This is a genomic window from Helicobacter cinaedi PAGU611 (assembly GCF_000284635.1).
In the GTDB taxonomy this organism is placed as follows: Bacteria; Campylobacterota; Campylobacteria; order Campylobacterales; family Helicobacteraceae; genus Helicobacter_C; species Helicobacter_C cinaedi.
On sequence record NC_017761.1, the window covers coordinates 1,441,787 to 1,557,129 of the forward strand.

The window sequence follows — 115,343 nt, forward strand, 5'->3', positions numbered from 1 at the left end:
GATAAAACTACCTTTGGAGTGGATTTGAGAGACTATCTTTTTGAGAAAAATAAGGATAATACATCACCAAACAAAGAACAAGATTCCAATCAACAATTCCAAACCCATAAAGTAAGGCGCAGATAAGGGAGATAAAATGGAAGTGAGAGATTATATTGATTTTAGGCTTATGGAAAAAAATTTCAAACAAGACTTACAAAAATTAGGAACACAATATCATAATCATTTTATAGATAGACTAGAAACTCAATTAAAAGAAGTGTTTGAAAAATCCTTTGATACAATTTAAATACAACAGAACAGCAATTTTTAAAAGATATTTATGCCTATGAAAGCAATATTCTTTATTTGCTCCCCGATTATGTAGAACGATATAAAAATTCTTTTAACAATTATTTTCTTTATTCTTTCTCACATATTCCAAGAGATTTTCACTTGGAAGTTGCCCAAAGTAACCCTGCATTTTTTGACAATGTCCCATTCAGTGAAATACTAGAAAAAGTAGAATCTAAATTTATTCATTTAAATAAAGAAGTAATGGAATCTTTTGAAGATAGTGCCTATAAAATTTATGATAAATTAGAAAATGAGGCGATTGAAAAGATAGAGGAATTAGAATCTGCACAACTTGAGAGAAATGCAATAGTGAGAAAGAAGAGATAATGAATAAAGAGTAATCTCAAAAATTATTATATGAAATAGAATCTCTTTGGCGTGAAACTTTTGGACTTAAAGATTTCAACCAAGATTTTATTCCTCACTTAAAAGACGAAGTAAAAGAATATCTAAAAAGGCAGAATAGATTTTATTGATAAAATTAGACCAACATTAGAATAACCAAATCTTGTATTGGATAATCATCAAGGCATTTTATTCATAAAAGAATTTATAGATGAGGATAAAAATCGTTATTTTATGAGTGTTGCAAAAAACTATGATGGAGAATGGATTTATGCAAGTCATACAAGGAGAAAATTTAATAACATTAAAAATGAAATACAAAGGTCAAAAGTCATCTATAATCAAGGATTTCAACGCAGTGAAGTTGCTGGTGCGTCTGATATGTTAGAATCGGGCGGAGAAGTCTCTAAGCCCTCTGACTTGCAGATTAAATACACTGCTAACCAAGACTTTGGCAAAAATCCTCAAAGCATTATATCACAAAACGAAGCCTCTTTAGAATATTCTAATAAATCTCACTTTCGCAACCTCTCTTTAGAGGAGAAACTAGCACATTTAGAAGCCAAACAACAAGAGATTCTAAATCTCCCAAGAGCAAGTGAAATTTCAATCCAAGAGGAAGAAGATACAAAGCATAATAACAAACAAGATGAGGCAAGGCACAATAAAAGGATTAAGAAATGAATACTCTTTTCAATTCAAAAAATAATAATTTTGCAGTGTTGTATAAGGATATTGAAAATATTTTAGAAAAATTTAGAAACTTTTCTAACCAAGAGAGTAAAAACTCTTCTTTGAATTTTTTTAAAAACTTTATTTTTGATACGGCTAGAAAACAAGAATTTTTTTACAGAGTTTGGAGAAAAACCTTACTTTGAGGAAATAATAAAAGAATATAATGTGGAGATTGTTTTTAGTTATTTTGAAGATATTAAAAGAATTTCTTTTGTAACTTTAGATGAAAATAAACAAATCAAAGAATCTGATGACTTAGAAGATTTTTTAAGGCAAAACAACTTTGAACAGATTTTTAATGCTTTAAAATCGCAGAATAATACATTAAATTTAGGAGAGAATAATGCAAGAATTGCAGAAATTGATGAAGCAAGAGGAAATACAAGAGAGCCAAATCAACAAATTAAAAGAGAATCTTCACAGACTTACACAAGAAGTGTTGAAAGCGGAGGGCAAAATGACACAGGAGATTTACGCAATAATGGATTTGCCCAAGAAGATTCTACAAAAGAGAATATCTTTAAAGACGCTAGAAAGGATTACGAGAAATTTACTCCCAAAGAGAACATTACAAATGAGCAATCTTTTGGAGAAAATGGACGATTTGAGAGTAGAGATGGGCAAAATGGAGAATATCTTAAGCGAAGCGGAAGTAACGCAAGAGATGATAGGCAAAATAAGCAAGGAGTGGAAAGAAGCGAACGAAAATCTCAAAACACTCAAAGCAGAACAAATGAACGAACCGATGAAGAAATTAAAGAGTTTAGCAACATTTCATCACGAAATAAACCTGTTATCACAGAATCTCAAACTATCACAAGAGCAAGAGAATATCAGCAAAGGGTTAGCACTTTACTGCAATCCCAACTTACAAATGGTATTATTCAAAGAACTTTGGAATCTTTACGCAGTGCAAAAAGAGAACAAAATCCTAGGGAAAGCACAAATAGACTTGAAAAGAAAGCAACACAAAATTATCACACAAATCCTAGATTTAATGGAGGAGAAGCAAGAAGTGCTTTTAGAAATGAAGAACAAGGTGGAGAACTTGAATCTACAAGAGGAGAAAGCGGATTATTTCAACAGCTTGATAGGAACAATATACAGCCAAATGGAGAACAACAGCAAGGAAAGAGAGAATTTGCTTCAAAGTCAAAAGAGATTTCAACTTCCAAGACCGATAGAGGACCATATAGAAACAATAATGCAGGAGACAAGCGAGGAGATTATGCGACAACTAGAGATGATGGACAACAATCAAACGAATTTTCAAGTTCTCAAGTTAAGCAAGCAGGCAAACAAAATAGCGAAACAAATCCTACAAGTAAAGATGAATTTGCCGATAAGCTTTCAGATTCTAAAGACATTAGCGATTTACCTAGCAATGAAACAATCCAAAAAGAATTTAATCAAGCAAATATTCCACAGGAACTTAAAAGAACAAATAATGCTATTTTTAATACAAATTCATCAAAATCTCAAAATTCAAATAATAACAATGGAGCAGAACGAGAAGCTAGAGAGGAAATGGGAAGTGCTGACCAACAAGTCAAGCAAGATTTGGAGTTTAATTTATTTACTGATGATAGAGGGCAAACTTTACACATATTTTGTTTTTTTTTGGGATGGAGAGGATTTTAAACAAAAATTATTTAAAAAAATCTTTAACGCCATTTTTCTCACTTGTAATTTTACCATAAGATTTTTTTGGCTCATGAATCTGTAATCTCATAAATGACAAAATCAATGCCGTAAAACAATGCAAAAAAATCAAAATGAGTTGGAACAAAAATAAATGGTAACAAATTTGGAACAAATTGAGGTGTGCTATTTTATCATTCTATGCTATATGCTAAAATATTAAGATTTAAATGGTAGCCGCTACTCGGAGCGAACACTAGAGATTTCTTTTTCAAGATATCTTCTTGTGTTTGTTAGCTCCTGTCGAACTTCAGCGATGTCCTGCTTTAGTTCAGCTTTCACTTCAGCAATTTCTTGCCGAATTTTTGCAAACTCTGCTTGCATCTCACTTCGAAGCTGTCCGATTTTTGCATCGAATTCTTCCCGTGTTACAAATACTTCTCTCATTCTCTCTACAATGTTTAAAACAAGCACTTCTCTATTATCCTCAAAGATTTTTTGAGCTTTGTTTGTATTAGCATTATAGATTTCCTCGGCTAAAGCCAACAATACTTTACAAGCCTCTTGATTAAAAGACTTTTCTAGCTCTTGCTATAACCTTATAGAAATATTTAAGAATGACATACTTCCTCCTTTGATAGCATATTGCACCATTTTTTAGCAACACATTTCTATGCTACAAGGACAAATATTTGCCCTAGAGTGATAACACTCCAGAAAGAGATTTGTCCTGCCCCATAAAGGGATAGAAAAAAATCCCTTTATGGAATATTCCTAGCCTTAAAAGGCTAGTTTCGTTTCTCGAGCCAATCGCTCAAGTCAAATCCTTTTTTCAAAAGATCCGCTCTGCCTTTTGACTCGAGAAACTTTTTCCAATCAAGCACACTCACGGCTTTAGCGTGGGCTTCAAGCTGCTCTTTGATAGCGGCATTGAAGTTTTTCCCAGCTTCATCGTAATCCCCAACCACCATTAGGCGGATATCTTTAAATATACTTAGCTCGCGCTGCCATGCGTAATAGCACGAATGCCATGTGCCACAGCATTAACCACATCTTTCTCGCCCTCAACTATAAAGATAGGTTCTTGTGGAGATTCTCTATACTTAAGCAAGTCGGATAAATTAAATGTACTCCTTCTTCTGCCCCTTGTATAACGCAACCGCTCGTGTTTAGCGAGTGTTGGATTATATTTCCATAGAGTAACTATTCTGCCTGCTTCATCACGAATGGGCATAATTAGTCGTTCTGGAAAGGGTTTCCCTTTAAAATTACCTGCTGGCTGATAACCAATATCATACCGCAATGCAATCTCACGCCTTTTTTCTGCTGACTTCACCGATGGCATCAACACCCCAAGAAGCTTTGAATAAGCCTCAAAGTGCGTTTTTCTGTGGGAGCGATATTGCTCTAACCATTTCCCATCAATGAAGCCCTCCTTTTTTCTTTTGCTAGCTTTTGTCAAAGTCCGCAAAATTAAAGGAAACTTCCATCCCCAAGAGCCTCTGTGCTTCACGAATGGCATCGCCAATATTATGAAAGCCATGAAACTCTTGGAGAAAGGAGGGGAAATCCCCGTGCCAACCAGAACCAAAGTCATGTATATGACCGTTCTGATTAATAAAGGCACTGGGCGTCCTCTCCTCTCTTATGGCAAATTGCCAAGAACGGAGAACACTATAGCCAAGGCTCATTAAAGCTGAAGCTGTTTGCTCTCTTGTTGATTCCATTGTTACCTCCTAACAATTACCAACTACAAGGGAAAATTACACGCCCTGTGGGGACATGTAAAAATCCCCACCGCCGGGCTTAATTAGAGATATAAAAGGTTACCCTTCCATTATCTCTTGAATTCTCTTCAAATCCTTTTCAGGAATTGAAGAATAAATCCATGAGGAGCCATAGCGATATGGCTTTCCATTGTATTGAACTTCGTAAAGCCCAACACTTTTGAGATGCCTTACCGCTTACTCACAAAAAGACTCCTTTTGGAATCTTTTTATAGTTCCGGTTTCAAAGCCCTTTTGCACCGCCTCTTCTTGCTCCGGTGTCCCGGGCTTGAGGTCGTTTAGATGGTATTTATCCCATCATTCAAGCACCTCTAATAAGAGGGGCAATGCTTCAAGAAAGCCTTCTTTGATGAGAGCCCTAATGGTCTAGCAGCTAATTCTAAAAATGCAGCTTCTGCTGTATCTAGTGCTAATGCTTATATGGATAAACTAGGTTCATTTAATGCTGGTGGTGGTTTAGGACAGCTTAGAGCTGATATGGCTTCAGCACATTCTGCATATATGAGTTCAATAGGCACAGCAGGTGAAGCTGCAGCTAAGAAAACTTGGCTTGGAGCACAAAGAAGCTATAATAAAGGATTAGCAACGCAGAATAGTTTAAATAGGCAGTTTAATGCTTTAAGCCCACAGGCTAGAAAACATGTGGATAAAAAGCTTGGTGGCGATGCTGGAGGGGGAGTAACGGGAGGAGCGTTTGGACCAGATGTTACCCGACCGTAACTAAAGCATATATCTTGACATTTTTCAAGATTTTGCGTACAATTACGCCGACTTTCGGATGTCTTATATCCGCACCCCTTGGTTGTCAGCAGACTAACCGAGGGCTCTTTCAGTTAAGCCTATCAATCTCTTATCAATACATTTCAAAACATCTTGAAGAAAGGTTTCTATTTTTATTGGGAATATCCCTACTAAATTGTTTTGTTCTTTTGCTGTTATGTTTGGCAATATCTTTCCGCAGTTATTTTTATTAGTTTTTAAAAGATTCTCCCAATGAAATGCTCTATTTCTTATGTGTTGTATTAATCTGATGACCAAAATAAGTTTTAAATTGTTATCCGATGGATTTCTGTTTCTACGCGAATAATTTGTTAAATTAATTTTTGACACATCAAGCATCTCTGTATAACTTGCTTGTGCGATATTGTGTCCTTCCCAGCCAAAAATTAATAGTTTTGCAAGATTGACCCAAAACCCAAATGATAAGCTTGAAACTATTTGTGCGTGTGTTTTATGTTTTATTCTTATCTTTTTAAGATCTCGATACATATTCTTTTCAATCTCTGTCATATCATCAGGTTCTATATTTTCAAAAATATTGATTAAATCAATAAGCCATTCATCATTTTCTGTTTGATCCCTAAGAAAATTGTCAATTCTATTTCTAAAAAATAACTCAAATATACCAAGATGTATGCTTATTTTTGAAATAAGATGCAAATTCTGATCGTGTTGCTCAACACTTTCGTAACTACCAATCCTTTCTTTTGAAAAATAAAACTTATAACCCTCAAGTTGCATCGTATTGTATATCATAGTCTCAACCAATCGTTTTTAAATTTAGCAACAATGTATCCCACATATTTAATTGGTTCTGTGTAGCTTTATTTTTCATTTAAAAACTCCTAAAAATGATAAGGTGTGTTAATTAACTATCCTATAAGTTCCATTCGCGATGATACTTTTGACATAACTACCTCCTTGTTTATATCCTTCCCTCTGAGCTTCTTCCCTTGTTTCATCGGTCCAAATGTAATTTAATCCACTTCCAGAGCCTTGTGTTGGAGCAACAATCTTAACTTCTCCACTCTCAATTAAATCCGCCCACTTCCTTTTGGGAATATCAGGGTAAGTCACAGGTGAAAAGCGTAAATCACCATTCGGATTCCTCAACCTCTCAATTACCTTTTTCTTACACGCCTCATCCCAAGCTCTCCAGTATGCTTCATCACAAATCTTTTGAAAATCTTTTTTAGCTTGGCTACTCCATTCACTATAAGGTGTATTACCATCTGGAATATGATTTGGACCACTAAAACTTTGTCCTACTAAGTATCCCATTGCAAAATCTCCAAAACCCATTTTTAGCTCCTTTCTATGTTTTGTTTTATTTAGTGAGATTGTAGCAGAATCTATGATTTAGATTCAAATGGGTAAAATACTATAATTTCTCGACTATATATTTTTGATACCACTCATCAGCTTCTAGCTCGTTCAAATCTGCCTTATATGCTTTATCAAATATTGAATATAACTCGCTGTATTTCTTATTATTCACTATAATAGACTTAAGCTCCTTGCTTTCTAATGTTGCAATTTTCATACCTTTTACACGCTTTGAACTATTATTAGTGCATAATAAGGCAGTATTTTTCTGTTTCTAAAATCACTTATGACATTTATGTCTAGATGTGTAGTTACAAACACACAATACGAGTTGTTATTGCCTGTTTTTAATAGATGCTGACCTAAATGTCTTGACACAGGTTCTAATTCCATACGCCTTTGATTTGTCTTATCTGCCAAAGTTGCTTCAAGCAACGATATATGTTTTGGATAGTGTGCTGTTTCATTATACTCATATACAATATCAGCTTCGCCACCTGCTGCGTGAGATTTTGGAAAGAAGTCAGCATCTAAAGATAATTTCATATAGTCTAGTATCTTGCCTTTTCTTTCACTAATTTTATACCACGCAATGCCAAGCACATACTCAAACATAGTAGGTATGTCAGCGTTATTTGTGATATACTCTTTTATATTGCTATCATCCCTATTCTCAAATTGATTAAGTAGTTCTATAAGTTTTGTGTCGCTAAATTTCTCATCTATTAGCTTATTGAACCTTATGTATCTTTGTCTATCGTATTCGTCCATAGCTTCAACAAGATTAGAAATATTTAGCCTAAACTCGCTATTGATTGAGTTGATTATTGTATTATCGTCTAGTTTTAGAGCCGATGAAATTTCGTGCAATTCACAATCGCTTTCTAATGCAGTGCTAGGTAAATATGCCTCACTATATAGCTCTTGTATTGTGCCATTAAAAAAGTGTTTTGGTATTATGTCTAATTCTACTTTGCTGTCTCTAAACAAGAATATATCACTAAGTCCAAAGTATCTGCGGTTTAAGTCAAAGTAATCTTTTAGTGTCGCTTTTGCTTTAAATAGGTGCATTATCTTAAAAAAGGCAGTTCTAAACCCTACTTTATCCGTAATATTGCTAAAAATATTAGTGGCTAATACGCCACCTAGCTCACGCTTTATCTTTTTTTCTGATATATTACCAGCAAATATAAAGTTGTTCCACCAAGTTTTTAATTTTAGTTTCTTAATCGCCGTAAATAAGCCCAAAAGAGAACTTTCATCTTTGTTGTTATCCAAGAATACATTTTTTAAAGCCAAGTATGCTTCATAGTAAGGTATGTCATATTTAGAGCTTTTTCTATTCATACCTATTTCAAGTATTTCATCAACACTAATACTTGCAAGCGATAAAAACCATTCCAATGCTTCTTTGTAGTTTTGCATTGATAAAAGACGGTCTATTATGATTTCATCTATGCTTATGTCGTTATTGCGTAAAGCCGATATGCTGTTTGAGATTAGTTGTGTATGATCTTTATCAGTGCAAAGCGGAAGTAAATATATAAACTCATTGTCATTTAAAAAGCCGTGATTACTAAGGATATAAAGTGTTATAATAAGCGGTCTTACTATCTCGCTGTCAATAGCCGAACTTGTCTTTAAAAGCTGTTTTAGATACAAAAAGCTATCTTTTGAGATTTGAAGTGCATTATCTTTGCTAAAATCACCGCCTTGGCTAATCCGTAAAGCCTTTATTCCTGCATTTGTTAGTTTTCTATCCTTATTAATTAATCCAATTTCATAAAGCCCAAAGACCTTTTCTCTTGCATCCTTATCCTTGCGTGTTGCATCGCCTTTGACAAAGTTGTTTTCTTTTAAAAAATCGTAATAACTTTCTTGCGTTTCTCTTTCAGACCAGTTTCTGCTTTGATTTTGTGGTAACTTCCAAAACCTGTCAAGCAAATCCAGTTGCAATTCAATGGTTCTATTAAAATTTTCAGTTCTAAAACTTGTAGTTCCCAAATTCCAACAATAACTCTTGTAGCTAAATTTTCCCACAGAACACCTCATTAATTAGATTTTTTTTCACATTCTTTATTAAGCTCTCTAAACCAGCTACTAAATTCTGTCCTAGTCATTTTTCTCCTCTGTTGCCATAGAGTGTTTTTTTTGTGGTCAAAATTAATTGCAAAAGTTGGGCACACATAACATTTATTCCCTAATAATTCACAATCAAAACTTCATCACTAAACGAGGTTTTATCTTTTATTTGATAATTTGAGTTTGAATATTTATGGTTCAGATGATGTGTTTTATATGCTCGATTGTCTAGCCAAGATTTTAGTATTTCATTTGTTTTGCCTTTGCTCGTTAGTACATTTGAAAGAACGAATTTTATTTTCCTAGCATTCAGGTTGTCTAAAAAAACTAGTAAATCTTTCTCGTCTTGTTCATCCCAACCGCCATTTTCGTTGTAAGTCGCACAAGTGATTAAATAAGGAGGATCAATATAGACAAAGTCGTTCTCATTAATCTTTGATATATCGTAGTTTCTAAAATCAACACAAGTAAAAAAGCAGTCTTGCTCGTGTATTCTATCTATAAAATTGACTAGCTTTTGCTCCATTTTTGCATTAAAATCACGCTTGCCAACAGGCAGATTAAACTCACCACTTGCATTAAATCGGATTTGGTTGTTAAAGGCATAAACAATCATTACATAGAATAACAAATAGTAGTCAGTGGCATTGTAGCTCATAGTGTTAAAATCACTGCGCAGTCTTAAAAAACGGCTCTTATTATACTTGCCAAGCCCCTTTGAACTATCACACTTATAAAAATCATATCCATACTTACTAACCACTGAAAGTTCGTATCTTGCGATAATATCACAGATTTGTTCTATTGCCTTTTTGGATTCAATGCCCTTAAAAAATCTACATAAATTAATCAATCTATCATTTATATCATTATAGACAACACGCCTACTTTTTACATTAAGTCCCACATTACAGCCACCACTAAACAAATCTACAAAGGTATCAATTTTCTTTGGAAATAGTGGCAGTATTTGTGGCAGCAGTTTAAATTTGCCACCAGTATAATTTAATGGCGAAGATATTAGCTGACTTTGCATAAAAAAAGCCTTTCTGTGTTGTCTTGTATGTTTGATTTACCCGTGCTAAATGCTTTAAATTTTTGCGAAAACACAGACACCTTACCCTTTTTACCTAGTGTTTCCATAATAACTTCATCGCTGATTCTAGCATTTGAACGGTCGTTGCCTTTTGCTGCCATATTATTATACGAAAGCAATATGTATTTGGTATTAATATTTGCGATTAAGTCCATAAATGCTTCGCTTGCACTGCTATTACAATATTTGCTTTTCATGTGTGTTCTATCCATTTTACGAGCCACACCAAACACTTGTGGTTTTTGCCAAGTAGCAACATTTTCTAACAAGTGGTAAGCATCACTATATTGCCTAGAATTATAAGGTGGGTCAAGATAGACCAAATCGGTATAAATTTCTTTAACTAGATCATTTGCATCTTGATTGTAACAGCGATTATTTGGGTTTAGTTTATTGCTTACAAGTGGCACTGCAAGGATTAGATTATCAGCTTGTTTTACACCTTTCCTATATGCATCATAATGACCACAAGTAGTAGCTATCTTATCCATTGCGTACAACAAGGAAGTAATAAGTATTGCACTTTCTTTTTCGTTTAGCTTATTGTCGTTTTTTAGGTTATTGATATTTTCACGCACAAAACCTATCTTAGAACATACCTTATCGCTAAAATAAGTGTTGCTAAAATTTTCAGTCATATAGTTATTTTCTAGTTTATCATAAGTGTTAAAATCTCTTAAAATTTGCTCTATTTTCTTGCGGTCAAATCCTTGTGGGCTAAACCAAGCAAGGTTACCTATATAATTACTTTGCAAAATATCGTTTGTATAAACTGTCTTATCAATAAAAACACTAGCTACCGAGCCTGTACCTGAAAATATATCGGCAACAGATTTAATGCCCTTGCAGTTGTTTTTTACTACATTTTGGATAAAGGGCAATAGTTTGGTCTTGTTACCTAGATAACGGCGAGAGCTAATGTTAAAGGTGGTTAAGATACTCATATTTCTATACCACCAGCGTAGCGTTTATAAGCAAGATTTTTGCCTTTGAGGGTGTTAAACATTATGTTTTTTTTATGACAATACTTGAGGAAAAAGCACAATACTGTGGAACAAATGGCGTGGATATTGCATCTTGAACTTCACATTCCTGACTCAAAATCTGTGTTGATATTGTCATTGTTTTTGCTCCACTATGTTGGTTTTACTATGAGTGGATTATAGCAGAATCCTAAAACCCTTTTCAAATAAACTTTAAGATGTCTTACTCTTATCCACAAACAACTCTTTTTTGCAATATCAATTAAGAATGAGCAACAGGTCTTTGCTGATATTGCTTTAAAAATTCTGCGAAAATTTCCTTGTGTGTATTATCTCTTTCAATAATCATCTTAGCAAGTCTATCTTTTGCTTGAACTTCCATATTCTCATAAACCATAAAAGGTAGAGAGCCAAACTGATATGAGCCTTCTTTAACTTGTCTATGTTGCTTTTGTATATCTTGCTAATATATGATATTAAAACAAGAGGTAGCCTTACCTACCATTTCTCTAATAGCTAGTTTTTCAGCTTCTGTAAGATCTCTATGTTTTCTTACATAGGTGCTGCGAGTTTGAGAATAGCCATAGATATAAGAGCCTATAACTAATCCAAAGACTGCTATTGCAAAAAATACAATCCACATATTTGGTTACTCCTTTGTTGGTTTTATTTAGTGAGATTATAGCAGAATCTATGATTTGGATTCAAATGGATAAAAAGGATGATTTTATGATAGAATACAAGATTATAATCTACAAACGCCTAAAAAAGGACAGGAATGCAATTAGATAATGTTACAGAGCAAAGACTTGATGAAGCTGTTTCATATCTTCGCCACAAGAGTAATGAGCGGTTGTAGGCAAGGCTTTACCAAAAGATTCTCTTTCTGCTAGAGCTTGAATATTTCAAAGAACACGGCACATTGTTTATAGGACTTAAATTCAAAAGCTACAAATACTGACCTTTTAGCGAAGAAGTTGCTAATGCGCTAGACAATCCACAAGCTGTGGAGCATTCTCAAAGGGTTCAAGAAAAACTTGATGAAATTCTTGAAAGATATGATCTAAAGGACTATAGTCGTTCTAATATGCAGCAAGCATACACTCAAATTATAGACCATATACACTCCTTGCTTTTTTATCACCTCACACCATTTGGGCATATTATTGAGTTTGAAAAATATCCCATAGAGTCCCTATTCGAAAGGCTTGAAACTAAAATAGATGGGGAGTTTCTAGAAAATGAGAGAGGGGAATTTTACAGGCTAAGGCATCAAGCTAAGGGATTGACATATCAATTCCTGACTTAAATATCAAAATTGCTAGATACTTTGCTTTCAAGTATCAAATAGCAGAATCCTATATATACAGAGACTTCGCTCATTATATTAGGAAAGAACTCTCTTTTTTAGAAGAAAACTTCACTTATCATCAAATATTCACGATTGTGAAAAATATGCAAACTTATGGGATAGTAGGCTTGTATAGAGAGCTGGAAACTGAAGATGATATTGACCACTTCCAAGCAAATTCAAAAGCGGAGATATTGCTTTTGATATGCGAGTTCTTGAAAGTTGAGACCTGTAAGCATTAAGAACTAGAGAGTATGAGTTATGATTGACATTCAAAGCAACCTTGATCGCCTCAACCATCTAACAAATCTTACAGACAAGGGCTGGAATGGTTATGAATCTGAGCCTATCAATCAAGAAGCGATTAAGAACGCCATAAATATAGTAAATAAAGTGGTGGTTCAACCAAAAATATTTCCGTTGGCTAATGGCAACATACAACTTGAATACTATAATAGAGACAAAGATATGGAGTATTTGGAGCTTGAGGTTTCCGAAAATGGTATTCAGGATTCTACAAATGAAAATATAAGTATCAAAGAACTTAATACAAAACTGAAAGAATTTTATGGGTTTGCATAAAAATTTGAACGAAAAACTTTTTAGGGCAATTCGTCCTATAAATTTCTTATGGGACAATGAGTTTAATCGCCCGTCTCCTGCAGCCTTTAAAGACAAAAATGGTTTATCGGTAGAAAAGACTGGACAACGCACAACAAATGATGTGCTGGAAAGCCTGTCTAAAAAACACAACACCGAGACCATTGTCGAGATAAGTGTCAAGCAATGCATCCAAATTGGTACATATCCTATTAATGCCCCAAGCCATACAAACAGATACCATGCAGAAATACATAATTCACCTACAGAGAACTTATAGAAGCAAACAAGCGTAGAAAAATGGCTGAAATATGCACTATTTATTTATACTATTAAAAACTAACTATATATTGTATCGGTGGATCGACACAAACTCTACTTTGGTGTTATGCTAGATAAGATAGAAATGTTTTTAGATGATTGTTTAGATTTGATAGATGAGAATCTAAGAAGTCTTATCACTAGCGTGGCACAAGGAGCCACTGACTAATGTGCGGAGATTGTAATTCCTTTTTGCTTAAATGCTGATTAAGTGTTGCTTGGAGTTTTCCTTCTTTAACAGCTCCTACCTTAAAAAAAACAGACAAGCATTCTCTTACAGCACAATAAATACAGCAATCGCTGGAAATACAATAATCCCACCTATAGCATAAATAAATTGCATTATATATGCAACTTTATATTGTCTCAGGAATAACAATTCTTCTTGTTTTAGGACTGCTTTAGATTTGTGTTTGATAAAATCAAATTCGGAGGCATTGGACTTGAACCATATACCGATTCTTCGCAACCCACAATAAAATGTTAGCATTCCACACACTATCAACCATAAAATAGGTGCTGTCTCACTCATTAATTGCTCCATTGTTTTGCTATTTTTTTTGCAAAGAAATGCCTTAGCTGTGCTTATAAAGAGAGAAGTTGTAGTCAATACATACCAAATAGAATGTATCGCCCTCCCTATATCCACAAGCTCGGAAGTCTTAACCACCAAAAACGAAATACATTTGCGTACTTTTTACCTAGATTCTCAAAAGAATTTTTTACGGCAATATTCCTAAAGCATGAAATGTCTAAAAGCTCGTGCCCGCATTCCGCATTCTTTCTTTGCTCTATAATCTCGCTCCAACTTCGCTGTGTCAAAAACAAAAAGAGTTTCATTAGTTTGGTATTGTATTTCTTGGCATTCTGCTCTCTGTAGAATGAGTGGTTTTTACCAAGACATAACCCGTGCTTGTCACATTCAATGACTTTTTCTAGCGATACAACACATCGCCCAAAATGCGTATCTCTTAGCCTATTTGTGCTAATACTATCAGAGTTAGGCTTTTTAATTTTGGACATTCACATAAGGCTTAAAATATGATTTTATGTCTTCTAAGGGAATAAGTTTGTTTTGTCCTTTCTCATAATTGTTTTCCCAAGGGCTCTCATTGTGTGTTCTTTCTCTAAGCTTCCAAGCTGAATATTGCCCCATAATAGAAAAAACATCCTCTACAAGCTCTTTTGCATTTTTATCTAACAGGTCTATTTCGCTATCAGACATCGCGTATATGTTTGTTGGAATATAGATACCCTCGATATGCTTAAGGGCATCATATACTTCTCTTACAACAGGTCCGTGCTCCCACGCTTCTATATTCTCCTCAAAAAGTGGCTTATTAAATAGTGCAGTATAGTATCCTTGAGCATAATAGAGTAATTTTTGAAACTTAAGTTTGGATAGATCTATTGGCTCATCTAGTACTGCTCTTTATTGAGAGCGATAAAATATCTTGCTACTTCTAGGGCTTTCATTATTTTCTCCTTTTAGAATATAAAAAGTCGCTTTAACTCCAAAACCACGCCGGATTGAAAGTGTGCGACACTAAGTAGAAATTATGTTTTTAAGTGATTGTTTTTTTAATCTAGATGCTGTTTTGTTCTACACACACATATATATAAGTGAGTAGCTTAAGCAAATGAAATGATGTATATGGAAAAGCATATCAAGCAGAAATCTAGAGTCTGAGCATGATGTTTAGAGATTCCAAGCAAATTCAAAAAAACCACCCACTTAGAAAAGCGGTGGCACTTCAGCAAGAAGGGCTAAGCTCCCTTATTACTATTATCCCCTTGCCCCTTGATGGTGGTGAATTTCTTTAACAAATCTTTGCCTATATCTATTTGAGCTAATCCCTCAAGCATAGCTCCCATGCTCATACCACCTTTTGAGGATAAAATCTCTCCTACTTTGCTTATGCCATTTTGCACATCACCGCCATTAGCGATGATTTTCATATCAGCACTCGCTAGGGCTTTAGCTTGTTCTATACCTATTTTTTCATTTGCTTCTACCTGCCTAATGGTAACAAGATATTGTTGGTATCCCTCATTCTCGCCGATCTCTTTTGCAAGTGTGATTTGTGCGGTTACTGGAGCAAGCTCTTTTAGTTTTAAGGATTCAGCTTCAGCTGTCCCTATCTTAAGAATACCTTGTGATTCTTTGTCTTTCATCTCTAGCAATGCCGATGCCTCTAAAAACTGCCTTTCTTTGTCAGCTTCCGCACTTCTAATGGTTGCTGCTTTTCTAGCTTCAGCATCTAGCTCAATTTTCTTTTTCTCCTCTTCAGCCTTAACAATTTCAGCATCTTTGTTAATTTCTGCTTGTTTTACTTTTTCAACACGAAGAACTTCCATTGTCTTTTCCCGAGTAGTTTTCTCTTGTTCTTTAATGGCTTGATTTGCCTGTTCTCTACTAATAGCAACTTCTCGCTCATTCTCCACAGTTTTTAGCCCTATTGTTTTGTTTGCTTCTTGCTGTTTAACTTCTGTGGCTTGTTGAGCTTCAATTTCAGCCATTTGAGCTTCTTTCTTGTTATTTGCCACTTTAATACGACTTTCTTTTTCAATTTCAGAAATCTTTTTGTTCATAATATTGGCAATAACCTGACTTACCTTGGAATCTCTAATATCCATTAGTTCTATATTTTTTACAGGCTCAATACCCCAGTTTTTAAGCTGTTCTTTCACAGATTCTGTAAAGTCATCTCCAAGCTCTGAGCGCACCTGTAATATATCTTCCAAATTTCGGCTTGAAAGAATTGAACGAATGGAACCTTGAATAATATCTTCGAATAATATCTTCAAGTTGTGTATGTAAGTCAGTGAAATCCCTTACTCTTTGTGCTGCTAGATTAGAATCATTAACTCTAAAAAAAGCTGTAATATCTACCACAAATGGCAGTCTTCCCAAATCATACGCCTCATATCCTTCAATTTGGATAGAGAATACAGATACGGGCAGAACAATCTTTGTAACACCTATAAGCGGGAACCACGATGGAAATTCATAGTATGTATTACCATTCCCCGTATCTTTGCCATAGGAAAGAGTTTTCCTTGCTGATTGAACTATATGCACTTCATTTGTTGAGACAACTACTCTAAAAAACAATGGAATAACTATCAAAAGTATTGCTGCTACTACTGCGATGGCAATGCCTATGGGTATAAATAACATTAATGCTCCTTTTGTGTTTGAAATATGTGTATGCGACTGGTTTTTGCGTACTGAATGAATCTTAACAGAAAAAGAGTATTTTTTCAAATGGATAATTCAATTCCTAGATACAAAATCTACGCTATTTTAGCTATCAGCACTAGATATTTCTACAATAGAGGCTACCTTCATAATCATATACAAACCATTTTTTCCGATTCCAAATCTACCCCTAGAATCTTTTCAATCATTGCTGAAAAATAAAACAACACAAAAAGAAAAACAAAACTTACCACTACTGCCATAATCGCCACAAGCATATTGCTCTCTTCAGCGATCACTATCACACTTGCTAATGTCCCCGGTCCTACAAGCATAGGAAACGCCATAGGGATAATACTCCGCTTAAACAACTCCTCAAATTTAAGTTTCTTATACTCGGAGTAATCCTGCTTTGCAACAGCAAAAAGCAGATTTTTCAAACTCATCACAATAAGGATAATCCCCCCAGCTACCCGCACAGAATCTAGATTCACCCTAAAAAGATACTGCATAATAAATGAGCCTGTCAGTAAAAAAATAAGCACAATCAATAACGCTGTCCATAAAATATTCCTAAAAAGCTTTTGCCGCAATGGTGTATGCACCTCATCAGTCATAGCAAGAAATTGCGGTAAATTCCCAAAAGGATTCAGCACCGCAATGATTGTTATTGCGCCTAGCCCCACGAGATGAAAGGTGGATTCTAAATTATCAAAAAACATACATTTTCCTTAAAAATTTATGAGAATGAAAACCCTAAAAAATTATAACCATTTTTATTTAAGCTTGAGATTCAAGTTGGCATATTTGGTGCATTTATGCCACTTGTATTTTACGCCAAGTTCTACATATAAGATTCTATCTCAAACCCCCACGCCCCACAAAAACAAACCCAAAACATAAAAATTTAAAAAATCTTGCTACAATACGCCCTTATTTGATTTGGGGATACATTTCATTTTTCACATAGGACAATACTTTGACATTCAACACAGCATCAATCTTAGACAGAATCACGCCGTTTTTCAAAAATCTCTCGCAAAGCACAGAGATGGTTGTTATTGTCTTTATGATGCTTATTGTCGGCATTATCATTGTGCCACTGCCAAGTGTAATGCTTGATTTTTTGCTAAGCATTTCCATTGCCCTATCTATTTTGATTATCCTTATTACGCTGTATGTGGATAAAGCCACGGAATTTTCAGCCTTTCCTACTATTTTGCTTATTGTTACACTCTATCGCCTAGCCCTTAATGTCGCCACTACCCGTATGATTCTAAGTGAAGGGCATAATGGCGTTGAGGCTGTAAGCAGTATTGTCGCTGCTTTTGGGCATTTTGTCGTGGGCGGAAATTATGTCATTGGGATTATTGTTTTTACCATTCTTGTGATAGTTAATCTCATCGTCATTACAAATGGCTCTACTCGTGTTACAGAAGTGCGTGCGAGATTCACCCTTGATGCGATGCCCGGTAAGCAAATGGCAATAGATGCGGATTTAAACGCTGGGCTTATTGGGCAAGATGAAGCACAAAAAAGACGCGATGCGTTGGCTCAAGAGGCGGACTTTTATGGCACAATGGACGGAGCAAGTAAGTTTGTCAAAGGCGATGCGATTGCCTCTATCATTATCACCATTGTCAATATCATCGGCGGATTCTTAATTGGCGTGTTTGAACACGGAATGAGCGTGAAACAAAGTGCGGAGACTTTTACAATCCTTACCATTGGTGATGGGCTTGTTGGGCAGATTCCCGCACTCATTGTTGCTACTGCTACGGGTATCATTACCACGCGTGCAGCTAAAAGCTCTCAAACAAATTTTGCGGGAGATATTGTCACGCAAATTACAGGTAGCTCAAAAATCTTAAGTATTGTTGGCTTTATCTTAATCCTTTTTGCCCTAGTTCCCGGACTTCCTATTTCGCTTGGTTTTGTTGGGGTGTTTTTCCTTGCGGTGGCGTGGCTTGTGAGCCGTGAAGATATGGGGAGTCTTTTCTCTATGGTGGAGAAATTTATCAGCAAAAAAGCCTCACCAAATAGCAAGAAAGCCGATGAAGATTCACAAAAAGAGATAGATATTGAAAAACATAAAGCTCAAAGGGTGCAGAAAAGCGAAGAAGAGATTAAAAAAGAAGAAGAAGCTATCATTAATGAAGCACTTAAAGTTGAAACACTAGAGATTTATCTAGGCTATCAGCTTATCCGTCTAGCTGATGTCAAGCAAAATGGCGACTTGTTAGAAAGAATCCGCTCTATGCGTAAGAAAATCGCCACAGATTATGGCTTCCTTATCCCACAGATTCGCATTAAGGATAATCTCAATCTCCAGCCCACCGACTATGAAGTTTTACTTAAAGGCGTGAAAATCGGCGAAGGCAGTGTATTGCCTGATAAATTTTTAGCTATGGATACAGGAATGGTAGCAGAAGCCATTGAAGGAATCCCTACAAAAGAGCCAGCCTTTGGGCTTGATGCGTTGTGGATAGATTCTAAAGATAAAGAAGAGGCGATCATTCGTGGCTATCATATTATTGATCCCTCCACGATTGTAACAACGCATATGACAGAGCTTATTAAAACTTATGCAGAAGAGTTTATCACAAAAGATGAAGTCAAAGTGCTTATGGATCGCCACGCTAAAGACTATCCTGTGGTTGTAGGAGAGGCATCTAAGATTCCTATGAGCATTATTATACGCGTTCTGCGTGAGCTTTTACACGAGAAGATTCCAATCAAAGATTTGCCGACCATTTTAGAATCTATCACAGATACCTATCCCATCTTGCAAGATGATACCGATAGTATCGTTGAGCAAGTCCGCTCCCGCCTAGCTAGGACAATCACGGATATTTTTAAAGCCGAAGACGGGAATCTTAAGATATTCACACTCTCCCTTGCAACAGAACAATACCTAATAGATAGGCTTAAAGAACAGCCCGGCGGGAAAAACTTTGTGCTACATTCAAATGAAGTTCAAAAGCTTGTAGATTCCATACAAGAAGAAAGCCTAAAGCTTATACAAAAAAATATGACGCCTGTGCTACTTGTGGATTATAGAATCCGCAAACCCCTTGTCAAGCTCCTTGAGCCATTTAGGGTAAATATTACCATTTTGGGTAATGCCGAGATTGACCCACACGCGACCTTTGAAGTTGTCGGCACACTCAATATAGAATTTTAAGGATAAGAAATGCAAGTTTATCATCTCTCACACACAGATTTAGACGGTTATGGCTGCCAGTTTATCGCTAAAGAGTTTTTCAAAAATATCACTTTTTACAATGCTAATTACGGCAGAGAAGTGCTTGTGCGGATTAATGCTATTTTAGATACTATCACGCATTCCTCTCAAAATCTAAGTATCTTGCTTAGTCAAAAATTTGTCAAAAGCAAAAAATCCCCTGCTTCAAACGCTTCGCAAGATAAATTCCTTGTGCTGATTACAGATTTAAATCTCACACTAAATGAGTCAAACTACCTGCAACAAAGAATAGAGGAGCTAAAAATTAATGGCGTTGATGTGGAGCTTTTACTTCTAGATCACCACATCAGCGGACAGGAATGTGCGGATAAATATGAATGGTATCATTTAGATTCTACGCGTTGTGCGAGTAAGATTACCTTTGATACGCTGATTACACGAGAGAAAATGCTAGATTCTACGCGTGAAAAATGGATAAGAAATGCAAGTGAAATGATAAACTCCGTGGATATTTGGCTTGAAGATGGCTATAAATTTGACTTTGGCAAGGTGGCTATGGGAGCGATTAGCGGGAGCTTTGAGCTGAATAGATTTATGTTTGATGAAGAGCATAGATTCTATAAATTTGCCATTTTAGAATCTGCTAGAGAGTTTTTAGAGCAGCCAAATGGCGAAGTGGCATTTGATAATGCCCTGTATGAGATTAAAAAACGCGCCCTTGGTGGAAACCCACAAACGGAGACAATGGATACAATTACTTCAAATGCCCAAGTCAAGCTCTTAAGCCAAAAAAAGGATTCCTGCACCATTTTTTACAATGACAAAAAAGGCTTTTTAAGCTACTCTATGGGCGGTGTGAGTGTGCTAGCTAATCTTTTTTTACGCACAAATAGTGAGTATGATTTTTACCTTGATGTGAATCCACGCGGTAATGTAAGCCTTAGGGCAAATGGGAATTGCGATGTGAGTGAGATGAGTAGAGAGCTTTTCAATGGTGGAGGGCATAAGAACGCTTCGGGTGGGAAGATTGAAGGATTCAAAGAAAGCTTCTCGTATATGGATATAAAATCGCAGATTGAGTATATTCTTAATAAACACCAAGAGATTCAATAGACAGATTCAACAAAACAAGGAGAAGCGATGAATATTAATGAAAACATTAGCCAAGAGCTGACACTGGAAATGAGCCTAGAAGAAATGGCGTTAGAAGTGGTTGATATGCTAGGCGTGGCACTTTACTTTGCCGGGGCAAAAAAGGCACATATTGAGGAGCTTATTGAGCTTTATTCCAAGCAAATGGATAAATTTTATGCCAAGCTCCCAGAAGATGCTACCTATGGGCAAAATGAGATGATTGAGATTATCAAATCTCTTAAAAAAGATTATCCAAAATTTTTTATGAAGTAGAACCTATGCAGATTCAATGTGCGATTTTATTTAGTGGTAATGGCAGCAATATGCAAAATCTTATAGAATCTTTGCATAATAAACACTTCATACACGCACAAACGCACAAAGATTGCAAACTCCACATAGCTCTTACACTTTGCAATAACGCAAACGCACACGGCATAACACGCACTAAAAATCTAAATATCCCTTGTGCCGTGCTACCTCATCGTGATTTTAGCTCAAGGGAAGAATTTGATAAGCAGATGATTGCTACTTTGCAAACTTATAGGATTGAATATGTGATTTTAGCTGGATTTATGAGAATCTTAACGCCACTTTTTACAAACACTTTCCGCACAATCAATATCCACCCTTCATTCCTGCCCGAACACAAAGGGGCAAATGCTATAAAAGATAGCTTTTATGCTAAGCAAAGCTATGGTGGCGTAAGCGTGCATTGGGTGAATGAAGAACTTGATGGTGGCGAGATTATATTGCAAGAAAAGATTGAAAAGATTCAAGGTGAGAGCCTTGAAGGCTTTGAATCTAGAATCCACGCCCTTGAATACATACTCTACCCTAAAGCCATTCTAAAAGCCCTTCATCTACTCCCTAAAGAATCTAGTGTAAAATCTTGTATAGAATCTCACTCCCAGCCTAGCACAGAATCTGCCATAGAATCTAGCAAGGATAAGCAATGAGTCATTCACTTGAGCTTTTAAGTGCATTTGGTATCTTTTCTCTGCTGATTCTATCCGCCTCGCCTATCAGCTCACTCACACGCATTCCCATTGTTGTGGTTGAGATGATTTTAGGAGCAGTGGCAACTCACTTTTTTAACTTCATCAATACATTTGAAGAAATCTCACTTGTAGCGGAAATTGGCTTTTTATTTTTGATGTTTTTATGCGGTTTAGAAGTGGATATTAAATCTTTTGCAAAACTTGGCAAAAGCTTCTTACTTAAAGCCCTAGCGTATTTTTGCACCCTTTATGGCATTACCTGCCTTGTGGTATTTAGCACAAATCTCTCATACATATATATCGCCGCTTTCCCAGTTATGAGCTTGGGTATGATTGTAGCCTTAATCAAAGACTATGGCAAACATCAGCCTTGGCTTGATTTAGCCCTAAAGATTGGAATCTTAGGGGAGCTTGTAAGTATTACTGCTTTAGTTATCATTGATGGTGCTTCAAGGCACGGCGTGGGCAGTGAGCTATTACAAAAATTGCTTATTCTGCTTATCTTTTTGCTTGTTGTTGCCTTTGGCTTTAGAATTGCAAAAGTGTTTTTTTGGTGGATGCCACAAGTGCGGTTTTTATTTTTGCCACGCGATGATAGTAACTCTCAAGATTTGCGTTTTGTCTTTTTCCTACTTTTTGCCTTTGTGCTTTTAATGATGATTTTGGAGATTAAAGCGGTTTTGGGTGCGTTCTTAGCCGGGACAATTCTTAGCACATTTTTCAAGCACAAAGCAGACTTACCTGAACAGCTTAATCACTTTGGATTTGGCTTTTTTGTGCCATTTTTCTTTGTGTATGTTGGCTCTACGCTTAATCTCAATGCGATTTTTGGCGATATTGACATTCTCTATCACGCTGCATACTTAATCGCTGGAATGCTACTTTTACGCATTATCAGTGCGAGTATCGTCTTTGGCAGATATTTTAAGAATCTTAAATCCACACTCCTTTTTGCTCTAAGCGATTCTATGCCGCTCACTTTTCTTATCGCTACTGCTACTTTAGGTAAAAGTATAGGGGAGTTAGACGACACACTTTATGCTTCATTTGTGCTTGGTGCGATTTTGGAAGGCATCATTTTTAGCGTATGTATTAAAGTCATTTATGTATTTTGGAAAACAAAAAAGGAGAAATAATGCAAACGCCTCGTCAAACTTGGAACTCTAGCTTAACTTATGTTTTAACGGTTGCAGGAGCTACCATTGGCTTTGGGGCGACTTGGAGATTCCCCTATCTTGTGGGAGAAAATGGCGGTGGGGCGTATGTACTTATCTTTGTGTTAGCGATGATCTTAGTTGGAATCCCTGTGATTTTAGTAGAGAATGTCATTGGCAGACGCGCACAGAAAAATGCCATTGACGCATTTGGCGGCGAAGTTAATGGCAAAAAGATTCCGCGTTTTTATAAGATTATTGGCTATCTTGGTATTGCTGGAGCATTTGGGATAATGGCATATTATATGGTGCTTGGTGGCTATGTCATCACTTATATTGCTAATATTTTAAGCGGAAATTTGAATCTGGTCTCCCCCATTGAAAAAGACATCGCAAAGAGCTTTTATGAAAGCAATATTACGCATAATCCGCTGATGGTTGGAATCTACACGGGCATTTTTGTGCTTATTAATTGGATTATTTTGAAAAAAGGTGTGATTGATGGGATTGAGCGGAGTATGAAATACCTTATGCCCTTGCTTTTTATCTGTTTGCTTATTATGGTCGCACGCAACCTTACTTTGCCAAATGCAATGGAAGGTGTAAGATTCTATCTTTTACCTGATTTTAGCAAGATTAATGCAAGGCTTTTCATTGATGTGCTAGGGCAGGTATTTTTTGCACTCTCGCTTGGCTTTGGCGTGATGATAACACTCTCTTCATATTTGCAAAAAAATGAAAATATGATTAAAACCGCTGTTGCCACTGGAATCTTAAATACAATCATCGCTCTTTTAGCCGGATTTATGATTTTCCCCTCTCTTTTTAGCTTTTCCCTAAGCCCCGATCAAGGACAAAGCCTTGTGTTTCAAACGCTGCCTATTGTGTTTTCCCATATTTATTTTGGTAATGTCTTAGCGGTGGTGTTTTTCCTTTTGCTTATTACCGCTGCCCTTACCACTTCACTGCCTATCTATGAAGTCATCATTACCACATTGCACGAAAAGCTTAAAATCTCCCGCACAATGGCTATAAATATCACACTTGGGAGTATTTTGATCCTTGGGAATATCCCTTGTATCCTTGCCTATGGTCCTTGGGAGCATATCACTTGGAATGGCAAAAATATCTTTGATATATTTGATTATGTGAGTGGCAATATTCTTTTTGTGCTGACTTCCCTTGGCACTTTATTTTTTGTAGGTTGGGTGCTTAAGTCTCAATCCCTAAAAGAGCTTAGCAATAACGGCACACTCCACCCACTGCTTGTAAAAATCTGGTATTACTATGTGAAGTTTTTTCTCCCCTTTATTGTGGTGCTGATTTTTATCGCGGGGAATTTTCCAAAGAGCCTTGAATACTTCTTTGCCTTCTTGCGTTAGATAAAAATGAGAATCTTATCTGCTTTTTTTACTCTGTGTGTTTTTGCTACTCTAAGCAACGCCTTAAACACACAAACCCACGCCCTAAGCATTTATGGCAATCCAAAATATCCCAAAAACTTCACACATTTTGATTATGTCAATCCAAACGCTCCAAAAGGCGGCACTTTAAAAAGTTTTGCGTTAGGCACTTTTGATAGCCTTAATCCCTTTAGCCAAAAGGGCAATCCCGCAGCGGAGCTTCACACTCTTGTGTATAACACCCTTACCATTCAAAGCCTTGATGAGCCTTTTAGCGAATACGCCCTTGTGGCAGATTCTATGACGCAAGGCAGGGATTTTATTATCTTTCATCTTAATAAAAAGGCAAGGTTTAGCGATGGGAAGCCTATTAGAGCAAAAGATGTTGTTTTTAGCTTTGAGACACTTTTACAAAAAGGCAAGATTGATTTTAAACGCTACTATGCTGATGTGAATAGCGTTAAGGCGTTAAGTGATTTAGAAGTGATTTTTTATTTTAAAACAGATTCAAATAAGGAGCTACCGCTGATTTTAGGGCAGATTCCCATTTTGCCTTCACACATTTATCTTCAAAATGGCAAAAACACCTTTGGAGAAAATCCCTTGCAAATCCCTGTGGGAAGCGGGGCATATAAAGTCAAAAAGTTTGATTTAGGGCGGAGTATCACTTATGAGCGAGACCCAAACTATTGGGCAAAAGACCACCCCACGCAAAAAGGAATGTATAACTTTGATGAAGTGGTGGTGGAATATTACAAAGATCCTGCTGTGGCACAAACTGCGTTTATGGCGGGAGAATATGACTACCGCATTGAAACTTCGGCAAAAGTATGGGCAAACGACTATGAAGGCAGGGCAAAAAGGGAGGGGAAGATTATCCTGCAAAGCTTTAGACACGAGCTACCTAGCACATTACAAGGATTCTTTTTCAACACAAGAAAGCCCATTTTTGCTGATAAAAGAGTGCGAGAGGCAATTTTTTATGCCTTTGATTTTGAATGGAGCAATAAGAATCTTTTTTATAATCAATATGAACGCACCACACATATTTTTCATAACTCCCCTTTTGCAAGTTCTGCCCTGCCACAAGGAAAGGAGCTAGAAATACTTTTACCCTATAAAGACAGGCTAGATTCTAGAATCTTTACCCAACCCTACATCGTGCCTATAACAAATGGGGAGCAAAAGCGTGGGGAAAATTTGAGAGAAAATCTCAAATACGCAAGGGATTTATTAGAATCTGCGGGATTTTATGTGAAAAATGGAGCTCTTTACACACCCACACATCAGCCTTTTAGCTTTGAAATTCTTATCTCTTATGATGCTTTTGAACGCATTTGTCTGCCTTTTGCTAAGAATCTTAAAAAGCTTGGGATTGAAGCTAAAATACGCAAAGTTGATGATTCACAATACATTAATCGTGTGCGGGCTTTTGAATATGATATGGTTGTTGAACTCTTAGGGCAAAGTCTATTCCCGGGCAATGAGCAAAACTACTATTGGAACTCTCAAGTTGTTAGCACTAAAGGAAGTAAAAACTTTGCTGGTGTGCAAGATCCTGTGGTAGATGAGCTAATTACCAAATTGCTTAATGCCAATTCGCAGCAGGATAGAATAGCTATTGGTAAATCCCTTGATAGAGTGCTATTATGGGGCTTTTATGTCCTGCCACATTTTAATCTCCCCGCTTTTCGCATAGCCTATTGGCGAAACATCGCTATGCCTAGCCAAACTCCGCCCTATGGGATTGATCCATACTTATGGTGGAGTAAGGGAGCAAAAAGCTAGAAAATGCTAGAATCCACGCTTTTTTACACAAAAATATAGAGATAAAAGGGATAAAATGCCACGCGAAAAAGGATTTGAAAATCAAAACTTCAAAAATAAAAAAAACAAAAGTTTAAAAAACAGAATCTTCAAAAACAAAAAACGCCATAAAAATCAAAAAAGTGCTTTGCGGATTCTAAGGGAGCTGACTACAAGGCGAGATAAGATTATTTTGCTTTTTTTATTTATCGCTACTATTATTCTATCTTTGATTGAAACGCTTGGCATTAGTGTGATTATGCCTTTTATCACCTTTGCGAGTAATCCGGATATGATTTTTGCTCACTGGAGTTCAAAGTGGGTATATGACACGCTTGGTTTTGACAGCACATTGCATTTTATGTATGCTTTTAGTGCTTTGCTTTTAGGTTTTTATATCTTTCGTGCGTTGTATAATGCGGCGTATTCCTATGGGCTATCGCGTTTTGCTTTTAGGAAGTTTCACTACTTTGCCTATCGGCTTTTTTGTAAAAGTGTAGAGCTTAGCTATCTTGATTTTAGTCATAAAAAGACGGATAAGATTCGCCAAACCATTGTGAGCGAAGCACAAAATACTTCATTTTATCTTCAAAATCTTTTACAAGTCAGTTCGGAGTTTTTTACCATTTGTCTTATGTATGCACTTTTGCTTATGGTAAGCTGGAAAATGACTTTGGTGCTGACACTTTTGCTAAGTGTGCAGGTGCTGTTTATTATCAAACTGCTTTCACGCAAGATTAAGAAAAAGGGAGAAATTGATGTAGAGACGAGTGCCCAGCTTAATGAGCTTATCACAAAAACTTTTGGGAATTTTAAGTTTATTAAGCTTAAAGGCAATCAAGATGAAGTCTATCACGCATTTGATAAACTCTCACGCAAACGCACCAACGCCACTATTATCGCACAAAGCCTTCTGCCACTTCCGCGTATTATCCTTGAGACTATTGGCTTTGGTGTGCTCATTGCCTGTGTGGCTTATATTTTGTTTCAATACCAAGATGCAAGTGCGGTTATTCCTATTATCTCTATGTATGCCTTGGCGTTATATAGAATCTTACCTGCAGTAACGCGTATCCTTAATAACATTAATATGATGAGCTATCTCACCCATTCGGTATATAGTGTGTATGAAAATCTCACCTACCATACAGAAGATGAATATCAAGAGCCCTGTGCGTTTGTAGATTCTATTAAGTTAGAAAATGTTGATTTTACCTATGTGAGCCATAAGCCGATTCTAAAAGATTTTTCGCTTGAGATTAAGAAGGGAGAGAAAGTCGCATTTGTGGGGCAAAGTGGAGCTGGGAAAAGCACACTTGTAGATATCATCATTGGAATCTACAAACCCCAAAAAGGACATTTGCTCGTAGATAATGTGCCTATTACCAACCACAACCTAAGAGCGTGGCGGAAAAAAATCGGCTATATCCCACAAAGCATTTATCTTTTTGATGGCTCTGTGGCGGAAAATGTCGCTTTTGGCTCTCACTTTGATGAAGAAAAAATCAAAATCGCCTGTCAAAAGGCACAGATTCTAGACTTCTTAAACACCCATAATGGAATCTACACACGCGTAGGAGAGGGTGGAATCTTGCTTAGTGGCGGACAAAAGCAACGCATAGGCATAGCAAGGGCGATTTATGATGACCCTGAAATCCTTGTGCTTGATGAAGCCACCTCCGCCCTTGATAACCAAACAGAAGCTGACATTATGGAGCAAATCTATGATGTGGCGAGTAATAAAACACTCCTTATTATCGCCCACCGCCTAAGCACCATTGAGCGATGTGAGCGTAAGATTGAGCTACAAACAAATAGCAATGGGGGGGGGGCAGTAATGAAAACCTATAAAACCCAAAATACAATAGATCAAGGGATCAAAAATGAAATATTATCTTGATTTTATCCACGCTACTACGATAAAAAAAGCAAAAATTTTTAGCTTTTTAAAATGCGATGAGAATGAGGCTAAGATTTTACAATTTATGGCAAAGGCTTTGCTTCAAGGGGAGAGTGATTTTGTGGTGCATACTTTGCTTTACAAAAGCCTGATTGAAGCAAAGGCAGATTCAAGAATCAAAACAAGTGAAAAAGCCCTAGGCTTTCTGCCCCATATCCGCAATCTTATTGAGCTAGGCTGGATAACACAAAGCTCCTTTTTGCAGCCTAAAATCACAGATATTGCCCTGCTTGAGCTTTATAATGATAATGTCTGTCTTTCCCACGCATTTTTGAAGCTCCTAGAAGATGGTGCGTTAAATGTTGATTTACCAGAAATTACTCCTTATGAAGATCATTTAGAATACTTAAAAGATCGCTTTTCGCATATTGAGCTTTTACACAAAATGAGTGGGCTAAAATTTTCTCAAAAGCTAGATTCTCCCTCACTTTCCCGTGCAAACTATCGCCTAAAGCTTTTAGAAGAAACAATCCAATCACGCCTTCAACTCACAACAAAAGATATAAGCATTATAAAGCTCATCAAAGAACAGCATTTAGAGCCAAAAGAGCAGATTATCTTTTTTGCGTTATTGAAAGAAGAATATAGCAGTAGCGATGAAAACTTGCGTGATATGAATGCCCTGCTTGAGCTTATAAGCCTTGATGAGTATGATAAGATTAAGCATCGCTCCTTGCTTGATGAAAATTCCAATCTCGTGCAAAAGGGCTTAATTGACTATGATGAGCTTTTAAATCCCTTTGGTGGAATCTCACGCACTTTTTTTATCCCTGAAGAGATTTTGCAAAACATTATCCACCCTAATAAAAAGAAAAAGCGGAATAAAATTAGTCTAGATTCTCTTATTAAAAACCAAGATATTTTTGAGCTTGTAGAGCCAAAATATGATATGAATGAGATTATTTTGCACCAAAATACCCGTGAGATTCTCAACAATCTCCTAGCCCAAGTCAATAGCAATGTCGTGCATTTACTGCACCTTTGGGGCATAAGAGATAAGAAAAAGGGCATTGATGCAAAAATTTTGCTCTATGGAGCGCCGGGCTCTGGCAAGACTATTACCGCCCTAGCTCTCGCTAAGAGTCTAAAAAAGCAGGTGTTAAGCTTTGATTGCTCTAAGATTCTATCAATGTATATTGGCGAATCTGAAAAAAATGTCCGCAGGATTTTTGATAGCTACAATGAGATTTGCAAAAGCATTAAAAATGAGCCGATTTTATTGCTTGATGAAGCCGATCAATTCCTTAGCACACGCTCTAGCAGCGGCAATAGTGCAGATAAAATGCATAACCAAATGCAAAATATTTTCTTAGAGCAAATTGAGCGATTTGATGGAATCTTAATTGCCACAACCAATCTTTTAGAAAACTTTGATACCGCCTTTTCACGCCGCTTTAACTACAAAATAGAATTTAAGCGTCCAAATAGGGAGCAAAGAGAAGCCTTGTGGCTTAAGTATCTGCCACAAAATGCGGAGTTTAGCGTAGATTCTAAAGAGAATCTAGCCGCCGCCCTAGCAGAATATGATTTAAGCGGAGGGCAAATCGCCCTTGTGATTAAAAACACCGCCTATAAAGTCGCCACAAAAAAAGAGAGCATTTTCACGCAAGAAGATTTTATCACGCAGATTAAAGCCGAGCTTAGTGGGAATTTTGACAATAACAAACCTATGGGCTTTAGAGCCTAATGCAAGATATTTCAAAGTCCTACCTTGAACGCGTTGTGGGGATTAAGCCTAGGCGTTATGGGCTAAAAAAGCAAAAAACTTTTCTCTATGGAGCAAGTGGAGTGGGGAAAAGCTCTCTGGCATTTTTACATAGTGCAAAATACAAAAAGACGCTTTATATTAATTGTGCGGATTCTCGCATAGATATAGAATCCGCCAATGCCCTTATTTTAAAAAGCTTTTTGGAAAAAAACCTTGAGCTTTTGATTATTGATTCTTATACGCCAAAAATCTCCCTGCCAAATCTTAATCACATTATTCTTATTGCAAATTCCAACGCCCACTGCCCAAAAGATTTTAAGAGTAAGAAAATCCACCCCCTAAGTTTTGAAGAATACATTAGCTTTGATTCTAAAAATCTCTCCATCAATAATCTTTTTAATCTGTTTTTAAAAGAGGGCAATCTGCCTGAGATTCAAACGCTTAATCCAAGCTATAAAATCACGCGTAAGCAAGAGATTTTACAAATATCCCTTAAAAACGACTTTGATATTTTTTGTTCTCTTTTAACAATGCAGGGGCAAAAGCTTACAATTAATCACATCTACACGATTTTGAAAAAAACGCATAAAATTTCAAAAGATAGAATCTACCCTTTGCTGCAGTCCCTAAATGAATCGGGCTTTATTTTTCTTCTCCCTCATCACACAACTTCAAGCAAAAAGCTTTATTTTTTTGACTTTACTTTGCCCTTGTGCGTGCAGATTGAGCGGGATTTTTTAGCGAGTTTGGAAAATATACTTTTGCTTGAACTTATTGCTTTTTGTGAGCGTTATGAGTGTGAAAGCAGTATATATTATGGCGATATTGGGGAGTTTATAAGCCCACTTGGCATTTTTATCTTTCTGCCCTTTAGCACCAAAGAGAGCATAGAATCTAAATTGAAAAAATTTAATTTTCAAGCCTCGCATATTTATGTGATTACGCTTAATTTTGAAGGCAGTGGGAAGCTAAACCTAGCCCACACCACGCTTGAATGGGAGGCGTTAAACTTTATTGACTTTGCCCTTGAGTTTAGCCCACAGGCAAAGCCCTCACACCTTAAGCATTAATGCAAAAAATGCCTTGTATGTGTGAAAAGCATAGCTATGCCATATTCATCACACGCCTCTATCACCTCATCATCACGGATTGACCCGCCCGGCTGGATAATCGCACTCACTCCCATTTTATGTGCCATATCCACGCTATCGCGGAATGGGAAAAACGCTTCACTCGCACACACACAACCCTGCAAATCTAGCCCCATATCCTTTGCCTTAGCAAATGCCGCCCTTGCTGCATCAACACGGCTTGTCATACCCATACCAATGGCTACAAGTGTGGAATCTTTGACATACACGACACAATTTGACTTTGTAAGTGCAGCGATAAGATAGGCAATCTCTAAATCCCTTTGTTGCGTAGAATCTGGGGCTTTTTTAGTTTTTAAGCTAGATTCCATAATCTCTTCTTTTCTCACACAATCGCTATTTTGAAACACAAATCCACCCTGAATATGCTTAAAGTCATATTCATCTTGTGGCAGGGGGGCAGTTTGGATAAAAATTTTCATTCGCTTTTTACTTGCAAACACATCTAACGCCTCTTGCGTGATACCCCTTGCCACAAGCACTTCTATAAACATCTTATTTATCTCTTTAGCAAGCTCTAAGCCCACTTCGCCATTTATAGCCGCCACGCCACCATAGGCACTGATATTATCACATTGCAAAGCCGCCTTATAAGAATCTAAAAGCGTATCTTTTAATGCAAAACCGCAAGGATTGCCGTGCTTGACAATACATACCGCTTTAGAATCTTTCCCAAATGCTGTGGCGATTTTTACCGCGGCATTCATATCTGTAAGATTATTAAAACTCGCCTCGCCCTTTTTTTGCACAAAGTGCTTCTGCCAAAAAGAAGCAAACTCATACAACGCACCGCTTTGGTGTGGATTCTCCCCATAGCGTGTTTGAAAGACCTTCTGCCCCACGATAAATCGCTTTTTCCCAAAGCCCCCATTAAATCGCTCATTCATATAATTTGCAATCGTGCTATCATAACTTGCTGTATGCTCATAAGCTTTAATCATCATCTTTTGTCGCAGCTCAAGCGTATTTTGATTATTTTTTAAAGCTTCTATGATCATTTTATAATCCGCCTTATCAGTTACCACTAGCACACTTGCGTGATTTTTTGCAGCTGAACGCACCATAGCTGGACCGCCAATATCAATGTTTTCAATAATTTCTGCAAAATCCTGCGTCCTTTGTATTGTCTGCTTAAATGGATACAGATTCACACATACAAGATCTATGCTCCCTATGCCCTTTTGTGCTGCGACTTTAACATCATCTTCACATTCTCGGCGATAGAGTATGCCGCCGTGAATCTTGGGGTGCAAAGTTTTCACTCGCCCATCAAATAACTCTTCACTCTGTGTGTATTCCCCCACATCAATGGCTGGCACTTGAGATTCTAATAAAAGCTTCAAAGTCCCACCCGTGCTTAGAATCTTATAGCCCAAAGCTACTAAATCTCTACCAAACTCTACAATGCCCTCTTTATCGCTGACACTTAGTAACGCATACATAATTATCCTTATTTGTAAATTTTGTGTAGTATTGTAGCTATATTTTTTTATAGGGCAATTAAATGACAAGCGACTTCATAGCAAAGCGTTTGCAAAGCAAGGTATTTAAATGACAAGGCGGTTTGAATGATATGTGTCTTTGATATTGAGACAATCCCGGATTTTCATCTTTTAGCAGATGTGTTTGAGCTAGGCTGTTCGCCACTAGAGATTGCTAAAACCGCCCAAAATATGCAGAAAGAAAAAAGCGGAAGTGAGTTTTTGCCTTTATGCTTTCATCGTGTGATCAGCATTAGCAGTGTGATAGGCGATGAGTTTGGGGCTTTTAAAAGAGTAGGGCATTTTGGGAAAAACTTTTTAGAATCTTTAGGATCCAAAGATGCTTTAGATTCTATGGACAAAGATTTTAAACTTGACTTTTTATCAAGTGAGTTTCTAGATGAGCTAGAAAAGACTTTACTCCAAGAATTTTGGCTTTTTTTTAATAAAAATAACCCAAAGCTTGTAAGCTTCAATGGGCGGGGCTTTGATATTCCCACTCTTGCTTTGCGTTCTATGCGGTATAATCTCAATGCGTGGGCGTTATTTGAACAAAATAATCAAGCTTTCAATAAAACAAAATGGGAAAACTACCGCCAACGATATAGTGAGCAGTTTCACACTGATTTATTTGATAGTCTTGGGCAGTTTGGTGCGACACGATCTTTAAATCTCCATAGCCTTTGTAAAATGCTTGATCTTGTTGGCAAATATGATATGAGTGGGGGTGAAGTGTATGAGACTTACCTTGGCGGTGAAAACACCAAAGAAGCAAAGTTATCCGCCCTTGAGACTATCAATCACTACTGCCACAGCGATGTGTTAAACACCTATTGGCTTTATCTTAAGTATGAGCTTTTAAAAGGGGAGCTTTTGCTAGAAGATTATTATCATCTTTTACAAATCCTAAGCGAGAAGCTCCCACAAGATAAGCCCTACTCTGCTATTTTTACCCAAACACTGAAAAAGCACATATCTCAAGCCACCACACACAAAGGCATAGAATGACTACCCCCTACATCACAAAAAATGGCGAAATCATCACTAAAGAAGCCTTGATTAAAGAAATTGAATCTATTCTTAATCTTATCCCAGCCAAATCCCAAACCACGCTCTCCCTAGATGTGATGAACTCACTTGAATGCAGTGATTTAGAATCTATCCGCGACAGTCTTTTGCAAAAGCACAATGCCATTATCACAGAAAACAAAGAATGGCTTTTAGGACTAGCAGATGGATAAAATAGGCATTATTGATTATGGTGTAGGTAATCTTGGCAGTGTGCAAAATGCCTTTAGATTCTGTGCGAATCGCCCACTAGAAACTTTGCATTTACAAGCTTCACAGCTAGAATCCCACGCCACACAATCCCAAAATCTACAATCTTCACTTTTGCACGCTACGCGTCCCTTTTCTCTCCATATAGAATCTAAGCCTGAAAATCTTAAAAAGTATGATAAGCTTTTACTGCCCGGTGTTGGGGCATTTGGTAATGCAATGGAGCAACTACAAAAAACGCATTTGTTGAGTGCAGTTATAGAGTTTGCCAAAAGTGGCAAATATATGCTTGGAATCTGCCTAGGAATGCAGCTACTTTTTGAAAAAAGCTTTGAGTTTGGAGAGTATAAGGGGCTAGGGCTGATTGAAGGCGAGATTGTAGGCTTTAAAAACATCGCTCCTTTAAAAGTCCCGCATATCGGCTGGAATAGCTGCCTTTTTACCCAAAGTGGAGAATCTTCGCCACTATTGCAAGGCATTAACAATGGCAGTTTTTTCTACTTCGTGCATAGCTTCCATATTGCAACGCAGGAAAAGTTTATCTTTGCTAAGTGTGAGTATGGCTATCCATTTGGAGCTATTGTCAATAAAGATAATCTTTTTGGGATTCAGCCCCACCCAGAAAAAAGCCATAATGTCGGTTTGCAGTTGCTAAAAAATTTCATAAATCTACATTGAATTTATATTGAATCCACATTAAAAAAACACAAAATTATCGCAATATTTACTCTTAGATTCTTTTATTGAGTTTTAATAATGGAAAATTTTTATCAAAAAAAGGAGTAGAAAATGATTGATGTAGCAATTATCGGTGGTGGTCCTGCTGGGCTAAGTGCGGGGCTATATGCCACACGCGGTGGATTAAAAAATGTCGTGCTGTTTGAAAAAGGAATGCCCGGCGGGCAAATCACAGGAAGTAGCGAGATAGAAAATTATCCCGGTGTTAAAGAAATAGTCAGTGGTATGGACTTTATGGAGCCTTGGCAGGAGCAATGCTTTCGCTTTGGCTTAAAGCACAAAATGGCTGAAGTCAAGCAAATCACAAAAGAAAATGGAATCTTTAGCATTCATCTAGCCGATAAGAGTACAGAACAAGCAAAGGCTGTGATTTTTGCCGCTGGTGGCAGCCCAAAGAGAGCCAATCTCAAAGGGGAAAATGAGTATTGGGGCAAGGGCATTAGCACTTGTGCGACTTGCGATGGATTTTTCTATAAAGATCAAGAAGTAGTCGTGCTAGGCGGAGGCGATACCGCCCTTGAAGAAGCCATTTATTTAAGTAGAATCTGCTCAAAAGTGCATCTTATCCATAGACGCAATGAGTTTCGTGCCGCCCCTAGCACTATTACTCACGCCAAAAATAATGACAAGATTCACTTCATCACACCTGCGGTGATTGAAGAGATTTTAGGCGATAGCTCGGGTGTGAGCGGTGTGCGTATTAGACATACGGATTCTAATGAAACTGAAGTCATCTCCGTATATGGGCTTTTCATCTTTGTGGGCTATGATGTCAATACCGCAACTTTAAAGCAAGATGATGGCTCAATGCTGTGTGAGTGCGATGAATGGGGAAGTGTGAAAGTTGATTTATCGATGAAAACAAGTGTGGAGGGGCTATTTGCCGCTGGAGATGTAAGGACACAAGCGAGCAAACAGGTTGTGTGTGCTGCTGGAGATGGTGCTACTGCGGCGTTAAGTGCGATTGCGTATTTGGAGCATAAGTGAGTTTGTAGATTTTAGATTCAGACAATCCTAGAATCTATTAGAATCTCACGCTTCACATATCTATAAGCCCATTCGATAAATCATAGCAAAGCCTACAAAAGCGGCATAACTAGCAAATTTTATCATTTGCTAGACACCGCTTATCCCCCAACACTATACTAACAGCTTAGAATCTCAACCACAAAACAACTCAAAAATATTAAACTGACATAAGGTTTCATTATCTGCGTATGCTATACTACGCTTTTTAAATCATCTTAAGGAGAATCTAATGCTAAAAGTAGGCATTTTTGGTGCGACAGGGCGTGTAGGACGACTACTGATTGAAGAGATTCTAAACCACGATAGGCTTAATCTCTCAAGCGTGTATGTGCGAAATGAGTTGCAGTATTCACTCCCTTCTAGCACGATGGTAACAAAAGATTTTAAGATTTTTTTAGAATCTAGCGATGTGATTATTGACTTTAGCTCAGCTTACGCTACTAAAGCCCTGCTAGAAGTAGCCTTGCACTGCCCTACACCACTTGTTATTGGCACAACGGGGCTTGATGATGACACTAAGCATTTGTTAGAGAATGCCTCCACAAAAATGCCGATTTTGTATGCGACAAATATGAGTAAAGGTGTAGCAATGCTAAATAAAATCGCCGCCCTTGTGAGCAGCACACTTAAAGAAAGCGATATAGAAATCTGTGAGATTCACCACAGACACAAAAAAGACGCTCCCTCTGGCACGGCTTTGAGCTTGGCTGAAAGCTGTGCTAAGGCTAGGAATCTTAGCCTTGAAAAAGTCCAAGTGAGTGGGCGTTGCGGAATGATAGGAGAGCGAAAAAAAGATGAAATTGCTGTGATGAGCCTACGCGGTGGCGATGTGGCTGGGCGACATACGATAGGATTCTACCTTGATGGAGAATATTTAGAGCTTACGCATAATGCCACTTCACGCCTTACATTTGCCAAAGGGGCGATTGATATGGCAGAATGGATTGTAAAGCAAAAAAATGGCTTGTATAGCATTCAAGATGCTTTACAATTATAAAAACTTATTAGTTTTGTTGCTATACAATTGCGAATTTTAAAGTGCTAATTTTAAAAGAAAATCAAGGAAATTATACAGATGAAGCATTGGAATGAAGAATGTGCGGTTGTGGGCGTATATAATGTAGAAAATGCAAGTATTTTGAGCTATTATTCACTCTTTGCTATGCAGCACCGCGGACAAGAAGCAAGCGGTATTTCAGCAAGCAATGGTAGCAAAATCACTACAATCAAAAACACCGGACTTGTAACCAAAATCTTCACGGAAAAACGCCTAAGCAAACTGCAAGGTCGCTCAAGCATAGGGCATAATCGCTATTCAACCGCTGGGGAAGATTCCATAAACGACACACAGCCTATTTTTGCTCGCTATGATTTGGGCGAAATGGCAATCGCACATAATGGGAATCTCACAAACGCCAAGCAAGTGCGGCAAATGCTGATTAATGAAGGAGCGATTTTCCAAAGCCACCTTGATACGGAAAATCTTATCCACTTAATCGCAAGAAGCAAAAAGCAAAGTCTCACAGATAGAATCATAGACGCTTTGGGGCGGGTTGATGGGGCATATTGCTTTGTATTCCTTTCACGCACAAAGATGTTTGCTATACGCGATCGCTATGGATTGCGTCCTTTGAGCCTAGGCAAGATTCAGAATCAAGATGGCAGCACGGGCTATATTGTGGCGAGTGAAAGCTGTGCGTTTGACTTGGTTGGAGCGGAGTTTGTAAGGGAGGTTAAGGCGGGGGAAATGCTCATTTTTGATGGGGCATACTCCTTAAGTGATAATCAACCAAAAAGTATTCAAGTCTTTGAGCCAAAAGAACACCCTTGCGTGTTTGAGCATGTGTATTTTGCGCGACCTGATAGTAATGTCTTTGGACATAATGTGTATAAAACTAGGAAGCAAATGGGGATTGAACTCGCAAAAGAGCATAAGATTGAAGCCGATATGGTAATTCCTGTGCCAGATTCTGGCGTGGCAGCCGCACTTGGGTATAGCAAACAAAGTGGCATTGACTTTGAGCTTGGACTTATCCGCAATCACTATGTGGGGCGGACATTTATTGAGCCAACACAACAGCAAAGGGAACTCAAAGTGCGATTGAAGCTTAACCCCATTGCCGAGCTTATCGCTGGTAAGGACATTATCGTTATTGATGATTCTGTGGTAAGGGGGACGACAAGTAAGCAGATTATAAAGATTTTGCGTCAAGCGGGGGCTGGAAAGATTCACTTACTTGTTAGCTCTCCGCCGACTATCTCGCCTTGCTTTTATGGTGTGGATACACCGCATAAGACAGAACTCATTTGTGCGAATAAAAGCATTGAAGAAGTGCGAAAATATATCGGAGCAGATTCTTTAGGATTTTTATCTATTGATGGGCTTATGCGGAGCTTGGGAGATGAGAATAAGCCGATGTGTAAGGCGTGTTTTGATGAAGTGTATATTGATGATTTTACAAATGATTTTAGAAGTGACTTGACAGGGGCAAATCCGTGCGTGTCGTGCTAAGTGTGGGGCGATACTTTAAAAAACGATTTGGCGGGAGGGTTAGAAAAATCCCCATTTCCTTGCAGGGCTTTACTTGTCCAAATATTGATGGCTCTTTGGCAAAGGGTGGGTGCATATATTGTGATAATGAAAGCTTCTCGCCTAGCCTTATTAAGCTTGATAAAATCTCGCAAGTAAAGATGAATTTTTCACTCACTACAAATCCACTGCTCGAAAAACAACTGCATCAGCTTGAAGAGCAATTCTGTTGGCATTCGGAGTTTCATCAAAGAAAATTTGGTGTAGGCAAGTATATGGTGTATTTTCAATCTTATACAAATACCTATGCACCATTTGATACGCTTAAAGCCCTGTATGATAAGGCGTTGAGCTTCCCTAATGTCGTGGGGCTAAGCATAGGCACACGCATAGACTGCGTGGAAGATAGGCTTTTGGAGCTTTTGGGAGAGTATGTCAAAAATGGCAAGGAGATTTGGCTAGAGTATGGGATTCAAAGTGTGTATGATAAGACTTTGGAGCTTACAAACCGTGCTCATAGCATTGCTGGGGCAAAGGAGATGTTTGAAAAAACAAGGGCAAAGGGCGTAAAAGTCTGTGCGCATTTAATCTATGGGTTACCTGAAGAAACCCCGGAGATGATGCTTCACTCGCTTGATTGTGTGTTAGAATGGGGCATTAATGGTATTAAGATTCACCCGCTGTATGTTGTGAATGGCACACGCCTTGCTAAACTCTACAAAGAGGGCAAATATGAACCTATCACAATGGAATGCTTTAGCGATCTTATTGTAGAATCTTTACAGAGAATCCCGGCAGATGTCGTGGTGCAAAGGATTAGTGCGGGGGCACACGATAATACACTTCTTGCACCAAAATGGTGCTTTGATAAAAATATTCAAATGCGTTGTCTCCGCGATAAGCTAAAAGCTGTGGGGATAGAGTATTAGATTCTGCATTGTCTTTCTAGCTTAGAAATGCTTCCGCAGTTTTATTTTTATGCTGTGGGATTTTAGGGTGCAATTTTTAGATTCTAAGAATCTAGCCTAGATTCCAAAATCTTTTAACCATAATAGAATCTACAAATCCCCTAGGATTGAAAAAGTTTTTTCAATCTCACCTTGCCAAACTCCACACCGGGCTGATTGTAAGTGTCTATCTCAAAGATGTTTCCCACGCACGAAGTCAAAAGTTCAAAATACGCTATCAAAATCCCCACACTCTCTTCGCACAATCTCATCACTTCAATACAATCGGTGGCAATGCCCTCATTCTCAATAGTCTGCATTGTAGCTAGGCGTTGATTATGCAGCAAGGTAGCAAAACTTTGATTATTCACAAAATCTGTGGATTCTAAATGTGGAATCTTCACATTTGGAATCCGCGGGATTAAGCTATGAGCGGGATTAAGACTAAGAAAAGTTACGCTTTTATCACGCACACCTTGCACGATGAGTTGTAAAAAAGAGTGTTGATCAATACTGCCAATTAACGCAATAGGCGTTAGTCCAACCTTTTCTCCACTTGCATTAATTTTCCCCAAGCTCTCCCCCCACAGCTGCACATACCACGCATTAAACTGCGTAAAAAGGCTAGAGTAAGAAAAAAGCACATTCATAGGAATCTGCTTTTTTTGCTTAGCGTAAGTCAGGGCTTTGTATAAAATATGCTCTTCTTTTCTTTCAAAAAATCTCTGCGTCATCTTAGCCGCCCCTTGTAATAAAGCCTCTATATCAAAGCCCAAAATCGCCAAAGGCACAAGCCCCACCGCACTTAACACTGAAAATCTCCCGCCCACATTTGGCATAATCTCAAAATGCTTTATATCCACACTTTTTGCCCAAGTTTCAAGCGGTGAAGATGTATCGGTGATGACAAGCAAATGCTTTTTACTCTCCATATTTTCTAACAATCTATATTTTTCAAGCACATATTTAAGGAGAGATGAAGTCTCAATAGTCGTGCCAGATTTTGAAATCACAATAAACAAAGCATTATGCAACGCCACGCCCTGCAAGGCTTTCATAATATGTAAAGGGTCAGTATGCTCCAAAAACACAAGCTTTAATGCTTTTCTACAAGGTAAATGCTCTAACATTCCATCAATGGCTTTTAACCCCAAGGAACTCCCGCCAATACCAATAATCACAAGATAAGATAAAGAATCTAAAAACGATTCATTTTCTTTGACATACACCCTTGCTTCCTGTAACGCATACGATTGAAAAGGCAAGTCATAATAGCCACTTTTTTTGCTTTCTCTCTCTTGTAAGATTCCACTAAACACCCTATCGCACTCGCTTTGCGTATGTGTATGGCTAAAATGTAAAGAAAACTCCACTAGAGAATTTTGACAATTTTGCTTATTTTTCATTTACTTTATTTACCTTTTTTCCATTTTAAGCCAGATTCAGAATCTAGGCTACCGCCGCAAATATTTTACCAAAACCCATTTTCTTTAGAAAACCAGCTGCGGAAGTATCTTTTTGAGGGATTTTAAGAGTTTTGCGAGTGAAAGCAAGGAAGCTACCTTAAGGGTAGTGCCCACAGCTTGAACGAAGCAATCTCTTAAAATCACCACTTGTGCGAAGCACCAGTCCAAACCTACAAAAGAGACGACGCAAGACGACTAGCTGCACACATACACACTCATATCTACAAGTCTGTGCGTATAGCCCATCTCATTATCATACCACGCAAGGACTTTTGCACTCTTGCCAATGGCGATTGTCTTATCTGGCACGATTACCGCACTCGCCTTGCTACCGATAAAATCGCTTGATACACGCATTTCATCATCAACGATAATAAGCCCCTTAAATGCCCCTTCAAAACTCTCGCCACTTTGAGCCTTATAAAATGCTTCATTAATGGAATCTTTACTTGCTTCACTCTTTAGATTCACGCTTAAATCCACTAAGCTCACATCAGGCGTTGGCACACGCACGGCAATGCCATTAAGCTTACCTGTTAAATGGGGCAATACAAGCCCAATAGCCCCTGCAGCACCTGTGCTTGTAGGTATCATAGATAGGGCTGCTGCACGCGCTCGGCGTAAGTCTTTATGCTTGACATCAAGGAGATTTTGATCATTCGTGTAGCTATGGATAGTGCTCATAAGGGCGTTTTCAATGCCAAAAGTAGAATCTAGCACTTTCACAATGGGGGCAAGGCAGTTTGTGGTGCAGGACGCATTTGAAATCACACTTTCATTATTATATTGCGTATGATTGACGCCATAGACAAAAGTTGGCGTGTTATCGGATGGAGCTGAAATTATCACGCGTTTGACATTGCCTTTAATATGTGCTTTTGCTTTATCAAGGGCGTTAAACTTGCCCGTGCATTCAAGCACGGCTACCGCCTCGCCAAAGTTAAGATTCAAAGGGTCTCTATCGCTTAAGACTTTTACATTTTTGCTTTTGCCAATACGAAGAGTGCTTTCATCTAACTTCTCAACATCATAGAATCTATGCACAGAATCATATCGCAGCAAATGCACTAAAGTATCTATGCTAGCTGTGGTATTTATACTCACAAGCTCTACATCATCGCGTTCCCCAATAATCCTAGCCGCACATAGCCCAATGCGTCCCGTGCCATTAATCGCAAGTTTGATTGCCATAGTTCTCTCCTTAAAATATTTCTACCACATCAAGTTTTTGAAAATCTTATAGAATCTTACCCTAAAACCGACAAAAAATACTCATAAACTCTAGTAGGTGGTAATTAGAGGCGTATTCTAGCATAAAAATATGCTTTCACACAGCTTTTAGCTTGATTTATCGCTCAAATGAGTGTAAAATAGCGACTTTTGACTTTCTCCTACTCTTTGTTGTATTTATGCCTTTTGTCCTTGTAGCTCAGCTGGATAGAGCACACGATTCCTAATCGTGAGGCCACGCGTTCGAATCGCGTCGAGGACACCACCCAGCAACAAAAAATATACCACTTAAAGATTCTAAAATCTATAACTTCTAGCTTTCTTTTAGCATTCTTTTAGCGAGTTTTTTTGCCTTACTTAATTCATCATTCCTTACAGAATCTCCATAAATCGCATTGACATATTCTTCATAAGCAAGTTGAGAACTGAAGGCTTTTTGTGTGCTTTGCACCTTTTGATACTCACCATTACTTTGCAATTCATACATCTGCACATTATCATTAAGTTGCATTTTTAGAATTTCCATTAGCCTTTTGCTCATTTGTGTATTAAGGCTAGGGGTAAGAATCTCCACGCGTCTTTCAAGATTCCTTGGCATAATGTCTGCTGAAGCAAAATATACACCCACGCTATCATTCTTAAAATAGTAGATTCTAGCGTGTTCAAGGTATTTACCAATGATAGAAAACACACGGATATTCTCACTCACACCCTTTACTCCCGGACGCAACGCACACACACCACGCACGATAAGATCAATCTTCACTCCCGCCATTGATGCCTTGTATAATGCCGCAATCACATCAACATCAACAAAAGCGTTGCATTTCATAATAATCTGCCCTTCAGCACCTTTTTTGGCTTCATTTTCAATCAATTCTAGAATCTTAGGCTTAATTTGCGTTGGTGCAATCATCAAGCAATCAAGCTTTGTGCGATATGATGAGCCTGTTGAGAGTGAATGAAAAAGCTTTATAGCATCTTTGGCAAAGGCGTTATTGCAAGTCAGCAGCGAAATATCAGTGTAAATCTTAGCCGTGCTTGGATTGTAATTCCCCGTGCTTAGATGCACATACTCCTTAAGCGTATTACCGATTTTCTTAATCACAAGGGCGATTTTGGCGTGCACCTTTAGCCCCGGAACTCCATAAATCACGTGTGCCCCAGCAGATTCTAAAGAATGCGCCCAATGCAGGTTATTCTCTTCATCAAAACGAGCTTTAAGCTCCACAAGTGCGGTAACTTGCTTGTTGTTTTCAGCCGCTTGTATCAGGGCTTTGACAATGGGAGAGTTTTTCCCGACGCGATAAAGCGTCATACGAATGGATAGCACATCAGGGTCTTTTGCCGCACTTTGGATAAAATTCACCACCGGATCAAAGCTTTCATACGGGTGAAAAAGCAAAATATCTTCAGATTCTATGGTAGAGAGCAAATCTACATTACCCTGCAATGGCGGGAGAATCTTGGGGTTAAAAGGCGGAGTTGTAAGATGAGCATATGCCTTACTTCCCACAAGCTCCCACAATCCACTAAGATTGAGCGGAATGTTATAAGCATAAATATCTTTGGGATCAACATTAAGATGAGAGTTAATAAAATGAAGCAGACTATTATCCTTATCTACACCCACTTCAAGGCGGACAACCTCGCCTTTGCGGCGTGTTTTTAGCCCTTCACTCATAATTTCAATAAAGTCATCAGCCTCCTCTTCTTCTATTTCCATATCCGCATTACGCGTGATTCTAAAAGGCACATAGCTTAGAATCTCATAGTCCCCAAATAGCTCACTTGCAAACTCCCCTACAATATCTTCTATGGTAATAAAAACTCCACCTTCAATCTCCACAAAACGCGGTAATAGCCGCGATATTCTAACCATTGCAAACTTCACATTCCCATCTTGCAGACTTTTTAGCCGTAACGCAATAGCAAAGCTAAGATTATTTAAATGCGGAAAAGGATGTGTAGAATCCACCACCACAGGCACAATCACAGGATAGAGATAATGCAGAAAATATTCATACAACTTAGCTTTTTGCTCACTATTGAGTTGTGAAACCTGCTTTATATGCATACCTTCTTTGGCAAGTCCGCTTTGAATCTCCTTAAAAACACTCTCCAGTGTGCGTTTTTCCTTATCAAGATATTCCCGTATGCTTTTAAGCTGCTGCAATGGTGTAAGTTTATCCGCTCCCACTTCTGTAATCCCACTTGCATATAAACGCTTTAATCCTGCCACGCGTATCATATAAAATTCATCTAAATTCGTGCCATAAATAGCCACAAACTTTAGTCGCTCTAAAAGCGGTATATGCGTATTTTTAGCCTCATTTAGTACGCGCGTATTAAACTTAAGCCAAGAAAGCTCCCGATTGAAATACATTTTAGAATCATTGATTGTCATAGCTACTTCCCCCATTAACTTACGCAAATGTTTTGCTCAATATCATAGGACTTGATTGTATCTCATTTTTTATTCTAAATCATTTTTTTTTATTAAAAAGACTTTTGAATCTAGTGTATGTATGGTAAAAATGTTTCAAATTCTACTCATTTTCTAACTCTTTAAGCAAAATCAAACATATTTTTCCTATAATGTCTCTTTGGATTCACAATTTTGGATTCACAAATCACAAAGGAGTTTTGATGAAAAAATATTTACTTTCTTTGCTTTTTGCAGCAGGATTTGGAGCAAATGCGTTTGCAGTGAGTATTGCAGGCTTTGAGATAAGCCCAGAGTTTGGTTTCGCAGCCGGTAAAATCAAAGCAGAAACAAAAGAGGATAGCTCTATTGCCACAGATAGCTATGGAGCGTTTGGTCGTGTGTGGCTTGGGGCATTTGATTTGGTGGTAGCTCCGCAGGTAAAGTATGATTTTAACAAAGGCGATGGAGCTAAGTTTAGAAACCTTCAATATGGTGTATCTGCGGGGTATAACATAGGGCTTATTATTGCGCGACTTACTCCTTATGTAGGTATCAATCACTCAAGCTTTAATGATATTTTTAAAGATACGACTTCATACAACGCAGGATTAAAGTTAAAATTTGATCTTTTGCCTATCTCTTTGGGGCTGCTTTACACTTACCAAAATCCAGAGTTTGAAGCAAGCAAAGCTAATCAAAAAATGCACAATATCCAAGCGCTTATAGGTTTGCATTTCTAGCACTGCAATGTCTTAAGGTTAGAATCTAGCCTTAAGATTCTAGTATTGTTTTGGTAGAACTTTTTTTGGAGCTTTCTATGGCTTTAGATTCTAGACAACTCATCAAATTTTTACAAGAACACGATGAACTTACTATTATTGACACACCGCTTGATATTTACCTTGAAATCCCCCAACTTGCTTATATTGAAGTAAAAAAGCTAGATTCTAAAGCCTTGCTTTTTACGCGACCTATTTGCAAAAAAAGTGGCAAGGAGTTTGATATTCCTGTACTTATGAATGTCTTTGGCTCACATAAAAGACTTGATCTTCTTATCAATAAACCCATTCCAAAAATCGCTCATAGCCTACAAAATCTTTTACATCTTAGCCCACCCAAAGGTATCAAGCAGATATTCCACAAGCTTAAAGAGCTGTATGCCATGCGTTCTGTCTTTCCAAAATACATCAAAAAAAGGGGGCAATGCCAAGAGATTATTAAAACACAGAATCTTAATCTCTTTGACCTGCCTATCCTTACCACTTGGGAGCGTGATGGCGGAGCGTTTATCACGATGGGGCAAGTTTATACGCAAAATCTTAATGGCACACAAAAAAATCTCGGTATGTATCGTTTGCAAGTCTATGATGAAACACATTTAGGATTGCATTGGCAGATTCACAAAGATTCACAGCATTTCTTTCACGAGTATAAAAAAGCACATAAAAAAATGCCTGTGAGCATTGCACTTGGGGGTGATCCATTGTATATTTGGTGCGGACAGGCTCCATTGCCTTTGGGAATCTTTGAGCTTATGCTTTATGGCTTTATCCGCGAGAAAAAGCCTGTGCTTTGCCCCTGTATCACAAATCCACTTTTTGTGCCTTATGATGTGGATATTGTCATTGAAGGTTGGGTAGATACGACACAAATGCGAGATGAAGGACCTTTTGGCGACCACACAGGATTCTACACGCCTATTGAGCCTTACCCCGTGCTTGAAGTCTCCGCTATCACTATGCGAAAAAAGCCTATTTTTCCAGCCACAATTGTTGGTAAGCCTCCGCTTGAAGATAAATATATGGGCTATCTCACAGAAAGAGTATTTTTGCCCCTATTGCAAACCACTGCTCAAGGTTTGATTGATTATCATATGCCAGAAAATGGCATCTTCCACAATCTCATTTTTGCAAAAATTAAGCCTGAATATCCCTCACATAGTAAGCAGATTATGCATGCATTTTGGGGTGTGGGGCAGATGAGCTTTGTCAAACACGCCATTTTTACTGATGAAAATGTAGGCGATTTAGCTGATTATGAAACCTTTGGCACATATATTTTACATAGATTCTCTCCGCAGAATCTGCTGATTACAGAAGGCATTTGCGATGCACTTGATCACTCTAGCCCAGATTTTGCCCACGGCGGCAAACTTGGCGTAGAAGCTATCACACCTGTGGAAAAGCCTGATTTTTGTGCTTTAAGCGATGAGGTGCTTTTGAAGCGTATCACAGCGATTTTTTCACAAGCCGTGGGGCTAAAGCAGTATTTTATCCATACGCCTAACCCCATTTGCATTATCAGCGTGGATAAAAAAAGCAATCTCTTAAATGCCGTAAAAGAAAAAATGCAGGCATTTGAAAATTTACACAATCATTTGAGTATTGTCATTTTTGTAGATTCTCATAAAAATAAGCTTGACAATCCTTATATGCTGACTTGGCGGATTGTGAACAATATTGATGCTAAACGCGATATACTTGTTACACAGAATCTTGTGTTTGTTGATGCGAGTGATAAAGGTAAGTTGGAAGGGCATTTGCGAGAGTGGCCCCTTGATACAAACTGCAATGCAGAGGTGATTGAGAGTTTGCGACAAAAAGGGCTACTACAAGGTATTGATGAAGCATTTTTAGAGCGATTTGGAATCTTATATTAAAATAAGCTTAAGTTAATATTTTTTTAAGCTAATCTAACCTATAATGCCAATTCTCAATTTTGATTATACTTTCAAGGAAATACGATGGAATTGACAAAAATAGCAACACAAAATGACATTAATCGTCAGTGGGTTGTGCTTGATGCCAAAGACAAGGTGTTTGGTCGTCTCATCACTGAGGTGGCAACACTTTTGCGTGGTAAGCACAAACCTTGCTTTACACCACATATTGATTGTGGAGATTTTGTAGTGATTATCAACGCTACTGAAGCAAAATTTACAGGAATGAAGCTTGAAGATAAGGAATATTTCACGCATTCTGGCTACTTTGGAAGCACAAAAAGTAAGACTTTGCAAGAAATGCTAGAAAAACATCCAGAAAAGCTCTATCATCTCGCAGTGCGTGGAATGCTCCCAAAAAATAAGCTTGGACGAGCTATGCTTAAAAAGCTCAAGGTATATCGTGGTAGCGAACATCCACACAGCGCACAAGTTTCTAAAAGCTCAAAATAAGGGAATACTATGGCAAAAGTTTATGCAACAGGAAAAAGAAAAACAGCAATCGCAAAAGTTTGGTTGAGTGCTGGAAGCGGGAAACTCACCATCAATGGACAAAGTCTCAATGAGTGGCTTGGCGGACACGAGGCGATTAAAATGAAAGTTATGCAGCCCTTGCTTTTAACAAAGCAAGAAAAGTCTGTGGATATTCACGCCGTTACTTTGGGTGGTGGTTATTCCGCACAGGCAGAAGCATTGCGACACGGAATCTCAAAAGCACTTAACAACTATGATATTGCTTTTAGAGCAATTCTTAAGCCAAAGGGACTTCTCACAAGAGATTCACGCGTTGTTGAGCGTAAAAAATATGGTAAAAGAAAGGCACGCAGAAGCCCACAATTCTCAAAAAGGTAGGATTATTGTGGAAATTCTCTCTCGAAGTTTTGGCGAGTATCAAACAAATTGTTATATTTGCAAACTCCCACAGGGAGAAATTGTTGTTGATGCGGGGATTGGTGCGACACAATGGGTGATTGAAAATTGTCCTAATCCTCTTGCTTTTCTCAATACTCACGGACATTTTGATCATATTTGGAGCAATGCCGAGCTAAAGGCTCATTTTGTAAATGTGCCGCTTATTTGCCCGGAACTTGATGTATTTATGCTAGAATCCGATTGTTTTAATCTAGGTGTAACGCCAAGTATTCCGGATATTCTCACGGAGTGCAAAAAAGATTCACAAAAACTTCAATTCAATAATGTGGAAGTGCTTTTTTCTCATTTTCCCGGACATACGCCGGGCTGTTCTATCATTGAGATTGAAAATGAAATTTTTAGCGGTGATTTTATCTTTTATCGCTCCATTGGACGATATGATTTTCCCTACTCAAACGCAACTGACATGAAAGATTCACTTACCCGCTTTTCACAACTCTCCTGCACTCAAAATAAGACTATTCACCCCGGACACGGCATTGTAACAACGCTTATAGATGAGCAGCATAATGCTAAACTTTGGATTAAACATATAGAATATGAAGTGTAGAATGCGAAATGGACTAGGAATGTTTTTTGCTTTTTTATCTCAAATTTAGACAGGAGAGGTGCTTATGGATTTAACGACCGTTTTAGGGCTCATTGGGGCTGTTACAAGCCTCTCAATAGGGGACTTTTTGGAGGGGGGTAACCCTCTGCATCTCATTCACATCAGCTCACTTATTATCATTATCCCAACGGCTGGTTGTGCGGCAATGTCTAGCACCCACCCAACACATGTAAAAGGTGCATTAAAGGAGCTAAAAATTGTCTTTGGTGCAAGTAAAGTCAATCTCAATGAGACCATACGCACCATTGTGGAACTCTCAACTCTTGCAAGAAAAGATGGCGTTCTCTCGCTTGAAGGTAAAGCTGCTCAAATTGAAGATGACTTCTTGCGACAAGCACTTTCAATGATTATTGATGGGCGGGACGCTCACGCCGTGCGTGAAGATATGGAAGTGCAAATAGAATCTTTAGAAGAGTATTATCACGGCTCGGCACACTACTGGGTAACCTATGCGGAGACTTGCCCTACTATGGGGCTTGTAGGGGCGGTTATGGGGCTTATGCTCGCACTTCAACTTCTTGATGATCCAAAAGCAATGGCAGCTGGTATTGCTGGAGCATTTACCGCAACGGTTACGGGGATTTTCTGTGCGTATGCACTCTTTGGTCCGTGGGGACACAAAATGATAGCAAAAAGCAAAGATATTATTAGGGAGCGTATGGTTGTATTAGAAGGCGTTGTGGGTATTGCCAATGGTGATAACCCACGCAACCTTGAAGAAAAACTACTTGGCTTTATACCACCGGGTGAGCCTAAAATCTCACAATTTGAGTAGGCAAAGATATTATGGCAAAAAAGAAAAAATGCCCTGAGTGTCCAGCTGGTGAGAAGTGGGCTGTTCCTTATGCGGACTTTCTCTCTTTGCTTTTGGCACTTTTTATTGCCTTATGGGCTATTTCTTCCACAGGCTCTGCAGATTCAGAAGCACTTAAAACTGAATTTGTGAAGATTTTTGACTTTACGCTCACCTCACCACTTCCTTCAAATCAAGATGATATCAATGATAGTGAAGTAGAAAATGAGAGTGGGGCTATCAGCCAAACTTCTTCGGTTACCACAGCTGAGATTCAACAAATGGCAGAAGAAGGCGGGATCTTAGAGCAAATGGAAATGGGGTTGTCTTTGCGATTGCCCTCAAATCTCTTTTTTGAATCTGGAAGTGCAGAAATCAACAATAGCGATGTATATCTATACCTTCAGCGTATGACGGCTATTATCAAAAAACTGCCCGATTATGTTAAAATTGATGTGCGAGGCTATACCGATAATGCTTCGTTACCTATTGGCTCAAGATACAAGGATAATTATGAGCTTTCTTCAGCACGCTCTCTTGCTGTAATGAAAAATCTTATCAAAAATGGAATCTCACCTGAACGCATTTCTTTTTCTGGCTATGGGGAACATCAGGCAGTCGCTCCAAATGATAGCACTATTAATCGTGCCAAAAATAATCGTGTTGAGATATTTTTCTTTGTGGATCAAAAAGATGTTCCTGCAACACAATCTATTCTAGAAGAAACCTTACAAAACTCGCGGTAGTGGGGTAATTCACAACAAAAAATAAAAAGAGTTTTAAAAAATGGAAGTGGGTTTGATTTCTAACTGTAAAATATTTTTACCTTCCAAATTCTAACAACTAAATCCTTGATAACAAGGATTAAAACTCTCCCTAAACACCACTCCACTATAAAACAATTATAAAGATATTGACGGGTATTTCCGAAAAAAAAATGATAACCCATTCTAATCTAAAAATCAAAATAGTTAAAATGCATCAATATATGCTCCTAATGCTTCAATATCTGCATCTCTTAGATTTTTAGTTTGCATATACATAATCACAGAATTACCACCTTTACTTAATGTTTGTGAACGGAAGCCTTTTAAAGATTCTATAACCTGCTCTTTATTGAGCGAAGCGATTAAAACATTACCCACACTGCCGGGCGCAACACTTTTGCCATCTTTGCCGTGGCACGAAGCACAACGCACATAAAGTATCTCTGGATCTACCAATATCTCTTTAGAATCCTGATAAGCAGAGTCTGATATAACATTATTAGAATCTTGTAAAGGGGTTACAACTTTTGAAGGTTGCGAGTTAGAATCTTTATCATCAAAACAAGCAGAAAAAGAAAAAAGAAATAAACAAAATACAATAAACCTTAGCATTTCATCATCTCCTTTTTTTAACAAAATCCCCTAAAAATGAAACTCTTAGGAGAAAAACAAGATTGATTATTGAGCTTTTTCTTCCTTTTGTTCATCAGGCTTTACTTGATATTCACTTGTAGCAGGAGCTTCTACCTCAGGCTTAATGTCAGCGTTGTTCTCATCAGCGGGAACTACTGTTACTTGAGTAGGATCTTGCACCGGTTTGTCTTCTATTACTGGAGCTGGAGCAGAAGCTTTTTTCTCTTTTGTATTGTCGCTACACGCTGCAAATATTAAACCCAAAACTAAAACTAAAGCTAACTTTTTCATATGTTACCCCTTTCTTTTTTCCATAATTTCCTTGGCAATATTATTTGGAACTTCACCATAGTGGTCAAACTCCATTGTATATATGCCTCTGCCCTGTGTAGCTGAACGCAAATCAGTAGAATACCCAAACATCTCAGCTAATGGAACAAACGCATTCACTATCTTTAATCCCATACGATCATCCATTGAATTTATCTGTCCGCGCCTTCTGTTTAAATCTCCTATGACATCACCCATATACTCTTCAGGGACCTCAACCTCAACCTTCATCATAGGTTCCAAAAGCACAGCATTTGCCTTGCGACAAGCATCTTTAAACGCCATAGAACCAGCGATTTTAAACGCCATTTCAGATGAATCCACATCGTGATAACTCCCATCATAAAGAGTTACCTTAAAATCTACAACCGGATAGCCAGCAAGTACGCCATTTTGCATTGCCTCTTGGATACCCTTATCAACAGCAGGAATATATTCTTTTGGAATAACACCCCCGCTAATATTATTTACAAATTCATATCCCTCACCGGGTTCTTTTGGCTCTAGCTTAATATGAACGTGTCCATACTGACCTCGCCCACCAGATTGTTTTGCATACTTACATTCCTGTTCTACTGCGTTACGGATAGTTTCTCTAAACGCAACTTGTGGCTCACCTACTTCAGCTTCAACCTTAAACTCCCTTTTCAACCTATCGACGATAATTTCAAGGTGCAACTCACCCATACCACCAATAAGCGTTTGCCCTGTTTCCTCATGTGTGCTTACTCTAAAGCTTGGGTCCTCTTCTGCAAGTTTACCTAGAGCAATAGACATCTTTTCTTGGTCTGCTTTCGTTTTTGGCTCAACAGCAATTTGAATTACAGGCTCTGGGAAATCCATACGCTCCAAAATTACAGGCACTTTTTCATCACAAAGCGTATCCCCTGTAACCGTGTCCTTCAGTCCAACAAACGCACATATCTCACCTGCATAAATCTCTTTAATGTCCTCACGCTTGTTAGAGTGCATTTTCAAAAGCCGTCCAACACGCTCTTTTTTACCTTTTGTTGAGTTAAGAACATAGCTTCCCGATTCTAGCTTTCCACGATATGCACGCACAAATGTAAGCTGTCCAACAAATGGGTCTGTCATAATCTTAAATGCTAGACCAGCAAACGCACCATTATCACTTGATTCTACACTAAGTTCAGATTCATCTTTTGGATCAATACCCTTAATTTCAGCAACTTCAGTGGGAGCAGGAAGATAATCAACTACCGCATCAAGAAGTGTTTGAACGCCCTTATTCTTAAAGCTTGAACCACAAAGCATCGGAATAAGGCTCATATTAAGGCAACCTATCTTAACACCTTTTTTAATCTCATCAATACTTAATTCTTCGCCACCAAGATATTTTTCCATTAAGGCTTCATCTTGTTCCGCTGCAGCTTCTAGCAACTTCTCACGATACTCATTAGCCTTCTCTACCAAGTCTGCTGGGATCTCTTCCACATCATACTTAGCACCCATAGATTCATCATTCCAAACGATAGCTTTCATTTGAATCAAATCCACAACGCCTTTAAAATTTTCCTCTGCACCAATAGGAATATTAATAGGCACAGGATTAGCCTTCAAGCGTTGCTTAATTTGAGATTCCACATTGAAAAAGTTTGCACCAATTCTATCCATTTTATTCACAAACACCATACGAGGAACGCCATACTTATTAGCCTGTCTCCACACTGTTTCACTTTGAGGCTGCACCCCACCAACGGAACAAAAGACAGCCACAGCACCATCAAGCACACGCATTGAACGCTCCACTTCAATGGTAAAATCTACATGTCCGGGAGTGTCAATAAGATTAATTTGATAATCTTTCCAAAAACAAGTCGTTGTCGCTGAAGTAATGGTGATACCACGCTCTTTTTCCTGCTCCATCCAGTCCATAGTTGCAGCACCATCGTGCACTTCACCTATTTTATGACTCACACCTGTGTAAAACAAAATACGCTCTGAAGTTGTTGTTTTGCCAGCATCAATGTGTGCGGCAATACCAATATTTCTAATTCGTGCTAAAGGGGTTTTTCTCGCCATTCTATGTCCTTTATTTCTCTGTTACCAACGATAGTGTGCAAATGCTTTGTTCGCTTCAGCCATTTTATGCACATCTTCTTTTTTCTTAAACGCTGCACCACGATCATTTGCCGCATCTACAAGCTCACTTGCCAAACGCTCAACCATCGTGCGTTCATTTCTCTTGCGTGTCGCCTCAAGTAACCAGCGGATAGAAAGGGACTGCTGACGAGCTGGACGCACTTCAACAGGAACTTGATAAGTCGCTCCACCTACGCGTCTGCTTCTTACTTCAACAAGTGGTTTTACGCGTTCCAAAGCTTTTTCAAAAACTTCAATACCTTTTTCACCACTTTTCTCTTCAATCCTATCAAAAGCTGCGTAAATAATCTTTTCACTCACACTTTTTTTGCCATCAAACATCATTTTATTGATAAACTTTGTTACGACTTTGTTGTTATAGATTGGATCACCTAGAATCTCTCTTATAGGAGCTTTTCTTCTTCTCATATTCTATCCTTAATTATTTTTTATCACCACCGGCTTTAGCTTTTTTAGCACCATACTTACTGCGTGAAACGCTTCGTTTTGCTACACCTGCTGTATCCAAAGCACCACGAATGATGTGGTATTTCACACCCGGCAAGTCCTTAACACGACCACCCCTTACAAGCACAATTGAGTGTTCTTGCAGGTTATGCCCCTCACCCGGAATATAACTAATCACTTCAACCTTGGAAGTAAGCTTAACCTTTGCTACCTTTCTTAATGCTGAGTTTGGTTTCCTTGGTGTTGTTGTGTAAACACGCGTACATACACCCCTTCTCTGCGGACATTCTAACAACGCTGGAGACTTTGTCTTGCGAATGACTTTCTTTCTCTCTTTTCTAATTAACTGATTTATGGTTGGCACTGACTTTCCTTTATGTAAAATTTGAAAATAAAAAATGTGGGGATTCTACCCAACTAAAACTTTTATTTCTCTTAGAGAATAGGATTTCGCCTATTCTTCAAGCCTTTCATCTTGTGAATCATACTTGTAGTTAAACTTCTTGTTTTTATACAAGCCCGTTCCCACAGGTATCATACGCCCTAAAACAACATTTTCCTTAAGATCATCAAGCGTATCTTGCTTGGCTGCGATACTTGCTTCCGTAAGCACCTTTGTAGTTTCTTGGAAAGATGCTGCGGAAATAATAGAATCGCTTCCAATAGCTGCACGCGTGATACCTAGCAAAATTGGTTCAGCCACCGCTGGTTCCCCGCCCATACGCAAGATTCGTTCATTCTCTTCTTTAAAATGTCGCTTACTGACTAAATCACCTTCAATAAATTTCGTATTGCCGCTATCAACAATCTTTACCTGCCGCAGCATTTGAGACACAATAATCTCAATATGTTTATCAGCAATACTTACACCTTGTCGGCGATATACTTGCTGCACTTCACTTACGATATACTTGTGGAGTTCCTTTTCCCCACTGATACGCAAGATATCGTGGCTTGAAACCACACCATCAGTCATCGCCTCCCCTGCGTGGATAAACTCATTTTCGTGTACGAGAATCTTCTTATTTTTATCCACAGCATATTCAGCCACGCGACCATCACTAGAAGTGATAATGATTCTTTCCTTACCGCGTATCGGCTTACCAAAACTCACCGTCCCATCAAGCTCTGAAAGAATGGCAGTATCTTTTGGCTTTCTTGCCTCAAAGAGTTCTGTAACGCGTGGAAGACCACCGGTAATATCTTTTGATTTTGCCAATGCTTTAGGCACTTTAGCAATAATATCAGCCACTTCTACCTTATCTCCATCATTCACCGCAATAGATGTGCGAGATTCTAGACGATAGCTTATCTCCTTACCATCTTTTGTGGTAACAACAAGCATAGGCTTATAACCAGCTGGAACATACTCGTTAATCACGAAATTCTTTTGATGTGTATTCTCATCTTCTTGCTCACTCACCGTAATACCTGCGATAATATCTCTAAATGATACAACACCCGCTTGATCAGCAATCACAGGCTCACTATACGCATCCCATTCTGCCACAACAATATGCTCATCTGAACTTGGCTCGGAAATAAGTGTGTCAATCTCCACTTCACTATTATCATCAACAAGAATCTTAGAAGTTCTCGCAATATAATGGCGGATAGCCTCCCTATCATTTTGATCAGCAATAACAGCAAACATACCTTTTTCTGATACAACCATACCTTTCTTCACATCGTGATTACGCTCAAGCGTATCGGCACGGAGTGTATAAAACTTCACAATACCCTTCTCTTTTGCCACGATTTTTTGAGAAATAGGCGCATTGTCTTCAACCTTTAGCTCACTTCCATAAGGAATGCGAGTGGGGACATTCCAACTATCCATAATCGTATCAACAATGCTTCCACCAACCTTAACCTTATATCCGCTTTCGTGTGGCACAAGGAGTTTGCCCTCAATCTTACCTGTAACCCCAGCAAGCTCGTTTTGCTTGGCTACATCATCTTTCCTTAAGCGGTAAGTTTCAGTTCGCTTCTTATCACCAACAATAGTAATATGCACTTCATCGTGGATATTTTCAACCAAAAGTTCCCCATCAAACTCCGCCTTAATGCGTGGCTCCACAACAAGAATAGCAGCATTTCTGCGATTTGCCACAATCTTTTGCCCCTTACTATTTGTGTAAGTGCGGATATTGTGATAGCGGATAAAGCCTTCTTTTTTCGCCACGATTTGCTTTTCTTCCGTGCTTCTGCTTGCCGTCCCACCAACGTGGAATGTTCTAAGCGTAAGCTGAGTGCCCGGCTCACCGATACTTTGTGCAGCCAATACCCCAACAGCTTCACCGGGTTTAACCATCTTAGACTCGCCAAGATTCAGTCCATAACACTTCGCACACACACCCTTTGGAGCCTTACAAGTTACAGGAGTGCGTATCATTACAGATTTAACATTTGCTTCCTTAATGCGTTTTGCCATTGCCACATCAATAAGCACACCCTCGCTCAATAGAATCTCATTAGCAATAGGGTCAATAATATCTCGTGCCAACACACGCCCAACTACACGCTCTTCAAGCGGCTCAATCATATCACTTCCAACGGTAATATCTGTAATCTCCACACCCTCGTGTGTGCCACAATCCTCAATGGTAACTTTCATATTTTGGCTTACATCAATAAGCTTCCTTGTGAGATACCCAGCATTTGCCGTTTTTAACGCCGTATCAGCTAGACCTTTTCTCGCTCCGTGCGTTGAATTGAAGTATTCTAATACATTCAAGCCCTCTTTAAAGTTTGATGTAATAGGCGTCTCAATGATCGTGCCATCAGGCTTAGCCATAAGCCCTCTCATTGCAGAAAGCTGACGAATCTGTGCCTCACTACCTCTCGCTCCTGAATCTGCCATCATATAGATAGAGTTAAAGCCTTGCTTATCAGTTTTAACTTTCTCCATCATCAGTTTGCCCATTTTTTCACTTGTCTCTGTCCAAATATCAATGCTCTTATTGTATCGCTCTTGTGCGGTAAGAAGTCCTTGCTCAAACTCACCTTGGATTCTCTTAATCTCTTTTTTAGCCTCTTCTATCATACCCATCTTATCTTGAGGGATAATAATATCAGCCGCAGAAATCGAAATACCTGCTTTTGTGGCATATTTAAACCCAAGATTCTTAAGATTATCAAGGAAAGTCGCTGTAATGCCTAGTCCGCCTTCTTTGTATACATAATCAATCAATGCACCAATGTCCTTTTTCTTCATTGTTTGATTCCATAGACTTAACGGCACAAAATCAGGTAATATGGAGCTTAAAATCATACGCCCAGCAGTTGTATCAATCACGCGTCTTTCATACACAGTTTTAATGCGTGCATTAATATCAAGCTCACCCATTTCAATCGCCATAACAATCTCATCAATACTTCCAAAAATCTTATGCTCACCTTTCACGCCCTTTTTCTCTAAAGACAGATAGTATAAGCCCAAAACCATATCTTGGCTAGGCACAGCTACTGCCTTACCGCTTGCAGGTAGAAGGATATTCATAGAACTAAGCATAAGTAGCTTACATTCGGCGATAGCTTCTTGTGAAAGTGGCACATGCACCGCCATTTGATCACCATCAAAGTCTGCATTGAAAGCCGAACATACAAGTGGGTGAAGCTGAATCGCCTTGCCATCTATCAATTTTGGGTGAAATGCTTGAATAGACTGCTTATGCAATGTTGGCGCACGATTGAGTAGCACTGGATAACCTTCAACAATCTCCTGCAAACACTCCCACACTTCATTTGTCTTTTGATTCACCATTTTTACAGCTTGTTTGAGCGTCGTAGCATACCCTTTCTCTTCAAGCTTTGCAAATAAATGTGGCTTAAATAGCTCTAATGCCATATTTTTAGGCAATCCACATTGATCCATCTTAAGATTTGGTCCCACGACAATAACACTTCGCCCAGAGAAATCCACCCTCTTACCGAGCAGATTCTGTCTAAAGCGTCCTTGCTTCCCTTTGATAATCTCTGAAAGCGATTTAAGCGGTCGTTTGTTTGCACCCTTCACCGCATTAGCATTTCTGCCATTATCAAACAACGCATCAACAGCTTCTTGGAGCATTCTCTTTTCGTTGCGGACAATAATTTCTGGTGAATCTAGCTCAATCAGTCGCTTTAAGCGTTGATTGCGGTTAATCACGCGACGATACAAGTCATTGACATCACTCACAGCAAACTTCCCGCCATCAAGCGCAACCAAAGGACGCAAATCTGGTGGCAACACCGGCAAGATTGTCAGCATCATCCATTCTGGGCGATTGCCGGAATTAATAAAGCTTTCAACAACCTTCAATCTTTTTACAATAGTCTTTTTCTTTGCTTCGGAATTTGTTGATTTTATCTCTTCACGCAATGAACCTAGAAGTTGCGTTAAATCTAGCTCCTCTAAAAGCTCCTTAATCGCCTCTCCGCCCATTTGTGCCACAAAGCCGGTATGTTCAAAGCGTTGATTAATACTTTGGAATTGCTCTTCATTCAGCACATCATATTTCAAAATTGGCTTTGAGCCTTCATTATCATAAAATGCCTCGCCGGGATTCTTAACAATATACGCTTCATAGTATAAAACACGCTCTAAATCTTTCATTTTCACGCCAAGCAATGTCCCTATACGACTAGGCAAAGAGCTTACATACCAAATATGTGCCACAGGTGCTACAAGCTCAATATGCCCCATACGAGAGCGACGAACTTTTGCTTTCGTTACTTCAACACCGCATTTTTCACATACAATGCCCTTATAACGCATTTTTTTGTATTTTCCACACAAGCACTCATAATCACGCACCGGTCCAAAAATTTTCGTGCAGAATAGTCCATCGCGTTCGGGCTTTAATGTGCGATAATTAATCGTCTCTGGCTTTTTGACTTCGCCACGACTCCAAGAGAGAATTTTCTCCGGACTTGCCAACACTAGTTGGAACGAGCTAAAGTCCTTTGGACGATCATCTTCTTTAATGGTAATAGGCACAGGCATTCCATTTTCATCAACTTCTTCGCCATAAATATTCACATCAAGTGCCAAAGATTGAAGCTCTTTTGTCAAAACATAAAAAGTCTCTGGAATCTCAGATTCCCCAACGCGCTCACCTTTTGTAATCGCTTTATACGCACCCCTGCGTCCTTCTGTATCATCAGATTTAATTGTAAGCATTTCTTTAAGCGTATGAGCTGCTCCATAAGCTTCCAATGCCCACACTTCCATTTCTCCAAAGCGTTGCCCACCAAAGAGTGCCTTTCCACCAACGGGCTGTTGCGTAACTAGCGAGTAAGGTCCTGTGCTTCGTGCGTGAACTTTTTCATCAACAAGATGATGAAGTTTGAGCATATACATATAACCCACATTGACACGCTCACGCATTTTTTCACCTGTTTTTCCATCATACAGCTCTGTCTTACCATCGGTGTCAATTTTAGCTAGGGCAAAAAGCTTATCAAACTGCTCTTGCTTGATACCCTCAAATACAGGGATAGCAAACTTCACACCCCTGCTCCAATCTCGTGCATAGCCAATTAAACGCTCATCATCAAGCTTTTGAAGAAAATCTAACATTGCCTTATCTTCTGGATTCACAAGCTTATGAATCTCAATCATTTTTGAACGCAATATCTCAACCCACTGCTTTGATTGTGAATTGAGAACTTCTTCAAGTTGGCGTCCAAGATTCTTACCTACAAGCCCCAAATGCACTTCAAGAATCTGCCCAATATTCATACGGCTAGGCACACCCAAAGGATTAAGAACAATATCCACAGGCTCACCATCAGCAGTATAAGGCATATCTACCATAGGGACGATATTTGAGACAATACCTTTATTTCCGTGTCGTCCAGCCATTTTATCGCCCACTTTCAGTTTGCGTTTTGTAGCGATATAAATCTTTACAAGCTTTACAACACCGCTAGGCAAAATATCATCTTTTTCTAGGATAGAGAGTTTCTCTTCGTGCTCTTCGCCCAAAGTTTTCTTTTGTTCTAAGAAGTTTGTCTTAATCTGCTCATATCGGCTTTGCACCTCTTTGGAATAGCTTTTAATCAAAGTGCTTAGAGCAAAAGGATTCAAAACGCTTAGCTCTTCTTTTGGAATCTGTGTGCCTTTTTTAAATGTCTTATCAGCAATTTTTGCTTCACTTATAAGCTTTTCTTTTGAAAGCATAAGTGAAATTCGCAAAATCTCCTCTTGCTGAATCATCGTTAATCTGTCGTGATGCTCTATATCAAGCACCTTTTTTTCTTCCTCATACGCACTTATGGCACGAGCATCTTTTTCATAACCCTTTTTTGTAAAGATTTTTACATCAACAACAGTTCCCTCAAGTGAAGGGGGACAATATAGGGACTTATTCACCACATGTCCTGCTTTTTCGCCAAAAATCGCACGCAATAATCTCTCTTCAGGCGTAGGCTTCACTTCACCCTTAGGAGAGACCTTCCCAACAAGAATCATGCCCCCACTTACATAAGTCCCAATCCTTACAATCCCACTTTCATCAAGATGAGCGGTCTCTGTTTCTTTTGTGCCCGGAATATCAGCTGTAATCTCCTCTAACCCGTGTTTAAGCTCACGTGCTTCAATTTCTTTTTCATAAATATGAATAGAAGTAAAAGCATCTTCTTCAATAAGCTTTTCACTCACCACAATGGCATCTTCAAAGTTATATCCATTCCACGGCATAAAGGCTACACGGATATTTTTTCCCAAAGCTAACTCACCACTATCCATACTTGGACCATCGGCGATAATTTGTCCTTCTTCCACGCTATCACCTTGTCGCACGATAGGTTGCTGTGAAAAACAAGTATTTTGGTTTGTTCGCAGATTCTTACCCAAATAATAGTGATCAATGTATGCACCATTATCATCTTCGCCAAGAATATAAATGTTTTTAGAATCTACCTTTTCTACAACACCGCCCCTTTTTGCCTTTGTCGCCTCCCAAGAATCACGAGCAATCACTTGCTCAATCCCTGTGCCAACAATAGGTGCATCAGGCTTTAATAGTGGCACAGCTTGACGCTGCATATTAGAACCCATTAGAGCACGGTTAGCATCATCGTGCTCTAAAAATGGAATGAGTGAAGCAGCCACACCAACAAGCATTCTAGGGCTTAAGTCAATGAGCTGAACGCGAGATTTTTCCCCCAGGAGAATCTCACCATCTTTTCTTGTTTCAATCAAATCTTCAATAATGCGACCATCTTTATCCACAGCCGTGCTTGCAGGAGCGATAACAAGTCCTTCTTCTTGAGCAGCAGTAAGATAAACAATCTCATCAGTTACAATGCCATTTTCAACCTTTTTATATGGTGCTTCAATAAAGCCCAAATCATTTACGCGGGTATAAGTTGAAAGTGTGTTAATCAAACCAATATTTTGCCCTTCTGGCGTTTCAATGGGGCAGATTCTACCATAATGCGTAGGATGCACATCTCTTGCTTCAAAACCTACTCTATCTTTCACAAGCCCACCCTCACCAAGTGCGGAAAGTCGGCGTTTGTGAGTAACTTCTGAGAGTGGATTAGTTTGGTCCATAAATTGTGAAAGTTGTCCGCCGGTGAAAAACTCCATAATCGTGCTTGTAATCATCTTGCCATTGACTAAATCGTGAGGCATAATCGTATCAAATACACCACTTAATGAAGTAAGCTTGTCGCGGATAGCCTTTTGCATTTTGACAAGTCCAGAGTGAAGCTCATTTGCCAAAAGCTCACCGATAGAGCGGATTCTACGATTACCAAGATGGTCTCTATCATCAATTTTACCTAGTCCATTTTTGACTTTAAGCAAATATTGAATCGTTTTAAGAATATCTTCGTGTGTCAGCACTGTTACATAATCAGGGACATTAATTTGAAGTTTATGATTCATTTTCATACGCCCAACGCGTGTCAAGTCATAACGCTCTGAATCAAAGAATAATTGACGCACAAAACTTTTTGCAACCTCTTTTGTTACAGGCTCTCCGGGACGCATAACTTTGTAGATTCTAATAGCAGCCAAGTCATTTTCATCATCAATCTTTTCACTTTGGCGAAGCATTTTAAGCGATTCTGCATCGGCAATAAATGAATTGATAATTGAGTTATCCACACCTGCTGCACTATCATTGGCAATGACAAACTCATTAACTTTAAGCTCGTGAAGTTTTTTAAGCTTTAGCTCATCAAGTTGTGTTAAGGTATCAAATAGCACCTCGCCTTCAGCATTAACAACAGGCTCAGCAAGGAATTTATTACTCAAGCTTTCAAGTGGATATTCTATAAGACCAATCTTAGCCTCTTTTAATTCTTTGATTTTTTTAGCTGAGAGTCTCTTGCCAGATGCCACTAAAAGATTGCCTTTAGAATCCTTGATGTCAAATTCTGCACGCGTACCAATACTATCAATATCAAAAGGAATAAGGTATTTGCCTTTTTGGTATTTTACTTTTTGCAGTGGATAGAAAATCTTAAGAATATCCTGCTTACTATACCCCATAGCACGCAAAATGATTGTTACAGGTACTTTACGGCGTTTGTTGATACGTGCATACAACACATCTTTAGCATCATATTCAAAATACAGCCAAGAGCCGCGATCTGGGATAATCTGCCCCGTATAGATAAGCTTATTTGATGAAGTATTAGATTCTTCTTCTTTGAAAATGACACCCGGGCTGCGATGAAGCTGATTAACCACCACGCGTTCAACACCATTGACAATAAAGCTTGTTCTATCTGTCATCAATGGAATATCACGCACAAAAATATTTTGTTCTTTTACATCTTTTACACCTAATCTTTCGCCGGTTTTTTCGTCCTTTTCCCACAATACAAGACGAATTTTAATCTGCAATGAAATGGCATAAGTTACACCACGCACCATTGCTTCATTGGTCGTATATTTAGGTTTGCCAAATTTACAACCAGCATATTCAAGCGTGATGCGATTTTGATTATCTTGGATAGGAAAAACAGACTTAAATACGCGTTCAATACCAGATTCTTTATCACCATCAATACAAAGAAAATCATCATAACTATTTCTTTGCAAAAGCAAAAGATTGGGAACATCTATACTTTGAGGATTTTTTGTAAAGTCTGCTCGGAGTCTATTTTTTAATTTTGTGAAGTTTGCCATATGTTGAATCCTTCTTGGTCTATGATTAAAAAGAGCTAAATACTCTAAAAAAGCCTACAATTATAAGGTATTTTTACAATATTACTTAAACGCAAAAAAGCCAAACCTTAGATTCTAAGATTTGGCAACCATTACAAGCAGTGAAACATAAGGATTTTATTTAATTTCAACCTTAGCACCCACTTCTTCAAGTTTTTTCTTAAAGTTTTCAGCATCTTCTTTGCTTACACCTTCTTTAAGTGTGCTTGGAGTTTGCTCTGTGGCATCTTTAGCTTCTTTCAAGCCAAGTCCTGTAATCTCACGAACTACCTTGATAACATTAATCTTATTTGCACCCGCATCAACAAGAATCACATTAAAGTCAGTTTTTTCTTCAGCAGCAGCTCCGCCACCTGCAACCGCACCTGCAACAACCGTTGGAGCAGCACTCACACCAAATTTTTCTTCAAAAGCCTTCACAAGCTCTGAAAGCTCCAACACAGAAAGATTCCCAATGTATTCTAATACATCTTCTTTAGAAATTGCCATTTTTTCTCCTTTTATTGATTTTCTTCTTTTTGTTTTTTCAAATTATCAAGCCCGGTAACAAAATAGCGTGCCGGTGCCGTCCAAACAGACAACAACATACCAATAAGCTCTTCTTTGCTTGGGAGCTTGGAAACAGATATAACATGCTGTGTATCCACAACTTCTGCATCAAACAAGCCAGTTTTAAGGCTAAAATGCTCACTATGTGCATCCGCAAACTTACAAACAACCTTAGATAACGCGATTTGATCATCTGCCCAAAGGAAAATATTTGTATCCTTAAGTGCTAAATCAGGCTGCTCTGCATTTTTTAGTGCGATACTTGCCAAAGTATTTTTAATCACTTGGACTTTAATGTTTGCCACTTTTGAAGTGCGTCTCAGCTCTTCAAGATGACTGACTTGCAAACCTTTATAATCACACACAATCAGTGCGGAAGCATTCTTAAATTCAGCACTTAAATATTCTACAATCTGAATCTTCTCTTGCTTAGTCATTCTTCCTCCTTTCAGCCCAAAACCTCACACAGGGTAAATTTTAAGCTTTAAGCCCCTATACTCTTTGGTCTAAGATAAAACTATGTGGTTATTTTGACTTATTTCACATCCATAAGCTCTTGAGAATCTACTCTCACAGCAGGACTCATAGTAAGTGACAATGTGCTACTGCGGATATATTTTCCTTTTGCTGAAGTAGGTTTTAAGCGATTGATAGCACGAACAAGTTCTAACATATTATCGCGAATCTTATTCTCATCAAATGAAACCTTACCGATAGGAGCGTGGATAATCCCTTTTTTATCAACTCTAAAATTCACCTGCCCACTCTTAGCGTTGGAAACCGCCTTGGCAATATCCATTGTAACAGTGCCTGTCTTTGGATTTGGCATTAAGCCTTTTGGTCCTAGAATCCGTCCAACTTTACCCACAAGTGCCATCATATCAGGTGTTGCAATGACCATATCAAAATTAATATTGCCATTTTTAATTTCATCTGCCAAATCATCAGCACCCACAACATCAGCCCCTGCATTCTTTGCCTCATCAGCCTTGATACCTTTAGCAAAAACGGCAACACGCACCTTTTTACCTGTGCCGTGAGGCAACACAACTGCACCGCGAATCATTTGATCGGCGTGTCTAGGATCAACGCCTAATCGCAACGCTACTTCAACGGTTTCATCAAACTTAGCAGACGCCAATGACTTAACAACACTCACTCCACTTTGAATATCATACACCTTTTGAGAATCTACCTTCGCCTCTAAAGCTTGTAATCTCTTTGCTATTTTTTTACCCATAAATAAACTCCGTTATTAATCTTGGATTTCTATACCCATGCTTCTTGCACTTCCAGCTACGATTTTTTTTGCAGCTTCAATGTCTGATGCATTAAGGTCTTCCATTTTAGTTTGAGCAATTTCCTCAAGCTGTTTGCTTGTTAATTTTCCAACTTTATTTTTCAACGGATTATCAGAACCTTTTGTAATCTTAGCAACTTTCTTAATAAGATCCGTTACAGGTGGCTTCTTTGTGATGAAAGTAAAGCTTTTGTCTTGATAAATGGTAATAACAACAGGGATATTAAAATCACCCATATCCTTTGTTTTCTCATTAAACGCTTTACAAAACTCCATAATATTCACACCTCTTTGTCCTAACGCTGGACCAACAGGTGGAGATGGATTTGCCTTGCCCGCTGGAATCTGTAATTTCAACTCACCAACAACTTTTTTGCCCATTATCTATTCCTTTCTCTTAAGCAAATTTAAACAATCTTTTCAACTTGCGAATATAAAATCTCAACAGGAGTATTTCTACCAAATATTGAAACATTAAGCTTAAGCTTTTTATGCTCCAAATCATATTCCTCAACCGTCCCCGTGAAATTCACAAACGGACCATCAATAATCCGCACAACTTCACCTTGTTCAAATGAAATCTTGGGTTTTGGAGCGCTTGGATTTCTTACTTTCTCAAGTATCTTTGCAATATCAGCCTCACTCAAAGGCGTGGGTTTCTTACTTTCACCGATAAAACGCCCCACCCTCGGCAAAGACTGAATCATATGCCAAAGTTTAGTATCCAAATCAACTTGGATAAACACATATCCGGGATACAAACTTCTATCCACGATCTTCTTTTTTGTTTCAATAATAGATTCTGTGGGGACAACAACCTCACCAAATCTATCTTGCATCTGATTTTGAACGATAAGATTGCGGATTGCCTCGCCTACTGATTTTTCACTACCAGAATATGTTTGTATAGCATACCACTCCAAGCTTCACCTCTCCACAATGATATTACAAAATACTTGATACAGAATGAAACAAAATCCAATCAACCAACGCCAAAAACAGAGTAACAACACTCACTACAATAAGCACAGAGATGGCTGCATTGCGAATCTGCTCTTTTGTAGGGAAAATAACCTTTAGCCGTTCCTCGTTTGCACTGTGAAAATAGGTTTTTATTTTCTTAATCATTTTGTATCTCTTTTCTTAAACAATTTTAACTTACAGCTTTTGTGGCAGGCCAGGAGGGACTCGAACCCCCAACACTCGGTTTTGGAGACCGACGCTCTACCATTGGAGCTACTGACCTATCAGCTAGGCAGAAGCCTAGCTTTTAAGTTTTACTTCCTTGTGAATTGTATGTTTATTCAAACGAGGAGAAAACTTCTTGAGCTCCAGTTTTTCCGTATTTGTTTTCGCATTCTTAGTGGTGCTGTAATTTATATCACCACATTCAGAACACTTAAGTCCTATTTTAATGGTGCTACCTTTTGCCATTCACAAGCCTCTACTATTCAATGATTTTTGTTACAACACCTGAACCAACTGTTCTGCCACCCTCACGAATCGCAAAACGAGTTCCTTCTTCAAGTGCAACAGGGGCAATAAGCTCTACTGTGATTTTTACATTATCACCGGGCATAACCATCTCTACACCACTTGGAAGCTCAATAGAACCTGTAACATCTGTTGTTCTTACATAGAACTGTGGGCGATAACCCTTAAAGAATGGAGTATGTCGTCCGCCTTCCTCTTTTGAAAGGACATAGATTTCACCTTCAAATTTCTTGTGTGGTGTAATTGAGCCGGGCTTACAAAGAACCATACCTCTCTCAACTTCTTCTTTCTTTGTTCCTCTTAAAAGGATACCAACATTATCCCCTGCTTCACCCTTGTCAAGCTCTTTTCTAAACATTTCAACGCCAGTAACTGTTGTTTTTTGCGTATCGCGGATACCTACTATTTCCACTTCATCACCCACACACACAACACCTCTCTCTACTCTGCCTGTTACAACCGTTCCACGACCAGCGATTGAGAATACATCTTCCACAGGCATAAGGAATGTTTTTTCAGTATCGCGTTGTGGAGTAGGAATATATCTATCAACTTCTTCCATCAACTTCAATACTTTCTCTCCCCACTCACCAACATTACCTGCTTTTGCTTCTTCAAGTGCTTTAAGTGCAGAACCGGCTACGATTGGTGTATCATCACCCGGGAAATCATATTGACTAAGCAATTCACGCACTTCCATTTCCACAAGCTCAAGCAATTCAGCATCATCAACCATATCTTGTTTGTTTAAGAATACAACGATGTAATGCACACCCACTTGGCGCGAAAGAAGAATATGCTCTCTTGTTTGTGGCATAGGACCATCAGCAGCAGATACAACCAAAATTGCACCATCCATTTGTGCTGCACCTGTAATCATATTTTTTACATAGTCAGCGTGTCCAGGGCAGTCTACATGTGCGTAGTGGCGATTTTCTGTCTCATATTCGATATGAGAAGTCGCAATCGTAATTCCTCTTTCTTTTTCTTCAGGGGCATTGTCAATATTATCGTAGTCCTTCATTTCTGCAAGACCTTTTGTCGCCAACACAGCAGAGATAGCTGCACTCAAAGTTGTCTTTCCGTGATCTACATGTCCAATCGTTCCTACATTCACATGTGGCTTGTTTTTTACAAACTTTTCTTTTGCCATTTTGTTCTCCTACTTTAAGATTTATTTTAGAATCTTTACAAGATTCCACTTGAAAAACTGGAGCCCATAAGCGGGATTGAACCGCCGACCTCTTCCTTACCAAGAAAGTGCTCTGCCACTGAGCTATATGGGCAATCTTATAAAATTTTGAAAAACACTTTGGAGAAAATCTTTAAGAATACAAGTCAAAGATTCAGCTCCCAGTATGGAGCGGGAAACGGGGCTCGAACCCGCGACCCTCAGCTTGGAAGGCTGATGCTCTAGCCAACTGAGCTATTCCCGCAGAAAAATAAACAAAATTATTTCGACTACCACCCTTAAACTTGGCTACTTCAACCCTTTCATTTTTGAAAGAGCTAGGTGGTGGTGAGTCGTGGATTCGAACCACGGAAGACATAGTCAGCAGATTTACAGTCTGCCCTCGTTGGCCACTTGAGTAACTCACCAAAAATAATTATAAAAACTGGTAAAAACACTGAAAGCATATGCTAGAGTGTGAAAAATGGAGCTGGTTAAGGGACTTGAACCCCCGACCCTCTGCTTACAAGGCAGATGCTCTACCAACTGAGCTAAACCAGCATGTTTGGAATTAAAAGGCGTGATTATATAGATTTTGCATAAGTTTGTCAAGGATAAACTCACTTTTTAACAAATTAACTTCACTTAACTTTACCGCCACAAAATCAAGTTAATTTTTGATTGCCTAGCTTATTTTCATTACCATACCACTTAACTTTCTTCAACAAAATTCCCTAGCCAAACCTATGTCTATCATAATCTACCCCTTGCACCCATACTCTTCAATCTCTTGTCTAATTTCTTGCTCAGTTCCTTCTAGCTCATCGCTCAATCGCTTTTGCGTCTCAATCACTTCATCAAACTTAAAACCAAGCATAACAATCCTATATAGATTTGGCTTATATTTACGCCAATTATAAAGAGTGCTTACATCAATGTCCAAATAATACGCCATATCACGCTTGGTTCGTTTCTGCTTCACTGCCACTTTCCTTAAAAATTTATTGATGATTCTAAATTTTGAAAGTGCATTGTGGCTATTTTTTGCTGATATAAAAACAATTGTATAAATCAATGTTTTTTATTTAAATAATTGAATATTTCAATTATTTTTGTTACAATCATCGCAATGTTTTACAAAACACCACCTCAATAACAAGGATTGTTATGACACTCAATGGATTTAAAACTGAAAAAAGCTTTCATTATGAAAATGGATTCTATGCCTGTGCTGATGATAGGCGATTTGGCAAATTTTTCGCACACTATGAGCTTTATAAAAAAATCATCAACTTGCCTGGAGACATTGTAGAATGTGGAATTTTTAAGGGCAACTCTTTCTTTCGCCTTGCTCATTTTCGCAATATCTTAGAAACACAGCATTCACGCAAGATTATTGGTTTTGATATGTTTGGCAAATTTCCCGCGACACATTTTGAAGCAGACAAGAAATTGCGTGAAGGATTTGTGGCTGAAGCAGGAGATGGTATTGCATTTGAAGAGATGAAGCGTGTTCTCTCACACAAAAATATTACGAATTATGAACTCATAGAAGGTGATATCAATCTCACCCTGCCACAATACTGCGTTGAAAACCCGCAACTTAAAATTGCCTTTCTACATATTGATACAGATATTTATGAACCAGCAGTAACGATTTTAGAATCTTTATATGACAAGGTTGTGCGTGGAGGGATTATCGCATTTGATGATTATGGCACTTTTCCGGGCGAGACAAAGGCAGCTGATGATTTTCTAGCCGACAAAGCAGAATCTCTACAAAAGCTCCCCATTTCACATATCCCAAGCTTTTTGATAAAAAGCTAGATTCCATACCCTACTCTTTAAGACATATTTCATAGCCAAACACAATACGCCCAAATATGTCAAACCCCTAATTTTCAAAATCCCATAAAGCAGGATTCTCAAGCAAACATCGAACATTATTGAAGCAAAACAAAATAATCGTGGCCGGGAGAGAGGGATTCGAACCCCCGGAGGTGTGACCCTCAACGGTTTTCAAGACCGCCGCTTTCAACCACTCAGCCATCTCCCGCCTTATTTTAAATAAACGGAAAGAATATGTAGAATCTGGAGGCGACACCCAGATTCGAACTGGGGAATCAAGGCTTTGCAGGCCCTTGCCTTACCACTTGGCTATGTCGCCACCTTTAACATTAACCTTATACCAAATCAAATTCATCAATGTCCCACGGACAAATGAAAAATTCTCAAGGTGGTGCCCGAGACCGGACTTGAACCGGTACAGACGCAATGTCCGAGGGATTTTAAGTCCCTTGTGTCTACCAATTTCACCACCCGGGCTTATTCCAAAACGCAACCCAAATGCTCTGCAAATACGAAAAACACATTGTAAAAATGAGATTGCTTTGTGGATTCTAGTCTTTAAGTCAAATGGAGCGGGAGACGGGGATCGAACCCGCGGCCCCAACCTTGGCAAGGTTGTGCTCTACCACTGAGCTACTCCCGCGTATGACTTTTAAGGGCATAATTGTAGCAATGCTGATTAAAAAAATCAAGAGCAAAAACGCAAAAAATAGGTAAATTGTAGTCAAAACATTGATTTTTTTGCTATATAATCCCAACTATCGCACAATCAAAGCAAGTCCAAAAGCATATAAATATAGCCAATGGCTCTAAGCCACTCTCAAGATTCTGTGCAAACGCCAAACACACCATAAACATTAAAAAGGAGTTTTTGTGCTATCTCAATTTGAAAGCTACCCATTTGAAAAACTACGCACCCTTCTAAGCAATAGCACCCCCCCACAAGATTCTGAAATTTTCACACTTACCATCGGTGAGCCGCAGTTCCCCACACCGCAAAATATTCTAGAATCCTTGCAGCACAACGCACCATTACTGAATAAATATCCCAAATCAAGTGGTGAATCTTATCTCAAAGACGCACAGCTTAGCTTCATCAAACAACGCTATAATATCAGTCTAACCCAAGAGCAGATTATCCCTACCTTTGGCACAAGAGAAGTGCTTTTTAACTTTCCGCAGTTTTATCTCTATGGCAAAGCAAATCCAACTATCGCCTACCCCAACCCATTCTATCAAATCTATGAAGGTGCAGCCCTTGCTTCAAAAGCAAAAGTCATCTATATGAATCTCACAAAAGAAAATGACTTTACGCCACATCTTACAGAGAGCCAACTCAAAGAAGTGGATATTGTGATTCTAAACTCCCCAAATAACCCCACTGGCAAGGCTATGGATATGCCCTCCCTTATCCAATGGGTAGAAAACGCCCTGCGATATGATTTTGTGATTTTAAGCGATGAATGTTATAGCGAAATTTATAGCAATTCCCCGCCACCTAGCATACTTGAAGCCTCTATCCAAGCCAACAATAAAAGCTTTAAAAATATCATTGCACTTAATTCTATCTCCAAACGCTCCTGTGCACCGGGCTTACGCAGTGGCTTTGTGGCTGGGGATAGTGAGATTCTAAAAGCGTATAATCTCTATCGCACCTATCTGGGCTGTGCCTTGCCCCTGCCTTTGCAAAAAGCTGCCACAACAGCGTGGCAAGATATGCAAAGTCCTGAATCTAGCCGCAAAATCTATGCGAAAAATCTCGCCCTAGCCCAAGAGATTCTATATCAATGGCTTTTAGATAGGGATTGTAAGATTTATCCCTACACATTTTATGTATGGCTTGAAGTGGGCGATGATGAAGCGTTTTGTAAATTTGCCTATGAAAAATGCGGTGTGCTAACCCTCCCGGGAAGTTATTTGGGCAGGGAGAATCAAGGCAGGGGATATGTAAGAATCGCCCTTGTGTATGATAATGACACAACACAAAAAGCCTTGCTGAAGCTTAGAGAGGCACTTATACTTTACAAAACACTTGACAAAAAGGAGCAGGAATGAAAATACATTTTATCGGTATTGGCGGGATTGGAATCTCCGGTTTAGCAAAGTATTTACACGCTCAAGGGGCGGAGATTAGCGGCTCTGATATTAGTGAGGGCAATGCGACAAAATACCTTAAATCTCACGGCGTAACTATCACTATCCCACACAATGCAAACTGCATTGCAAATCAAGATCTCATCATACATTCCGCCATTATTAAGCCTAGCAATGTTGAAGTGCAAGAAGCCCACAAAAAAGGTATTAAAGTGCTTTCACGCAAAGAAGCCCTAGCCTTTATTTTAAAAGAAAAGCGTGTTTTTAGCGTATGTGGAGCGCACGGCAAATCCACGACAAGTGCGATTTTAAGTGCGATTTTCCCGCAATATGGGGCGATTATCGGGGCGGATTCTAAGGAGTTTGGCTCAAATGTGCGTGAAGCAAAGAGTGAAACCATCATCTTTGAAGCTGATGAATCTGATAAAAGTTTTTTAAACTCAAATCCCTACTACGCCATTGTCCCAAATGCCGAGCCAGAGCATATGGAAAGCTATAATCATAACTTAGATGAGTTTTATGGGGCGTATAAAGACTTTATCCTTAAAGCAAAAAAGCGTGTGCTAAACACAAGCGATGCGTTTTTACACTCCCTTGCCGACATAGAAGCCATAAGGCTTAATCCAAAAACTGATATTAAAAATATACATTTTGAGCTTAATGATGATGAGCCTTGCACGAGCTTTGAGCTGAAACATTATGGCGAGTTTAGAATCTGGGGCTTTGGGGAGCATATGGCAGAAAATGCCTCTTTAGCGATTTTATGTGCTATTGATGAATTAGGAGAGGCACAGCTCCCCGCTATTAAGCAGAACTTGCAACATTTCAAAGGTATCAAAAAGCGTTTTGATATTCTTTCAAAAGGAGACACAACCATTATTGATGACTACGCTCACCACCCCACTGAGATTCTAGCCACACTCAAAAGTGTAGCTATTTATAACAATCTCAAACCCCATAAAAAAATCATCGCCATTTGGCAGCCCCATAAATACTCCCGTGTGCTTGATAATCTTGAATCTTTTGTGAATTGCTTTGAAAATGGCTGCGATGAGCTTGTGATTTTGCCTGTGTGGAGAGCTGGGGAAGAGCATATTGGGATTGATTTTGCTAAACTTTTTGCACGATACAACCCAACATTTGCCACACATTTAAAAGCAAAAGATGGAAAAATTTATCTCTATGAGAATGAAGTCTTGCTAAAAATCCTTGAAAATGCCCTTATCATAGGGCTTGGAGCGGGGGATATTACCTATCAATTACGGGGAGAAAAATAATGGGTTATTTTATTTTCATCTTACTACTTTTTTTATTTGTGGCAATCGGACTTGTATTTGCTAAAAGTAAGCTATCCACCAAAACAAAAGTGATTTTAGGCATTTGTATCTTAAGCCTAGCAATCCTTATTGGCGTATATAATCTTTTACAGAATAAACAAACACAGAATCTAGAGCGTTTAAAGACGGCGTTTGTAAGTGAAACTCCACTTATTTGCAACTTTCAAGGCAAACAACTTCGTGTTACCACACAAAGTTTTACCCTAAGTAATGGCACGATGAGCTTCCAAGGCAGGGCAGATTCAAAATACAACCGCATTATTATCCCTCTGCAAGATTGCGATATAGAATCTGAATCCGCAGATTCCAAAACAAACAACGCAGAATCTTAGGATTCTTTTTTCTATGACAAAGCAACCTAGGCAAGATTATGAGATTCTCGTCTCAAGGCTTGATTTAATAGCGTTTATAGAAAAGTTTGCTTCATTTTTCGCACGAGAAAAAAATAAGGATTCACACTTCACTTCTACCTTTCCCATTTTTGCACTTCCGGGCGATAGGCAGTTTTTTAGCTCCCTTTTACAAGAACTAGATTCAGTAGAGTTAAAGCCCCTGCCAAGGCTGCCAAAGCTTGATACTCCCCTTCTCCACCTACAAAAACAAGGCACTTTAAGTTTAAATGAGATTTTTAGCTTTTCGCAGCTTGTGGGGTATTTTATATATCTTAAAAAGCACATTGCTGATTGCTCGCCTCGCACAAAAGCGTGGTGCGATAAGATTCTAATCCCTGAAGTCATTGCCAAGCTCCCCACATTTTTTACCCAAAAAGGCGAGATTACAAAGGGCATTTATCCGTATATTGATGAGCTTTACTCACAAATCAAACAAACAAAAATCCGCATTGATGAATCTCTACAAAAGCTCCTGCATACACAAGCCCTACTGCCCTACCTTGTGGATAAATCCGTGCATTACATCAATCAAAATGAATGCCTTTTGCTTAAAGCTGGATATAATCACAGCATTAAGGGTATGGTGCTAGAGCGTTCTCAAAGCGGCTTTTTCTACCTCTTGCCAGATTCTATACTCACGCTTAAAGAGCGTCAAAACATACTTAAAAATAGCTTGGAAGAAAGCCTATATCTCATCTGCAAGGAGCTTTCAAGCACTCTCACTAAACATCTACCATTTTTAAAATTCCTCAATCACTGCTTTGATATGTTTGATTCTATTCTTGCTCGTTTGAGCTTTGCTAAGGCTTTGAATCTTAGCTTTATTTACGCACTAGATTCTAAAAATCACATCATCTTACACGAGTTTAGCCACCCTGCCTTGCATTCCCCAAAGCCACTTAGCATTGACTTTAGCGGCGATTGCCTAATGATTACAGGGGTAAATGCTGGGGGCAAAACTATGCTTTTAAAATCAATTCTAAGTGCGTGTTTTTTAAGCAAATTTCTTATCCCTCTTAAAATCAATCCCCACCGCTCCAAGATTCCACATTTTAAGCATATTAACGCCATTTTATCCGACCCGCAAAATAGCAAAAATGACATCTCCACTTTTGCCGGCAGAATGTTAGAGTTTTCACAGATTCTAAACACGCCAAATCTTTTGCTCGGCATTGATGAGATTGAGCTAGGCACCGATGCTGATGAAGCGGCAAGTCTATTTAAGGTGCTTTTAGAGCATCTTTTAGAAAACAAGGCTAAGATTTTGCTCACCACTCATCATAAGCACCTAGCCGCCCTTATGGCAAATAATCCGTTAATACAGCTTTGTGCGGCAATGTATGATATACACACGCAAAAACCGCTTTTTGAATTTCTAAATGGCAGTATCGGTAAAAGTTATGCGTTTGAAACAGCACAGCGTTATCATATCCCGCACACACTCATTGCAAAGGCTAAAAGTGTATATGGAGCGGATAAGCAAAGGCTTAATGAGCTGATTGAACGATCAAGCACACTTGAAATCACACTAGAGCAGAAAAATAAGCAGCTAGAACAACGCATTATTGAATATGACAAAAAAATCCTGTCCCTTAAAGAGCAAGAAGAGCGGCAACAAGTGGAGTTTCAAGCCTTGAAACATAGCTTACAAACTCAATATCACAAAGCCACACAAGCACTAAAAGACGCCCTAAAAGCAAAAGAAAGTAAAGAGATTCACAAAGCCTTTAATACCGCCCACGCCATTTTAAAGCCCACGCCCACGGCAAAGCAACCGCATAACAAAACGCAGAATCTCCAAGTGAATGATTATGTCAAATATCAAAATACAAGGGGAAAGATTCTAAGTATCAAAGGTGAAACCTGCCTTGTAGAGCTTGAAAGCGGTATGAAATTGAAAGAAAAAATAGCAAATCTTAAAAAAACACAGCAAAGCCCCAAAAGCTTGAATCTGCAAAAAACAACATTTAAGATTGCACAAAATAAAAGTGTGGGTGTGAGCCTTGACTTACACGGAATGCGAGGGGAGGAAGCCATAGAGAAGCTTGATGAATTTTTAAGCAATGCCCTTATGGCTGGGTATGATGAAGTGCTTGTGTATCACGGCATTGGCACGGGAATCTTAAGTCGGCTTGTTAAAGAATATTTACAACAGCACCCAAAAATCATATCCTTTGATGATGCTCCGGCAAATATGGGCGGCTTTGGTGCTAAAGTAATTAAACTCTAAATAAGGCTATGGAGTTGAAATTATAAAACCTTAAAGCTGTGAGATTCTAGCTCGTACGCCTTTTATCTTAAGGTAAGTGCCTTAAGGCAGGGCTTATATGCCTTAAGCTATAATCCACCCTATTTTGAAGCAAATACAATTAAGCAAAAAGGACAAAAATGGCATTGTTTAAAGTTGAGAATATGCCCACACTGCTAGATGTTAAGCACCACATTCACTTTATCCATCAAACACCCCTTTTGCGGAGAGCTAAGATATTATGGATTCTCTCCATTGTTATTGCGATATGCGGGGCGATTCCAGCTTACGCTCTTTTAAATAATCAAGCTCAAAATGGAATCCTTAACATTTTAAGCATTACTAACACGCTTACAACGCTCTGTATAGCCTTTGCCTTTTTTTATCTCTCTAAACTTTCTTTGCGTAAAAGACTATTTATGCTATATGTGTTTAATTTTGCCACAAGTGCATTTATAACGCTTATTGATTATATCAAGATTCCAAGTCCGGCGTATGAGCTTTGTGTCATTAGTATTGCTGTGATTGTTTGCTATTTAGCGTGGCAGATTGCTAAGGAGCTAAGCTTTATCACAAATGATCATCTTTTCTTTTTTGGTGCAAAAGTTGGATTTGTGGGGTTTTTCCTATCTATCATAAGCACAGCAATGTTTGCCATTAGTGATAATATGCTTGTAGCTGTTATCTCGCTTGGCACACTTGCGGTAATGCTGTGGGGAGCTATATGCTTTCTTATTGGAATCTTTAGATTGCGTCTTATTGTGGCCTATGGCGAAGATTCACAAAATCCACTCAAATAAGGAGAGTTATGCAAGAGCTAAGTATTGATATTTATTTTAAAGATACACTTAAAGATTCCATTGTTGATATGCTGCTTGAAGATGGATATGATGACTTTTTTTATATCCATTGCTCCAAATATGCTTCTAGCTCATTATTACAAAGTGCCGCAGAACAAGTAAGCGGGAGACAGGAATATGGGCTTTTTAGAATGTTTTTAGATGAAGAAAAAGCACAATTTATTGTCAATAAACTGCTTCAAGCCTTTGGCAAAGATGATATGAGAATCTACACGCACTTCACTACACGCGTGTAGATTCTGCATTTTTTAAATTTTAAAATCTACACCGCCTTTTTGCTTTCAATAAAATGCAAGTTTAGAATCTAAATCCCCCTAAAACCTCTTCTTATTCACATCATCTAATATATCTTTAGCTACTCTATCTACTCTTTGACTTATTTCAGCACTAGAGTTAGCTATCTCTACATTTTCTTGTGTTACAGATTCTAAATGAGATATGGCTTCATTGATTTGAGTTACACCTGTTGTTTGTTCTCTTATAGATTCACCCATATCATTAATACTTTGCACTAAGAGATTCGTATTAGCTTCAATCTCACCTAAAGATTTTTGTGTTCTCTCCGCTAGTTTTCTCACTTCATCAGCAACAACAGCAAATCCTCTTCCGTGTTCTCCAGCACGAGCTGCTTCAATAGCAGCATTAAGAGCTAGTAGATTTGTTTGGTCTGCTATATCTCTAATAATGCCTATAACATTTTTAATATCTTCACTTTGCTGTATAACTTCACTTGTCTTGCCACTAACATTTTGCATAGATGAAGTAATCTCTTCTACGGCTTGAGCTGTTTGTTCTAGGCTACTTGCTTGAGAGTTAGTAAGATTTGTAAGATTATTTACTGCTTCTGCTAATGCTTTTGCCTCTTCACTTAGATTTTGAGCAAAGTTAGAGCTTGTATGAAGCATTTTTCTAATCTCTTCTCCTAGAGTATTTGTAACTACTTCTACTCTACCACTTGCATTATTTACTTCTGTGGTGAAGTCTAAGCTTACATAAGATTCAAATACACGATTAATCTCATTTAAATCTTTTCCCACACCTGTCATTAAGAGTTTAAGCAGTTCATTTACAGAATCTCTTAGATTATTAAGCTGTGGATTACTGCCTTTAGATTCTATAAGGCTATCAATATAACCTTGTTTTGCTTTGTCTATGACTTGAAGAGATTGTGCCACAAGGGCTTGGTCGGATTCTAAGCCTTTAGCGATATGCTCAACATTTTGCTCAATACTCTTTGCCATCGCTCCAAATTCGTCTTTATTATGAAGCGGAGTAAGCTTAATTTCTTTGCTTTCACGATTAAGATACTTGAAAAACAACATCATATTATGCTGCAACACACCAATACTCTTTAGCAATGAACGATAAAACATAAACATCAAAGGCACAAAAATAACCACAAAACATACAGAAGCAATGATGAGAGCATTACTCAAAATAGAACGAATAATAGAAAGAATAGATGTTGAGCTATTTTGTGCGTATTGTTCAAAAGTATCAGCATATACACCTGTGGAAATCCAAATATTATCCGTATTTGGAATCATCGCTGCATAGGCAATCTTAGGAGCATTGCCAAGTGTGCCATCAGGCAAAGGTTTCGAAAAGACAAAATGCACAAATTTGCCCTTTGCACTTTGGCTTTTTGCCGTATCAAACAACTCCCGCACATAATACACACCATTGACATCTTTTGCTTCTGCTAGAGATTTACCAAGTAAATCTTTACGCGTAGGGTGAGCCACCGGCACATATTCCTTATAGGTAAAATAATAGCCCGATTTGTCATCTTCAAAACGAAAATCCTCAATAGCCTTGGCGATAACAGCAATTTGTTGCTTTTCATCAAGCCCTTTTATCAAAGCCCCAAGAGATTGTGCCACAGAATCTGTGGAAAGCTTAAGCTTTTGCTCAACTTCCTCTTGTATCAGATCGTGCAGTCGCTCTACACTCTGTTCTGCTATTTCTTTTTCACCAATAAAAACAAGTCCTACAAGCACAGCAAAACTTAAAAATGATCCAAAAATAAGAATAGAAATTTTATATTTAACTGAAAGATATGTAAACATTCTCGTCCTTTATGATTGAATGAGTATTTTTTCGGCGTTGGCAATTATATAAAAAAAAAAAAAACGACATATCCTAAGAAAGTAAAATCAAAGTAAAGAGTAATTTATGTATGACTATCACATATTTGCGTTACAATCCTAGCTATACGCTCCACTTCTTTGAGACTTAAACCCTGATGACAAGGGATAGAAATCTCTGCGAGATAAAACTTTTCAGCATTTTCATATCGCACTTCGCCAAAAAGCCACCTGTATAAGCTAAATTGATAAATAGGCTTATAATGCACCTGCACACCCAAGCCCTGTTCCTGCATAGATTCAAAAATCTGCTCCTTTTTACACCACAAATGCGGATAAAGCAAAATAGGATATAAATGATGTGTGCTTTGTATGCTTTTTGGAATGGCAATTGTCCCAAAATGTGGATTGTTAGCAAAAAAATCATCATAAAATCCTGCGATTTTATGGCGAGATTCTATAAAAGATTCAAGTTTTTTGAGCTGACTTAGCCCAAGGGCAGCTCCTAGCTCACTCAAGCGAAAATTCATACCTGCCAATAAACAATCATAATTCCACAGCGTTCTTTTCTCCACGCCGTGTGAAAGCAAAAGCCTTGCGTAATGGGCCAACTCTTCATCATCAGTTACCAAAGCCCCACCCTCTGCGGTAGTAATAGGCTTTAAAGCGTGAAAGCTAAAAACACTTGCATTTGCCAAAGAGCCAATGGGCTTATTGTGGTAGCTTCCACCAAAAGCGTGGGAGCTATCCGCAAACAACAAAAGATTATGCTCCTTTGCAAGATTCTGCAAGACTTCATATTCCACACTTTTCCCCGCATAATCCACACTCACAATCGCCTTGATATACTCTCTTTTTGGGTGAGCGACCAGAATCTTAGCAAGGGCTTTTTCATCAATGTTGCCATCATCTTTCACATCGCAAAAAATGGGCGTGATACCCCAAACTAACATCATATTCGTCGTAGCCACAAAGCTTATAGGCGTAGTAACAAAATAAATCTCTTGTTGAACATCTGCCTGTCGTAGTGGATTTATCCGTGATTTAGCAATATGGGGGAAATATTTATAGATAAATGCTCCATAGAGCACATAAAGGGCTGAAGTAGCAGAGTTAAAAGCAATGGCGTATTTAGCATTTGCCCTTTGGCACAAAGCAGATTCAAATTCTTTGATAAGTTTGCCTTGTGTAAGGTGCGGAGAATGCAAGGCCAGATTTAAAGCCTTTACATCGCTCTCATCAATAAGTTGTGTGCTATAAGGTATCACTACAAACCAAACTACGCTAAAAGCTCTTGCACACGCTGATTGTTTAATTTATCCGTATCGTGTGAAACACGGAAAAGTGAGTCTAGCTTTCTTAAAAATGAGCCATCTGTCTCTTTTGCATCTTGCTTAGCGACTTTAACACCATCTTTTGCGTTTAGCTTCTCTGCGTCATTATCTGCTTGTTCTTTTAATGTGTCAATGGCATCTTTAATTTCACTTTGCTGCTCTTTTAAAATATCATAAAATTTCTTAGCGTCCGTATCAAGTAGCCCTACTTTTAGCTTTGGTGCGTTAAAAATCACATTGCCACTGCCATCTTTTATGTTTTTAGCAAAAACACTAGTGCCTTCAAAAGTCGCCTTTTTCAATACAGATTCTATATTTTTTTTCAAATCCTGCATTTGAGTGCGAATATCATCTTTCTCACCCTTGTCAAAAGTTTCTTTATCCTCATCTGCAAGTTCGGCAAATTTTTTCACATCAGATTCTATTGTTTTGAGTGATTTTTGTGCGACTTGTAAGCGTCCAATATCGCTGTTGGTGTTTTTAAGATTTTGAGCGAGTTGAGAGTCTTTTATGCCACTTACATCAACACTTTTTGCTTTGTCAGCTTTAGGAGAATCTTTTGGATCTTGGGCTTGTTTTGTCGCTTTTGACCCTTTTGATTTTAGCTCTTCTTGCTTTAATGTTTGGCTTGTGCTTGCGGTGATTTTCATTTTTGCTCCTTCACATATCTCTTAATACGCTATCTCTAAATATCTCTAGCACTCTGCTTTAGTCTATTTCAAGCATATTTTGTTCCAAATATTTTGTATGAATATTTGAAGCGTGGAAATCCTTATTTTTCATCATCTTAATATGGAATGGGATAGTCGTCTTAATACCTTCAATACAAAATTCTTTCAAAGCCCTGTGCATACGGATAATAGCCTTGTCTCTATCCTCACCCCACACAATGAGCTTACCGATCATAGAATCATAATGCATAGGCACGGTGTAGCCACCATAGGCGTGGGTATCAAGCCGCACATTTGCTCCACCCGGAGCCACCCATTTTGTAATCTTGCCCGGACAAGGATAAAACTTTTCAGGATCCTCTGCGGTGATTCTGCACTCAATAGAATGTCCCTTAAAAGTAATAGAATCTTGACTTGGAAGCTTCTGCCCCTCGGCTATGCGTATCATCCATTCTACCAAATCAAGTCCGCTTACCATCTCACTCACTGTGTGTTCAACCTGCAAACGCGTATTCATCTCCATAAAATAGAAATCCTCATAATTCGCATCTAGCAAAAATTCAAATGTCCCAGCCCCTACATATTTAATATATTGTGCGGCTTTTACAGCAGTATCTAGCAGTCTTTGACGCACTTCAGGCTTTAAAACCACAGCGGGAGATTCTTCTATGAGCTTTTGCTGTCGCCTTTGAGCAGAGCAATCACGCTCACCGATATGCAACACATTGCCGTGCTTATCAGCTAGAATCTGCACTTCAATATGTTTGGGATTGCGGATAAATTTCTCCATATAAATCGTGCCATCGCCAAAGGCACTTACTGCTTCAGATTCAGCTGCGAGATAAAGATTTTTAAGCATTTCAGGCTTTTCAACCACACGCATACCGCGTCCGCCACCACCCGCAGCAGCTTTCAAAATCACAGGATAGCCTATCTCATTTGCTATCTTTTCAGCCTCTTTATAGTCTTTTAATGCTCCATCGCTCCCTAAAATTACAGGCACACCTGCTTCTTTCATCACATCTTTTGCCTTAGATTTATCGCTCATAAGCACCATAACTTCAGCACTTGGTCCAATGAACTCTATATTATGATGAGAGCAAATCTCCACAAAATTTTGATTCTCACTCAAAAAGCCATAGCCGGGAAAAATCGCATCAACCTTAAGCAACTCCGCCGCACTCATAATCGCAGGAATATTGAGATAACTTTCACTTGACTTATCCCCGCCTACGCAGATTTTACCATCTGCCACATCAAGGTAATACGCGTCTTTATCGGCTGTTGAATAAATCGCAATAGCCTCTTTACCCATCTCTTGGATTGTTCTAATAGCACGGAGCGTAATCTCGCCACGATTAGCTATGAGAATTTTTTGAATCTTTTTTTGTTTTACACTCATTGCTTTGCCTTAGAGTTTTTCAACTTTAATAAGATTAGTGCTAAACTCCACAGGCTGTCCATCGATCACTTCAATGGAAACAACCTTGCAGTCAAACTCCGCTTCAATCTCATTCATAATTTTCATTGCTTCAATAATCGCAACCGTCTGTCCTTTTTTAATTGTATCACCAACATCAACATAAGGAGCAGCACCCGGGCTTGGAGAGCGGTAAAATGTCCCAACCATTGGAGAGGTAATAAAATGTCCGCTTGTATCTTTTGGTGTGCTAGGTGTCGCAACAGGAGCAGATTCTGCTACTGGAGTTTGAGAGATAGCTGCAACAGGAGCTGGTGCAATGGCTGTAACCGCCCCACTCACACTAGCATTAGCCTTTTGGAGTTTTAGCTCAAAGCCCTCTTGTTTAATACTAAACTTCGCAATATCACTATTGTCAAACAGCTCCATAATCTTTTTGATTTCTTGTAGATTCATCTTGCACCTTTCTTGTCGTGAAATTTAAATCTGCTATAATAACACGATTTTTTTAAAGATACGCAAAATTTTGTAAAAAGTGAGGTGCAAAATGGGTTTAAAGTCTGATTTGTGGATTAAAGAGATGAGTAAAAAGGGTATGATTGAGCCATTTTGCGAAAAGCAAGTGGGGCAAAATATCGTAAGCTATGGGCTATCAAGCTATGGATATGACATTCGCGTGGGTAGTGAATTTATGATTTTTACAAATATCGGTGCGACTTTGGTTGATCCTAAAAGCTTTGATGAACGCAATGTTGTAGAAGTCGATACGAGTGAAAAGGGCTACTGCCTTGTGCCGCCAAACTCTTTTGCCCTTGCACGCACGATAGAATACTTTAGAATGCCACGCAATGTGCTTGCTATCTGTCTTGGCAAAAGCACTTATGCAAGGTGTGGGATAATTGTAAATGTTACGCCTTTTGAGCCAGAATTTGAGGGGCATATCACTATTGAGATTTCAAATACAACGCCACTTCCAGCAAAGATTTATGCCAATGAGGGCATAGCTCAAGTATTATTTTTAGAGGGCGATTCGCCTTGTGAGATAAGCTATAAAGATAAAAAAGGCAAATATCAAGGACAAAAGGGTATTACACTACCTAAAGTTTTAAAATAAATTAAATGCAGATTCTAAAATCGCTTTATATACCCTATGTGATAGCTTTGTGTGCCATTTTCCGCATTACTCACCCAAGCGGTAAGCTGTGAATCTTTGCTCTGTTTGTTTGCCAAAAAGTATGAAAGAGAAAAGCCCAAAATCGCCCCAGCAATGACTTGTGTAGTGGTATGTCGCTCTGCATATACCCTACTTGCTCCAACTGAAGCTCCAATCAAACTTAATGGCACTCCCCACTTCCAGCCATAACGCTTTTGAGCAAATCCAGCCGCCGAAAAAGTAAATGAAGTATGTCCGCTTGGGAATCCATCAAAGCCTCCATTGTTTGGACGCTGTGAGATTCTAGCATTTGATTCATTTGAACGCGATACAATCACAAAGCCTTGCTTGATAGCGTGAGTGGTAAGGAAAGTCGCTCCAGCCCCTATGGCTTGCTCTTTCACACCTTGCATATCATCAATAGCACAGCTATATGCCATCATTGCAAAAGGCAGAATCTGCATTACATCGCCATATATCTTAAATCCACTCTTTTGGGCATACAAGCCCTTTTGCAGTCCTATACACAACATCAAAGTCATCAAATTTTTTTTATACAAAACACACTCCTTCAACTAAAAAAAGTGTGCGATTATATGCTTTTTTCCATAAAAAACAGCAAAAATACACCACCATTTTAGGAATACATTTTGCTTAGTAGCTTACATAATTTTCTTGTAAGGAGTGCAGTATGTTAGATGCAATGCAAAATTCTATTTTAAATAAGCCCGATTCTATCTTGGATAAACGCCCAAACTCTCCATCAGCAGATGTCAATAAGTTGGAGAGCAAGTTTGAAGATATGTTTGCCAAACAGGCTAAAGCCAAGACTCAAAAGGAAGCCAAAGATTCAAGTCAAGCCCAAGCCGTAGATTACAAGAATCCACTTAGCAAAGCCTTGCAAGGCAAAATGAATAAGACAGAGGGTAAAAATACAGCTCAAGCAGATTCAAAAAATGAGCTACTTGATAAGAATCTTTCATCACAACCGCAAAAAACACAAAGCCCAAGCACAAAACCTACAAGTCAAAAAGCTCAAACTCCAAGTGCAGTTCCTGCGTCTTTTGATTTTAAGGACACTGCGAGTGAAGATTCAAAAATCGGTTTGCAAGAAAAAATTGCCAAATCATCTAAAGAAAATAAACCAAAAGAGAGTAATCCCCTTGCAGAAGCCCTAAGCACACCTTTAAACACAGGCTCAACAAGCACAGCAAATAAAATTGCAGAAAGCAAAGATTCTAGCCTAGATTCAAAAGCAACAACTCCGCGTTTAGCCTCTATGCCAATGCCACAAACTAAAATCCCACAAGAAGAAACCCAAGCTCCAAAAACCCTAGCTGATGTGCAAAATCTCGCTCAAGCCAAGGGCTTAAACCCTAGCAAAATGAGCCTAGAAACACAAGGAGTAAATGCTCAATCTCTCGTGCAGGAAGCATTAGAGACACAAGCAAAGCCAAAAAGCATTCCAGCATCGACAAAAGAGAAAATCAACTACGAGTATGAAAATAATGTAGATAGAATCGCCATAGTCCAACGCGGAACCAAAAAGCCAAAAAACATCACAAGCAAAATCTCAAACGAGTATCCAACCAAAAAGGCTAATGATGAGGGCAAAGGCAGTGTATTTTCTCTAAAGGACGCACCCCAGCTGGGATAAACAAGATTTAAAAGAGCAAGATTCAAAGGAGAATATGCTCCAAAAAACCCTTAAGACAAAGGCTACGCCTTTAGTTGCTGGAGCTGAAGTGGGTAAGATTCTTAACTCAAAGCAAGATTCTATTGTAGAACAAGACGGAGAATCTTTACAAGCCCCGCAAGACAAAGGCAAAAAGCTCAAAAAGAATAAGGCGGAAAATGGCGAGATCATAAGCGAAGATTCTAAAAAAACAAAGGGTAAGGCGGTCAAAAACCCACAAAATAAAAATGTAGAAAAGCTAGAATCTAGTCCTACCCAAGCAGAATCTAAACAGATAGCCAATCAAACCAAGCAAACAGAGCAGTTTCAAGCCCAGCTTGTGGATTCAAAAAATGCAGAATTAAAAAGCTTTGAAGAGGCATTGAGACTTGATGAGATACCAAGTATTGAGGAGCTACAAAAGCAGACTCCAAAGTCGCAATCAAACGCTACTCAAAAGCCTAATGCCCTAGCCTCAAGCATAGCCGCTTTAGAATCTGAAGCCTTACAAAATAAATCTAAAAGTGGGGATAAAAAAAATAATGAGAAAAATCCCAAAAAAGACACACAAAGCAAAGGGGCTAAGAATACAGACTCAGAAAGCCTAGTGCAAACGAGTAAGGCACAAAACACACAGCTAGAAGAATCTCAATCGCCCCTTGAGCAAAGCCAGATTCAAGAAGAGGAAAAAAGCTTTGCGGAAATGCTTTTAGCAGGGGGCAAAAAGAAAACCAAAATAAAAGAAACTGAAGCAATGGAAGAAGGCAAGGGCAAAGCTCAATCTAAGCAAAGTGCGGAAGTTTTACACACAAAGGAAAATACTCGCACACAGATTCTCTACCGCTCTGCCTTAGCACGAGAGAGTGTAAGGAATTTCGCTCAAGCCCTGCGTGAAGAGGTGCTAAACTACAAGCCCCCTATCACAAAGCTATCCTTAGAGCTTAACCCGCAGAATCTTGGCACACTAGAGCTTACCATCACTAAAAAGGGCAAGGATTTACATATTCAAGTGGTGTCAAATGCCACAGCGGTTGGGTTATTTTTACAAAATCAAGTGGATTTTAGAAACAATCTCGCACAAGTGGGCTTTGAAAATGTGGATTTAAGCTTTAGCTCAAATGAGAATGGTGGCGGCAATAAGGGGCAAAATGGCGAAAACAGCACCCCACAAGAGCAACAGCAAGAAGGGAACAAAAATAGCTTAGAAGATTCACAAAATGAAATAAATGTAATGCATATTACACTGCCTAAATATGCCTAAAAAGGGAGCTTAATAATGGCGATTGACTTAGCAGAAGTAACAGGAAGTGCGGCAAAAATCGCAAAAGAGAAAGAAAAAGTCCGCAATATTAATGAGCTTGATAATGACGCTTTTATGCGACTTTTCTTAGAACAGCTCAAAAATCAAGACCCAACCGCACCAATGGAGACTGATAAGATTATCACGCAAACTGCCCAGCTCACGCAAGTGGAAATGCAAGAGCAAAATAAAAAGACAATGGTAGAAGTGGCAGAAGCGATGAAAAGCACACAAGAGACAAATAAGGAGCTAAAAGAGTTTCAAGCACAAATGAAAGAATCTTTAGAAGCACTCAATCTCGGTATGCAAGATTCAGCCAAATCAAATGTCACTACCGCACAGCTTAATGCACTAAATACCGTCTCAATGATTGGCAAGGTGGCTGAAACTGATGTCTTTGGCGTGAATGTCCAAAAAGGTAAGGCAGTGAAATTCTCAATCTATTTTGATCAAAAAATTGACACACAAAAGGGCGATCCCACCATTTATATTTTCAATAGCAACAATGAAATGGTCAAAAGCATTTCGCTTAAAGATAAAAATAACCAAAGCGGGTATTTGGAATTTACTTGGGATACGCTAGATAATAACGGCAAACAGGTAGATGATGGCACATATAATATTCGTGCAGAATACAATCTTGATGAAACAAGTAAGCAATATCACACCGCTCGTGTAGGACGCGGAGAGGTGCAAAGCATTATTTTTGATAAAGGCTCACCTATGCTAAGAATGGGCGATATGATTTTGCCCCTTGATAGTGCTATTGAGTTTTACAATAAGGATCACGGGCTATGAATAGCACTCTTATCAACTCTTACAGCGGGATTAAAACGCATCAATTTGGGCTAGATTCTATCTCAAATAATATTGCCAATGTCAATACCATTGGCTATAGAAGGAATATTCCGCAGTTTGAAAGCCTTTTTAGCACAAATATGGATTCTCTTAATGCCGATTCCCCTATTAATAACGATATGAACTATGGTGCGACAAAATCAAGTAATGCCATATCTACGCGTAGTGGAAGCTACAAGGCGAGTGATGGGGAGTTTAATGTAGCCTATGAGGGCAAGGGCTGGTTTGTCGTAGGGGAGCAGAAAAGCGGGAGCTTTGAAATCAAAGATGACGGCTATGAAAAAAAGCAAAAAAACTACTTCACACGCGATGGCTCATTTTTGCGTGATGGAGAGGGCTATATCGTCAATACAAGCGGATATTATATGTATGGTGTGGATTTAGGCAAGATTAAAGATGGAATCTACACTTCAAGCAAAAGTGAAGAGATTGATTTTGCAGCCCTTTCTTCTGGGAAGTTGCAACCTATGCAAGTCCCGCAGAATCTCTACTATCACCCTGTGCTGACTACAAAGCTTGATGTAAGTGCCAATCTTAATAAAAATGAAAACGCCACTTCTGTGTCATCATTTTTCAAAAACAAAGATGGTGAGTTTGATATTGAACGATTTATGGATACGGATATTAACGCCTTTGCCACCGATGATACGCCACTTAATGCCCCAAGCTACAATGAAGTCCGCCTTATCATAGATAAAGATGGCAAAAAAGAGACTTTAAATTTCAAATATGGCAATGGCGGGGCAGAATCTGGGGAATTTCGCACTTTTAATGATTTAAAAAATCTTTTGCGTGAGAAAGTGGGGTTAGATTTAGAAATCAGCAAAGGGGCTGATGGGAAAGTTGGCGAGAAAGTAAGCCTAGAGCTAAAAAATAATTCGTATAAGAATCTCAATTTAGAGCTTGGCGGAAGCCTATTTGAAAAGCTAGGATTCAAAGGAAAAAATGAAAACTTTAATAGCGGTGTGGGGACAAATTTTAACGCTAATAAAGCGTATGAAAAAAATGCTATTGTGCAGTATAAGGGCATCTCATTTATCCGCATAGGCGAACTTGGCAGTAGCGAAGATCCCTTTATAGATAAGGAAAATTGGAAGATTCTAGATAGCAGTGCGTTAAGCCAATGGAGTGATAATACCACCTACCTTGAAGGCGATGTGGTGCAAAGTGATGACAAAATCTATCGCCGTATTAATGCCGCTGGGAATAATCCACTCAATGAGGGGAATTGGGAAGAGCTAGGCAGTGTGGAATCTGCCCTGCCACCAAGCTATACCAAAGGCAGCACCTATCAAGTTGATGATGTGGTGAGTTATGAGGGCAAACTTTATCGCAAAATGGTGGATAGTGGCTCAAGCGATCCTAAGCTTGATAATATCGGTTGGCAGGAGATTAGAGGGGATAGCTTCTTCAGTGAGTTTATCCAAATGCCAAGCTACCAAACCAATGTAGAAATCTATGATGAAAGTGGCAAAAAATTCCTAGTCCAAAGCCATTATTTTATGGTGCAATCGGGCAATCCTGAATCCGAGCCGCCAATCAAGGAAAAATGGGAGGTGCGTTCAGCTGTGTTTGACCAGCACGGGGAGATTATGATAAGCCCCGATTATGTAACGCACAACATAGAATTTGATAGCGATGGGAAGCCAAGTGCCGAGCCTATTGAGCTAAATTTTGGCGATAAGAGCTTGACATATAATATCGCAGGGGCAAAGGATATGCAAAGCTCAAACTTTGTGTATAGAGATTCTGGCATTTTAGGAAAGGATCAAGATGGCAGGGCGGAAGGGCATTTGCGTGATGTAAGGATTGATAAAGATGGCATTATATTCCTTGCGTTTGATAATGGGGCGTATGAGCCTATGGGACGCGTGGGCATTGCGGCATTTGTCAATGATCAGGGCTTAAGGAAAGTAGGCGGGAATCTCTTTGAGATGACAGAAATGGTTGTAAATGGCGATGCAAGCACCATTAGCGGAAAGCCAATTTTAGGTTGGGAGGGGCTAAATCTCAAGTTTGGCTCGGTGCTGTATAAGCATTTGGAGACAAGTAATGTTGATGTGGGAAATGCCTTAACGGAGCTAATTGTTATGCAAAGAGGCTATTCTATGAATGCCAAAGCCTTTACCACAGGCGATGATTTAGTCAAAGAAGCCCTCAATCTTAAACGCTAAGATTCTATATTTTTGTGAATCTTAGAATAAATCTTGCCAAAATTTAAAATGTTTTTTTTTGTATTGTGTGGGCTTTAGATTCTAATTGAAAGGGCAAAAATGAAAAATGCAATACAAAACATAGCAGTTGGAGTTGTAGCAATCTTATCGCTTACCTTGGCACTTAATGGTTGCAATGATGATAAAAAGACAGAACAGCAAAAGTTTCAGCCAGATTCTTACTATGAGAATAAAAGTGTGCAAGAGCTAGAATCTCTATGTGAAAGCAATGACTTCAAAGCGTGTCATAAAGCAGGGGTAAAACCTTTGTTCTCTGCAAAGTAAAAACCAAGCGATTCAGTGCCTGTTATTCTTATTTTCATACCCTCTTTTGCAAAAATATCTGCAAGAATGGCTGAATCTTCTATGAAATCTTTGGCATTAGTTATTTTATCAAGACAGATAAGTTTTATGCCTTTATCTCTCTCACAAATAAGCATATCATAAATATTATCCATCTTATCATTAGTTTCAATTTCATAAAAAGCGCATTTTAAAGAATTTTTATATTCATCGATAATTTGATTCATAATGGTAGTTTTACCTATCCTACGCAATCCATATAACACTACAATTTTGCCATTTTTTTCTTTGTTTGCATTAAAAAAATCTTTGATAATATCTACTGCGTATCGTTTGTTTTTATTAGATTCATTTATGGTTAATGTTTTGTTGAATCATTTATTTTTGTCTTTGGGATTTTGATTGAATCTAATCCGTAGATGGCATAGACTAGCGAGTCGATTTGGGATTGAAGTTTGGCGGTGTTTGCGGTGGAATCTTGCGCTTTTTTGGCTAATCCTCCAAAATCTCAAATAATGCTTTGATAATCTTTGGGTGTAATGTTTTCCCGCTGTGGTGTGGCAAAACCATTCGTTTGGAGTCTTTTTTGTAAATTTTATGGCTTCCTTTTTCAAGGAAACTTCGTTTTGCCTATCCACCACAAAGCCATTTTGTAGTAGCAAAGATTCCGCTTCTTTTGCGGTGAGTTTGGGGAGTTTATCGCCCAAGTGCCACCTCGATAGGCGTTATCATCGCTTCTTTTGCGACAATGTGCCGAATCTCATCTGCCCCCAAACTCTCCAAATATAGCTCGATGGCTTCTTTGATATTTGTCCTAGCTTCCTCGAAACTTGCCCCCTCGCTTACGCAACCTTTTAGCTCTGGCACAAAAGCAAAGTAGCCGTTTTCGTCCTTTTCTATCACTGCGTTTATTAGCATAGCTGTCCTTTTTTGCGAAAATTTTGCGAATTGTAGCATATTATTAGTTTTCAATGATTTGGATTTCGTGCGAATCTAAGTCGTAGAGTTTATAGACTAAATCATTGATTTGAGATTCTAAGTCATTTATTATCTTGTCATTTTGAAGCTTTTTTCTCTTGTCATATTGAGCCATAGGCGAAATATCTCTTTTAGATTCTATGTTTTTAGATACTTCGCTATGCTCAGTATGACAATCTTTGCCTTGCGCTTTGGATTCAAGGATTTTATCCACTAGATTCACAATTTTATCGGCGATTTTTTGATTTTTGGCATTTATTTTTGGGATAGGGAGTTGCTTTTGGTGCTCGGGGTAGAAATGCAATCCATCGTGCAGTAGTTCTTTTACATAAAATTTAATCAAACTTGAATTTAACACGCCTTGCAAAAATTTTAAATCATACTTCATAGAAGTTGTGATTTTTTCTTTTGTGATTTGCTTTTTGGGGCTTGGGTGATTTGCATTTTGCATATCTTTCCATAACACAGAGCAACACATTGAATGATTGCAAAATCTACCCTTATCATCATATACAAAATTTATCAATTTAATATCTCCCAACATAGCACCTGCCATTAGCTTGGTAGCACTAAAAAGTTCCTCAAACATAGCATTTATAGATTTTATCTTTTTGATAATCCAAAAAATCGTGCGAATGAATGGTGTATCTAGTTAAATAATTATCCTTTGCTTCTATATAGGGTTTTGCATTGCCTTGTGGTGTAGAATGCACTAAATCTTTTTTGGTTAGATTTGGATTTTTTGCATTACCACACGGACGGCAACCATAGCTCACAAAACATATATAGTTAAGCGGTAAAGAATGGCTAGAAATTTTTTGTAATAATGCTAATTTTTCATTGTTAAGTGTAAGTCTAAAATTGTAAAATTCTAAATCTTTAAAAATATCTTGATTTAATCTATCAAATCCTATATTTTCAAAGCCCCTCCATTGTTTTTTTGAAATTATATTTTTGATTAAAATCTCATTATTTTGTGTCTCACATTTTTGCAATAACAAAACGCAAGTATCTACGGTAGCATTATCAAATACATTGATATTAAAATTTACAATGCTATGAATTGTATTTTGCAAAAATAATTCACGCAATTTTAGTCCATACTCTTGCGACAAAAATTTATTAGAAGTTATGTAAGTGATTATGCCATTTTGTTTGAGTAGCTTTAATCCTATCTCATAAAAAAACACATAAATATCAGTTTTTTTGTGCGCAGTTTTAAAAATATGTCTATTGTCTTTTATTGCTTGTGGCATATTTTCTGATGAAATATACGGCGGATTTCCTATCACAATATCAAAAGATTCCACGCCAAACATATACGCACTATCAAAAAATTGTGCTATATCGTTAGGATTAAATGGATTCCATTTAGTGAGTGGCGTCTCGCCTTGTGCTTCAAAAAATAAATCTTTTGCGATTTTGTCTATCGTGGCTTTGTATTTTGATTGTAGGGCGATTTTGTCGTGGCTAGTAAATGTTTCTGCGCGTATTTGTTGTAATTCTATCAAGCCTTTTTCATAAATATCACTGCCAAGTTGTCTGCCACGCGAATCTTGCAATGAAGTCTGCAAAGGCAAAAGTGCATTGGCGGATATAAACTTAAACTCCAAATTTGGCAGGGGCTTAATATCGCTAGGATTTTCATCGATGATAAGGGAGAGAAAGCAACGCAAACGCGCGATTTCGGTAGCCATAGGCTGAATATCTATGCCATAAATGCAATTTTGCAAAATCTCTAATTTGCGCGTATAAAGGGGGCGTGTGTCGCCTAAATCGCTTTGAATGCGGATAATCTCATTCAAAATCCCCATAGGAAATGCGCCCGAACCACAAGCAGGGTCTAGGATTTTTAGGGTGCTTAGCTCTTGTAAGATTAAGGTGGAATCTTTGGAATTTACCCACCCCCTAGCCCCCTCCGCAAGGGAGGGGGAAGATTCGGAGTTGCCACACGCAAGGGAGGGGGAATCAAATTCAAGTCCCCTCCCTTGCGGAGGGGATTTAGGGGTGGGTATGTTACCAAACACAAGAGATTCTAAAAATTGTGAATCAACCTTGCCTTTTAGTTTGGTTTGCAAATGCAATAAAATCGCACTTTTCACCATATAGCGCACGATTTCGCGTGGCGTGTAGTAGCTCCCTGTGGCTTTGCGGAGGGTGTTTTTATCTAGCTTTTCTAATTTATTATCCGTAAAAAGTTGAGATAAAAGGCTCTCAAAAATCTGCCCCAAAAGCTCGGGGTCTAGGGCGACTTCCACCGCACTCTCATCTGCCTCATCTATAGTGAAATGATAGCGATTAAGTGTGGCAAAAAGTTCACTAAAAAGGTCGTTTGAAATATGTAGTGAATTGATATGCGCATTTGGATTTTGCAAATCAAAAAAGTCATTGTCCTGTGGGCTAAATAATCCACCATTTAGGTAAGGAATCGCGTGTAAAAGGCTAATGATTTGCTCGGGCAAAAATCCATAATTTCTAGATTCGCGAGGTGTGTTTAGCGTGGTAAAAAAGAGTGGCTCTAACACTTCGTGGTAGTAATTTTGGCTTAAATGTGTATCCCAAATCGCAGAATCTACAATGCTCTTTTTCTCCAAAAATTTACAAAATAAAATGCGTGAAAATAGGCGCAGGACAAAATCACGCTTGGTTTGCTCATCGCTTGTGTTTGGTAATGTGATGGATTCTACAAAGTGTGCAAAATGAGCGAAAATTTCGGTGTAGAATGCTTTATTTAGACTTGAAATGCTTAACGCCTCCAAAATCTCGCTGTAATAAATATCTACTTCTTTTGGTTTGATTTTGGCGATTTGGTCTAAATTTTTGCAGTGAGCGTGGCTTGGGTTGGCTAAATTTATGTCTTTTATAAGTGTGATTTTTTCTAAAACATCTTTTGTGCTTGTGATTTTATTGTCTCGGCGCGTGGCAAAGGCGATAGATAAATGCGTGGAGCTTACAAAAAAGATAATGTTATAACTTGTGATTGCTTTATTTATCTCATAGGTGGCGTGTATCAAATCCGCCCTTTTGTGTGAATGTGTGGAAACAAGGCTAAATGCTAGATTGCTATGTCCGCTTTTAGAGCTTTCTAATTTATCATCGTTTTTTGCATTAGAATAAAAAATAATCGCATTTGCAAAATCAAAAATTTCATTTGGCAGATTCGCTATATTCTCGTTGCTTGCTTCGTCTTTGTGTATTGAAAATAACAAATCTAATAAATCTTTAAATGATTTGCTTTGGGATTGGAGATTGTGTAGGGTGATTTTAATTTTATCGTGCATTGCTTTGTCCTTGTAATATGGTAAAGTTTGGGTTTATAAGTAGCCACACTATTAGCTTAAATGGCTTTGGTTTTGGCGTTTTAGGGAAAAGTCCGCCATCTCGCAAAGCATTTTGAGAAATTTGCTTTTGCGTTGAATCAATTTGGGCATTTAGTTGATTAGTCAAATTGGCAAAAATGTGCTTTAACACGCTAATGTCTCTGTAATCTTTGGTGAGCGATTCAAGGTGCGTGAAGTCCTCTTGGGGCTTTTGGGTGATATTTTTTAGTGTGATGATTTTGGATAGATTGGCGTATTTGTCATTTTCGCTCACGCTTGGGAGCAATGTAGCGCGTGAAATATCATAAATGCACGGATAAAGCGCGGATTTATCGCGTGAATCTATGTCGGCTAAAAGGGCAAAAAGGAGATTTTGAGATACTTCGCTATGATTAGTATGACAAATTCTTGCAATAGAAAAAATGCCATCTAACAAATTGCTAGGCGGTGGCGCGGTAAAATCAAAGAGATTTGAGAGATTGACAAAGGCGTTGCTTTCTGGCTCTAATGCGATAAATTCGCTCTCCATTGCTTTTAGTTGCTTTTGTCGCAATTCTTTGTGTGCGCTGTATTTTTCTTGTTGTGGGGAAAATGGATTTTCTAGCGCGGTGGCGGTGTTTGCTGCTTCTAGCTTGTAGCGCAATTTTGCCTCTAAATCGATATATTTTTCTAACTCCATAGGGAAAAAATGCCGAATGCGATTTAGCTTGTGCTTTGAGCCGATACGCCAAATGCGCCCGATTCGCTGAATGGCACGCACGGGATTAAAGGCAATGTCCCAATTTAGCAGATTCGCACAATCTTGCAGATTTTGCCCCTCGCTTAGACAATCTGTGGCGACTAAAATGTCGATTTCGCGCTCATTTTCGCCTAGCTTGTGGTGCAAGGATTTTGGCGAAAATCGCTTTTTAAAATCGCTAAAATCTTTTGTGCTTGTGTTGCCTGTGATAGATTCTATGACAAACTCGCTAAATGTCGCTTGTAATGCGGATTTTAACGCCTCTGCTGTGATGATACTCTCTGTAAAAATGATAAGTTTTTCGCGCTTTATGTCGCAAGAATCTATGAGATTTTTTAGGGCTAAAAATTTCTCGCTTTTGGGAAAATCACGCTTTGAATTGTATGAATCTAACTTTGATTTTATGTGCTGTAATTTATCCAAATCGCTTTTTATGTCGCTATAAAATTCATCGCTTAAATCGCTAGTGTAGTTTGAATCTCTAATGCTTTGCAATCGCTGTGGAAATGCGCTAGATTCATCAAAATCATCGCTAGATTCGCTAAAATTGCCACTCAAAAATCTCGTGTGGTAGCGAATGATTTTATCCAAAATGCTACTAAACGCATCGACACTAGATTCTAATGCTTTGATAAGCGACATACATAAAAATCCGCGTGGCGTGGAGTAATCGCCCAAATTTGCAAGTTTGTCGCTTTTTAACAACTCGATAATTTCACGGGGCAAATACCGCTCACTATAAGGGTCATAAATGCAAAACGATAAGCTATTTTTACTTGGATTTACGCCCAAAATTTCTAGCAGTGAATCTATGCTAAAATCTATGTGTGCGGGGATTGATGAGCGTGGCTCTGAAGTTATATCCTTTGTAGGCAGGGATTTGCCTTGCGCTTTTAGAAAACTCTCTATTTCTTGTGCGGAGCGCGAAAAGATAAGATTGCAAAGTTTGTAATAATCAGGTGGCAGAATAATCTCGCTAGATTGACTAGAATCTTGCGCATTTTTGGTGGTTTTGTTTGCTTGCTCACATATTTTTATTGGGTCTAAATCCTTTTTGTTTATGGTGATATAGGATTTATTTAGGCTAAGCTGACGGGCTAAATCTAAGTAGCTATTGTTTATCGGCGTGGCAGAGAGTAGCAAGATATGGGATTTTTCACCTAATCTCTCTTTGAATCTGCGATATGTGGCGTTGTCATTGCGAAAACTATGCGATTCATCGATAATCACTAAATCCGCATTTTGCAAAAACCCGCTTTTTTTGTCTTTGTGTATCGCTTCATCGTAGCTATAAAATGTAATATTTTGATTTTGGATAAAAACATCTTGCGAATCGTATTTATAACTCTCCCATTGTGCTTTTAGCTTGGCTGGAGAAATAATTGCGATTCGCTTATAGAGCGTGGCAAGGGCTAATGCGCTCAAAGTCTTGCCACTGCCTACGGGGTCTGCAAGCAAGGCTACGCCATAAGTTTTTAGCCGTTTTAGGCATTCTTGTGTGGCACTTTTTTGGAAATCATAGAGTTCGTAAGCTTTCGCACCTAGCTCTAAATCGCGCATTTCATTTGCGGATAAATCCTGCGTCTCATCTTTGAAATACGTCGTGATTTTATCGATAATGTCTTTTGGGCTGTGATAAAAATAGCTTGTATTAAGCAAATTTAGCACTTCTTGCGTAGAATCTATGCAGGTATTTAAGAGATTATCAAAGTAGATTTTGCACTCTTTTGTTGTTTCTTTGGAATCACAGAGTAAATTTAGCTCTTTGTTTGAGCTATCACCATAAAGCCCCAAACCACTTGCGGTTAGATTTGAGCTGCCGATGATGGCGTTTTGCTCGATTTTAGGATTGGCATAATCGTGGAGAAAATACATTTTTGAGTGGATAAGCGTGGAGCGTGGCGAAGTGTAAATTTTGGTATTTGCGTGGTGGGCGATAAAATCATAGGCGATTTTAGTCGCAGAAATCTCATCTAACTGATTTTGGATAATGTCTAGCTCATAGTTTGCTAGCCCATCGCTGTGGCGCAAATAAAAGGCAATGCTAGAATCATTTGTGCTAGGCGAATCTTTGCCTAAAATTATCGTAAGTGAGTTTAGCTTGTGGTGCAATCGCGCTATTTCTTGCAATGCTTTGGCATTGAAAAATCCGCTAATCACGCACAAATCGACTTTTGCATTATACGAATCTATGAGATTTGATAGGCGATTTATGAGGGTGTTTGGAGGCTCGTTTGTGATGAGTTGGGAGGTCATAATATTTCTTTTAAAGTGATGAGTTCATCATAACTTCAGGTCTATCAAGCACTTTTTCCATTTCTTGCATTGCTATTCTAGCTTCGATTCTCTCGCTTATGAGGTCTTTTAAAGTCAAACGCCCATCAGATTTCACATAATATTCATAGATGCCATCAATACTATCATTAAATAAAGCAATCTTATCCTTTGGTATAGCTTCAATGAATAGTTTTTTACCTACCATTTCGCTAAAAATCGAATGTGTCTCAAAATAATATTCTACATCAACACCATTTTCCATTCCCAAATATTTAACTCTCAAATAATCAGCAGCTTCTTTTGATATTTCAAAGTCGTGTTGTGCTGCATTTATTGAGCCATAAAACTCCATATATAAGCAATCTTCAGGATGATTTAATTCGCCGCGATGATATGCCTTTAAGGCTTCAATATCTTTTTGCACATATAGTGGCAGAGCTCTTTCATTGAGTTGCATTGTATTTTCTCCTATAATTTGTATATTTATACCACAATATCGCTTAAAAATTAAACTAATTGTGTGGATTTTTAGATTCATCTACTAGGTCTGCGTAGTTTATCAATATCTATTTCATCATTCTTTTCAAAAATATTGTTTGGCAAAGGTTTCAATGATAGATTCCTATTAAATATTAGCTTTTCAAAAAAAACTTTATATATAACTAACATCAAAACCAATGTGATTGAAATCTTACGTAATCGTATCATAAGAATTTAGCACAAGTGCATTTCTAAAATATTTAGAGTTTTCTTTGAAAATATCATTATTTGCTTGTTTAAGATTCATACTTTATAGCATCATTATTGTAAATACTGCTGTTGTGCGTGTATTGCCCTCTACAAATGGGTGTGTTTGCCAAATATCAGTTACAAATTCACTGATACACTCAATCAAATCATTGCGATTTGGTTTAGGATTTTGCTTTATGTAGTCTTTGTAATCCATAAACGATGATTTTAGATTTTCTGTAATGTGTTCGCTTAATGAATATCTTACACTATCTCCGCATAATATAGGTTCTTTTTTGCTAATATTATATGTCCTAAATTTACCGACATATTTGTCTAAATCGTGTGTAAAGATTCCTTTAAAAAGTTTTCTTAGGACACAATCAGTTAAGCTATTTGAAAAATCGTGTAATGGTGGCTATGGAATGGGCTGTATCTATTTGGGAGATGCCTATGAAAATGGCAAAGTGTAGAGCAGAATACACAAAAAACCATAGATCTTTATAATAAAGCCATAGAGCTTGGTGAAAGTGAAGGGTATTATTGGCTTGGATACTTATATACAAGGGGCAAATTAGTAAAGCAAGACTATGTCAAAGCATTTGAATACTATCAACAAGGCTGTGAGCAAGAAGACAATATTTCGTGTTTGCAAATGGGTTATGCTTATTGTGATGGAGAAGGTGTGCGTCAAGACTTTGCAAAGGCAAAAGAGCTTTATGGTAAAGCTTGTGATTTAGGTAATCAGTTTGGCTGTGATGATTACAAAAAACTGCAACAAAAGGGCTATTAGAATCTAGCTTTGCGTAAGCGTGTGAAAGTGTGAAAGCGTAGATTCTAGCTTACATTTTGCTTGTGGTAGAGCTACTCCGCAAGTTGTGGCAGTCTATCCGCACTCAAATCTTTGCTTGGCAAAAAGGGGCTTACAAAACGCTTTTTCTGTTGTTTGTTTTAATGCTCCCACTGCTTGTAGCTCCCAAGCTGACGCAATCCCTCATACAGAGCTGCACCCACACTTGTGGCGAGATTCACACTTCTAATGCCTTTTACCATAGGTAGCCTATACGCCCTAGCAGATTCTGCCAAGCTAGAATCTAGTCCCCTATCCTCTCGCCCAAAATACAAAAATCCCCCTTGTGAAAAATCCGCCTGATAATACAGCTTTTTTGCCTTTGTGCTAAAGAAAAAATGTCGCTCATTTATGGGGTGCTTCTCCCAAAACTCCTTTAGATTCTGCCATTCATACACTTGCAGATTCTGCCAATAATCAAGCCCTGCGCGTTTAAGCTCCTTTTGCTCCACGCTAAAGCCTAAGGGGTGGATTAAATGCAAAATAGAATCTGTGGCTACGCATAGCCGCCCAATATTACCCGTATTTTGTGGAATCTGCGGCTCAACAAGCACGATATGAAAAGTATCCATTCTCTTAACCTTTTAAACAATCATTCAAAACAAAAGCCACACTTTAACACACTAAGCATAATAAAAACACCCAAATACATTGCCTTTAAGCTATCTGTGTGCGATTTTAGATACAATCGCAGAGCTTTTTAGCATATTTTTCATTCTAGGAGGGCTTTTATGGATTTTCTCACAAATCTTAATGAAGGTTGGCAGTTTGGCATTCAGCTCTTTGTCGTGCTTGTGTGTCTTTTTTATGGGGCAAGAAAGGGCGGTATTGCTCTTGGGGTTTTAGGTGGGATTGGGCTTTTAGTCCTTGCTTTTGGATTCAATGTCGCTCCGGGCAAACCTGCGGTTTCTGTAATGCTTACAATCTTGGCTGTTGTTGTGGCAAGTGCAACACTTCAGGCAAGTGGGGGGCTAGATGTAATGCTACAAATTGCAGAGCGTGTGCTAAGAAAAAATCCAAAATTTTTGACGATTTTAGCACCTTTTGTTACTTGCTTCCTTACAATTCTATGCGGGACAGGACATGTTGTTTATACAATGATGCCAATTATATATGACATTGCGATTAAAAACAATATCCGCCCAGAGCGTCCTATGGCAGCAGCTTCAATCAGCTCACAGATGGGTATTATCGCTTCGCCTGTGTCTGTTGCGGTGGTGAGCCTTACAGCATTGCTCTTAGAAGCAGATCATAAACTCGCAGGATTTGATGGCTATATCAACCTGCTGCAAATCACTATTCCTAGCACACTTTTTGGTGTTTTGTGTATTGGAATCTTCTCGTGGTTTAGGGGCAAAGATTTAGATAAAGATGAAGTTTTCCAAGAGAAAATCAAAGATCCAGAGTTTAAAAAATATGTCTATGGAGATTCTAAAACACTTCTAGGTGTTAAGCTTCCTTTCAAAGATTGGTTTGCTATGTGGATTTTCCTAGGTGCAATCGTTGTTGTAGCTGTGCTTGGAGCATTCCCCGAGTTGCGTCCGCAATTTGAAGTAAAAGGTGCGATGAAGCCTATGGGTATGGTAGATGTGATTCAAGTATTTATGCTTTTGGCTGGTTCTGCATTGCTCATTTTTACAAATGTAGATGCAGGTAAGATTGGTAAGAATGAGATTTTCAGATCAGGTATGATAGCCCTTGTGGCGGTGTTTGGAATCTCGTGGATGGCAGATACAATGTTTGCGGTGCATACGCCTATGATGAAAGAAGCTTTGGGCGATATTGTGAAAGCACAGCCTTGGACTTATGCGATTATGCTACTTTTAATTTCAAAATTTGTAAATTCTCAAGCAGCGGCTATTGCGGCATTTGTGCCTTTAGCTCTTGGTATTGGCGTAGAACCCGGAATTATCATAGCATTTGCAGCAGCGTGCTATGGCTATTACATTTTGCCAACTTACCCAAGCGACTTGGCAACAATTCAGTTTGACAGAAGTGGCACAACACATATTGGACGATTTGTTATCAACCACAGCTTCATCTTGCCGGGCTTAATCGGTGTATTTAGCTCGTGTGTAGCTGGATATGCTTTAGCAAAAATTGCAGGGTATATTTAATAAGTGCGTAATAGAATCTCGCTTTTGAGATTCTATTACTTAATAAAGGATTATTATGGCGTATCTTCTACTCACTGGTGCGAGTGGCTACATCGGCTCACATACTGCTTATGCGTTTTTAAAAAATACAGATTACAACCTTGTCATTGTTGATGATTTAAGCACAGGTTTTATAGAGAATATTACCTATTTACAGGAATGTTTTAGAGATAGGCTCACTTTCATTCAAAGCAATATTAATGACTTACAGGCAATGCGAACTCTACTTCTTAAATATCAGTTTGAAGCTATCATTCATTTTGCCGCATCGCTGATTGTGGGTGAATCTGTGCTTAAGCCATTACAATACTATATAAACAACACAATCAACACAACAAATCTTATCAATCTTTGTGTGGAATGCAATGTCAATAACTTTATCTTTAGCTCCACAGCTGCTGTGTATGGGGAGCCAGATGTATCGCTTATCCCCATTGATGAAGATGCCCCGCTTTTACCCATTAATCCCTATGGGGCTTCAAAGATGATGAGTGAGCGGGTTTTAAGCGATACTGCAAAAGTGATTGAAAATTTTAACTATGTGGCGTTGCGGTATTTTAATGTCGCTGGGGCGAGTATGGATAACACGCAAGAGCTGCTCTCACAACACAAGGGCTTAGGGCAAAGAAGCAAAAATGCTACACATCTTATCAAAGTCGCGTGTGAATGTGCGTGTGGGAAGCGGGAGAGTATGGGGATTTTTGGCACGGATTATCCTACAAAAGATGGCACTTGCATTCGCGATTATATCCATATTGATGACTTGGCAAATGCTCATCTTGAAGCGTTAAAATATTTGCAACAGACAGAGCAATCAAATGTCTTTAATGTCGGCTACTCTCAAGGGTATAGCGTTAAGGAAGTTATAGAGATTGTCAAAGAAGTGAGTGGGGTGGATTTTAAAGTCATTGCAGAATCTAGGCGAGAGGGCGACCCCATTGAGCTTAGTGCGAAAAATGAAAAGATTCTCTCCCTCACACATTGGCGACCAAAATATAATGATTTAAAAGGTATCATCACAAGTGCGTATCAGTGGGAAAAGGCATTGTCCTAATCCCACTTTGTAAAAAAGCAGATTCTAAAAATAAAATCTGCTTACTTCTCCTAGCTAGTTTAGCTCCTACAACGCAAATAAATCACTAAATTCATTAAACGCCATAGATTCTAGCTTGGCTTGATTTTCACACACTGCCTTAATCTGCTCGCATTTTTTAGGGCTAAGTTTTAGGGCGATATTGCGTTCAAATTTGCTCACTAATACAGGGATACCCTCACTTCTTCGGCGTTTATGCCCAATAGGATACTCCACTTCCACCTTTTTACTCTTGCTACCATCTTTGTAGAAAATCTGCACCGCATTAGCGATTGATCGTTTATCCGCCTCCAAATACTCACGCGTATAGCGACCATCGACTTCTACTACCATTTTATTACGCAAGGCGTCAATGCGTTCATCACTCGCCACAGAATCTTCATAATCTTCTGCGGTCAATCGTCCAAACACAAGCGGCACAGCCACCATATACTGAATGCAGTGATCCCTATCAGCAGGGTTTGCAAGCTCGCCGACTTTGTTGATGATTCTATGTCCAGATTCTTGCGTGGTAATCACAATTTTTTCAATAGAATCTAATTTGTCTTTTACTTCATTATGCAGTTTCAACGCACATTCTACGGCAGTTTGCGCGTGGAACTCCGCTGGGAAGCTGATTTTAAACAGCACATTTTCCATTACATAGCTGCCAAATTCTTGCGGGATAGTGAGCTTTTTACCTTTCATTTTCACATCTTCAAATCCCCAGAATTCCGCACTTAACGCACTTGGATAGCCCATTTCTCCACTTATTGCTTTCAAGGCTAGATTTACACCCCTTGAGCTTGCATCCCCTGCTGCCCAGCTTTTGCGTGAGCCTGTATTTGGTGCGTGGCGATATGTCCGCAACGCCCCGCCATCAATGAAAGCGTGGCTTACTGCGTTTCGCACTTCTTCAAAGCTCCCACCAAGCATAGCACACGCCACCGCAGTAGAAGCGATTCTAACAAGCAGCACGTGGTCTAGCCCTACTTTGTTAAAGCAGTTTTCTAACGCTAGCACTCCTTGAATCTCGTGAGCTTTAATCATCGCACTTAGCACATCTTTGACTTTTAAAGGCTCTTTACCTTCAGCAATATTTTTGCGGCTTAGATAGTCAGCTACTGCCCAAATCGCCCCTAGATTATCGCTTGGGTGTCCCCATTCAGCTGCTAACCAAGTGTCATTAAAATCAAGCCACCTAACCATAGCCCCCACATTAAACGCCGCTCGCTCTGGTTCTAGCTGATAGCTAGTCCCCGGGATCTTTGCTCCTAAAGGGCGAAACTCTGCCCCTTCTACAACAGGTCCTAAAAGCTTGGTGCAAGCTGGAAAGTTTAATGCCAAAAGTCCGCAACCTATGGTATCCATAAGGCAGTATCTCGCCGTCTCATAAGCTAAGGGAGAGTTAATCTTATACTCCAACGCATAACGCGCAATTTTTGTTAGCAACTCATCAAACTCCGGTCGTTTGGTATCCAATGTTCCCATATCGGCACTCATTGTGTTCTCCTTGTAGTAAAATAGAAAATTCACCCTTGTCTATCCATTTATAAGATATAAGGATTTTTAAAGTGGATTGCTATTCTTAAGAACTTCCACCTTAAAAATCCCTAAAACTCACAAAATAACAAGCAATGGCTAGAGTTTGTGTTTTTATAAAATTCTAGAATCTAGATTCTAGATTCACCGCCATTGATAGTCTGCTTAAAGGGCTATGCAATAAGATAAACCGCTCTCTAAGCAGTGAGATTCAAACCGCCCTAAGCGGCGAGATTTTTGAGCTAAAAAGCTAACGCGCCCACACGCATCTCAAGCGTTAAAGATTTTGCGATGATTTTGTGGGTTGTCAAGGCGTGGGCGAAGGGATTTACCTTGAGTGGTAATGAGCAAGCCCACGCCACAGACTCCCACAAAAGCACGCAAAAGATTAACGCTCACTTAGTGGCACAAACACTTTATTCTCCGGTCCTATATATTGCGAACTAGGTCTAATTAACTTATTATTCCCCCTTTGCTCAAAGATATGTGCTAGCCACCCTGCCGTGCGTGAAAAGATAAAAATCGGCGTGAAATACGGCGTAGGGATTCCCATAAAATGATATGTGCTTGCACTATAAAAATCAAGATTAGGGAAAAGCTTCTTTTGCTCCCACATTACCTTTTCTATGGCTTCACTTATGGGGTATAGCCCCTTTGTGTCTTTCACATCATCACTCAATCTTTTACTCCACGCCTTAATCACCACATTTCGCGGGTCTTTCTCCACATATACGCGATGTCCAAAGCCCATAATCTTATCTTTTCTAGCAAGTTTATCTAAGATTCCCTGCGTTGCCTGCTCTGGCGTTTTAAACTCCTCTATCAAATCCATCGCCGCTTCATTCGCACCGCCGTGTAGTGGTCCCCTTAACGCCCCAATCGCCCCTGTGATTCCCGCATACACATCAGACATTGTCGCAGTAATCACCCTTGCGGTAAATGTAGAAGCGTTAAACTCGTGTTCTGCATAGAGAATGAGACTAGCGTGCATAGCCTTTACCCATAGCTCTTTTGGCTCTTTTTGGTGCAAGGATTCTAGAAAATACCCAGCGATAGAATCTTGGCTAGATTCTGTGCTTATTTCTTTACCGCTTGTGTGATAATGATGCCAGAAAGTCAGCACACTTGGGAAAATCCCTAAAAGCCTTGTGCCAATTCTTTGCTGATTTGGAAAAGATGCTTTAAATACATCATATTCTTCTCTCTCCAAACAACCAAGCGTAGAACAAGCTGTCCGCATAATATCCATAGGGTGTGCATCTTTTGGCAAAAGTTTTAGCACTTCTTTTAGCTCTTTTGGTAAGCTCCTAGCAGCGATTAGCTCTTTTTTAAAAGATTCTAGCTCTGCCTTATTTGGTAGTTTTTCTTTTAATAGCAAATATGCCACTTCCTCAAACTCACAATGCTCGGCTAAATCATAAATATCATATCCTCTGTAATTTAGCCCGTGTCCTGTGCCACAAGTGCAAATCGCGGATTCTCCCGCACTTATCCCTGCTAGTCCGCCGACTTTTTTTGCTACTTTTTCCGTTGGTGCTGCCATTGTTGCTCCTTTCTATTAAAGTATCTTTTGTAGATTATTTTTTGCTTTTAAAAAGCGCATCTAGCTTTTGCTCATACTCGTGGTAGCCAAGCATTTCATAGAGTTCATCTCGTGTTTGCATAGAATCTATGCTATTTTTCTGTGAGCCATTGTTGATAATATCTCTAAACACCGCTAAAGCCGCCTTATTCATAGCCCTTGCTGCTGAGAGTGGGTAAAGCACCATAGAGATGCCCACATTTGCTAACTCATCACGCGTGAAATAAGGCGTTTTGCCAAACTCTGTGATATTTGCAAGAACTGGCACTTTTATCACTTCAGTAAATTGCTTATACTCTTCTAGCGTATGGATTGCTTCAGCAAAGATCATATCCGCCCCTGCTTCCACATAGGCTAACGCCCTATCAATTGCGGCTTGTTGCCCCTCACTTGCGTGCGCATCAGTCCTTGCCATTACCACAAAGCTAGAATCTAGCTTTGCATCCATTGCCGCTTTTATCCTATCACACATCTCTTCTTTGCTGACAAGCTCTTTATTTGGGCGGTGTCCGCAGCGTTTTTGTGCGACTTGATCTTCTATGTGGCAGCCTGCTGCTCCACTTCGCGTTAAGTCTTTAATCGTCCTAGCGATATTAAACGCCCCACCCCAGCCAGTGTCCGCATCTACAAGCAAGGGCAAATCACTCACTGCCGTGATTCTACGCACATCAATACACACATCTTCTAATGAGCTAATGCCAAGATCAGGCACCCCTAAGCTCATCGCCGCTAATGCTCCGCCACTTAGATACAAAGCCTTTGCACCGCTTTTTTGTGCTTGTATAGCAGAGTAGGCGTTAATCACGCCTATGATTTGCAAAGGATTATTTTCCTTTAATGCTTCTCTAAATTTCTGTCCTGCTGTTTTCATTTTGCCTCCTTTATGGTTTTAGATTTTGGGTAGCCAAGATTTGCCAATGCTTTCTCAATCTCTGGTAGCACACTAGAATCTTCAATCGTGCTAGGCATTTTCCATTCATTACCATCGGCAATATCACGCATTGTGCCGCACAGGATTTTACCACTTCTAGTTTTTGGCAGTCGTGCTACCACTGCTACAATATGCAGTGAAGCCACCGCACCAATCTCTTCTCGCACAAGCTGCACAATGCCTTCGCACAAGCTTTGCGTATCTCTCTCTAGCCCATCTTTTAGCACGACAAAGGCAAGTGGAATTTCGCCCTTTAGCTCATCATTTACACCAATTACCGCACATTCTGCAATATCTGGGTGCTTAGCAATCGCTTCTTCCATACCACCAGTTGATAGCCTATGTCCTGCGACATTGATAACCCCATCCATTCGCCCCATTACAAACACATAGCCATCTTTATCGATATAGCCGCTATCGCCGGTGAGATAATAGCCCGGATAGTGATTAAGATATGAGTTTTTATACCTTGTATCATCGCCCCAGATTCCCATTAGACACGCAGGGGGCAAAGGAAGCTTAATCACAAGATTCCCTAGCTTTCCAGCTTTGCATTCCTTGCCCTCTTCATCTAGCACTTTTAAGTTAAAGCCGGGCATTGGCTTTGTAGGAGAGCCGGGTTTTACAGGCATTTGCTCTAATCCTAGCGGATTTGCCGCGATTGCCCAGCCGGTTTCTGTCTGCCACCAGTGATCTATTACAGGCTTTTGCGTCAGCTTTTCAATCCATTTTAGCGTATCGCTATCGCACCGCTCCCCAGCGACAAATACTGCTCTAAGTGAGCTAATATCATATTTCTTCAGCCATTCGCCTTTAGAATCTTCTTTTTTAATCGCTCTAAATGCCGTTGGTGCGGAGAACAAAATATTGACTTTATATTCTTGCACCACTCGCCAGAATGCTCCCGGATTTGGCGTTTTAACCGGTTTCCCTTCATATACAATAGTCGTGCAGCCATTCATCAAAGTGCCATAGACAATATAGCTATGCCCCACAACCCAGCCTACATCACTTGCCGCCCAAAAGACATCACCGGGCTTTGCGTTGTAGATATTATCCATAGACCACTTCATCGCCACAGAATGCCCACCATTACTGCGGATAACACCCTTTGGCTTACCAGTTGTCCCAGAAGTATAAAGCACATAAAGCGGATCAGTCGCATCAACAGGCACACACTCAACAGATTCTGTTTTCTCTTCTTCACTCTCCCAATCCACATCACGCCAAGGTAGCATATTAGCCCTTTCTTGTGGGCGTTGCCAAACAAGGCAGGTGGTGGGCTTATGGCTAGAGCTTTTTATGGCTTCATCTAAGATGGGCTTATATTTCACCACACGCGAAATCTCTATCCCACAAGAAGCACTCATAATAACGCGTGGCTTTGCATCTTCAATCCTAGTGGCTAACTCGTGTGCGGCAAATCCACCAAAAACAACGCTATGAATAGCACCAATCCTAGCACAAGCAAGCATTGCAATCACTGCTTCTGGAATCATAGGCATATAGATAAGCACTCTATCGCCTTTTACCACGCCTTTATTGACTAAGATTCCAGCGGTTTTTGCCACTCTTTTGCGTAATTCTTTATAGGTGTAAGACTTTTTTGTATCTGTTACAGGCGAGTCATAATGCAATGCCACTTGATCGCCCCTACCATTTTCTATATGCAGATCAAGGGCGTTGTAGCAGGTATTCATACAGCCACCGACAAACCAGCGATAATGATCATTTACAACATCAAGCACCTTATCCCATTCGTGATACCAATGCACTTTTTTAGCAGCTTCTGCCCAAAAGGCTTCTGGATTCTCAATGGATTGTTTATACACTTCTTGATATGTGGGCATCTCTACCTCCTTTGAAAAATTGCTTTGAAAAATTGGCTAGGGGTTTATTCTAGCTTGAAAGGATTGATTTGCTATGAACAATTTTTGATTTTTTAATGCAAGTTTTGAACATAAATGCTATAATTGAACAAAAATTGTGCAATTATATTGAGAATCTCTATTGTAAAAAAGAATGTAAAGGATTATTGTGGCATTTGGAGCATTGGAAAAACTCATCATCATTTATCAAAAATCAGGCTTAAGCGTGTCAAAATTCGCCAAAATCATCGGCAAAGATAGACGCACACTCACTTCGTGGATTGACAAAAGTGTTACAAAAACGCCACAAGCTGAAGTCTTTGAATCTATCAATACATTTTTCCGCTACCCTAGCAGAATCTGGGATACAGATTGTGAAAAAGATGAGTTTTTCTCCCTGCTAAAAGCCCTGCCACAAAGTGAAATAAAAATCATAGACAAAGGCTATGAGGGAGGATTAGAATATATTTTAGAAAAGGAATCTAAAAGGCGTTTTGTGATTCACCCTAGATTCCCTTCCCCTGCTTACCGCGATAAAATTGTTACTTTTCCCTACAAGTTTGGCAACTCTATCCACGCACAAGCTTTACGCACAAAACGCTATGAGCTAATGCTAGAACACGGCTTTGAAAGTGTGGAGTGGTATAGCATAGAATCTTTGCTCCGCTTTGCTTTTTCCCCCATTGGCAATTTCTACACAAAAGCCCAACGCATAGCGGTTTTAGAACTGATGCTAGAAAGCTTAGAGGATAACTACAACAAAAGCTTATATCTTTTTGATTCATATAGCACTAAAATCTTTGGTGTTGATAGCACATATATTTCGCTTCAGCCACAAGAGAATTTGATGTTTGTAAAAATGCCAATAGATTCTATGATTTTAGAAATCACAAACAAACAACTCGTGCATAGAATCCACAAGCACTTCACCTCACCTAGCCACGCCCCAAAGCATATCCCAAAAGACTATGCCCCACAGATTCTAAAACTCTGCCTTGAGTGCATAGAAGAGCAGAAAGATATGTTACATTTTTGCACGATGATAGCAGACAAAACCCCTTATAACCCACTTTTTATGAGTGCAATCTCCAAAGATTTACACCATCATTTTGACAAAACTACATTTTAATTACTTTATTTGAGTTAGAATACTTTTACATTTATTTTACACAAAGAATTTAATATGCTAACACTACGCAAAGCAAATGAAAGAGGGCATTTTAATCACGGCTGGCTTGATACTTATCATAGCTTTTCGTTTGCAGGATATTATGATGAAAGGTTTATGGGTTTTAGCGCATTGCGTGTGATTAATGAAGACAGGGTAGAGCCGAGCAAGGGCTTTGGGACACATTCGCACAAGGATATGGAGATTCTCACCTATGTGCTAAGTGGGACAATCGTGCATAAAGATAGTATGGGGAATGAAGAGCGTGTGCCAAGTGGGGAGTTTCAAATAATGAGTGTAGGCAGTGGTATCACGCATTCAGAGTTTAATCTTTTAGACGAGCCGCTGCATTTTTATCAAATTTGGATTCAGCCAAATGAGTTAGGTATTACCCCACGATATGAGCAAAAAGCATTTGACACAAGCAAGGGCAAAAGGCTTATTTTGTCCCCAAACGCCGAGCAAGATTCTCTAAAAGTGTATCAAGATATGCGGTTATGGCTGTATAGGGATATTGCGAGTGAGACTTTTAGCTTTGATTCTAGCAAAGAAAATAGTAGGAGGGCTTATATCCAAGTGGTGCGTGGCAAACTAGAAATAGAATCTAGCCAAACCAAGCCCTTTATCATAAAAACAAGCGATGGTGTGATGTGCTGTGTAGAATCAAGCTTTACTCTCAAAGGCTTAGATTCTAGTAATGAAGTGTTGATTTTTGATCTGCCTTAATATAAATTACTTTTATGATGAGCGTCTCTGCCTTAGCCATTCGTTGAATCTTGCCACATAGCTCCAAAAGAGTGGAATAAAAAAGATGGCGATAAATGTCGCTGCTAACATTCCACCAATCACGCCTGTGCCAATAGCGTGTCGGCTCGCACTTCCCGCCCCACTAGATAAAGCCAAAGGCAACACACCAATACTAAAGGCAAGTGAAGTCATAATAATCGGGCGGAATCGCAGTTTTGCCGCACCAATGGCAGATTCTAGAATCCCTTTGCCCTCTTTCTCGTGCAAATGCTGTGCAAACTCCACAATTAAAATCGCATTTTTAGCCGATAGGGCGATAAGCATAACAAGCCCAATTTGAAAATATATATCATTACTTAGCCCCCTTAGCATAGTTGCCAAACATGCACCAAATACTGCAAAAGGCACAGCGGTAAGCACAGATAAAGGCATAAGCCATCGCTCATACTGTGCACACAAAATCAAAAAGACAAAAATAAGTCCAAAAATAAATGCCAATTTCCCCGTGCCACTTGCATTTTTCTCTTGATAGCTTGTCCCAGAATAAGCTATTGTGTAGCCATCCGGCAGAATTTCCTTTGCTACCCCTTCAATCACTCGCAGTGCATCACCACTTGAATAGCCCTTTGTCTCATTCGCATTACCGATGACTTTCGCACTTGTGAAAAGATTAAACCTATCCACAATATCCGCTCCAATGACACGCTCAAAGCTCACAAGTGTGCTTATGGGGATTAAATCGCCATTGCTAGATTTCACAAAAATACGGCTCAAATCCTCTGGAGATTCTCTAAACTCACTTTGGGCTTGGATATTGACTTGATAAGTTTTCCCATAGAGATTAAAATCATTGACATAATGCTGTCCAAAGGTGCTTTGCATTGTGGTGAAGACATCATCAACATTCACATTCATCGCTTTTGCTCTCTCTCTATCAAGATTCAAATGATACTGCGGAATATTCGCACTAAAAAGACTTCTTACACCCAAAAGCTCCTCGCGTTTATTTGCCTCTGTCACAAGGAGATTAGCATATTTTTCCAAATCCTTAATGCTCCCGCCACTTCTATCTTGAATATACAGCTCAAAGCCCCCAACGGTTGATAAGCCCATAATCGCCGGTGGTGTTGTTACAAGACTAAAGGCATCAAGGTTAGCATTAAATGCACCCATCATTTTTTGTGCAATAGCAAATGCACTCTCTTTTCTCTCACTCCAATCTTTTAGCGTTACAAAAATCACCGCCCCACTTGATCGTGCCGCACTTGCTAACATATCAAATCCAGCAATCAAAAAGCCTGAATCCACACTTTCTTCTTGCCCTAAAATCGCCAAGCCCTTTTTGCCCTCTGTAATCGTGCGTGAAAGTGAAGCCGCTGGAGACAGCTGAATAAAGCTCATCATACTGCCCTTATCTTCACTTGGCACAAGCCCAGTAGGCAGTTTAGAAAACAGCCCCCAAGTTGTTATAAGAATAGCTACAAATAACGCTACAAGCAAGATTCCACGCCGCAACGCCTTGCCTATTTGCTCACCAAATTTATGTGTCAGCCAATCAAAAAAGTCATTAAATCGTCTCACAAGATAAAAAGGCTTAGGCTCTTTTGCTTTCAAAATAGACACACATAAAGCAGGGGTTAAGCTCAATGCCACAAAGCCAGAAATCACCACAGAAATAACAATAGTTATGGCAAACTGCTTATAAATTGCTCCGCTAAATCCACCAATAAATGCCACAGGAATAAAAACAGAGCAAAGCACTAACACAATGGCAACAACCGGACCTTGAATCTCGCCCATTGCTTTTAATGTGGCTTCTTTGACGGAGTATTTTTCTCCAAGCTCATTTGTTTCCGTATGCAGGATTCTCTCCACATTTTCAATCACAATAATCGCATCATCAACAACAATCCCAATCGCAAGGATAAGCCCAAAGAGCGTTAAAAGATTAATTGAAAATCCTAGCACATACATACCCGCAAATGTACCGATGATTGACACAGGAATGGCGATTACAGGAATGATAGTCGCACGGAAATTTTGCAAGAAAAAATACATTATGATGATAACAAGCACAATGGCTTCAATAAAAGTCTTAATCACTTCATTAATGGAGATTTTCACAAAGCTTGTTGTGTTATAGACATTTTTATAATGCAGTCCATTCGGGAAGCTTAAAGATAGCTCTTGCATTTTTTTCTCTACCGCACTAGCCACATCAAGGGCGTTTGCTCCCGGTTGCAAGGCGATACCAAAGGCTGAAGCGTGTTTGCCATCAAGCAATGGGCTAACACTATAATCCTTTGCTCCAAGCTCAACTTTAGCCACATCTTTAAGACGCAACGCCGAGCCATCAGCATTTGAGCGAATAATAATATTACCAAACTCTTCAGCACTCACAAACCGCCCCTGTGTCGTAACCGAGTAAGTAAAAGCAATATCACTTCTCATAGGCTCTTTACCAAATGAACCAACAGCAAACTGCGAGTTTTGCTCTGAAACGACTTTAGCTACTTCGGAAGGGGTAAGATTATTTTGTGAAAGCTTATCAATATCAAGCCAGATTCTCATAGAATAATCTTGAGAGCCAAAGGGCGTTACATCGCCCACACCCGGGACGCGTTTAAGCTCATTAATGACATTTAAGATTCCATAGTTTGCTACAAAAGTGCTGCTGTGTGCGGGATTATCCGAATACATTGCATACACCGCTAAAAGTGTAGAAGATCTTTTACGCGTGGTGATTCCCACTCTTTGCACCTCTGCGGGAAGTTGGGCTAGGGCGGATTGGACGCGATTAGTTACATTGACTAGTGCCATATCCGCATTGGCATCATTACTGAAAAATACATTGAGATTCATTACCCCGCTTGAAGTTGAAGAAGACTTCATATACAGCATTCCCTCAACACCATTGATGCTATCTTCAATAATACTTGCCACCGTGTTTGCCATAACTTCCGCACTCGCCCCACTATAAGTCGCACTTACAACAATCTCATTAGGCACAACTTGCGGATACTCTTCAACTGGTAAAATCGTTATACAAATCACCCCAACAAGCGTAATTACAATAGACAGCACCATAGCAAAAATGGGGCGGTTGATGCAAAATTTTGACATAAGCTGCTCCTATTTTTTTGAATCTTGGGGCTTTGTCTCTTGTGTTTTCACATCTTGTGCTTTGGAATCCTGTGGTTTCGAATCTAGCTGTTGCAATGGCATAGATTCACGAATTTTTGAAAGTTGATTCAGCACGAGTATATCGCCATCTTGCAAACCGCCTGTGATAAGCACTTGATTATTGCGGAGATTCTGCCCTAAACTTACGCGTGAGATGTGAGCCTTGCCATCTTTTAGCGTATAGACATAGCTGCCTTGATTATCTTGCAAAAGGGCAGTTTGGGGGATTGTAATAGCATTTTGTGCTTCAAAGCCCTTTAGTCGCACACGCACAAATTCATTAGGCAAAAGCTTTTGCTCATCATTATCCACAATCGCCCTTGCTTTAATTGTCGCCGTTTGTGAATCTAGCACAGAATCCACAAAATCAAGTTTGCCTTGCTTTTCATACACTTTGCCATTACCAAGCACATATTCCACTTGTATGCGGTTATTTTCAAGCCCACGCATAAAGTAATAATCCGTATTTGGGATAGAAAACTCCGCATAGATAGGGCTAAGCTGCGTGATTGTCGTTAGGACATCTTGTCCGCTACTGCCTACGAGATTCCCCACATCATAGCTTCGCATACCCGTCTTACCACTAATCCCAGCTACCACATCTGTATAGCCTAGATCAATACTCACATCATCAAGCGTCGCCTTGGCATTTGCTAGATTTGCTTGAGCAGATAGGTAGTTTGAACGCGAAGTGTCATATTGATCAATGGTATAAACGCCTTGCTTATAGAGCTTCTCAACGCGTTGCCAATCGCGATTAGCTTTGATGAAGTTCGCTTCTGCGGATTGATATTGAGCTTTGGCTTGATTGACTTTTGTAAGATAACGCGTTGGATCTATTTTAAAAAGTAACTGCCCCTCTTTGACAATATCACCCTCATTAAAATTCTTTGATAACAGCACACCTTGCACCCTTGCATACACCTTAACACTTTGGATACTTTTTAATCTCGCGGCATATTCAAAGTTTAAAGCCACATTTTGATGAGCGATTTTTTGTGTCTCTACTTTAAGCACGGGGGCTTGGGCTTTATTTTTTTCAGAATCAAAACAACCCACAAATAGCATACCCGCACATAAAAAAGCTACACATATTTTTAAAATATACCGCATATTATCACTCCTTGCATTTCTTAAAAACATAACTAAGCAATTTCAAATCCCTGTATTTTCACACCAAAAAGTCATCTATTACCTAATCAAAAATAGTTGCATATACAACTAATAATCTCGTGTATCGTATAAAAACTCTGTGAAATAAATGTGAAAGCCCACTCAAAAATTAATGCAGTGTTAGATTCTATCCCCACAGCTTAGGGATAGATTTAAAATTACGCAAAATCTTTTAAAAGCAAATCCTGTGTATTCATCACACCCACACCCTTATCAAGCACCGCTTGTGCGATGTCTTGGGCTTCTTTGAGTGAGTGCATTTTCGCCGTGCCACATTGATAAATATTTAGCTCTGGAATCTGACTTTCATCGTGGATACGCAAAACATCTCGCATACTCGCTTCCCACGCATCTTTAACCGCATAGGAATCTGGCTTACCCACCACACTCATATAAAATCCCGTGCGACAGCCCATCGGCGAAATATCAATAATCTCCACTCTTGAATCATTGAGATGCTCCCGCATAAATCCAGCGATGAGATGCTCCATTGTGTGGATTCCCTTTTCACTCAAAAGCTCACAATTTGGACGCGTAAAACGCAAGTCAAACACACTTATCACATCTCCCTTTGGTGTCTCCATAGTCTTTGCTAAACGCACCGCAGGTGCTGGCATACGCGTATGATCCACCTTAAAACTATCTAGTAATGGCATATTCTCTCCTTTAATTTTGATTTGAGAAAGGGCATTGTAGCAAGTTTGCAAAAACGCTACAACACAAAAGGCACAACAAACAAAGCATATCGTGCCATTTTGCCAAGGGCAATGCCTAGCACACATAGAATCTGACTATACCGCACAAGCCCAAGAGCTAGAGCAAAAATATCCCCCACAAAAGGCAAAAACACAAAAAACGCATACACAAAACCATATTTTTGAATCTTAGGGGCGAGGGTTGAGATATTCTCCCACGCCTTTGGGAAAAACCGCATAATCATCTTATATCCGCCAAAATAGGCTAAATAATATGTGCTTAAGCTCCCTAGCGTATTGCCTAAACTCGCCACAGCCCACACTACAAAAGGCTCAAAGCCCACTGCCACAAATCCCACGACAAATACTTCAGAGCCAAGCGGATAAAGTGTGCTAGCCACAAAACACACCGCAAATAACCCAATCAAGCCATATTCATAATACTCCGCCATTCTCGCTCAACTCATTTAAAATTCCCAAACGCCACTTATGCATAAGCACAAAGGCAAATTCGCAAAAACCACAAGCAGATTCTAAAAATTCTTAATATTCTCCAAAGTCAGCTCTAACAATCTCTCCCTAGCCTTGTCATACGCCCACGCCAAGTGCGGAGTGATAAGAATCTTATCAGCTATTTTTTTATCTAAAAATGGGTGATTTGGCTTCATCGGCTCTATCTCAAGCACATCTGTGCCAAAATACATATCCTTATTTTTCAAAAATTCCGCTATGTCATTTTCATTCACAATGCCACCACGACCGACATTGATTAAAATTGCCCTATCTTTTATCAACGACAGATTCTTGTAATTAATAAGATTGTGCGTTTGGGGGTTGAGCGGAGCGTGAATGGATATAATATCACTTTGGGAGAGAATCTCATCTAGCTCCTTACGCATAAAGCCACTTTGGGTATTTTTCCCACTTGTGGAGTAGTAGCTCACTTTTGCCCCAAAAGCCTGTGCGAGATTCCCAACCCTTTGCCCGATACTTCCAAAGCCGATAATCCCCCATTGCAAGTTTTCTAGCTCCCTTAATCCGCCATTAATATGCGTAAAAGTATCACTCTCACACCACGCCCCACTTTTGCAATACGCATCATAATAGCCTAGCCGTGCCAAAAGGTGCAGGGCTATACTCAAGGTATGCTGTGCTACAGCAGTTGTGGAGTAGCCAGCGACATTTTTTACCACAATGCCTTTCTTTTTAGCAAAGTCTAAATCTACATTATTCATACCTGTGGCGGTAATGCAGATAAGCTTTAAAT

The 115,343-nt window shown here is 38.9% G+C and carries 110 protein-coding genes, 10 tRNA genes and 2 pseudogenes (2 of these 122 running past the window's edge); 54 read left to right on the forward strand and 68 right to left on the reverse strand.

Features of this window, described 5'->3' with window-relative positions; translation table 11 throughout:
- The 6 genes from HCN_RS07305 to HCN_RS07320 all read left to right on the forward strand — a co-directional run.
- A protein-coding gene (locus tag HCN_RS07305; protein ID WP_002955302.1) for a hypothetical protein crosses the window boundary here: on the forward strand, position 1 shows a 1-nt sliver of it. The gene continues 362 nt to the left of window position 1, outside the view; just 1 of its 363 coding nucleotides falls inside the window; its start codon lies off the left edge, out of view; only part of the stop codon is in view: it crosses the left edge, with 1 base visible at position 1.
- Positions 2-136: 135 nt separating this feature from the next.
- The gene (locus HCN_RS11665; protein ID WP_014667091.1) at positions 137-289 is read left to right on the forward strand and encodes a hypothetical protein; all 153 of its coding nucleotides are present in this window, start codon (positions 137-139) and stop codon (positions 287-289) included.
- Between the two features lie 59 nt (positions 290-348).
- Positions 349-663, forward strand: a complete 315-nt coding sequence (locus HCN_RS07310) for a hypothetical protein (RefSeq protein ID WP_232000231.1) — start codon at positions 349-351, stop codon at positions 661-663.
- Positions 664-915: 252 nt separating this feature from the next.
- A complete protein-coding gene (locus tag HCN_RS07315) occupies positions 916-1,365 on the forward strand; it encodes a hypothetical protein (protein ID WP_230197802.1) in 450 nt (149 codons plus the stop codon).
- On the forward strand, positions 1,362-1,559 hold the full coding sequence (locus HCN_RS12100) for a hypothetical protein (RefSeq protein WP_014667093.1): 198 nt from the start codon (positions 1,362-1,364) through the stop codon (positions 1,557-1,559). Before HCN_RS07315 ends, HCN_RS12100 begins: the two co-directional genes overlap by 4 nt.
- 22 nt (positions 1,560-1,581) lie before the next feature.
- Positions 1,582-3,057, forward strand: coding sequence for a hypothetical protein (locus HCN_RS07320; RefSeq protein WP_232501856.1), 1,476 nt, complete (start codon positions 1,582-1,584; stop codon positions 3,055-3,057).
- Between the two features lie 240 nt (positions 3,058-3,297).
- On the opposite strand, the gene HCN_RS07325 is transcribed toward HCN_RS07320, so the two are convergent.
- The 4 genes from HCN_RS07325 to HCN_RS12115 all read right to left on the reverse strand — a co-directional run bounded on the left by HCN_RS07325 (position 3,298) and on the right by HCN_RS12115 (position 4,784).
- Positions 3,298-3,606 (reverse strand): hypothetical protein, encoded by a 309-nt coding sequence (locus HCN_RS07325; protein ID WP_014667095.1) that lies wholly within the window; start codon positions 3,604-3,606, stop codon positions 3,298-3,300.
- 239 nt (positions 3,607-3,845) lie between these two features.
- Positions 3,846-4,028 (reverse strand): hypothetical protein, encoded by a 183-nt coding sequence (locus HCN_RS12105; RefSeq protein WP_014667096.1) that lies wholly within the window; start codon positions 4,026-4,028, stop codon positions 3,846-3,848.
- A 23-nt stretch (positions 4,029-4,051) separates the two neighbouring features.
- The gene (locus HCN_RS12110) at positions 4,052-4,528 is read right to left on the reverse strand and encodes a toprim domain-containing protein (protein ID WP_232501857.1); all 477 of its coding nucleotides are present in this window, start codon (positions 4,526-4,528) and stop codon (positions 4,052-4,054) included.
- A complete protein-coding gene (locus HCN_RS12115) occupies positions 4,506-4,784 on the reverse strand; it encodes a hypothetical protein (RefSeq protein WP_014667098.1) in 279 nt (92 codons plus the stop codon). Before HCN_RS12115 ends, HCN_RS12110 begins: the two co-directional genes overlap by 23 nt.
- A gap of 480 nt (positions 4,785-5,264) precedes the next feature.
- On the opposite strand from HCN_RS12115, the gene HCN_RS07335 reads away from it, so the two are divergent.
- Positions 5,265-5,564, forward strand: a complete 300-nt coding sequence (locus HCN_RS07335; RefSeq protein WP_014667099.1) for a hypothetical protein — start codon at positions 5,265-5,267, stop codon at positions 5,562-5,564.
- 93 nt (positions 5,565-5,657) lie between these two features.
- On the opposite strand, the gene HCN_RS07340 is transcribed toward HCN_RS07335, so the two are convergent.
- The 6 genes from HCN_RS07340 to HCN_RS07365 form a co-directional block, all read right to left on the reverse strand.
- Positions 5,658-6,365 carry a hypothetical protein gene (locus HCN_RS07340; protein ID WP_041309536.1) on the reverse strand — a complete coding sequence of 236 codons (708 nt, stop codon included), beginning with the start codon at positions 6,363-6,365 and terminating at the stop codon, positions 5,658-5,660.
- 123 nt (positions 6,366-6,488) lie between these two features.
- On the reverse strand, positions 6,489-6,926 hold the full coding sequence (locus HCN_RS07345) for a hypothetical protein (protein ID WP_014667101.1): 438 nt from the start codon (positions 6,924-6,926) through the stop codon (positions 6,489-6,491).
- Positions 6,927-7,172: 246 nt separating this feature from the next.
- Complete coding sequence (locus HCN_RS07350; RefSeq protein ID WP_014667103.1) at positions 7,173-8,990, reverse strand: AlwI family type II restriction endonuclease; 1,818 nt, start codon at positions 8,988-8,990, stop codon at positions 7,173-7,175.
- A 160-nt stretch (positions 8,991-9,150) separates the two neighbouring features.
- The gene (locus tag HCN_RS07355) at positions 9,151-10,068 is read right to left on the reverse strand and encodes a DNA adenine methylase (RefSeq protein WP_014667104.1); all 918 of its coding nucleotides are present in this window, start codon (positions 10,066-10,068) and stop codon (positions 9,151-9,153) included.
- Complete coding sequence (locus HCN_RS07360) at positions 10,053-11,072, reverse strand: DNA adenine methylase (protein WP_014667105.1); 1,020 nt, start codon at positions 11,070-11,072, stop codon at positions 10,053-10,055. The genes HCN_RS07355 and HCN_RS07360 overlap by 16 nt, the downstream gene beginning before the upstream one ends.
- Positions 11,073-11,574: 502 nt before the next feature.
- Positions 11,575-11,754 carry an uS13 family ribosomal protein gene (locus HCN_RS07365; protein WP_014667107.1) on the reverse strand — a complete coding sequence of 60 codons (180 nt, stop codon included), beginning with the start codon at positions 11,752-11,754 and terminating at the stop codon, positions 11,575-11,577.
- A 969-nt stretch (positions 11,755-12,723) separates the two neighbouring features.
- On the opposite strand from HCN_RS07365, the gene HCN_RS07375 reads away from it, so the two are divergent.
- Both HCN_RS07375 and HCN_RS07380 read left to right on the forward strand, forming a co-directional pair.
- A complete protein-coding gene (locus HCN_RS07375; protein WP_014667109.1) occupies positions 12,724-13,044 on the forward strand; it encodes a hypothetical protein in 321 nt (106 codons plus the stop codon).
- The gene (locus HCN_RS07380; RefSeq protein WP_014667110.1) at positions 13,031-13,342 is read left to right on the forward strand and encodes a hypothetical protein; all 312 of its coding nucleotides are present in this window, start codon (positions 13,031-13,033) and stop codon (positions 13,340-13,342) included. Before HCN_RS07375 ends, HCN_RS07380 begins: the two co-directional genes overlap by 14 nt.
- 315 nt (positions 13,343-13,657) lie before the next feature.
- Here HCN_RS07380 and HCN_RS07385 read toward each other — a convergent pair whose 3' ends face one another.
- The 6 genes from HCN_RS07385 to HCN_RS07405 form a co-directional block, all read right to left on the reverse strand.
- Positions 13,658-13,915 carry a hypothetical protein gene (locus HCN_RS07385; protein WP_014667111.1) on the reverse strand — a complete coding sequence of 86 codons (258 nt, stop codon included), beginning with the start codon at positions 13,913-13,915 and terminating at the stop codon, positions 13,658-13,660.
- Between the two features lie 107 nt (positions 13,916-14,022).
- Positions 14,023-14,406, reverse strand: a complete 384-nt coding sequence (locus HCN_RS07390; RefSeq protein ID WP_041309538.1) for a hypothetical protein — start codon at positions 14,404-14,406, stop codon at positions 14,023-14,025.
- Complete coding sequence (locus HCN_RS10860) at positions 14,393-14,794, reverse strand: Panacea domain-containing protein (RefSeq protein WP_081495234.1); 402 nt, start codon at positions 14,792-14,794, stop codon at positions 14,393-14,395. Before HCN_RS10860 ends, HCN_RS07390 begins: the two co-directional genes overlap by 14 nt.
- 356 nt (positions 14,795-15,150) lie before the next feature.
- The gene (locus HCN_RS07400; RefSeq protein ID WP_232501858.1) at positions 15,151-16,191 is read right to left on the reverse strand and encodes a flotillin family protein; all 1,041 of its coding nucleotides are present in this window, start codon (positions 16,189-16,191) and stop codon (positions 15,151-15,153) included.
- Positions 16,088-16,564 (reverse strand): SPFH domain-containing protein, encoded by a 477-nt coding sequence (locus tag HCN_RS12120; protein WP_014667114.1) that lies wholly within the window; start codon positions 16,562-16,564, stop codon positions 16,088-16,090. The genes HCN_RS07400 and HCN_RS12120 overlap by 104 nt, the downstream gene beginning before the upstream one ends.
- 173 nt (positions 16,565-16,737) lie before the next feature.
- A complete protein-coding gene (locus HCN_RS07405; protein WP_014667115.1) occupies positions 16,738-17,307 on the reverse strand; it encodes a MarC family protein in 570 nt (189 codons plus the stop codon).
- 257 nt (positions 17,308-17,564) lie between these two features.
- Here HCN_RS07405 and flhA point away from each other — a divergent pair, with 257 nt between their 5' ends.
- From flhA to HCN_RS07455, 10 genes are read left to right on the forward strand one after another with little or no spacing between them, the layout of a single operon-like run.
- Positions 17,565-19,769 carry a flagellar biosynthesis protein FlhA gene (flhA, locus tag HCN_RS07410; RefSeq protein ID WP_014667116.1) on the forward strand — a complete coding sequence of 735 codons (2,205 nt, stop codon included), beginning with the start codon at positions 17,565-17,567 and terminating at the stop codon, positions 19,767-19,769.
- A gap of 9 nt (positions 19,770-19,778) precedes the next feature.
- Positions 19,779-20,903, forward strand: coding sequence for a DHH family phosphoesterase (locus tag HCN_RS07415; protein ID WP_002955377.1), 1,125 nt, complete (start codon positions 19,779-19,781; stop codon positions 20,901-20,903).
- 27 nt (positions 20,904-20,930) lie between these two features.
- Positions 20,931-21,197: a hypothetical protein gene (locus HCN_RS07420; protein ID WP_002955378.1), complete on the forward strand. Its 267-nt coding sequence runs from the start codon at positions 20,931-20,933 to the stop codon at positions 21,195-21,197.
- Positions 21,198-21,202: 5 nt separating this feature from the next.
- The gene (gene purN, locus HCN_RS07425) at positions 21,203-21,883 is read left to right on the forward strand and encodes a phosphoribosylglycinamide formyltransferase (RefSeq protein ID WP_014667117.1); all 681 of its coding nucleotides are present in this window, start codon (positions 21,203-21,205) and stop codon (positions 21,881-21,883) included.
- The gene (locus HCN_RS07430) at positions 21,880-23,061 is read left to right on the forward strand and encodes a cation:proton antiporter (RefSeq protein WP_014667118.1); all 1,182 of its coding nucleotides are present in this window, start codon (positions 21,880-21,882) and stop codon (positions 23,059-23,061) included. Before purN ends, HCN_RS07430 begins: the two co-directional genes overlap by 4 nt.
- Entirely contained in the window at positions 23,061-24,461 is a 1,401-nt protein-coding gene (locus tag HCN_RS07435; RefSeq protein WP_014667119.1) for a sodium-dependent transporter, read from the forward strand. Before HCN_RS07430 ends, HCN_RS07435 begins: the two co-directional genes overlap by 1 nt.
- A gap of 6 nt (positions 24,462-24,467) precedes the next feature.
- Positions 24,468-26,270, forward strand: coding sequence for an extracellular solute-binding protein (locus HCN_RS07440; RefSeq protein ID WP_014667120.1), 1,803 nt, complete (start codon positions 24,468-24,470; stop codon positions 26,268-26,270).
- A gap of 55 nt (positions 26,271-26,325) precedes the next feature.
- Entirely contained in the window at positions 26,326-28,188 is a 1,863-nt protein-coding gene (locus tag HCN_RS07445) for an ABC transporter ATP-binding protein/permease (RefSeq protein WP_014667121.1), read from the forward strand.
- Positions 28,172-29,935 (forward strand): ATP-binding protein, encoded by a 1,764-nt coding sequence (locus tag HCN_RS07450; protein ID WP_014667122.1) that lies wholly within the window; start codon positions 28,172-28,174, stop codon positions 29,933-29,935. The genes HCN_RS07445 and HCN_RS07450 overlap by 17 nt, the downstream gene beginning before the upstream one ends.
- Positions 29,935-31,026 (forward strand): ATP-binding protein, encoded by a 1,092-nt coding sequence (locus tag HCN_RS07455; RefSeq protein WP_014667123.1) that lies wholly within the window; start codon positions 29,935-29,937, stop codon positions 31,024-31,026. The genes HCN_RS07450 and HCN_RS07455 overlap by 1 nt, the downstream gene beginning before the upstream one ends.
- Here HCN_RS07455 and purH read toward each other — a convergent pair.
- On the reverse strand, positions 31,023-32,549 hold the full coding sequence (gene purH, locus HCN_RS07460) for a bifunctional phosphoribosylaminoimidazolecarboxamide formyltransferase/IMP cyclohydrolase (protein WP_002955386.1): 1,527 nt from the start codon (positions 32,547-32,549) through the stop codon (positions 31,023-31,025). The two genes, HCN_RS07455 and purH, sit on opposite strands and share 4 nt — an antisense overlap.
- Before the next feature lie 126 nt (positions 32,550-32,675).
- On the opposite strand from purH, the gene HCN_RS07465 reads away from it, so the two are divergent.
- The 7 genes from HCN_RS07465 (at position 32,676) to HCN_RS07495 (ending at position 39,092) form a co-directional block, all read left to right on the forward strand.
- Entirely contained in the window at positions 32,676-33,596 is a 921-nt protein-coding gene (locus HCN_RS07465; protein WP_014667124.1) for a 3'-5' exonuclease, read from the forward strand.
- A complete protein-coding gene (locus HCN_RS07470) occupies positions 33,593-33,829 on the forward strand; it encodes a hypothetical protein (RefSeq protein ID WP_002955388.1) in 237 nt (78 codons plus the stop codon). Before HCN_RS07465 ends, HCN_RS07470 begins: the two co-directional genes overlap by 4 nt.
- Positions 33,822-34,544 (forward strand): imidazole glycerol phosphate synthase subunit HisH, encoded by a 723-nt coding sequence (gene hisH / locus HCN_RS07475; protein ID WP_014667125.1) that lies wholly within the window; start codon positions 33,822-33,824, stop codon positions 34,542-34,544. The genes HCN_RS07470 and hisH overlap by 8 nt, the downstream gene beginning before the upstream one ends.
- A 111-nt stretch (positions 34,545-34,655) precedes the next feature.
- On the forward strand, positions 34,656-35,591 hold the full coding sequence (gene trxB, locus HCN_RS07480; protein WP_002955390.1) for a thioredoxin-disulfide reductase: 936 nt from the start codon (positions 34,656-34,658) through the stop codon (positions 35,589-35,591).
- A 271-nt stretch (positions 35,592-35,862) separates the two neighbouring features.
- Positions 35,863-36,630 (forward strand): 4-hydroxy-tetrahydrodipicolinate reductase, encoded by a 768-nt coding sequence (gene dapB / locus HCN_RS07485; RefSeq protein WP_002955391.1) that lies wholly within the window; start codon positions 35,863-35,865, stop codon positions 36,628-36,630.
- Between the two features lie 78 nt (positions 36,631-36,708).
- Positions 36,709-38,145 carry an amidophosphoribosyltransferase gene (purF, locus tag HCN_RS07490; RefSeq protein WP_002955392.1) on the forward strand — a complete coding sequence of 479 codons (1,437 nt, stop codon included), beginning with the start codon at positions 36,709-36,711 and terminating at the stop codon, positions 38,143-38,145.
- Entirely contained in the window at positions 38,130-39,092 is a 963-nt protein-coding gene (locus tag HCN_RS07495; RefSeq protein WP_014667126.1) for a TIGR01212 family radical SAM protein, read from the forward strand. The genes purF and HCN_RS07495 overlap by 16 nt, the downstream gene beginning before the upstream one ends.
- 140 nt (positions 39,093-39,232) lie before the next feature.
- Here HCN_RS07495 and HCN_RS07500 read toward each other — a convergent pair whose 3' ends face one another.
- Both HCN_RS07500 and gap read right to left on the reverse strand, forming a co-directional pair.
- Entirely contained in the window at positions 39,233-40,516 is a 1,284-nt protein-coding gene (locus HCN_RS07500; protein ID WP_014667127.1) for a glucose-6-phosphate isomerase, read from the reverse strand.
- Positions 40,517-40,771: 255 nt separating this feature from the next.
- Entirely contained in the window at positions 40,772-41,767 is a 996-nt protein-coding gene (gap, locus tag HCN_RS07505) for a type I glyceraldehyde-3-phosphate dehydrogenase (protein ID WP_014667128.1), read from the reverse strand.
- 227 nt (positions 41,768-41,994) lie between these two features.
- Here gap and HCN_RS07510 point away from each other — a divergent pair.
- Positions 41,995-42,071, forward strand: a tRNA-Arg gene (locus HCN_RS07510).
- A gap of 48 nt (positions 42,072-42,119) precedes the next feature.
- On the opposite strand, the gene HCN_RS07515 is transcribed toward HCN_RS07510, so the two are convergent.
- Positions 42,120-44,213, reverse strand: a complete 2,094-nt coding sequence (locus tag HCN_RS07515) for an RNA degradosome polyphosphate kinase (RefSeq protein WP_002955397.1) — start codon at positions 44,211-44,213, stop codon at positions 42,120-42,122.
- 242 nt (positions 44,214-44,455) lie between these two features.
- Between HCN_RS07515 and HCN_RS07520 the strand changes: the two genes are divergently transcribed.
- The 7 genes from HCN_RS07520 (at position 44,456) to motB (ending at position 50,035) form a co-directional block, all read left to right on the forward strand.
- A complete protein-coding gene (locus tag HCN_RS07520) occupies positions 44,456-44,974 on the forward strand; it encodes a hypothetical protein (RefSeq protein WP_002955398.1) in 519 nt (172 codons plus the stop codon).
- Between the two features lie 77 nt (positions 44,975-45,051).
- Positions 45,052-46,893, forward strand: coding sequence for a menaquinone biosynthesis decarboxylase (locus HCN_RS07525; protein ID WP_014667129.1), 1,842 nt, complete (start codon positions 45,052-45,054; stop codon positions 46,891-46,893).
- A gap of 84 nt (positions 46,894-46,977) precedes the next feature.
- Positions 46,978-47,406, forward strand: coding sequence for a 50S ribosomal protein L13 (gene rplM / locus HCN_RS07530; protein WP_002955400.1), 429 nt, complete (start codon positions 46,978-46,980; stop codon positions 47,404-47,406).
- Between the two features lie 9 nt (positions 47,407-47,415).
- Entirely contained in the window at positions 47,416-47,805 is a 390-nt protein-coding gene (rpsI, locus tag HCN_RS07535; RefSeq protein WP_002955401.1) for a 30S ribosomal protein S9, read from the forward strand.
- A gap of 7 nt (positions 47,806-47,812) precedes the next feature.
- Positions 47,813-48,436, forward strand: coding sequence for an MBL fold metallo-hydrolase (locus tag HCN_RS07540; protein ID WP_014667130.1), 624 nt, complete (start codon positions 47,813-47,815; stop codon positions 48,434-48,436).
- 64 nt (positions 48,437-48,500) lie between these two features.
- Positions 48,501-49,271 (forward strand): flagellar motor stator protein MotA, encoded by a 771-nt coding sequence (motA, locus tag HCN_RS07545; RefSeq protein ID WP_014667131.1) that lies wholly within the window; start codon positions 48,501-48,503, stop codon positions 49,269-49,271.
- Between the two features lie 11 nt (positions 49,272-49,282).
- Positions 49,283-50,035, forward strand: a complete 753-nt coding sequence (gene motB / locus HCN_RS07550) for a flagellar motor protein MotB (RefSeq protein WP_002955404.1) — start codon at positions 49,283-49,285, stop codon at positions 50,033-50,035.
- Between the two features lie 225 nt (positions 50,036-50,260).
- On the opposite strand, the gene HCN_RS07555 is transcribed toward motB, so the two are convergent.
- The 20 genes from HCN_RS07555 to HCN_RS07650 all read right to left on the reverse strand — a co-directional run bounded on the left by HCN_RS07555 (position 50,261) and on the right by HCN_RS07650 (position 68,228).
- A complete protein-coding gene (locus tag HCN_RS07555) occupies positions 50,261-50,668 on the reverse strand; it encodes a c-type cytochrome (protein WP_014667132.1) in 408 nt (135 codons plus the stop codon).
- Positions 50,669-50,734: 66 nt separating this feature from the next.
- Positions 50,735-50,980, reverse strand: coding sequence for a hypothetical protein (locus tag HCN_RS07560; RefSeq protein WP_002955406.1), 246 nt, complete (start codon positions 50,978-50,980; stop codon positions 50,735-50,737).
- Between the two features lie 3 nt (positions 50,981-50,983).
- Positions 50,984-53,062 (reverse strand): elongation factor G, encoded by a 2,079-nt coding sequence (gene fusA, locus HCN_RS07565; RefSeq protein ID WP_014667133.1) that lies wholly within the window; start codon positions 53,060-53,062, stop codon positions 50,984-50,986.
- 21 nt (positions 53,063-53,083) lie between these two features.
- Positions 53,084-53,551, reverse strand: coding sequence for a 30S ribosomal protein S7 (rpsG, locus tag HCN_RS07570; RefSeq protein ID WP_002955408.1), 468 nt, complete (start codon positions 53,549-53,551; stop codon positions 53,084-53,086).
- 13 nt (positions 53,552-53,564) lie between these two features.
- Complete coding sequence (gene rpsL, locus HCN_RS07575) at positions 53,565-53,954, reverse strand: 30S ribosomal protein S12 (protein WP_014667134.1); 390 nt, start codon at positions 53,952-53,954, stop codon at positions 53,565-53,567.
- Between the two features lie 90 nt (positions 53,955-54,044).
- Positions 54,045-62,720: a DNA-directed RNA polymerase subunit beta/beta' gene (locus HCN_RS07580; protein ID WP_014667135.1), complete on the reverse strand. Its 8,676-nt coding sequence runs from the start codon at positions 62,718-62,720 to the stop codon at positions 54,045-54,047.
- A 156-nt stretch (positions 62,721-62,876) separates the two neighbouring features.
- Positions 62,877-63,248: a 50S ribosomal protein L7/L12 gene (gene rplL, locus HCN_RS07585; protein WP_014667136.1), complete on the reverse strand. Its 372-nt coding sequence runs from the start codon at positions 63,246-63,248 to the stop codon at positions 62,877-62,879.
- Positions 63,249-63,259: 11 nt separating this feature from the next.
- Positions 63,260-63,745 carry a 50S ribosomal protein L10 gene (rplJ, locus tag HCN_RS07590; protein WP_002955412.1) on the reverse strand — a complete coding sequence of 162 codons (486 nt, stop codon included), beginning with the start codon at positions 63,743-63,745 and terminating at the stop codon, positions 63,260-63,262.
- 98 nt (positions 63,746-63,843) lie between these two features.
- Entirely contained in the window at positions 63,844-64,548 is a 705-nt protein-coding gene (gene rplA, locus HCN_RS07595) for a 50S ribosomal protein L1 (protein ID WP_014667137.1), read from the reverse strand.
- A gap of 15 nt (positions 64,549-64,563) precedes the next feature.
- Positions 64,564-64,989, reverse strand: coding sequence for a 50S ribosomal protein L11 (gene rplK / locus HCN_RS07600; RefSeq protein ID WP_014667138.1), 426 nt, complete (start codon positions 64,987-64,989; stop codon positions 64,564-64,566).
- A 26-nt stretch (positions 64,990-65,015) separates the two neighbouring features.
- The gene (gene nusG, locus HCN_RS07605) at positions 65,016-65,531 is read right to left on the reverse strand and encodes a transcription termination/antitermination protein NusG (protein WP_002955415.1); all 516 of its coding nucleotides are present in this window, start codon (positions 65,529-65,531) and stop codon (positions 65,016-65,018) included.
- A gap of 22 nt (positions 65,532-65,553) precedes the next feature.
- A complete protein-coding gene (gene secE, locus HCN_RS07610; protein WP_002955416.1) occupies positions 65,554-65,736 on the reverse strand; it encodes a preprotein translocase subunit SecE in 183 nt (60 codons plus the stop codon).
- 42 nt (positions 65,737-65,778) lie between these two features.
- Positions 65,779-65,854: transfer RNA gene (locus tag HCN_RS07615), tRNA-Trp, on the reverse strand.
- A 17-nt stretch (positions 65,855-65,871) separates the two neighbouring features.
- Positions 65,872-66,042 (reverse strand): 50S ribosomal protein L33, encoded by a 171-nt coding sequence (gene rpmG / locus HCN_RS07620; protein ID WP_002955417.1) that lies wholly within the window; start codon positions 66,040-66,042, stop codon positions 65,872-65,874.
- Positions 66,043-66,055: 13 nt separating this feature from the next.
- Positions 66,056-67,255, reverse strand: a complete 1,200-nt coding sequence (tuf, locus tag HCN_RS07625) for an elongation factor Tu (RefSeq protein WP_002955418.1) — start codon at positions 67,253-67,255, stop codon at positions 66,056-66,058.
- A 58-nt stretch (positions 67,256-67,313) separates the two neighbouring features.
- Positions 67,314-67,388 (reverse strand) — tRNA-Thr (locus tag HCN_RS07630).
- A 73-nt stretch (positions 67,389-67,461) separates the two neighbouring features.
- Positions 67,462-67,538, reverse strand: a tRNA-Gly gene (locus HCN_RS07635).
- Between the two features lie 78 nt (positions 67,539-67,616).
- Positions 67,617-67,701, reverse strand: a tRNA-Tyr gene (locus HCN_RS07640).
- A 57-nt stretch (positions 67,702-67,758) separates the two neighbouring features.
- Positions 67,759-67,834: transfer RNA gene (locus tag HCN_RS07645), tRNA-Thr, on the reverse strand.
- Positions 67,835-68,033: 199 nt separating this feature from the next.
- Positions 68,034-68,228, reverse strand: coding sequence for a hypothetical protein (locus HCN_RS07650; protein ID WP_002955419.1), 195 nt, complete (start codon positions 68,226-68,228; stop codon positions 68,034-68,036).
- A gap of 212 nt (positions 68,229-68,440) precedes the next feature.
- On the opposite strand from HCN_RS07650, the gene HCN_RS07655 reads away from it, so the two are divergent.
- Entirely contained in the window at positions 68,441-69,100 is a 660-nt protein-coding gene (locus HCN_RS07655) for a TylF/MycF/NovP-related O-methyltransferase (RefSeq protein WP_014667140.1), read from the forward strand.
- A 141-nt stretch (positions 69,101-69,241) separates the two neighbouring features.
- On the opposite strand, the gene HCN_RS07660 is transcribed toward HCN_RS07655, so the two are convergent.
- From HCN_RS07660 to HCN_RS07675, 4 genes are all read right to left on the reverse strand, one after another.
- Positions 69,242-69,329 (reverse strand) — tRNA-Ser (locus HCN_RS07660).
- 36 nt (positions 69,330-69,365) lie between these two features.
- Positions 69,366-69,440 (reverse strand) — tRNA-Cys (locus HCN_RS07665).
- A gap of 70 nt (positions 69,441-69,510) precedes the next feature.
- Positions 69,511-69,598 (reverse strand) — tRNA-Leu (locus HCN_RS07670).
- A 91-nt stretch (positions 69,599-69,689) separates the two neighbouring features.
- A tRNA-Gly gene (locus HCN_RS07675) sits at positions 69,690-69,764 on the reverse strand.
- Positions 69,765-69,994: 230 nt separating this feature from the next.
- Between HCN_RS07675 and HCN_RS07680 the strand changes: the two genes are divergently transcribed.
- The 6 genes from HCN_RS07680 to HCN_RS07705 all read left to right on the forward strand — a co-directional run bounded on the left by HCN_RS07680 (position 69,995) and on the right by HCN_RS07705 (position 76,288).
- Positions 69,995-71,176, forward strand: a complete 1,182-nt coding sequence (locus HCN_RS07680; protein ID WP_014667141.1) for a succinyldiaminopimelate transaminase — start codon at positions 69,995-69,997, stop codon at positions 71,174-71,176.
- Positions 71,173-72,492: a UDP-N-acetylmuramate--L-alanine ligase gene (gene murC / locus HCN_RS07685; protein WP_002955423.1), complete on the forward strand. Its 1,320-nt coding sequence runs from the start codon at positions 71,173-71,175 to the stop codon at positions 72,490-72,492. Before HCN_RS07680 ends, murC begins: the two co-directional genes overlap by 4 nt.
- A complete protein-coding gene (locus tag HCN_RS07690) occupies positions 72,492-72,884 on the forward strand; it encodes a hypothetical protein (protein WP_002955424.1) in 393 nt (130 codons plus the stop codon). Before murC ends, HCN_RS07690 begins: the two co-directional genes overlap by 1 nt.
- 13 nt (positions 72,885-72,897) lie before the next feature.
- Entirely contained in the window at positions 72,898-75,174 is a 2,277-nt protein-coding gene (locus HCN_RS07695) for an endonuclease MutS2 (protein WP_014667589.1), read from the forward strand.
- Positions 75,175-75,332: 158 nt separating this feature from the next.
- The gene (locus tag HCN_RS07700; RefSeq protein ID WP_002955426.1) at positions 75,333-75,992 is read left to right on the forward strand and encodes a hypothetical protein; all 660 of its coding nucleotides are present in this window, start codon (positions 75,333-75,335) and stop codon (positions 75,990-75,992) included.
- A gap of 8 nt (positions 75,993-76,000) precedes the next feature.
- Positions 76,001-76,288: a DUF3240 family protein gene (locus HCN_RS07705; protein ID WP_002955427.1), complete on the forward strand. Its 288-nt coding sequence runs from the start codon at positions 76,001-76,003 to the stop codon at positions 76,286-76,288.
- 78 nt (positions 76,289-76,366) lie between these two features.
- On the opposite strand, the gene HCN_RS07710 is transcribed toward HCN_RS07705, so the two are convergent.
- The 5 genes from HCN_RS07710 to accB form a co-directional block, all read right to left on the reverse strand.
- The gene (locus tag HCN_RS07710) at positions 76,367-78,121 is read right to left on the reverse strand and encodes a methyl-accepting chemotaxis protein (protein WP_014667142.1); all 1,755 of its coding nucleotides are present in this window, start codon (positions 78,119-78,121) and stop codon (positions 76,367-76,369) included.
- Between the two features lie 104 nt (positions 78,122-78,225).
- The gene (gene pseC, locus HCN_RS07715; RefSeq protein ID WP_014667143.1) at positions 78,226-79,407 is read right to left on the reverse strand and encodes a UDP-4-amino-4,6-dideoxy-N-acetyl-beta-L-altrosamine transaminase; all 1,182 of its coding nucleotides are present in this window, start codon (positions 79,405-79,407) and stop codon (positions 78,226-78,228) included.
- Positions 79,408-79,418: 11 nt separating this feature from the next.
- The gene (locus tag HCN_RS07720) at positions 79,419-80,123 is read right to left on the reverse strand and encodes a flagellin N-terminal helical domain-containing protein (RefSeq protein WP_002955430.1); all 705 of its coding nucleotides are present in this window, start codon (positions 80,121-80,123) and stop codon (positions 79,419-79,421) included.
- Positions 80,124-80,181: 58 nt separating this feature from the next.
- Positions 80,182-81,546 carry an acetyl-CoA carboxylase biotin carboxylase subunit gene (locus HCN_RS07725; protein ID WP_002955431.1) on the reverse strand — a complete coding sequence of 455 codons (1,365 nt, stop codon included), beginning with the start codon at positions 81,544-81,546 and terminating at the stop codon, positions 80,182-80,184.
- 9 nt (positions 81,547-81,555) lie between these two features.
- On the reverse strand, positions 81,556-82,020 hold the full coding sequence (gene accB / locus HCN_RS11285) for an acetyl-CoA carboxylase biotin carboxyl carrier protein (RefSeq protein WP_014667590.1): 465 nt from the start codon (positions 82,018-82,020) through the stop codon (positions 81,556-81,558).
- Positions 82,021-82,111: 91 nt separating this feature from the next.
- On the opposite strand from accB, the gene dcd reads away from it, so the two are divergent.
- Positions 82,112-82,678, forward strand: coding sequence for a dCTP deaminase (dcd, locus tag HCN_RS07735; protein ID WP_002955433.1), 567 nt, complete (start codon positions 82,112-82,114; stop codon positions 82,676-82,678).
- 14 nt (positions 82,679-82,692) lie between these two features.
- Here dcd and HCN_RS07740 read toward each other — a convergent pair whose 3' ends face one another.
- Positions 82,693-83,277, reverse strand: coding sequence for a phosphatase PAP2 family protein (locus HCN_RS07740; RefSeq protein ID WP_014667144.1), 585 nt, complete (start codon positions 83,275-83,277; stop codon positions 82,693-82,695).
- 131 nt (positions 83,278-83,408) lie between these two features.
- Here HCN_RS07740 and HCN_RS07745 point away from each other — a divergent pair, with 131 nt between their 5' ends.
- The 5 genes from HCN_RS07745 to HCN_RS07765 all read left to right on the forward strand — a co-directional run bounded on the left by HCN_RS07745 (position 83,409) and on the right by HCN_RS07765 (position 89,048).
- Positions 83,409-84,374, forward strand: coding sequence for a hypothetical protein (locus HCN_RS07745; RefSeq protein ID WP_014667145.1), 966 nt, complete (start codon positions 83,409-83,411; stop codon positions 84,372-84,374).
- 34 nt (positions 84,375-84,408) lie between these two features.
- Complete coding sequence (gene fliK / locus HCN_RS07750; protein WP_002955436.1) at positions 84,409-85,653, forward strand: flagellar hook-length control protein FliK; 1,245 nt, start codon at positions 84,409-84,411, stop codon at positions 85,651-85,653.
- Positions 85,654-85,668: 15 nt separating this feature from the next.
- Positions 85,669-86,490, forward strand: a complete 822-nt coding sequence (gene flgD, locus HCN_RS07755; RefSeq protein WP_014667146.1) for a flagellar hook assembly protein FlgD — start codon at positions 85,669-85,671, stop codon at positions 86,488-86,490.
- Positions 86,487-88,724, forward strand: coding sequence for a flagellar hook-basal body complex protein (locus tag HCN_RS07760; RefSeq protein WP_014667147.1), 2,238 nt, complete (start codon positions 86,487-86,489; stop codon positions 88,722-88,724). Before flgD ends, HCN_RS07760 begins: the two co-directional genes overlap by 4 nt.
- A gap of 99 nt (positions 88,725-88,823) precedes the next feature.
- Positions 88,824-89,048: a hypothetical protein gene (locus HCN_RS07765; protein ID WP_002955439.1), complete on the forward strand. Its 225-nt coding sequence runs from the start codon at positions 88,824-88,826 to the stop codon at positions 89,046-89,048.
- Here the strand turns inward: HCN_RS07765 and HCN_RS07770 are convergent.
- From HCN_RS07770 to HCN_RS11065, 8 genes and pseudogenes are all read right to left on the reverse strand, one after another.
- A complete protein-coding gene (locus HCN_RS07770) occupies positions 89,009-89,293 on the reverse strand; it encodes a hypothetical protein (RefSeq protein ID WP_014667148.1) in 285 nt (94 codons plus the stop codon). The two genes, HCN_RS07765 and HCN_RS07770, sit on opposite strands and share 40 nt — an antisense overlap.
- A gap of 265 nt (positions 89,294-89,558) precedes the next feature.
- Positions 89,559-89,773, reverse strand: a pseudogene (locus HCN_RS07775) (type II toxin-antitoxin system HicA family toxin).
- Positions 89,763-89,984 carry a type II toxin-antitoxin system HicB family antitoxin gene (locus tag HCN_RS07780; protein WP_014667149.1) on the reverse strand — a complete coding sequence of 74 codons (222 nt, stop codon included), beginning with the start codon at positions 89,982-89,984 and terminating at the stop codon, positions 89,763-89,765. The pseudogene HCN_RS07775 and the gene HCN_RS07780 overlap by 11 nt, the downstream one beginning before the upstream one ends.
- A gap of 43 nt (positions 89,985-90,027) precedes the next feature.
- A complete protein-coding gene (locus HCN_RS10765; RefSeq protein WP_373365034.1) occupies positions 90,028-90,570 on the reverse strand; it encodes a hypothetical protein in 543 nt (180 codons plus the stop codon).
- 55 nt (positions 90,571-90,625) lie between these two features.
- The gene (locus HCN_RS07790) at positions 90,626-93,325 is read right to left on the reverse strand and encodes an Eco57I restriction-modification methylase domain-containing protein (protein ID WP_014667151.1); all 2,700 of its coding nucleotides are present in this window, start codon (positions 93,323-93,325) and stop codon (positions 90,626-90,628) included.
- On the reverse strand, positions 93,315-96,359 hold the full coding sequence (locus tag HCN_RS07795; RefSeq protein WP_014667152.1) for a helicase-related protein: 3,045 nt from the start codon (positions 96,357-96,359) through the stop codon (positions 93,315-93,317). The genes HCN_RS07790 and HCN_RS07795 overlap by 11 nt, the downstream gene beginning before the upstream one ends.
- Before the next feature lie 10 nt (positions 96,360-96,369).
- A complete protein-coding gene (locus tag HCN_RS07800; protein WP_014667153.1) occupies positions 96,370-96,837 on the reverse strand; it encodes a hypothetical protein in 468 nt (155 codons plus the stop codon).
- A gap of 333 nt (positions 96,838-97,170) precedes the next feature.
- Positions 97,171-97,464 carry a Fic family protein gene (locus HCN_RS11065; RefSeq protein WP_081495235.1) on the reverse strand — a complete coding sequence of 98 codons (294 nt, stop codon included), beginning with the start codon at positions 97,462-97,464 and terminating at the stop codon, positions 97,171-97,173.
- Here HCN_RS11065 and HCN_RS11475 point away from each other — a divergent pair.
- From HCN_RS11475 to HCN_RS07805, 3 genes and pseudogenes are all read left to right on the forward strand, one after another.
- Positions 97,406-97,582: a hypothetical protein gene (locus HCN_RS11475; RefSeq protein WP_158309891.1), complete on the forward strand. Its 177-nt coding sequence runs from the start codon at positions 97,406-97,408 to the stop codon at positions 97,580-97,582. The genes HCN_RS11065 and HCN_RS11475 overlap by 59 nt on opposite strands.
- Positions 97,583-97,623: 41 nt before the next feature.
- Positions 97,624-97,695 (forward strand): annotated as a pseudogene (locus HCN_RS12605) (hypothetical protein); the annotation flags it as partial.
- A 99-nt stretch (positions 97,696-97,794) separates the two neighbouring features.
- Complete coding sequence (locus HCN_RS07805; protein ID WP_230197808.1) at positions 97,795-97,902, forward strand: Sel1 repeat protein; 108 nt, start codon at positions 97,795-97,797, stop codon at positions 97,900-97,902.
- 158 nt (positions 97,903-98,060) lie between these two features.
- On the opposite strand, the gene HCN_RS07810 is transcribed toward HCN_RS07805, so the two are convergent.
- Positions 98,061-98,531: a tRNA (cytidine(34)-2'-O)-methyltransferase gene (locus HCN_RS07810; protein WP_002955451.1), complete on the reverse strand. Its 471-nt coding sequence runs from the start codon at positions 98,529-98,531 to the stop codon at positions 98,061-98,063.
- 159 nt (positions 98,532-98,690) lie between these two features.
- Between HCN_RS07810 and HCN_RS07815 the strand changes: the two genes are divergently transcribed.
- Both HCN_RS07815 and galE read left to right on the forward strand, forming a co-directional pair.
- Positions 98,691-100,076: an anaerobic C4-dicarboxylate transporter gene (locus tag HCN_RS07815; RefSeq protein WP_014667156.1), complete on the forward strand. Its 1,386-nt coding sequence runs from the start codon at positions 98,691-98,693 to the stop codon at positions 100,074-100,076.
- A gap of 55 nt (positions 100,077-100,131) precedes the next feature.
- Positions 100,132-101,169, forward strand: coding sequence for a UDP-glucose 4-epimerase GalE (galE, locus tag HCN_RS07820; RefSeq protein WP_002955454.1), 1,038 nt, complete (start codon positions 100,132-100,134; stop codon positions 101,167-101,169).
- 66 nt (positions 101,170-101,235) lie between these two features.
- On the opposite strand, the gene prpD is transcribed toward galE, so the two are convergent.
- From prpD to HCN_RS07840, 4 genes are all read right to left on the reverse strand, one after another.
- Complete coding sequence (prpD, locus tag HCN_RS07825) at positions 101,236-102,690, reverse strand: 2-methylcitrate dehydratase (protein ID WP_014667157.1); 1,455 nt, start codon at positions 102,688-102,690, stop codon at positions 101,236-101,238.
- Positions 102,691-103,117: 427 nt separating this feature from the next.
- A complete protein-coding gene (gene prpC, locus HCN_RS07830) occupies positions 103,118-104,272 on the reverse strand; it encodes a bifunctional 2-methylcitrate synthase/citrate synthase (RefSeq protein WP_002955456.1) in 1,155 nt (384 codons plus the stop codon).
- Between the two features lie 34 nt (positions 104,273-104,306).
- Positions 104,307-105,182, reverse strand: a complete 876-nt coding sequence (gene prpB / locus HCN_RS07835; protein ID WP_014667158.1) for a methylisocitrate lyase — start codon at positions 105,180-105,182, stop codon at positions 104,307-104,309.
- The gene (locus HCN_RS07840; protein WP_014667159.1) at positions 105,179-107,092 is read right to left on the reverse strand and encodes a propionyl-CoA synthetase; all 1,914 of its coding nucleotides are present in this window, start codon (positions 107,090-107,092) and stop codon (positions 105,179-105,181) included. The genes prpB and HCN_RS07840 overlap by 4 nt, the downstream gene beginning before the upstream one ends.
- A gap of 187 nt (positions 107,093-107,279) precedes the next feature.
- Between HCN_RS07840 and HCN_RS07845 the strand changes: the two genes are divergently transcribed.
- Positions 107,280-108,239, forward strand: coding sequence for a hypothetical protein (locus HCN_RS07845; protein ID WP_014667160.1), 960 nt, complete (start codon positions 107,280-107,282; stop codon positions 108,237-108,239).
- A gap of 54 nt (positions 108,240-108,293) precedes the next feature.
- On the forward strand, positions 108,294-109,004 hold the full coding sequence (locus HCN_RS07850; protein WP_014667161.1) for a pirin family protein: 711 nt from the start codon (positions 108,294-108,296) through the stop codon (positions 109,002-109,004).
- Positions 109,005-109,016: 12 nt separating this feature from the next.
- Here the strand turns inward: HCN_RS07850 and HCN_RS07855 are convergent, their stop codons facing one another.
- The 5 genes from HCN_RS07855 to HCN_RS07875 all read right to left on the reverse strand — a co-directional run.
- Positions 109,017-112,148, reverse strand: coding sequence for an efflux RND transporter permease subunit (locus tag HCN_RS07855; RefSeq protein WP_014667162.1), 3,132 nt, complete (start codon positions 112,146-112,148; stop codon positions 109,017-109,019).
- A gap of 9 nt (positions 112,149-112,157) precedes the next feature.
- Positions 112,158-113,321, reverse strand: a complete 1,164-nt coding sequence (locus HCN_RS07860; protein WP_014667591.1) for an efflux RND transporter periplasmic adaptor subunit — start codon at positions 113,319-113,321, stop codon at positions 112,158-112,160.
- Between the two features lie 218 nt (positions 113,322-113,539).
- Positions 113,540-114,037 carry an S-ribosylhomocysteine lyase gene (gene luxS, locus HCN_RS07865; protein WP_014667163.1) on the reverse strand — a complete coding sequence of 166 codons (498 nt, stop codon included), beginning with the start codon at positions 114,035-114,037 and terminating at the stop codon, positions 113,540-113,542.
- A gap of 56 nt (positions 114,038-114,093) precedes the next feature.
- Complete coding sequence (locus HCN_RS07870; RefSeq protein WP_002955464.1) at positions 114,094-114,528, reverse strand: YqaA family protein; 435 nt, start codon at positions 114,526-114,528, stop codon at positions 114,094-114,096.
- Between the two features lie 81 nt (positions 114,529-114,609).
- Positions 114,610-115,343, reverse strand: partial view of a D-2-hydroxyacid dehydrogenase gene (locus HCN_RS07875; RefSeq protein WP_014667164.1) — the 3' portion only. Its footprint extends 187 nt past the window's final position; only the last 734 of its 921 coding nucleotides appear in the window; the start codon falls outside the window, past its right edge — the gene reads right to left on this strand; its stop codon occupies positions 114,610-114,612.

Coding starts and splice junctions, on each gene's coding strand:
- HCN_RS11665 (WP_014667091.1), top strand. CDS start 137: ATGGAAGTGAGAGATTATATTGATTTTAGGCTTATGGAAAAAAATTTC.
- HCN_RS07315 (WP_230197802.1), top strand. CDS start 916: ATGAGTGTTGCAAAAAACTATGATGGAGAATGGATTTATGCAAGTCAT.
- HCN_RS12100 (WP_014667093.1), top strand. CDS start 1,362: ATGAATACTCTTTTCAATTCAAAAAATAATAATTTTGCAGTGTTGTAT.
- HCN_RS12105 (WP_014667096.1), bottom strand. CDS start 4,028: ATGGTGGTTGGGGATTACGATGAAGCTGGGAAAAACTTCAATGCCGCT.
- HCN_RS12115 (WP_014667098.1), bottom strand. CDS start 4,784: ATGGAATCAACAAGAGAGCAAACAGCTTCAGCTTTAATGAGCCTTGGC.
- HCN_RS07335 (WP_014667099.1), top strand. CDS start 5,265: ATGGATAAACTAGGTTCATTTAATGCTGGTGGTGGTTTAGGACAGCTT.
- HCN_RS07340 (WP_041309536.1), bottom strand. CDS start 6,365: ATGCAACTTGAGGGTTATAAGTTTTATTTTTCAAAAGAAAGGATTGGT.
- HCN_RS07345 (WP_014667101.1), bottom strand. CDS start 6,926: ATGGGTTTTGGAGATTTTGCAATGGGATACTTAGTAGGACAAAGTTTT.
- HCN_RS07355 (WP_014667104.1), bottom strand. CDS start 10,068: ATGCAAAGTCAGCTAATATCTTCGCCATTAAATTATACTGGTGGCAAA.
- HCN_RS07360 (WP_014667105.1), bottom strand. CDS start 11,072: ATGAGTATCTTAACCACCTTTAACATTAGCTCTCGCCGTTATCTAGGT.
- HCN_RS07365 (WP_014667107.1), bottom strand. CDS start 11,754: ATGTGGATTGTATTTTTTGCAATAGCAGTCTTTGGATTAGTTATAGGC.
- HCN_RS07375 (WP_014667109.1), top strand. CDS start 12,724: ATGATTGACATTCAAAGCAACCTTGATCGCCTCAACCATCTAACAAAT.
- HCN_RS07380 (WP_014667110.1), top strand. CDS start 13,031: ATGGGTTTGCATAAAAATTTGAACGAAAAACTTTTTAGGGCAATTCGT.
- HCN_RS07385 (WP_014667111.1), bottom strand. CDS start 13,915: ATGAGTGAGACAGCACCTATTTTATGGTTGATAGTGTGTGGAATGCTA.
- HCN_RS07390 (WP_041309538.1), bottom strand. CDS start 14,406: ATGTCCAAAATTAAAAAGCCTAACTCTGATAGTATTAGCACAAATAGG.
- HCN_RS12120 (WP_014667114.1), bottom strand. CDS start 16,564: ATGTTATTTATACCCATAGGCATTGCCATCGCAGTAGTAGCAGCAATA.
- HCN_RS07405 (WP_014667115.1), bottom strand. CDS start 17,307: ATGTTTTTTGATAATTTAGAATCCACCTTTCATCTCGTGGGGCTAGGC.
- HCN_RS07415 (WP_002955377.1), top strand. CDS start 19,779: ATGCAAGTTTATCATCTCTCACACACAGATTTAGACGGTTATGGCTGC.
- HCN_RS07420 (WP_002955378.1), top strand. CDS start 20,931: ATGAATATTAATGAAAACATTAGCCAAGAGCTGACACTGGAAATGAGC.
- purN (WP_014667117.1), top strand. CDS start 21,203: ATGCAGATTCAATGTGCGATTTTATTTAGTGGTAATGGCAGCAATATG.
- HCN_RS07430 (WP_014667118.1), top strand. CDS start 21,880: ATGAGTCATTCACTTGAGCTTTTAAGTGCATTTGGTATCTTTTCTCTG.
- HCN_RS07435 (WP_014667119.1), top strand. CDS start 23,061: ATGCAAACGCCTCGTCAAACTTGGAACTCTAGCTTAACTTATGTTTTA.
- HCN_RS07440 (WP_014667120.1), top strand. CDS start 24,468: ATGAGAATCTTATCTGCTTTTTTTACTCTGTGTGTTTTTGCTACTCTA.
- HCN_RS07445 (WP_014667121.1), top strand. CDS start 26,326: ATGCCACGCGAAAAAGGATTTGAAAATCAAAACTTCAAAAATAAAAAA.
- HCN_RS07450 (WP_014667122.1), top strand. CDS start 28,172: ATGAAATATTATCTTGATTTTATCCACGCTACTACGATAAAAAAAGCA.
- HCN_RS07455 (WP_014667123.1), top strand. CDS start 29,935: ATGCAAGATATTTCAAAGTCCTACCTTGAACGCGTTGTGGGGATTAAG.
- purH (WP_002955386.1), bottom strand. CDS start 32,549: ATGTATGCGTTACTAAGTGTCAGCGATAAAGAGGGCATTGTAGAGTTT.
- HCN_RS07465 (WP_014667124.1), top strand. CDS start 32,676: ATGATATGTGTCTTTGATATTGAGACAATCCCGGATTTTCATCTTTTA.
- HCN_RS07470 (WP_002955388.1), top strand. CDS start 33,593: ATGACTACCCCCTACATCACAAAAAATGGCGAAATCATCACTAAAGAA.
- hisH (WP_014667125.1), top strand. CDS start 33,822: ATGGATAAAATAGGCATTATTGATTATGGTGTAGGTAATCTTGGCAGT.
- trxB (WP_002955390.1), top strand. CDS start 34,656: ATGATTGATGTAGCAATTATCGGTGGTGGTCCTGCTGGGCTAAGTGCG.
- dapB (WP_002955391.1), top strand. CDS start 35,863: ATGCTAAAAGTAGGCATTTTTGGTGCGACAGGGCGTGTAGGACGACTA.
- purF (WP_002955392.1), top strand. CDS start 36,709: ATGAAGCATTGGAATGAAGAATGTGCGGTTGTGGGCGTATATAATGTA.
- HCN_RS07500 (WP_014667127.1), bottom strand. CDS start 40,516: ATGAAAAATAAGCAAAATTGTCAAAATTCTCTAGTGGAGTTTTCTTTA.
- gap (WP_014667128.1), bottom strand. CDS start 41,767: ATGGCAATCAAACTTGCGATTAATGGCACGGGACGCATTGGGCTATGT.
- HCN_RS07515 (WP_002955397.1), bottom strand. CDS start 44,213: ATGACAATCAATGATTCTAAAATGTATTTCAATCGGGAGCTTTCTTGG.
- HCN_RS07520 (WP_002955398.1), top strand. CDS start 44,456: ATGAAAAAATATTTACTTTCTTTGCTTTTTGCAGCAGGATTTGGAGCA.
- HCN_RS07525 (WP_014667129.1), top strand. CDS start 45,052: ATGGCTTTAGATTCTAGACAACTCATCAAATTTTTACAAGAACACGAT.
- rplM (WP_002955400.1), top strand. CDS start 46,978: ATGGAATTGACAAAAATAGCAACACAAAATGACATTAATCGTCAGTGG.
- rpsI (WP_002955401.1), top strand. CDS start 47,416: ATGGCAAAAGTTTATGCAACAGGAAAAAGAAAAACAGCAATCGCAAAA.
- motA (WP_014667131.1), top strand. CDS start 48,501: ATGGATTTAACGACCGTTTTAGGGCTCATTGGGGCTGTTACAAGCCTC.
- motB (WP_002955404.1), top strand. CDS start 49,283: ATGGCAAAAAAGAAAAAATGCCCTGAGTGTCCAGCTGGTGAGAAGTGG.
- HCN_RS07555 (WP_014667132.1), bottom strand. CDS start 50,668: ATGCTAAGGTTTATTGTATTTTGTTTATTTCTTTTTTCTTTTTCTGCT.
- HCN_RS07560 (WP_002955406.1), bottom strand. CDS start 50,980: ATGAAAAAGTTAGCTTTAGTTTTAGTTTTGGGTTTAATATTTGCAGCG.
- fusA (WP_014667133.1), bottom strand. CDS start 53,062: ATGGCGAGAAAAACCCCTTTAGCACGAATTAGAAATATTGGTATTGCC.
- rpsG (WP_002955408.1), bottom strand. CDS start 53,551: ATGAGAAGAAGAAAAGCTCCTATAAGAGAGATTCTAGGTGATCCAATC.
- HCN_RS07580 (WP_014667135.1), bottom strand. CDS start 62,720: ATGGCAAACTTCACAAAATTAAAAAATAGACTCCGAGCAGACTTTACA.
- rplL (WP_014667136.1), bottom strand. CDS start 63,248: ATGGCAATTTCTAAAGAAGATGTATTAGAATACATTGGGAATCTTTCT.
- rplJ (WP_002955412.1), bottom strand. CDS start 63,745: ATGACTAAGCAAGAGAAGATTCAGATTGTAGAATATTTAAGTGCTGAA.
- rplA (WP_014667137.1), bottom strand. CDS start 64,548: ATGGGTAAAAAAATAGCAAAGAGATTACAAGCTTTAGAGGCGAAGGTA.
- rplK (WP_014667138.1), bottom strand. CDS start 64,989: ATGGGCAAAAAAGTTGTTGGTGAGTTGAAATTACAGATTCCAGCGGGC.
- secE (WP_002955416.1), bottom strand. CDS start 65,736: ATGATTAAGAAAATAAAAACCTATTTTCACAGTGCAAACGAGGAACGG.
- rpmG (WP_002955417.1), bottom strand. CDS start 66,042: ATGGCAAAAGGTAGCACCATTAAAATAGGACTTAAGTGTTCTGAATGT.
- tuf (WP_002955418.1), bottom strand. CDS start 67,255: ATGGCAAAAGAAAAGTTTGTAAAAAACAAGCCACATGTGAATGTAGGA.
- HCN_RS07650 (WP_002955419.1), bottom strand. CDS start 68,228: ATGGCGTATTATTTGGACATTGATGTAAGCACTCTTTATAATTGGCGT.
- HCN_RS07655 (WP_014667140.1), top strand. CDS start 68,441: ATGACACTCAATGGATTTAAAACTGAAAAAAGCTTTCATTATGAAAAT.
- murC (WP_002955423.1), top strand. CDS start 71,173: ATGAAAATACATTTTATCGGTATTGGCGGGATTGGAATCTCCGGTTTA.
- HCN_RS07690 (WP_002955424.1), top strand. CDS start 72,492: ATGGGTTATTTTATTTTCATCTTACTACTTTTTTTATTTGTGGCAATC.
- HCN_RS07695 (WP_014667589.1), top strand. CDS start 72,898: ATGACAAAGCAACCTAGGCAAGATTATGAGATTCTCGTCTCAAGGCTT.
- HCN_RS07700 (WP_002955426.1), top strand. CDS start 75,333: ATGGCATTGTTTAAAGTTGAGAATATGCCCACACTGCTAGATGTTAAG.
- HCN_RS07705 (WP_002955427.1), top strand. CDS start 76,001: ATGCAAGAGCTAAGTATTGATATTTATTTTAAAGATACACTTAAAGAT.
- HCN_RS07710 (WP_014667142.1), bottom strand. CDS start 78,121: ATGTTTACATATCTTTCAGTTAAATATAAAATTTCTATTCTTATTTTT.
- HCN_RS07720 (WP_002955430.1), bottom strand. CDS start 80,123: ATGAAAATCACCGCAAGCACAAGCCAAACATTAAAGCAAGAAGAGCTA.
- HCN_RS07725 (WP_002955431.1), bottom strand. CDS start 81,546: ATGAGTGTAAAACAAAAAAAGATTCAAAAAATTCTCATAGCTAATCGT.
- accB (WP_014667590.1), bottom strand. CDS start 82,020: ATGAATCTACAAGAAATCAAAAAGATTATGGAGCTGTTTGACAATAGT.
- dcd (WP_002955433.1), top strand. CDS start 82,112: ATGGGTTTAAAGTCTGATTTGTGGATTAAAGAGATGAGTAAAAAGGGT.
- HCN_RS07745 (WP_014667145.1), top strand. CDS start 83,409: ATGTTAGATGCAATGCAAAATTCTATTTTAAATAAGCCCGATTCTATC.
- fliK (WP_002955436.1), top strand. CDS start 84,409: ATGCTCCAAAAAACCCTTAAGACAAAGGCTACGCCTTTAGTTGCTGGA.
- flgD (WP_014667146.1), top strand. CDS start 85,669: ATGGCGATTGACTTAGCAGAAGTAACAGGAAGTGCGGCAAAAATCGCA.
- HCN_RS07760 (WP_014667147.1), top strand. CDS start 86,487: ATGAATAGCACTCTTATCAACTCTTACAGCGGGATTAAAACGCATCAA.
- HCN_RS07765 (WP_002955439.1), top strand. CDS start 88,824: ATGAAAAATGCAATACAAAACATAGCAGTTGGAGTTGTAGCAATCTTA.
- HCN_RS07770 (WP_014667148.1), bottom strand. CDS start 89,293: ATGAATCAAATTATCGATGAATATAAAAATTCTTTAAAATGCGCTTTT.
- HCN_RS07780 (WP_014667149.1), bottom strand. CDS start 89,984: ATGCTAATAAACGCAGTGATAGAAAAGGACGAAAACGGCTACTTTGCT.
- HCN_RS07790 (WP_014667151.1), bottom strand. CDS start 93,325: ATGCACGATAAAATTAAAATCACCCTACACAATCTCCAATCCCAAAGC.
- HCN_RS07795 (WP_014667152.1), bottom strand. CDS start 96,359: ATGACCTCCCAACTCATCACAAACGAGCCTCCAAACACCCTCATAAAT.
- HCN_RS07800 (WP_014667153.1), bottom strand. CDS start 96,837: ATGCAACTCAATGAAAGAGCTCTGCCACTATATGTGCAAAAAGATATT.
- HCN_RS07810 (WP_002955451.1), bottom strand. CDS start 98,531: ATGGATACTTTTCATATCGTGCTTGTTGAGCCGCAGATTCCACAAAAT.
- HCN_RS07815 (WP_014667156.1), top strand. CDS start 98,691: ATGGATTTTCTCACAAATCTTAATGAAGGTTGGCAGTTTGGCATTCAG.
- galE (WP_002955454.1), top strand. CDS start 100,132: ATGGCGTATCTTCTACTCACTGGTGCGAGTGGCTACATCGGCTCACAT.
- prpD (WP_014667157.1), bottom strand. CDS start 102,690: ATGAGTGCCGATATGGGAACATTGGATACCAAACGACCGGAGTTTGAT.
- prpC (WP_002955456.1), bottom strand. CDS start 104,272: ATGGCAGCACCAACGGAAAAAGTAGCAAAAAAAGTCGGCGGACTAGCA.
- prpB (WP_014667158.1), bottom strand. CDS start 105,182: ATGAAAACAGCAGGACAGAAATTTAGAGAAGCATTAAAGGAAAATAAT.
- HCN_RS07840 (WP_014667159.1), bottom strand. CDS start 107,092: ATGCCCACATATCAAGAAGTGTATAAACAATCCATTGAGAATCCAGAA.
- HCN_RS07850 (WP_014667161.1), top strand. CDS start 108,294: ATGCTAACACTACGCAAAGCAAATGAAAGAGGGCATTTTAATCACGGC.
- HCN_RS07855 (WP_014667162.1), bottom strand. CDS start 112,148: ATGTCAAAATTTTGCATCAACCGCCCCATTTTTGCTATGGTGCTGTCT.
- HCN_RS07860 (WP_014667591.1), bottom strand. CDS start 113,321: ATGCGGTATATTTTAAAAATATGTGTAGCTTTTTTATGTGCGGGTATG.
- luxS (WP_014667163.1), bottom strand. CDS start 114,037: ATGCCATTACTAGATAGTTTTAAGGTGGATCATACGCGTATGCCAGCA.
- HCN_RS07870 (WP_002955464.1), bottom strand. CDS start 114,528: ATGGCGGAGTATTATGAATATGGCTTGATTGGGTTATTTGCGGTGTGT.